The organism is Streptococcus himalayensis, from assembly GCF_001708305.1.
Classification (GTDB): domain Bacteria; phylum Bacillota; class Bacilli; order Lactobacillales; family Streptococcaceae; genus Streptococcus; species Streptococcus himalayensis.
On record NZ_CP016953.1, the window covers coordinates 1,730,713 to 1,846,055 of the forward strand.

Consider the following 115,343-nt stretch of genomic DNA (forward strand, 5'->3'; position numbering starts at 1 on the left):
GTAATAAAATCTGAGAAATTTCAACGAAGGCTCCCAAGGTATCTCCCGTATGACCATCGATTTTTTTATAGACAAAACGCCGATAACCGATAGCACCGAGAAATACTAAGAAATAACCTAGAAGTCCCTTTAGCCCAAAGCCAAAGCCCAACACCAAGATGGGAAGGATTTGGGCCAGAGCGATTTGCACAAGCGTCGTTCCTGCAAAGAATTGACCAGAGCCACCTGTTGCACGCGCATATTTCATCTGATAGAGTTGCAAAGCCAAGCCAGCTTTTCCAATCATCGTCAAGCAGGCAACAATGAGCCACTTGGGTTCTGGTAGATAAGTGTAAGAAATCATCATGAGCCCATAATACAAGATGAGTGCCAGAACACCATTGCTCCCAATGCGACTGTCCTTCATAATCTCAAGCATACGTTCTTTGTTTCGAGAGGAAAACAAGCCATCTGCCATGTCTGCTAGCCCATCCAGATGAAATCCTCCTGTCAGTAACACATCAAATGCAAGGGTCAAGACCCAAGAAACGACACCTGGCAAAATCAGCTGAGCTAAATAGTAAAAGAGAGCAGATAGCGACCCCAGCAAGAGACCAAATAAGGTAATGATTGGAATACCTTTTCGCACATAGCTCAAATCCACTTCCTTATTGATGACAATCCGACTGAAAAATTGGGTGTAAATAATCAAGGCTTGAATCATTTTAATCGCTGTGATAGTCCACAAATAACAAGATAGACCTCACTTGCCTCCTTTGCCAATCTTTGGTTGATAGTCCCCAGAACATCCCTAAAATAGCGACCTAGCTTGGTTTCAGGGACAATGCCAAGACCTATTTCATTGGTCACGACATACAGGGTCATATCTTTTTCCTGCACAGCCTGTAAAATAGCTGTCCACTCTTCTTCAATTTTCTGCGTTACAAGTGCTTGTTGCTCCTTGCTTAAAAACTGGTCGTCTTCCATCTGTAACTTTTCTGGGAAATGTTGTGCAATCGCATCAAATAAAACATTGGTGGTCAGCATGGTCGCACAGTCAAGAAGATAGTAGTCGTAGGCTTGTTGCGAGAGCCATTTGCCAATCTGGGCGTATTGCTCATGAGTTGCCCAAGATTTGGGGCGACGTTCTTGGTGTAAACGTACCCGTTCCTGCCATTCTTCATCCTTATGCTTACTGACGCCTGTTGCAATGTAGCAAACCTTGTCCTTGTCCCAGATTTGCTCTTCCGTAAAGCGGGATTTGCCACTTCGAGCACCACCTGTCACTAAAATGAGCTTACCCATATATTTCTCCAAATACTTCTTCAAAAGCTGTGAGCGTTGCTTCAATATCCTCTTTTGTATGAGCCGTAGACATAAAATTCGACTCATACTGAGAAGGCGCTAGGTAAATTCCTTTGGCTAGCAGGGATTGGTAAACCTTGGCAAATAACTCTTGGTCACTGTTTTTGGAATCCTCGAAATTCCGAACAGGTTCTGGATTGAAGAAAAAGCCAAACATGGTTCCGCGATGAACGACTTGAAGAGGGACTTGGTACTTGTCAGCCAAAGATTTAAGACCATGGCAAAGCTGTTCTACTCGCTCTTCCATTTGCTGGAAGAGTTCTGGTGTCAAACCCTTAACCGTTTCGTATCCAGCCGTCATGGCAATAGGATTACCTGATAAGGTTCCTGCTTGGTAAATCGCACCAAGTGGCGCAACAGCCTCCATGTACTCTTTCTTTCCACCAAAGACTGCAACAGGAAAACCGCCGCCGACAACCTTTCCAAGACAGAGCAAGTCAGGCTCGACCTGATAAAGGCCTGTGGCACCTGTGTAACTAGCTCGAAATCCTGTCATTACTTCGTCCATGATAAACAGTGCGCCGTATTGCTTGGTCAGTTTACGAATCAGCTGGATAAAGTCTGGATCTGCTGGAATTAGCCCCATATTGCCGGCTACCCCTTCGATGATGACCCCTGCGATATCTTGTCCGTGCTGTTCAAAGCATTGGCGTAAGGCTTCTTGATCATTATAGGGAAGCGTCAGGGTATCTTGCACGGTCGCAGCTGGAACACCGGGAGAATTTGGCAATCCAAACGTAGCGACACCAGAGCCAGCTTGCACAAGAAAAGCATCGCTATGGCCGTGGTAACATCCTATAAATTTGATAATTTTATCTCTCTTAGTCACCCCTCGTGCCACCCGAATCGCACTCATAGTGGCTTCAGTACCTGAGCTGACCATACGTAGACGCTCTAGGTATGGCACTCGTTCTTGCAGAAGTTTGCCCAGACGCGTTTCTAAAGGGCTAGGTGCTCCATAACTGGTCCCCTTATCAACAGCTTCCTTGACTGCTCTTATAACTTGGTCTTTGGCATGCCCTAAAATCATCGGCCCCCACGATAAAACATAATCGATATAGCGATTGCCATCAACATCATAGAGATAGGCTCCTTTGGCCTTATCGATAAAAAGAGGACTTCCTCCGACAGCTTTAAAGGCTCGGACAGGACTATTAACCCCTCCAGGAAAAATCTCTTTTGCGTGTTCAAAAGCTTGCTTTGACGCTTCCGTACTCATACTAGCCTCCTTTTTTGGATAGATAAACCGCTAAATCCTTGGCAAAATAGGTGATAATAATATCTGCCCCAGCTCTCTTCATGCCAAGAAGGGTTTCTAACATGACTTTTTCTTCATCAATCCAGCCGTTTTGTGCTGCTGCCTTAATCATACTGTATTCACCACTGACATTATAGGCCACCAAAGGCAGATGGCTTTGATTTTTCACATCACGGAGAATATCTAAAAAGGCTAATGCTGGTTTGACCATTAGGAAATCAGCTCCCTCTTCTTCATCGCTTTTTGCTTCTCTCAAGGCTTCCAAACGATTGGCTGGATCCATCTGATAGGTTTTTCGATCCCCAAAGGCTGGTGCACTTTCACCAGCATCTCGAAACGGACCATAAAAGCTAGAGGCAAATTTAATGGCATAAGACATGATGGCGATATCCTCAAATCCAGCCTCATCAAGTCCCTTGCGAATAGCATAGACATAGCCGTCCATGGCATTTGATGGAGCGATGATATCCGCTCCAGCCCTAGCTTGGCTAACAGCCACTTCTACCAAACGCTCTAAGGAAGCATCATTTAAGACTTGCTCCCCTTCTAAAATCCCACAATGTCCATGGCTCGTAAATTCACACAAACATGTATCAGCTACCACCAATACTTCTGGGAAATGATTTTTAATTAGACGGATGGCTTGCTGGACAATACCATCTTCTGCTGAGGCTTGCGAGCCAATCTCATCCTTATGGATAGGAATTCCAAAAATGATAAAGGATTTAATTCCCAACTCCACACAAGCTGCGACTTCTGCTAATACATCTGTCAAGGAAAATTGGAAAACGCCTGGCATCGACGAGACTTCTTGCTTTTCTTCCAATCCTTCCTTCACAAATAAAGGCTGAATAACATCGTGAACAGAAAGCGACGTTTCTCTCACCATGTCTCGCATGGCTGCCGTCCGTCTTAATCTCCGATGTCTTGTAAATGATTTCATAACGTCTCCCTTCGTATGATTTCTTCGACCATCCTCTCAATGGATGGTGTAGTCGGCATCATCGAAACGACACCCCCATCTGCTTCGACTGCTTTTTGGGTACTGGTTCCGATGACTGCGATAGCATGACCCTTGGGTAAGTGTTCACACACTGCATGAAAACTTTGCCAAGCCGATGGACTGGCAAAGGTCCAGATAAGCTCTTCTTCGTTTAAAAGAGGGGGAATTTGGCCTTGCCCAACTGGATTGTATTGGGTATCATAGAGTGGCCAAGCCAGTACTTCATGCCCTCCTTCTCGCAAGCTCTCAGCAAGAACAGGATTTGACAAACTACTTTGAGGCAATAAAATCTTTTGAGTAGTGTATCCCAAGGCAAGCCATTCTTGGGCAAAATCCTTGGCATACTGAGAGTTGGATTCAAAATCTATCTTATGTCCCAACTTCGTTAACACTCGACTGGTTTGATGACCGATAGTTGCTAGTTGAGGCAAGGGGGTCTTTAAATAAGGTAATAAAAATTCTGCAGCAATAGCACTCGTAAAAAAGACCCAATCCATTTGAGGAATACTCTCTAGGATTTCCTTGGGCATAGGATTGGGCTGACAATGGATTAGAGGAAGATGGCGAACCCTGAAACCCACCGCCTCTAGCTGAGTTTGCAAGTGATTATCCAAGGGATGTTCTCGTGTAAAAACCACTGTCTTTGTCATGAAATCCCCCAAGCTCCTTGAGCAGCCAATTTGTCAACCGCTTCTTTTGCTAAGGTATCAGGGGCTTGCCCTGTCACACAAGCATAGAGACACGTACCTTCTTTAGTCGCTAACATAACGTCTAACTGATAGCCTGCTGGTAATTTCTGAGCATAGGCCGCGATAGGAAAGGTACAGTCCGCATTCATCAGAGCAAGAACCTCTCGCTCAATCGTCACGCATGCCGCAGTCTGCTCATCATGAATACTCTGTAAGATTGCTACAAGCTCTGGGTCCTCTTTTCGGCATTCAATCGCTAGAGCTCCTTGAGAAATAGCGGGTAAACAAGTTTCCAAGGTTAACGGCTCGATATGTAAGCCCCCTTGCTCCAACCAGCCCATACGTGATAGACCTGCCATCGCTAGGACAATGGCATCATATTCTCCATTTTGCACCTTTTGAATACGCGTATCGATATTGCCACGTAGTTCGCAGATGGTTAAATCTGGTCGAACCTTTAGGAGCTGTGCCTGACGTCGTAGGCTACTGGTTCCCACACGAGCACCTTTTGGCAAATTGTCCAAGGTTTGACCGGCTTGATGAAAAATCAAGCAATCACGCACATCTTCGCGGCGAGGAATAGCCCCTAGCTGGCAGCCTTCCACCAAAAGAGCAGGCATATCTTTTAAACTATGGACAGCTATATCGATTTCTTTAGCAAGCAAAGCTCGTTCAATCTCTTTCACAAACACCCCTTTTCCTCCAATTTCTTGGAGACTGATGGTGTTGAGACGATCTCCCTTCGTTTGATAGGGTACCAATTCAAAGGTGAGATCTGGATGTTGTTCTTCAAGAAGGGCGAGGACTTGCTTGGTTTGGGTCTGGGCTAACTTACTTTTTCTCGTTCCAACTTTAATGGTGGTCATCTTCCAATCCTTTCTTTCCTTGCTCTAAGCCAAAAATCTTACAAATCAAGGCAATATCATAGTGAGAATTTTCCCCAATCGACATTTCCTTCAACTGTAAAATCGGCTCTTTCAAAATTTGATTGACAACACTCTTCATGTGCTTAGAAATCTGTTTTTCTTCTCGCGGAGTCATATCTGGAAGTTTCCGCTTTAAACTCTCTAAAGAGCTGGCTTGTGCTTCCAAAGCTCGCTCTCTCAACTCTCGAATTAAAGGAACAATCCCCAACTGTTGCTTCCATTCATCAAATTTTAGAAGCTCCGTCTCCACTTCTGCTGCAATTTTTACAGCAATTTCTTCACGCTCTGCTCGATAAATCTCTAGCTGATTGGTCAAGTTTTCAATGGTGTATAGTTGCAAATCGCTACTTGGATGAATCGTTCTTGGCAAACAAAGGTCAAAGGCAATCACATCAGGCTTCAGCATAGATGGAAACAGGATGTATTCCCCTGTTTTCACGGCAGAAAAGACAACATCTGCTTGCTGAGCTATTTCTTCCAATTCTTCCCAAGAATGGGCTGACACACGTGAATCCTGCAAAAAAGGATGGGCTTTTTCGACCGTTCGATTTAGAAGCAAGATAGATGAAAATGGCTTTTGCAAGGCGTATTTGGTCACTAATTGACCGATTTCTCCTAAGCCAATAATGGCAATTGTCTTATTCTCATAGTCAAAGCCAAGAATATCCAACTGCTGCATGGCTGTTAGACTGATGGAAATCGGCCGTGCGTTAATACGGTATTCATCATGCATCCGTTTGGCAAAGGTCAAGACCTGACGAGATACCTCATTTAAAACAATCCCAGTCGTTCCTGCCTCTTTTGCCCGTTGGAAAGCCTGCTTCAATTGCCCTAAAATCTGTGTTTCTCCCAAGATTTTAGACTCCAAGCCAATCGACACTCTCAGCAAATGGCGCAGCACTTCTTCTTTTTCTTTAAATACTAGATAAGGCTCAATAGCCTCGGTTGCTACACCAAAGCAATCTGCTAAAAAATGCTTAGCATAATAGCGTCCTGTATGTAATTGATCGACGACTAAATAAAGTTCTGTCCGATTGCAAGTGGAGACAATGACATCTTCTAAAACACTTTTTTCTCGGTAGAGTCGCTTTAGGGATTCCTCCATGTGTTCCTCTGAAAAATGCAGTTTTTCCAGCACAGCTAAGGGAGTTTCCTTATGGGTCAATCCTACATACAATAAATACATATCACAATCCTCTTTCTTGTCTCTATAATTCGTCTAAAATGGTTTCTAATTTCCTTCGAATTTCCTTAGACCGTGCAGGAGATAAGCCATTGGTAGAAATCATGACTGAAAAGTCCTTGGCGCGTGCGATAGCAACATTATAAAAATCCGAAAAATGCTTATCTCCAGTGTTATTGACTAGCTGACTTGGATGGGCATCTTCCATGACTTGGCGATTGATAGCTTCCTGATCTGTACAAGCAAAAACAAGTTTCGCCTGGTCCAAATCACCCGTCTGATACGGACGATCAATCCAGTGGACACGAGTCGCGTCAATCATGTCATGGAGAGTTGGACTGACAACCGTCACGTGAGCCCCAGCTTCAAGCAAGGTTTTAATCTTTCTTGAAGCTACAAGACCACCACCAATGACCACTACTGGTTTTTCCTGAATGTTAATCATGACTGGGTACATGGACAATCACCTACTTCTTACTCCTAAAAATCTTGGCACTGCGTTTATAAACCGTATCTGAAACACCAAGCCGATCATTCACCAAACGTGCAAGCACGAAAAAGTAATCCGATAAACGATTGATGTATTTCAACCCAACAGGATTTACCGCTTCTTCTGCTTCAATCACGGCGACCATTTTGCGTTCCAAACGTCTTGTCATGGTGCGAGCCATATGAAAAGAACTCGCAATCTTGTGCCCACCTGGAATGATAAAATACTCCAATTTAGGTGGGATATGCATGTAGGTGTCCATTTTTTCTTCCAACCATTCAACGTCTTTTTCCGTTTGTTTATAGGGACGCAGTTCCCTAGGTGTGGCTAAATCGCTCCCACAGTCAAATAATTGCTGCTGGATTTCTTCACATTCTGCTCGTAAATCATCTAAAAGCTCGACTTCTGCCATTTCTGAGACAATGCGTCCCAAAAGGGAACACACTTCATCCATGGTGCCATAGGCTTCCACACGAATATGGGTTTTTGAGACCCGATCTCCCCCGTATAGGCGTGTAAAACCTGTATCTCCGTATTTTGTATAAATCTTCATGTCTCACTCTTCTTTATTGATAATGCGATAAATAGCGTCCATGTCAAGAGAATCTCGTAAAATATCTGCTAATTTATCATACTCTCGATCTTTAAATTCTTGTAAAGTTATCACCTTATCATGGATTGGCTCAAGCCCCTTTGCTTCGCGAATTTTATTAAGGTATTCTCTTGTCCAATTCAAATTGTCAAAAACTCCGTGTAGATAGGTTCCTTGTACTTGACCACCATGGCCAATTGCTCCATCAGAACGCACCGTTTCTTCCCCATTTTGGATAGTGATGGTTGAAAAGGGCTGAACACCTGCTGCAATAGCGGTCTCTCCCATATGAATTTCATAGCCTTCCAGCTCATGTTCTTCATGGCTAGCTTTGACCTGCGTTGTTCGCTTGACTGCCTTAAAGGTTGTTTCTGCGTCCAACAAGCCTAGTCCAGCAATTTCTTCAATACTGGATTCTACATGCAGGGGATCGGACATTTTCTTGCCCAAGAGTTGGTAACCTCCACAAATGCCAAAAATATGAACCCCTTGTTCCATGCAGTGGAGAATTTCTTTCTCCAAGCCTGATTCACGTAGATAGTCCATATCCTCAATCGTATTCTTACTACCTGGTAAAATCAACAAATCTGGCAAACCAATCGCATCTCCTGGCATCACATAGCGGACAGAAACATCAGGCTGGATTTCTAAGCTATGGAAATCGGTGAAATTGGACATCCGTTTAAGACCAATAATAGCCACATCCAAATCTTTTTTAGTATCAAAACGTCGGCTCTTTTGCACCAAAGCTACACTGTCTTCGCTATCAATGTCTAGACTGGCATAAGGGACAACCCCCAGCACAGGAATCTGAGTTAATTCCTCAATCATATCAATGCCTGATTGCAATAAGGCCACATCTCCGCGAAATTTATTGATAACCACTCCTTTGACACGCGCGCGGTCTTCCTTAGGCATCAGCTCAATCGTGCCATAAATTGAGGCAAAAACACCTCCCTTATCAATATCTGCTACTAAAATCACCGGCGCATCCACTAACTTAGCCATGCCCATATTGACAATATCGTGGCTGTTGAGATTGATTTCTGCGGGACTTCCTGCCCCTTCTAGGACAATCACATCATTTTCAGAACCTAATTCTTCGTAGACTTCCTTGATTTTCGGTAATAGTTGCTGCTTAAACTCGTGATACTCCACAGCATCCATATCACAGAGAACATTCCCCATAAAAACGACTTGGGATTTTCGATCAGAAGTCGGCTTGAGAAGCACAGGATTCATGCGTACATCCGGATCAACTCCTGCAGCCTCAGCCTGCACCACCTGAGCCCGCCCCATCTCATCTCCCTGTTTTGTGATGAAAGAATTCAAAGCCATATTTTGCGATTTAAACGGTACAACTTTCAGACCATCTTGTTTAAAAATCCGACACAAGCCTGCAACAATGATACTTTTTCCAGCATCGGAAGCAGTTCCTTGTACCATGATTGATTTTACCATGTTGATTCCCCTTTCAATTTTTTAAAAAAATTCATTTCATTGCTTGCCAAAGGAGTGCCTATCGCCTGATGCAATTTGACAATCCAAGGGGCTTCCAAGCCAGCTTCTTCTAAAAGAGAAACTTGCTGAAACACCTGCCTTTTATCGCCATTTGCAATAATAGTCCCCTTATGCAAAAGATAAGAATAATCGCAGCAATCATACATCAAATCCATGTCGTGACTGGTTAAAATGATATTGGTTCCCGCAGCCACTAACTTTTTCATAGACTCTGCCATCTTTCTGCGTCCTTTCGGATCAAGACCAGCTGTCGGCTCATCCAAGAGCAGATACCTTGGCTTTAAGGCAAGCATACCAGCAATCGCCACTCGTTTTTTCTGACCATAGCTGAGATACTGGATTGGCTTATCTTGCAAATGAACGATGTCCATCATTTCCAAAGCTTCAAAAACTCGGGTTTCAATCTCGCTTAGACTATAATGCAAATTTTCCAAAGCAAGACCAATATCATCTTTCACAATGGTATAAAAGAGCTGTTGTTCAGGATTTTGAAAGACCATGTTGACTTCTTGGCGATAGTGATACAAGGCCTTTTTGGTCATCTGAACTGGATTTCCTTGGTAGAAGACCTGCCCTTCTTGAGCGTTCAACAAGCCTGTAATGATTTTCATCGTTGTAGATTTACCAGACCCATTAGCCCCTAAAATCCCCGTAATCCTACCTTCTTCAAAATCCATGGAAATATTTTGCAAGGTAGGAGTTTTTCGGTCGTATGAAAACGATATCTCTTTTAATTGTAACATCTTCTTCTCCTCTTGTCTCTATTCTTCTTGATAGCCATCAAATTTTAGGCTGAGGACTTCATTTAAATGCTCATTGTCATCCAATAATTTTGTAAATAAGGTATGAGCCAGTAAGCCCCAAGCTTTGTAGTTTTTCCTCTTTTTATAAAAGGCAAATTTTAAATCCAGCGTATCGCGTATGGTTAAAAATTCATACATGACCAGAAAAATAAAGCGGTACATTAAAATAATGATTTCCAAGAGAAAAAGAGGGATATGAATTTTCTTAAAAAGTTGAACCATTTGTACAAATGGTACGGTTAATGCAAAAAAGTAAGTCGCAATAAGCGAACAATAAATCCGCAGCAAGATATAAAAAGCTTGCTGCAAACTCTCTTTATTGATTCCTAAATAACCATTCCATAACGGAATCGAAAAGAGAAAATGGTGTTCTTGAGAATGATAGGTAATCACGAAGGTCAATAAACTAATGAGGAGAAAGATGCTTGCATGAATGTACCATTTTAGGTAGGAGACAAGGGACATTCGTGCAACATAGCAAGTCATAGGAATGACACTTGCTATTAAACAAGCTTGTAAAGGGACAATCCCTGAAAAGCTGATGATGAGCAAAAAGAGGTAGAAGGCAAATTTATAATCTGCCTTTACATTTTTCCATCGATTTTGATAGGCATATTTATCAATCACAAACATTTTTATTGACCTCCCATCATACCTTACGGATAGAGCTTACTGTTTGAGTTCTTTTTTCCCTTTATTGTAGCCGATGACATAAAAGATAATCCCAGCTCCAATACTTCCTTGGAGGGTAAACAACAAACTTTCTACTTCTGAACCTGCTGGCTCAAAAATAGGTGAGAACCACGGCTCATAATCTTCTTGGATGGACGTAATAGCTGTTTCAGCGGCATCGTCAGTTCCACTGTACTCAACTCCTTTTGGAGCAAAGAAGAAGGCGGACAAGATAACTGCAACGGCTGCTAGTAGCAAAAGTAAATTTTTATGAGATTTCATGCGAATAGCCCTTCCTTTTCTTTAATGGTATCTGAGATGAGATTGTAGAGAATAACAGTGAGTAAGCCCTCTACAATAGCGATTGGGATTTGTGTTGTCAAAAAGACACCCATAAATTTCACTGCTGAGCCTACAAATCCTGCTGATGGGTCTGGGAACACGAGACCTAGTTGGATAGACGTTGTTGCGTAAGTTGCAAGGTCTGCGACAACTGCACACAGAAAGAGGGCAACACGACGAGAGACTTTCATTGACAAGGCCAATTTATAGACAAAATAACCAACAAATGGACCTACAACTGCCATTGAAAAAGCATTCGCACCAAGCGTTGTCAAACCTCCGTGGGCTAAAAGTAAAGCTTGGAAGAGCAGACAAATCGTTCCCAACACACTGACAACAGAAGGACCAAACATCGCTGTCCCAATCCCGACACCTGTTGGATGAGAGCTAGACCCTGTCACAGATGGAATTTTCAAGGCTGATAAGATAAAGATAAAGGCACCTGAGAGGGCTAGCATGGTTTTTGAACTTGGTTTTTCTGCCACGATTTTCTTAATGTTCAAGACCCCCATTACAAAGAATGGTAAAAAGAGGGCAAACCAAACCAAACACCAAACAGGTGGCAAATATCCTTCCATAATGTGCATAGCTTGCACTGGACGTGGACATAATAAGTAAAGGACTGTAAATAGCACAATGGCTAATTTCTTGTTATAGTTTTTCATATACATTCTCCGTTTGCATATGGACTAGAGCTATTTACAAGATGTGTTTTTTGACAATCATGGTTGTAAAATAGCTGAGTTTGCTTTCTACATCCAAATCTTCTACCCCTCGCATGACCATTTGTTTATCTGAAGAGGCATGACTGACTAAGAAAGTATTGCCGAGCAATTGGTGTTTTTTAAGCAAAGGCAACACAACATCCAAGTGATTTGCAACCTTCATGAGAACAACGGTATCGTGAAGCTTCAACGCCTCGTCCATCGTTTCAACATCGGTTGTTGCAGGAACTACTGCAAAGGATTCTTCATCCATTGTCAATGGTTGTCCTAGTTCAGATGCCATACTGGTAAAGGAAGTAATCCCTGGAATTGTTTGGGTTTCAATATCATTTTTTAAAATATTAAGGAGATAGCTATAGGTGCTATAAACCATGGGATCTCCCAACGTGATGAAACCAACATTTTTCCCAGCTTTTACGTCTTCTACAATTTCTTTTGAGATGGACTCCCATTGCTCTTTTTTAACCTCTAAAGAGGCAATCATCGGAAAATGACGCTGCTTGATTTCCAAATGTTCGCTCAAATAAGGTTCTGCAATGGATAGAGCCAAACTCTTGCTCCGTTTCTTTGCTTCTGGTGTATAGATGATATCTAAATCATTGAGGAGGCGGCTGGCTTTGACCGTCACCAATTCGCTATCACCAGGACCAATTCCAATTCCATAAAATTTTGCCATTTCTCACTCCTATTCTATAATGGTTTTCAAATGCTCGATATAGAGCGCTTGAATTTCTCTATATTCTCCCAAACCAACCAAATGCGTTGCCACTTGATACCCTCGTGAGGTAAAGTAAGTGTACCACGAATCTTCTTCATCTGAAGTCATGTCATTTGTTGCATGGTCTCCAGCTACCAACATAAACGGCGCTAGATGAATTTGGGTAATTCCCTCCTCTCTTAACTCTTGTTCAATCAACTCAACTGGAGGGTAGCTCTCTACACAACCAATCCTTACAGGAGCCCCTTTTAACATGTGGTCCATGGCTGCATAGGCTGTAAAAGCATAGTGCTGACTTCCATGTCCCATCAAAACAGTTGCTGTATTTGCACCGAACTGTCCGTATTTCTCAAGCAGGATATCCTTAACAAAAGCATAATCCTCTTCGCTATGCAATAAAGGCTTCGCAATCTTTAAAACACGAAACTGCTCTTGAAAGGCCTGTGCTTGCACCACAATCTTTTCATACTCGCCTCCCAAAATCACATGAAGAGGCTGAATATAGACTTCAGTGACACCGGCTTCTACCAGTTCTTCCAAGGCTTCTGATACCGTTGGGATGCTCAATCCTTCTTGCTTTTTTATGCGACGAATCACTACGTTTGACGTGAAGGCACGATGAACAGAGAAGTCAGGGAATGACTTCTGGATCGCCTGTTCACACGCTTCAATCGTTTTCTTTCTTGTTTCGGGGTAGGTCGTTCCAAAGCTGACTACTAAAATAGCTTTTGTCATAGCCTTCTCCTTATCCTAGAATGGATTGACACTTGCCACAAATCGAGGCAATGGTTGGTTCATCTGTTTCAATAATGCCTGTAAAACCAGCCGCTTCAAGGACTTCTCGTGTACTTGAACCCATGACAATAATTGGAATTTCTCCCCAATCATGCTGAGTTTCTTGGCTCAAGGCAACAAAACTCATGGCAGCCACAGAATTTGGGAGGCAAATCGCTTCTACACCATTCCACTCTTCAGAAAGCAGAGGACTATCAAACCCAACATGATGGGTTTCCAAAACTGGGAAATCATAGCAGCGAGCAATTTCATCTTTTTTATGACTTGGTGCCAAAATGTACCAATTACCTGTTTCTTCTTTCATGCTTGCCACCAACTGCGCATCTGAAATTTGCGTTCCCTTCTTCTCAAGGAAGATACCTGCTTGTTCCAGACCTTTTATGGTATGCATACCAACCGCAGCAATCTTGATATTAGCGAGGTCGCGAACATCAATGCCTTTTTCACGGAGGCTAGCAATAAAGAGTGGCCAGCTCTGCATATCTGCCACCAAAATCCCATCAATAGTCTCTATATCTGGTAGGTCAATGGATAATTTCTCAACGGCATTTCGTGCAGGGAAGGTCACCAGATTTGCACCAGCATCCTTCAACATCCGTGGTAATCTACCTGTTGGTGACTCTTGAATCAAGACTTTACGTCCAAACAAAGGAAGATTTTCATGGAAGTTTAATTCCTTGCGGAAAGCTACCACATCTCCCACAGCAATAATACTTGGAGCCTTGAATTGGTGCTCTGCAACCAACTCTACGATGGTTTCTAACGTTCCATCAATCGAACGTTGCTGCGGATGAGTTCCCCATTCTATAATGGCAACGGGAGTCTCCTTATCAAACCCACGTGTCATTAATTCATGCGTAATCGTGGTTAGATTTTTCATCCCCATCAAGAAAACCAGCGTCCCCTTCAACTGTGAAATCGCCTCCCAGTTCAAGGATTCCGTTTCATCTTTGAGATGACCTGTAAAGACATGGAAACTCGTTGCGATATCACGATAAGTCATGGGAACTCCTGCATAGGTCAAACCAGCAATCGCAGAAGTAATACCTGGAATGACTTCAAACGCAATCCCTGCTTTCACCAAGGCAGTAGCTTCTTCCCCACCACGTCCAAAAATATACGGGTCTCCACTCTTTAAACGCACAACGCGCTTGCCTTCTTGAGCCTTCTTAATCAGAATTTGTTCGATTTCATCCTGACGTACACAAGGCATGCCCGGCTGTTTGCCGACATCAATCTTCTCACAATCTGCCTTTACAGCTTTAAAAAGCTCTGGATTGACCAAACGATCAAAAACAAGCACATCTGCTTCTTTCAGACGGCGAAGACCTTTTAGCGTGAGCAATTCATAATCACCTGGACCTGCTCCTAATAATGTTACTAAACCAGTCATCGGTTCTCCTTTCGATTTCTTATTTTTCTTGTGTCAAATAGTCTCTTAGCTCCTCTATGGTAGATACCATTTGCGGATATTCAAGTAACGGTCGAGCAATGATAATACAATCAATCCCTAATTCTAAACAACCATCAATTTTTTCACGAATACCACCGACATTCCCACTTTCCTTAGAGACAAAGACATCTGCTTTTGAACGAGCGATTAATTCTTTATTGCACTCTTTTGAAAAGGGAGCTTTAATCGCGTCTATCTGGTCAGCCACCATGCCCAAGGCCTCACAAGCCAGCAAGACCTCCGAGGTTGGAAGGACCCTTGCCACCACGCGTCTATCTGGCAAACCATGGATAAAGAGTGGCAGGGTCTTGCTCCCAGTTCCAAGGTAAATCGTCTGATACCCCTTATCGCGAATAACCTCGATAGCTTCCTCAGTGGAATGAACAACAATACTGCCTGATAAATCAAGAGTTGCCGAACGTTCAAAACGAAGATAAGGAACATCAGCCATCTCAGCTGCTCGCATGGCTTCCTTTGAAACAATGTCTGCAAAAGGATGAGTGGCATCAATGATTTCATCTACTTGATGCTTCTGGATAAAGTCCACCATATCCTCAGCTGTCAAACGTCCTTGAATAACCGGCTGTCCAAACTTAGAAGCCAAATGCTTGCCATAATCCGTAACCACAGAAGAAGTAACAGAAATGTTCAAATCATTTAGCAATTCTAAAATGGCAGTGCTATCTGAAGTTCCTCCTAATAGCAGCTTCATCATAGAGTGTAGCCTCGAGGAGTAATCATACGGCCATTTTTCACATAGGTTTCTTTATTACCAATGATGACAATAGTCGTCATATCGACAAGAGACTCATCCAAGTCCTTGATCGTAGTTAGGATGTATTCTTCCTCTTTACGGCCGATGTCTTTACCAATGCCGACAATTGTGTCTTCTGATTTGTATTGCGAAATGATGGACAAGGCTTTTGATAGATGGTCAGGCCGGCCTTTACTTCTTGGGTTGTACAAACAAATGACAAAGTCCCCTTGTGCTGCTGCATGCAGACGTTTTTCAATGACGGACATTGGGGTCATCAAGTCACTCAAACTAATGTGACAGAAGTCATTCATCAGCGGTGCTCCCATGACAGCTGCTGCCCCTAGGCTAGCTGTAATGCCTGGAACAACTTTCACTTCAAGCTCTGAATTGTCTCCCAATAATTCTAAAATCAAGCCTGCCATGCCGTACACACCAGCGTCACCACTGGATACGACACCGACATTTTTACCAGTTTCAAGAGCCAAGTCAATCGCTTTTTGACAACGATCGATTTCTTGACGCATCCCAGTCGCTACGTGCTCCTTATCTTTGACAAGGTCACGAATCAAGCGCATGTAGGTTGAATATCCCACGATAATCTCACAGTCTGCAATCGCTTCAAGCGCTTCACGAGACATCAATTCTTCTTTTCCAGGTCCTAATCCGATTACGTATAACATTTCTTTTTCTCCTTTTTTGTTTTTTCTATTTAACGAGTCACAATCGCTCTTGCCAAAGCATACGTACATCCGTCTTTAGCAAAGCGTTCTGTTAAGACTTGCCCGTTACTTGCCACATCTGCACTAGCAAGAGCCACACTTCCTACTCCAACAGTCTTTTTTACAAATTCTGACTGCGGATATTTGTCTGCAACCACTGCTAATTCTTCCTTGGTATAGGTTTCAAATGGGCAATCTAAAGCTTTAGCTAGGGCTAGAATAGCTGTTTCATTCTTTTTGACATCAATGCTGACAATCTTTGAAATTTCACTAGGATCAATGCCTTGCTGTTGGCAAAATAAATCAAATCCTTCTCGAAAGACTTGTGGATCGACATCTTTTCTAGCTCCTACGCCTAAAATATATGGTTTTGGATAAATCACTGCTAGATCTTTCCTTTCTATGGTTTGAGGCTGAGTTGTCAGGAAAACGAAGGGATGATTGCTTCTGAGAACCTCCTCCACCTCGTCTTGATGAATGACTGTCAAACCACGTACATCCCTCACCCAATCCTTTTCTTGGTAGAAGTAAACCGTTTCTTTTCTTCCTAAATAGCTATTAAATGGCTTAATCAGCGGACGAAGTTCTGTACGCCAACCATTGACAGACTTGGCCAAGGTATCAAGAGCAGCTACATTTTGAACATCTGTCGCTGTTGTAATCACAGGATTCGCTCCAAGTAGCTCCGCAATATGAAGTGTCAACTCATTTGCACCTCCTAAATGCCCACTTAACAAGCTAATGACATTCTGGGCTTTTTCATCCATCACAATCACAGCGGGGTCGGCTGCCTTATCCACGACTACTGGAGCAATGGAACGTACCACAATTCCTGTCGCCATAATGCAAATCAGTACCTCAACCTGTGTAAACAGTTGGGCTATAGCTTTCACTGGGCTTCCATCTAGAGCCAGTGTCGTTTCATCAGCGAGCTTCGGCATAGTATAAACCTGAGCGGGTTTTGCTAGCTTTTTCTGCAAACGAAGCGCCGTTTCCTTTCCTGTTTCGGTCAGAGCCACGATAGCATAGGGAAGCGTTTTTCTATTTGGCATGACTACTTTTTCCATGGCGGAATTCATGTTCAAACTCCTCATGATAGAGTTTAGAGTAGTAAAATTCTTGACCTAAAAAGTCTCCTACTAGGATAAGAGCTGTTTTAGTAATGCCAGCTTCATTGACTTTTTCAGCAATAGTTTCAAGTGTTCCGAACACTTTCTTTTCATCAGGCCATGTCGCCTTGTAAATCACAGCCACTGGGGTTGTCGTTGGATAGCCTCCTTCGACCAATTCCTCCACCACCTTCTCAATCCCTTGAATAGAAAGAAAGATAGCCATAGAAGTGCGATGTTGAGCATAACTCCTAAGGGATTCGCGGTCAGGAACAGGGGTACGTCCTGCCATTCGTGTAATAATCACACTTTGGGACACTTCAGGAACTGTGTACTCCGTCCCGATGCTTGAAGCTGCTCCCAAGAATGAACTTACACCTGGCGTACAATCAAACTCAATCCCGCGTTTTTTCATTTCTTCCGTCTGCTCACGAATAGAGCCATAGATTGAGAAATCCCCTGTCTGCAAGCGAACAACATCTTTGCCTGCTTTAACACCAGCCTCCATCACATCAATGATTTCCATCAAATGCATACTCGCACTATCATGGATTTCTGCCCCTTCTTTGCAATACTCCAAAAGAGCAGGATTAACCAAGGAACCTGCATAGATAACCACATCTGCTTGAGACAGCTGTTTATAGCCTTTAAGAGTGATTAAATCAACATCCCCAGGACCAGCTCCGACAAAATGTACTTTTGACATATTTTCTCCTTATTCTTTTATAGCTTTTTGGCACGACACGATAATTGTTGGATTTTGTGGTTTAAAGTAGTGCCCTTTTCCAAGTGCCGTGAATCGGCTAGCCTGAACAGATACCACTTCCACTTCTTCCCAATTCATCTCCTCTGCAATCTGGGCAGCCTCCAAGGCATTTTCTAACAAAATGAAATTCAGTACCAAACGCCCACCAGGCTCTAGTAGCTCATCGCACCAATCAAAGATTTCTTGCATATTGCCACCTGTCCCACCGACAAAAATGGCATCAAAGACACCTTCAAGCTTGATTGGAGCCAGTCCTTCGTGAAGCGTGACATTTTGGCATTGAAAATGCTCAATATTTTGACGTGTTAGTGCAATCGCGTCAGGATTTCGCTCCACCGCAACCACTTCCAAATCAGGATAGGTATGCGCCGCTTGAATCGTCACACTCCCTGTCCCTGAACCAACATCCAACATCCGCTTGGCACGATGTAATTGCAGTTTATCGAGACTAATAGCTCGAATTTCTTCTTTGGTCATCGGAACCTTGGTCCGAATAAATTCACTATCTCTCATCCATTACCACCACAACATTCATCTGATAGTCACGATCTTCTACCTCTTCAGCAGGAAGAATCGTGATTTTTTCATCTTCGTAACTTAAATTTTCGCCGATAATAATCGTTTTTTTCAAGCCCCTCTGAACAGCTTCCTGAGCAATCTGATACGGACCAACTTTTGCATCTGTCACCATAAATACTTTTTCTAAGTCCATAATCAAATCAAAGTTCGGCACCTTGGCATGGCTGCTCGTCAAATAAGCATCGTTCATCGGAAGAAACACACGACTGGCCAAGTATTGCATGGCACTAATACCTGAAAAAATCTCAACTCGGCCAGGAAATTTCTCTGACATCCATTTTCCGAGCCCATAAACCAAGGGGTCTCCAGACACGAGATAAACAATCTCTGTATCTTCAGGATAAGAGAGAATTAACTCCCGCATTTCTCCTAATTTCTTAGATGGGATCAAGCCTTTGTGAGCATACTGAGGAGGAAGAATTTCCAAATGGCGTTCTGTCCCCAAGATAAGATCTGCCTTTTCAAATAAGGCTTCATGGCTCAATAATCCAAATTTAGGATCTCCCGGACCAATTCCAACAACTGTTATCACGTCCATTCCTCCTTTATCTCTTCAATCGGTCTGGTGGAAGCTAGATACCCTTCCTCAGAACCAAATAAAACAACATCAATCACGACTTCTGGCTTGCGATACTTCAGAAGCCGTTCACTTCGCATTTTGATTTTATCGGCTAAAATTTGGTACACTGCTTGATAGCCATATTCTTTAATCGCCTCGCCTGCTGATTCTGTTGTCAAACAACCGTTAACCTTCTGGAGCAATTCCATCGGAGCTCCCATAAGGGCAAGATTTGCAATCAGGGTTTCCATTCTGGCATCGGCATCCTTGCTATGGGTAGAAAAAATACCAGAAGCTACCTTAACTAATTTCCCCATGTGTCCTACCATTAAAACCTTAGTAAAGCCAATCCGCTGCACTTCTTTGAGCACATGCCCAACGAAATTACTCATATTCACAATGCGTGATTTGTCAATGCCTAAAACATTCGTCGTAAAATCCTCACCATAATTTCCCGGAGCAAGGACAACTGAGCGATACCCTTTATTGTAGAGCTGGGTTAACTCTACCGTGATAGCGGCCTTCCAACTGTCCTCTGACATAGGATTGACGATGCCTGTCGTTCCTAAAATAGAAATACCTCCTAAAATACCCAAGCGAGAATTATAGGTCAATTTAGCACGTTCTTCCCCTTCAGGAACAGAAATAATCACTCTAGCCCCGCAATCAGGACCTAGCATATCCCGTACATATTTTTCAATCATCCGACGCGGAGTTGGGTTGATGGCTGCCATCCCAACAGGATTAGCCAAGCCTTTTTCCGTCACACGTCCGACGCCAACTCCACCATCGATTTCAATTTCTGTTTGATCCGGCAATAAGGTAACAGTTGAGTAAATCAATAAACCATGGGTCGCATCTGCATCATCACCCCCATCTTTTTCAACAGCTGCCGAGGCAGTCTGTTCTCCAAAAGATGGATCGTGAATATTCATGGTCACTTCCACGCCATTTGCTGTATGAACTGTGATTTTTTCTTCGATTTCTTGATTTAAAATCATACTCAATGCAGCAACCGTAGCTGCTGTGGCACAAGTTCCGGTCGTGTAGCCTCGCTTTAATTTTTTTCCATCTACATAGACGTATTCATCCATAGACCTAGTCCCTTTCTAGGATTATTTGTTGCCAAAAGCAGTGCAACGACGGTAGTCTTCGGTTTCATCACCTAGTTGGTATAAAATCGCATTCACAATCGCTGCAGCAATTGTGCTACCCCCTTTTCGTCCTAAAGCTGCAATAGATGGCAAGGAACTTTCATGAAGCTGTAATTTTGATTCAGCCGCTCCAACAAAGCCAACTGGCACGCCAACTACCGCATCTGACTCTAACTCACCTGCTTCCACCATATCCAACACTTTAAAGATAGAAGTTGGTGCATTGCCAAAAACAAATAATTTCGGTCCTTCTACCTTGGCTGCGTACTCAACCGCCGCCATAGAACGGGTAATCCCCTTTTCTTTCGCTTCTTTGAATACTTCTGGTTCATTGACTAAACAGCGATAGGCAACACCACGTTTTTCTAGTAATTTCTTATTAAAACCACCAAGAACCATGGTCGTATCCGTGAAAATCGTTCCTTTATTGGTCAAGACATGAATAATTTTTTGAATAACATCGTTTGAAAATTTAATATTGTAAAGATAATCAAAGTCTGCACTAGCAAAAACCACACGTTTCAAGACCGCTTCTTCAAAAGGATCGGTGAAGATAATCTCGGGATGTTCTTGATCAATTATTTCTTGAATTTTTCGAAAACTTGCTTCTTCAATTTTATGAGCTTGCTTGAGATAAGACATCACTTTTCTCCTTCTTTCTTAGTCGTTGGTGTCGAATAGCGGACGTAATCATCCGTAATCACTTCTTTCATTTGATAAATAATGGCATTGATAATCGCTACAACGATTGTGCTCCCCCCTTTTCGACCAACCGTCGCAATAGCTGGCAAGTTGGATTCTAACAAAGCTTCTTTACACTCTTCAACATTGATAAAACCAACAGGGACACCGATGACTGCATCTGCCTCCATAAGACCCTGATCTACCAACTCTAAAAGATAAGAAACGGCTGTTGGAGCACCACCAAAGGCAAATATTTTAGGGCCTTCGATTTTAGCAGCATACTCTACCGCTGCCATCGCGCGTGTGATTTGCTTTTCACGAGCTAATTGAACAACTTCTTCATGATTAATCAAACAGTCATAACGAACCCCCATCTGGTCAAGCACTCGCTTGTTAATCCCATTCAAAGAAATCGAAGAATCGACTAAGATAGTCCCTTTATTTTTTAAGACATCGATGATTTTATCGTTCACTCCGTGAGTAAAACGCATATTGTAGAGATAATCAAAGTCCCCCGTGGTATGAATGGCACGTTTGATGATCGACTCTTCCATCGCCGTTTGAAAACGGTAATCTGGATGTTCCTCATCAATGACAGATTGAATAATTTTAAAACTCGTCTCCTCAATAGAAGATGGATTTTGAATATATGACATAAATAAAACTCCTATAAAATTGTTAGACCAATGAAAATGAGAATGCTAAAAAGTAGTACAATCGTTGTACTCATATACAGCATGGAGACAGTGGTTAAAATATCGTCTGACTCGACCTGCCTGTCAGCATCCCCAATGGTCGGTTTTTCAATAATCTCTCCGTGGTAAACATGGGTTCCCCCCAGCTGAATACCTAAAGCTCCAGCAACTACCGCCTCTGAAAAAGCACTGTTCGGACTCGCATGTTGGTAGCGGTCTCGAACCCCAATTCGGAAGGCATTTTTTGATTTTAATTGCAAAATGTGGCTGGCAAGCAGGAGGGCTAACCAGGTCATTCTAGCCGGAATCAGATTTGCTAAATCGTCTATCTTTGCAGAGACATAGCCAATAGCCCGATACTTTTCTGTCTTATACCCGACCATGGAATCTAGTGTGTTGATAGCCTTGTAGCCCATGGCCAATACAGGACCTCCAATAAAGAGACACAGCAAGGGACCAATGACCCCGTCACTAGTATTTTCTGCAACCGTTTCAATCGTAGCCTTTGTGATTTCTTCCCGCGAAAGCTGAGATGTATCTCGCCCAACAATCATACCGACTTGATACCTAGCTTCCTCAATGGTTCCAGTTTTTACCGTACGATAGACCTTGATTGCTTCAACCGCTAAACTTCTCGTTGCAAGACAAGCGTAAGCAAAATAGATATAGAGTGACCAATAGACTAGTGGATGAAGACTTTTGGCACCCCATAGAAGGAGGTAGGTCAGAACTACTGATAAGCCTACAGTACTCAACCATAATATCCCCCCAAATAGATAGGGTTGGATCGGCCGTTTTTGAAATAATCGCAGGCAAAAGCTGATATAATTGCCCATCCATTTGACAGGATGAGGCCACGAATAAGGATCTCCAATCAGCCAATCTAGTAAAACAGCGACGATAAGACTAATGACTGTTACCATACATTGCCTCACGAATATATTCTAACCAATGGTGAAGGAGAGCCTCCTTTTGATAAAAATGGACATGAAGGTAGCTCGCAAATGTTTTTCCTTTTTGGTAGCCTCCAGTCCACTCAGCAACCACTTCTCCATCTCGGGATTTTTCCATATTGAGTACGGTTTCTTCCTGCGTCTCAAAAACAGAGTGATGAAATTCATGACCGCGAATCTTTGTCCCTTTTGGGCCAAAAAGGCTATCTACCCTTGTCGTTGCTTCACAATACCCAAACCGTTTCAAACGGGGGGTCATGACACTTTTTCCATCAAAAATCCCTACCATATCGTAATTTTCTTCCTCGATTTCCAAGGAAGCACCTAGATACATAAGCCCTCCACATTCGGCATAAATCGGGCGCCCTTCCTCATGTGCACTTAGCACTGAGGCTCTAAAGGAGACATTTGTCATCAAGTCTTTGGCATAGATTTCTGGAAAACCTCCCCCAAAATAATAGGCATCGGCATCAGGCAAACTTTCATCCTTCAATGGACTAAAAGGAATCAAAGTCACCCCTAAATCCGTCAAGAAATCAAGATTATCCTCATAGTAAAAATGAAAAGCGTCATCCATGGCATAGCCTAACCGCAAAGGTGCATAGCTCTTTACTTGAAAAGGAGTTCCAACTGTTTGTTCTTTCTTCTCAACTTTTTCTAATAAACGTTCAAGGTTGATAGAATCTTGAGCCAATCTCCCCAGAATAGCAAATGTTTTTTCCAAGTTTTCCATCTCTACATCAGGAATCAAACCCAGATGACGAGAAGGAAGTTCAACTTCCGTATTTTTAGGAAAGTAGCCCAATACTTCTATATCTGTATAGCGTTCAATCGCTCCCTTAATCAATTCGTAATGATTTTTAGAAGCCACTCGATTGACAATGACCCCTGCAATCGTTAAATCTGGATCAAAGGTAGAAAATCCGTGAACCATAGCGGCAGCTGAAGTCGAGGTAGCCTTTCCATCAATGATTAAAATGACAGGAATATTCAGTTTTTTAGCAATATCTGCCGATGAAGCACAATCCTTATCCGTTCCTAAACCGTCAAAAAGTCCCATTACTCCTTCCACCACGGCCACATCCGCATCCTGATGCCATTTGTAATAGGACCAGGCTAAAGAGTCTTTATCTGGAATCATAAAACTATCTAAATTTCTAGAAGGTCGCTTGGTGATACGACTATGATAAGCGGTATCAATATAATCTGGCCCAACCTTATAAGGCTGAACCTGATAACCCATATTGGCCAATCCTTTTAAAATCCCAAGTGTAACCGTTGTTTTACCAACACCACTTGAGACACCTGCTAACATAAATTCCTTCATGAGTCTCTCCTTTTCAACATAAAACGGTGCTACAAAAAATATTGAGATATTTCTTGTAGCACCGTTGCTCTCTATTAGAATAAACACATCGTCGTGTTGGAAATCGTTTTCCTATGTTATGATAAGATAAGTTTACTAAAAAATGAAAAAAATGTCAACCCTTTATTGAAAACATTTTCAATAAAACTTGTATTGTTCCATATTTTCTATAAAATCATCATTCTGGAATAATCTTCTAGCCACTAAACTTTTGGAAATCTTATACTTGTTAAATTTCAAACATAGTCATCCCGTTTATAAGTATTTATTTTGCTATAAAATGAAGTAGACTAAGTAAGTCAAATAGGTTCCTTTTTCAGTAAATGAAAGGGACAGTGATAAAAAAGAGGTAGAAAATACCTAAGAAAGTCACAAAATCGCTAACTTTGATTGTCATTGAGTATTAACGAGTATGTTTCCTAGTTTGGAGACAAAAAATGGACCCTTAGGCCCATTTTTTTAGGCTCTATAATATCTGTAGTGGGTAAATCCACTGTAGAGATTATGGAGCCTTTTTCAGTGTAGAAAAAAAGTCCCATATGACCTATAATGAAAAGCGATAAAACCATCATTTAGAAAGACTCATATGGAACAACTAAATCTTATCACAAATTTTCTCAAAATGAAAGACAAAAATATCACGATCACTAATGAATGCGACATGGGAACTCACTTAGAACTCCACGGTCACTTGGATTACACAGCCCCTAAATGCTCTTCCTGCAAGGGACAAATGGCTAAGTACGACTTCCAGAAAGCCTCTAAAATCCCCTACTTAGAAACTGCTGGCTACCCGCTACTTATCCGCCTTCGAAAGCGTCGTTTCAAGTGCAAAGACTGTGGGAAAATAGCGGTCGCTGAAACTCCTATTGTTAAGAAGAACCATCAAATCTCTGTCGCTGTCAACCAGAAAATCGCACAATTACTCATCGAAAAGCAAGCAATGACACATATCGCACACAGACTCTCCATTTCAACATCTACAGTTATTCGAAAACTCAATGAGTTTAAGTTTGAAACGGATTGGGCTAAGCTTCCAGAAGTCATGTCCTGGGATGAGTATGCCTTCAAGAAAGGGAAAATGAGCTTTATCGCTCAAGATTTTGACACAAATAACATCATCGCTATCCTTGATGGAAGAACGCAAGCAACCATCCGAAATCACTTTCTGAGATACCCTAGACAGGTCAGAAACCGCGTTAAATTCATCACTATGGACATGTTTAGCCCTTACTATCAACTAGCCAAACAACTTTTTCCTCATGCTAAAATCGTGCTTGATCGTTTCCACGTTGTGCAACATCTCAGCCGTGCTATGAACCGTGTCCGCATACAAATCATGAATCAATTCGATAGAAAATCCCAGGAATACCGTGTCTTAAAACGCTACTGGAAACTGGTACAACAAGATAGCCGTAAACTCAGTGATAAACGATTTTATCGCCCTACATTTCGCATGCATTTGACCAATAAGGAAATCTTAGACAAGCTCCTATCCTACTCAGATGAGTTACGACAACATTATGAACTCTATCAACTTCTTTTATTCCATTTCCAAGAGAAGAACTCAGATCATTTCTTTGACCTAATTGAACAAGAAATAGCCACTGTTAACCCTATTTTCCAGACGGTATTTAAGACGTTTCTAAAGGATAAGGACAAGGTTTTAAACGCCTTGGAATTGCCTTATTCCAACGCTAAATTGGAAGCTACCAATAATCTTATCAAAGTCATTAAACGAAATGCCTTTGGTTTCAGGAACTTTGAAAACTTCAAAAAGCGGATTTTGATTGCCTTAAACATCAAAAAAGAGAAGACCAAGTTGGTCCTCTCTAGATGTTAGCTGACATCTACCCACTACAGTTGACAAAGAGCCTTTTTTTATTTCTTCACATCAGCTGTGGCGACATCATCTCCAAACCATTTTTTAGAAATTTCTTGGAAAGTGCCTTCTTTATACAAGTCTTTAAAAGCCTTGTTGATATTTTCTACTAAAGTTTTATCCGACTGACGAGCTCCAACTGCAAAGTTTTCTCCATCATACGCAACTGGAATAATCGTATAATCTGCTAAAATCCCTTGTTCTTTCAAGTAGTAATTGGCATAAACACGATCAATCAAGAGCCCATCGATGCGACTATTTTGCAAGTCAATCAAGGCTTCATTGAAACTTTCATACTGTGTAGCCGCTTGATCCTTCACCAAGTTTTTCAAGACATCTGGCTTTTCTTCGAAAACTTGGTAACCCGATGACCCTGCCTGAGCTCCGAGAATTTTATCTTTCATATCAGCGACTTCAGAAATCTTAGAAGATTTCTTTGTGACCAAGACTTGCTCATTTTCCATATAAGGATTTGTGAACAAGACTTTTTCTTCTCGTTCTTTTGTCTTAGAATAGCCATTCCAAATCAGGTCAATCGTCCCATTTTTGAGTTCTGTTTCTTTCAAATCCCAGTTAATCGGCTGCCAATTGACTTCGATACCATATTTTTTGAAAACCGCTGTTGCTAAATCAATATCAAAACCGACATTCTTCCCAGATTTATCTTCAAATCCCATTGGGACAAAGGTGTTGTCAAAGCCAATCGTGATTTTTTTATTGGACTCGTAGGTCGTCCATTGATCCTTGTTCACATCTCCATTAGAAGATTGGCTACAAGCTCCCAAAAATAGAACTGCAAGTAGGGTTACAACGGATAGGAAAATAGATTTTAATTTCATCTGTTTCTCCTTCATGGCTTGGCTAGTTTAGCTCTAGCTGAGGATTTTCAGCTGTCAGATAGAAGATTTCTGTCTCCACTCCGAAATACTCTTCTACCTTAGCTTGCAAATCTTTCAAACCTGCTTGCATTCGCTCTGCTTGATGGGCATTGATACTTTCGCTGACCAAAATCGCATCTTTGGTAGCTTCTGTTAACATCGTCCGCTCTGCCTCACGCCAGTTCAAGCAACGACAAATAGCGCCCGCATCATCCATATAGCAGATTTCTTCAGGAAGAGCAGGGGAATCACTGTCTGCTCCTAATGGATAAAAGGCTTCACCACCTTCTGCTTTACCCAACTGCAAATCTCCCTCAATCTTAGCTAAATCTTCTCCTCCAAACGGCACACCATAGGAAAGAGAAATACTATTGTAAATATCTACCAAGGGATTGATTGGCGAAAATGTCCGACCTTGGCTCACACGTTTTAGCAAGGCTTCAATAGAAGAACGTGCTCCTTTTTTCGTTTTAAATTTAGTAAAGGCTTCACGCCATTCCTTGATGACCTCATTTTGTGTGAATGGATCTTCTTGGATAAAATTCTCCGCCTTCTTAGCCGCTTCTTGCAACAAGGCTGCAAAATAGGCATCTTTTTCTTCAACGATTTGGTTATCCAAACCTTTTGCAATCACAAGACCAATTTGACCTTCTGGGAATAAGTCCCAAAATTCTTCACGAACAACAACTTTCATTTTCCTACCTCCTTAGGGTTTACATATAAAATTTCATCTGCAATATCTTCTGCGAATTGCAAATCATGGGTAACAACAATTTGGGTAACTCCCAGTTCTCGATTTTGGACAATCAATTTCTCGACTTCCAACCGCAGTTCGGGGTCTAGAGCTGATGTGGGCTCATCATAGCCGATAATCTCTGGATCAATCATCATAGCTCGTGCCAGGGCTACCCGCTGCTTTTGACCACCTGAGAGTGAGTAAGGATAGGCCGTTTTATGGGCTCCCAATCCCAAACGCTCAAGCAAGGTGATTGCTTTTTTTTCAGCCTCTTCCCTTGCTACATTCATGGTATGAATAGGCGATAAAATCAGATTTTCCAAAACATTTAAATGGGGAAAAAGCTGAAAATCCTGAAATACAAAGCCCAGTAGATTTCTTTTTTCTAACTCATCCAGAGGCAGGCTTTCTCCATTATAAATGATTTCACCGCTATCAATCGTTTCCAGCCCAGCTAGCATCCGCAGAAGCGTTGTCTTTCCTCCTCCAGATGGTCCCACAATGGCTAAAATCTTTTTTTCAGGTATGACGAGATTGAAATCCTTCATAACCATCTTGTCCCCAAAACGTTTGCTAATTTTTCGTAACTCTAACATGGCATCACCTACTTATAATATGCATATTTCTTTTCCACTTGCTTGGAGACGATTGTCACCAATCCAATCAAAAGAAGGTAGATAGCACCCGCGATAAACATCGGTGCTAAACTTGCATCACGATTGGCAGCCGTTCGACTGGCTAAAATCAAATCAGATACTCCCAAAGCATAAACCAAGGATGTATCCTTGACTAAGGTCATGATTTCATTAAACACGCTTGGCAAAACAATTTTCGTCACTTGTGGCAAGACAATGAATCGAATGGTTTGCAGAGGTGTGAATTTCAGCACCTTAGCAGCTTCATACTGCCCTTTAGGAATCGAAGAAATGCCACCGCGGAAAATCTCAGCATAGTAAGCGGCGTAATTCATCGTAAAAGCAATAATCGCTGCCGGTAAACGATCAAACCGAATCCCAATGCTTGGCAAGACATAGTAAATGAAAATCAACTGCAATAGCAGAGGAGTTCCGCGCATAATCCAAATATAAATCGTAATCAGCCACTGGAGAGGTTTGAAATGGACTTGCATCAAGAAAGCAATCAAAATTCCAAGTGGAATCGATAATACAAGCACCATGGCAAAAACCTGCAAGGTAATCCCTGCCCCCTCTAATAGACTGGGTAAGACCTCGAAAATATAGGTCATGTAACACCTCCCATCAATGATTTTTCTATTATACCAAAATTCCCAATTTTTTCAATAGAAAACCTTCCTTTTCTGTATAAATATCCTAAAAGACTAATCCCCCCTTTCATCCTATTCATCAACGAACAGAAATCCCAGTATTAGGATAGCGAGATCGTCCAGCTCCTCCTACAACAATTGGTCAAAATAGAGGCAGACAGTTGTTGAGTGATGCCCTGTTCACTTTTCAGCTTACTTAATAAATAGTTTAATCCATCATTCAGAGCTGGAGAAAAGCCAAAAAATTTTTATCAGTGTCTAAGTCTACCAATCACAAAACAAGGCTTATTTTTGAAAGGAGCGATTTTTTTCCACTTCTATTTTTGACGGCTGCCTGGGAAGATTTCTATCAGTTTAAATCAATAAATATAAGATATTCGAACAGAAGATAGAATAAAAAGACAAGCATCACTTATCTTGTCTTAATAAATCCAAATTCTTGCAAAGGGAGAAGACGGAAACTAATCACCCCTTTTATCTGTTGTTTTTCAATCAAACCAAACTCACGGCTATCTTTCATATTGGTCCGATCATCATTTAAAACTAAGTACAGACCTGCTGGCACTGTTTCTGAATCGGAATGCGTTAAGGTCTGAATGGTAAAATCATGGGTGAAATATTCGCCTGTACTTGGCTTGGCTAGATACCTATCCTTATCTTTGGTCAGGTATTCTTCTTCTTTAATCTTATGGTTTAAATAGAGGACATCATCCATATATACCACCGAATCGTCCTCTATCGCAACGATACGGCCGACATAGTCCTTTCCATCAACCTCATAAAGAACCAAATCTTGGCGTCGGATTTTTTCGACCTTATTGGCTAATACGATATTTCCCTTGCTAATATCGCGGTTCTCATCTTTGGTCTCTACCTGATAAGGCTCAAATACAAAGGCTCTCAGTGCAACCAAGCCAAGGATGACTAGAACAATCACAATGATATTTCGGATTAAATCTCTCTTAACCATACTCTCCCCTCCACTCTACTACTAGTATAGCATATTTTCAGAAAATTTAACAGTTCGACCAATCTGAAAGTAAAAAATATAGATAGCTTTCGCTACCTATATTTTTACCTATAAAAGATTAGTCTTCTTTTTTACGGCGTTTTGCTGCTCCGAACAAGCCAAGACTTGCTGTAAGAGCTCCTAGAAGAGGCATCAAGGATGATGTTTCACCTGTCTTCGGCAACTCATTGCTTTGTGATTTCGCAACACGAGAACCACTATTTGAGGTAGAAGCTGTTGCTTCTGAACCCATAACTGTGCCTTTAGAAGCTGGTTTTGGCATTGGTTTTCCATTTGGATTTAGGTAGACACCATTTGGTCCAGCAATTGCTGTTCCTGTTGCCATATTGCCAAATTCATCAGTTCCTGTTGCTGTTACAGTTCCTCCATCTAATACATCTTCCTTAGGAATAAGCAGTGTTCCAGTTTCTGGATCTACCATTACTCCGCCAGGAAGTGTAGTTGCTGGAATCCATTTACCTGTACTTGAATCTTTCACAATCGTAACAGTATATTCCATGCCGTCTTCACCTGGGAATTTAACATCTACCTTCGTATTGTCTGCTCCTGGGATGATTGTCACAGATCCGTCTACATTAGGAGTCACTTTTGGCTCATCTGCAAAGTTGTCTTTCACGACAATCTTAACTGAAACTGTTTCACTTGAACCATCTGGGTAAGTCACAACTACTGTTGCGTTCTTTTCACCTTCGGTTGAAGTATCAACTGGGTCCTTGAAGGAAACTGTAGTACCTGCTGGCAGGTCTTTCAAGTTTTCGATTGAATCTTCTGCTTTTGGTGTTTCATTCAAGCCGACTGTTTGTTCCTTCGCTTTTGGATCATTCTTATCGGCGTCTGTACGTTTGTCTTTCACGACAATCTTAACTGAAACTGTTTCGCTTGATCCATCTGGGTAAGTCACAACTACTGTTGCGTTCTTTTCACCTTCGGTTGAAGTATCAACTGGGTCCTTGAAGGAAACTGTAGTACCTGCTGGCAGGTCTTTCAAGTTTTCGATTGAATCTTCTGCTTTTGGTGTTTCATTCAAGCCAACTGTTTGATCCTTCGCTTTTGGATCATTCTTATCGGCATCTGTAAGTTTGTCTTTCACGACAATCTTAACTGAAACTGTTTCGCTTGATCCATCTGGATATGTCACAACTACTGTTGCGTTCTTTTCACCTTCGGTTGAAGTATCAACTGGGTCCTTGAAGGAAACTGTAGTACCTGCTGGCAGGTCTTTCAAGTTTTCGATTGAATCTTCTGCTTTTGGTGTTTCATTCAAGCCAACTGTTTGATCCTTCGCTTTTGGATCATTCTTATCGGCATCTGTAAGTTTGTCTTTCACGACAATCTTAACTGGAACTTCTTCACTTGAACCATCTGGGTAAGTCACAACTACTGTTGCGTTCTTTTCACCTTCTGTTGAAGTATCAACTGGGTCCTTGAAGGAAACTGTAGTGCCCGCTGGCAGGTCTTTCAAGTTTTCAATTGAATCTTCTGCTTTTGGTGTTTCATTCAAGCCGACTGTTTGTTCCTTCGCTTTTGGATCATTCTTATCAGCATCTGTACGTTTGTCTTTCACGACAATCTTAACTGGAACTTCTTCACTTGATCCATCTGGGTAAGTCACAACTACTGTTGCGTTCTTTTCACCTTCGGTTGAAGTATCAACTGGGTCCTTGAAGGAAACTGTAGTGCCCGCTGGCAGGTCTTTCAAGTTTTCAATTGAATCTTCTGCTTTTGGTGTTTCATTCAAGCCGACTGTTTGTTCCTTCGCTTTTGGATCATTCTTATCAGCATCTGTACGTTTGTCTTTCACGACAATCTTAACTGGAACTTCTTCACTTGAACCATCTGGGTAAGTCACAACTACTGTTGCGTTCTTTTCACCTTCGGTTGAAGTATCAACTGGGTCCTTGAAGGAAACTGTAGTACCTGCTGGCAGGTCTTTCAAGTTTTCAATTGAATCTTCTGCTTTTGGTGTTTCATTCAAGCCAACTGTTTGTTCCTTCGCTTTTGGATCATTCTTATCGGCGTCTGTACGTTTGTCTTTCACGACAATCTTAACTGGAACTGTTTCGCTTGATCCATCTGGGTAAGTCACAACTACTGTTGCGTTCTTTTCACCTTCGGTTGAAGTATCAACTGGGTCCTTGAAGGAAACTGTAGTACCTGCTGGCAGGTCTTTCAAGTTTTCAATTGAATCTTCTGCTTTTGGTGTTTCATTCAAGCCAACTGTTTGTTCCTTCGCTTTTGGATCATTCTTATCGGCGTCTGTAGTGACTGTTGGCTTGCTGTTTGGATCTTTCGGATCTGTACCAGCTTTTTTCTCATCTTCGTCACTAAATCCATCGTTGTCATCATCTGGATCTGTCACATCTGGCATTCCGTCGCCATCGGTGTCGCGTTGAACCTTGATGTCAAACGTTTCAGTTGTCTTGTTACCAGCTTCATCAGTCGCTGTAACCGTTACTGTGAATGGTTTCTCTTCATCTGTACCCCAATCAGCTACAGTTGGAGTACCTGAAATCACACCTGTTGTTGGATCGAAGGTAACACCTGTTGGAAGACCGTCAACAGTTACTGTTGGTGCTTTACCTGAATCATCTGTTGCTTTAACAGTGATTGGAGTGATTGCTTTACCTTCCACAACTGTTTGGTCACCGATTGCTTCAATAGTTGGTTTAGTAGTGTCTTTATCTGGTTCTGCTACTGTTACCTTAACTGGTACGATTTCTTTCGAACCATCACCATAAGTCACTTCAACTGGAATCGTGTATTCTGTTCCTGGAGCTGCATCTGAAGGAACAGTTACGCTAACCTTACCATCTCCGTCAACTGTCGCTGTTGTTCCTGCTGGAAGTGGAGTTGTTCCTGCTGGTTGCTCTGTTGAGATTGTGTAGGTTGGTTTTTTAGCATCTGCTGGTAATTCTGGTGAGAAGCTTGGTGCTTCTGTCGTCACTGCTTCACCTGGCTTACCGCTAGCGTCTGAGTAAGATGGGGTGTACTTGTCAGCGTCTGTAGTGACTGTTGGCTTGCTGGTTGGATCTTTCGGATCTGTCTTAGCTGTTTTCTCATCTTCGTCACTAAATCCGTCGTTGTCATCATCTGGATCTGTCACATCTGGCATTCCGTCTTTATCAGTGTCGCGTTGAACCTTGATGTCAAACGTTTCAGTTGTCTTGTTACCAGCTTCATCAGTCGCTGTAACCGTTACTGTGAATGGTTTCTCTTCATCTGTGCCCCAATCAGCTACAGTTGGAGTACCTGAAATCACACCTGTTGTTGGATCGAAGGTAACACCTGTTGGAAGACCGTCAACAGTTACTGTTGGTGCTTTACCTGAATCGTCTGTTGCTTTAACAGTGATTGGAGTGATTGCGTTAAATTCCACAACTGTTTGGTCACCGATTGCTTCAATCGTTGGTTTAGTAGTGTCTTTGTCTGGTTCTGCTACTGTTACCTTAACTGGGACAACTTCTTTAGAGCCATCACCATAGGTTACTTCAACTGGAATCGTGTACTCTGTTCCTGGAGTTGCATCTGAAGGGACAGTTACGCTAACCTTACCATCTCCGTCAACTGTCGCTGTTGTTCCTGCTGGAAGCGGAGTTGTTCCTGCTGGTTGCTCTGTTGAGATTGTGTAGGTTGGTTTTTTAGCATCTGCTGGTAATTCTGGACTGAAGGTTGGCGCTTTTGTCGTCACTGCTTCACCTGGCTTACCGCTAGCGTCTGAGTAAGATGGGGTGTACTTGTCAGCGTCTGTAGTGACTGTTGGCTTGCTGGTTGGATCTTTCGGATCTGTCTTAGCTGTTTTCTCATCTTCGTCACTAAATCCGTCGTTGTCATCATCTGGATCTGTCACATCTGGCATTCCGTCTTTATCAGTGTCGCGTTGAACCTTGATGTCAAACGTTTCAGTTGTCTTGTTACCAGCTTCATCAGTCGCTGTAACCGTTACTGTGAATGGTTTCTCTTCATCTGTGCCCCAATCAGCTACAGTTGGAGTACCTGAAATCACACCTGTTGTTGGATCGAAGGTAACACCTGTTGGAAGACCGTCAACAGTTACTGTCGGTGCTTTACCTGAATCATCTGTTGCTTTAACAGTGATTGGAGTGATTGCGTTAAATTCCACAACTGTTTGGTCACCGATTGCTTCAATCGTTGGTTTAGTAGTGTCTTTATCTGGTTCTGCTACTGTTACCTTAACTGGGACAACTTCTTTAGAGCCATCGCCATAGGTTACTTCAACTGGAATCGTGTACTCTGTTCCTGGAGTTGCATCTGAAGGAACAGTTACGCTAACTTTACCATCTCCGTCAACTGTCGCTGTTGTTCCTGCTGGAAGCGGAGTTGTTCCTGCTGGTTGATCAGTTGAGATTGTGTAGGTTGGTTTTTTAGCATCTGCTGGTAATTCTGGACTGAAGGTTGGCGCTTTTGTCGTCACTGCTTCACCTGGCTTACCGCTAGCGTCTGAGTAAGATGGGGTGTACTTGTCTTTATCTGAATCAGCAACTGTCACTTTGACTGCTGCATCGTCTTTGCTTCCATCTTCGTAGACAACTTTTACTGGAACAGTATATGCTGTACCAGGAGCAGTGCCCTCTGGGATTGGAAGAGTTACAACGCCTGTGTTTGGATCGATTTGAGCATCTGCTGGAGCATTATCGCCCAATTCATATTTCACACCGGTTGGTGTAGCTTCAGTGCCTCCATTTTCAGTAAAGGTTGGGGCTTTAGAAGTAGCAGTTGCACCAGCTTTTGCGCTTGTGTCTTCATAAGCTGGGGTGTATTTGTCATTGTCAGAAGCAACAACTGAAATTTTAGCTTTTACTTCTTCGCTCGAACCGTCCTCATAAGTAACCTTAACTGGAACAGTGAACACAGTACCAGGACCAGCACTGTCTCCGATTGGCATAGTGACTACACCTGTCGTTGGATCTACGCTCGCTCCTACTGGTGGCTCTTCGCCCAATTCATACTTCGTAACTGTCGGAGTTGCTGGCGCACCTTCTTTATCTGTAAAGGTTGGCGCTTTAGTAGTAGCGGCTTTGCCAGCTTTTGCTTCTGTATCCGCATAAGCCGGGGTATACTTGTCTTTGTCCGACTCTGTTACTGTGAATTTAACTGTTGCAGTGTCTTCTGTTTGATCGTTATAGGTCACAGTAACTGGAACAGTGATTTCCGTACCTGCAGCAAGACCCTCTGGAGTAGTCACAGTTACGGCACCAGTTGACGCGTCAATCGTTGCTGTCACGCCTGCTGGAAGTCCGCTCGTGTCTCCAAGTTTGTAGGTTACCGTTGCAGCTGGAGTTGCTGGTGCACCTTCTGTATTTGTAAAGGTAGGGACTGCTGATGTAGCTGATTGTCCAGCTTTCACCTCTGTATCCTCATAAGCCGGGGTATACTTGTCTTTGTCCGGTTTATTGATAAAGAATTTAGCAGTTGTTGTTGCTGTTGTTCCATCTGCATATGTAACTTCAACATCAACGGTTGTATCTTCTGTCGGATTGTTCCAGGTGATGACACCGGTCTTAGAATCAATCGCAAATCCTGCTGGAGCAGTATCAGAACCATCTGCTGATACGAAATCGAATGTTGCTCCTTTTGGTGCTGGATTTTTCTCAACGTCTGGTGTGTGCTCAATATCAAATGTCGGAGCTGCAGAAGCTTTCTTCACTCCCAAATCGGAGTAGGTATCTTCATACTTAGGAAGTTCACGATAAACCGCTGTAAATGAATCTTTTTGAATAGGATAGTTTGGAAGAGCTCCGTCTTTTCCTAGTGCGTATAATTCTGCAAAGTAAATCGTTGTCTTTTTAAGGTCGCTAGGAACCATGAATGAACTTTCTGGAAGAGTTCCGTCTGGATTTACTTGCAATGGATCTGATTCTTGAACAACTTTTCCATTCTCATCTTTCCAGATAATCTTATAGGTTTCTCCGTGGTTTGGTGCCAATCCAGCTGTTTTTGTGCTTGCAGTCTCTCCTGGATGAGCCACATTTTTGAACGAATCGTAGTTGTAGATGTCAAATGTCAAATTGTCATTAACAGCTGCAAAGTAAACATTGGTCACACTGTCATTATTAATTACATCTCCATCTTGGATAACAGTATCCCAACGTGTTCCGATACCTTGAAGGTCAAATTTACCACCAGTACCACCTTTTGGCACATCGCCATAGAATGGTGTGTAGAAGGAAATGCCTTCTTTTTCTTCTGTCGTTACAAATACCCAGTCAGTATTGATGTGTTTAGACGCCTTGCTTAAATCTAATTTAGAGTCGCCACCGTCTGAAGTCCATGAACCGTATGAAGGATTTGGTGCCAAGACACCATTCCACTCTGTACCTTTTTTGGTTTCACCAGTAATAGTATTCGTTACGTTGGCTTCATTCCTCAAGACTGTATCTCTTGCATTGATTAATCCATCAAATCCCGGATTATTCCATTTCCAACCAAATGTTCCATTGAATTGAAGGGCAAAATCACCGTCGCCAGTTGTGGTAGTGGAAACTGTTTCAGCTACCCATTTTGCACGGTCAGCTTTTACTTGTTGAAGGATATAGGCACGTAGTTTATCTTCATTGGCCTGTGTCCATTTTGCACCACGGATATTAGAAGACTTATCTTTGTTAACAGATGGTTGCCATTCTGAACCAGCATCGATAAAGTTTTTCAATACTTCTGCATCATTCAATTGGGCAACAGCGTAGTCACTTAGATAAGAAGCATACACTTTAACTCCTGGTATACCAAGGTCAAATTTATTCTCACGACTCGCTAGGTCAACTGTAATCTGGTTCCCTGCTGGAGAGTTGTTGTTCCAGTAGATAGAACCTTTGACATACCCACCTTCGGTGATAACCGCTTCTGTTGGTTTTGCATCTTGACGCCATACATCATCGGTCTTATAAGCATACAAAATCTTAGCATCTGTCAAATTGTCATTTGGAAGACTTTGATTTGCTCCCGCAGTAATATCTTTTACAATGCCTTCAGGAGCAATTTGCTCATCCCCAAATGAGTAAAGAAGGGTGTATTTATTATTGTCTGGATTGATAGACCAGATACGCCATTTTTCTCCCTCTGGTAGAGCTGCATCGGCATCAAAGTGGTATAGTTTCCCATCAGCACCGATGAAATCTGCCATTCCAATACCGAAACTACCATCTTCATTAGAAGTAGAGGTATAAATCGGAGAAGCATAGCCATTTTTTTCAAACCATTGGGCGTAGACTTTCACACCTGGAAGTGCACGAGTATAATTATCGCCGTGATCATTGATTCCTCCACCAAATTTAAGGCGGACACTTCCGCTTACACTACTATCTTCATTTGGCGCAACGGTATTTTCAATGGCATCTGCTTCAGAAGTTCCACGATTTTTAGCAACCAGCGTATTGTGTGCTCTTGCTTTTGCAAGAATATCATTGGCTTGATTATCACGATTGATGACGCCTTTGGTGAGCTTGGTCAATTCTGCTGTGTAATAACGTTTTTCAATATCCGTCAGATTTTCCAAAGCCTTGATTTCTTTAACTGCATCTGTGTAAAGCTGTGAGCTTACTTTCCGAATGCCTGTTCCAGTTGGAATTGGCTCTCCTTGTGTTGGGAAAGCTGCTGCACGTTTACGATTGCGCTCTGCTGCTTCACGGACAATCGCAGCAATCTCTTCAGGAGTCACTGCTGATTGAATACGTTTTACATAAGCTACTTTGTGTTGATCTGTAAGTGCTGCAAAATCATTAACTGATGTTGCTGCGCTAAGTTTTGTATCATCAAGTGAAACAGTTTTTTCCTCAGCTGGTGCTGCTTTAGTCGTTGATTCTTCTTTTGCAGTTTCAAGAACAACTGGCGCAGTCACTTCTTCAAATGCTGCAGCTGATTCTGCTACTTTTTCTTTAGAAGATTTGGCTTCTACTGCCTTTTCGTTATTTTTTGTTTCAGAAGCAATCTTTGTATTTGCGTCTGCTTGGGTCGCAAAAGCAACAATTTCTTGAATAGCGCTCTCAGAAGTTGCATTTGAAATATCTGCTAAAAATTGAGCTTTTTGAGAAGCTGTTAAATTCGCTAAATTCTCTACAACAGCTTTTGCCGCTGCCTTTTCTGCAGAAAGATCAATAGCAGCTGTTTCAACCGCTTTTTCTTCCACAACAGCAGATGAAGACGTTGCAGCTTCTACCGCAGGAGTTGCTAAGTTCTCTCTTTCTTCACTAACCAAAGCAACTTCAGAAGTTGGAACAGTTGATTCTTCAACATTATCTGCTGCTGCAGTATTTGCCAACCCTAAGGTCATAACGGTACCAAGAAGAACACTTGCTGCGCCAAAATGATATTTTCTGACGGAGAAGCGTTGGTTCAAGCTGTACCAATCAAATTTGTTTTTCTTGTTATTTTTCACAAGTAAACACCCCTTTGTATTTTTTTAAACAGCATAGATGGACTGTGTATCGCTTTCCAATCTCACAACCAGATTATGCCACATAATATATTATACTCCCCCCCCCTAAAAAATCAAGCAGAAGTGCTTATTTTTTCTACAATTTTATAAAATCTTTCTATTTTTTTGGTAATATTTATCAGGAAAATAGCTATATTCTGCTATTTTGATACGTTCCCTAGCGGATATAACATCTATATCGATACATCAATCTAACACCCTCCTCTAGTCTGCTCAGTTTATACTCGTCAAAAATCAAAATCTGATGTCGTTAACTCACCTTGCTGAACTTCAGTTCTAGCTACGATTTCGTTGCCTAGTCAGATTTTGATTTTTATAGAGTATTACCATTCATTCATCTAGTTTCCGAACAGTTTTAATAGATAAAAATAAAACGAGAGAGGGATTGCTCCTTCTTTCTCGTTTCTTTTTTGTATTTTCCATTTCAGCTCTACTCTTTACAAAAGCAAGCCCTTTACTAGTGAGAATTTCTTAGACACTCTATGGAAAACCCACGAAGTTGGTTCATTTTCTACAGTCCACGACTGAACAATAACTACAGCAATTCTCCTCCAAGAAAGGTAATGAGTTGCTTTTTTTCGTTATTCAACACGAACGCCTGCTGTGTCTACAGTCAATTCAAACACTTCACCATTTAAATTCAAGGATAGTAATTCTTCCTTAATAATTGGCATTTTGTCTGCTGGTGCTAAAATCATCACGGTTGGCCCTGCTCCTGATAAGTAGGTGGCATAAGCTCCATGTTTCTGACCAATCTGCTTGATAGAAGAAAATTCAGGTACCAAGGATTGGCGGAAACGTTCATGAAATAAATCTGACTGAATGGATTGCCCCGCAGTCTCCAAATCGCCTTGTAACAAAGCTGCAATCGCTACATTCGCGATACTGCTTGCGGCAACAGCCTCTTTGTAGGATAAATTTTCCGGCAAAACGCCACGACTATCCTTGGTTTTCAATTCATAAGCTGGAACAAAGGCTAGGAATTTACAAGCTGGAAATGACGCACGAACAGCTGAAACTTGGCCATTTTGAAAGCTCGCGATGACTAAATCCCCTAAAATCGCTGGTGCTACATTATCAGGATGCCCTTCCAGCTCTGTTGCCAACTGCAATTTCTCTTGGTCTGTCAACTGCAGATGTGCCAGTTGGTTGGCTAGCTCAATCCCTGCAACAATAACAGAACTCGATGAGCCTAACCCACGTGCTAAGGGAATATCGCTCTCCATCTTCACACGATGAGGTGTCAAGTTTGGTGCGACCTCTTGAGCAATCTTTACCAAAAGATTCTCTTCGTTTCGAGGGATCTTATCTCCCAAATCATGATCGACCTGCCAAGCAGGAGTTTCCTCTAAAATTTCGATGGACAGATACTTACTCACCGCAACACCGACCGAGTCAAAACCAGGGCCAATGTTTGCACTCGTTGCTGGTACTGTAATTTTCATCTTACTCTCCCAAAACCTTAAAGGTATTGACAAGTTGGAATTCCTCAGCAGCTTCCAGCTCTGCCACAACCTTTTCCAACTGGGTCTTGCTGACTGCATGCGTAATCACCACAACCCTAGCTAGCTCACCATTCGTTCCGTCTTGCAAAATCTGTTTAAAGGAAATATTTTCTGCATTGAAAATCTCTGCCAAACGAAGGACTTGCCCCGTCTTATCGGGTGCTAAGATAGAGAAATAGTAATGATGTTTCACATCTTCTGGTTTTGAAAGAACCACTGGGCGGCTGAATTCATTAAAGGCTTTGCCAATCGTGCCTTCTGTCATGCGGCGAGCGATACGGATAATATCTGCTACAACGCTTGTAGCAGTTGGTTTTTGCCCAGCTCCTGGTCCGTAATACATGGACTCGCCGATACCGATTGACTCCACAAAGACAGCATTCATCACGCCATTCACAGATGCTAGCGGATGAGCTTTGGGCAAGAAAGTTGGCGTTACTTCTGCTGCAAGTCCAGAAGCTGTTTCTTCAATCGAACCGACTAATTTCACAACATAGCCTAATTCTTGAGCCATTGCGACATCTTCTGGGGTAATGCTACGAATTCCTTTATGGGCAACATCTTCAAAATTCACAGCCATTCCAAAGGCAAATTGGCTGAGAAGCACCATTTTATAGGCTGCATCGATCCCATCCACATCATTTGTCGGGTCACTCTCTGCAAAGCCCAAGCGTTGTGCTTCTGCCAGCGCGTCTTCATAAGACCAGCCTTCCTCAACCATCTTCGTCATCATAAAGTTTGAAGTCCCATTGACTACCCCAAGGAGGCGTGTGACCTTATCTGAAGCAAGGGAATTCACCAAGGTCCGTAAAATGGGAATTCCTCCCGCAACTGCTGCTTCATAATAAAGGGCAACCTGATGTTTTTTAGCGATAGCCGTTAATTCTTGACCATGAACTGCCAATAAATCTTTATTAGCCGTAACAACGTGTTTTTTAGCCTCCAAAGCACGCGTGATAAAGGTTTTAGCCGGTTCAATGCGTCCCATCAATTCAACCACAATCGAAATGCTCTCATCTGATAAAATATCATCGACATTCGTCACAAAATGATAGTCATGACCTGCCGCAAGCAAACTCTCTTTTTCGGCATCATCACGCACCAAAACCTTGGCAATCTCTATTTCCTCTTGAGCTGCTTGGTAGATTTTTTCTGCGTTTTCTTTTAGAAGAAAAGGAACGCCACTGGCAACTGTCCCAAATCCTAGCAAAGCAATTTTTACTGACATGATTCACTCCAAATCTTAGTTTATTTTTATATATTATACCAGAAAATAACATCCTCTGCTACCGTCTTCGCTTAGAGATTCAGAATTTTCTGCACTTGACACTTACAAAGAAAACGCTTGCAAAAAAGAATTGGCAGCTGTATAATAACGATAAGAAAGGAGACTTCCATGACTCATCATTATGACAATCGTACCATTCGTACCCGTATTGAAAAACGTCGGAGACGTCGGAAATTGCTGCTGCTAATAGCTCTCTCACTCCTAGGAATTGTACTTGCTCTGATTTGGTGGATGTTTACACAACAGCCGAGTGCTGTTTCCCAACATAAACCAGCAGTCAGTCACCAGTTGAGTCAAAGTTCTTCTGAAATTAAACAAAAGGTATCAAAAGAGCCAGCAAATCCTGACGAGTCTATCACATGGGTTCGGCAAACTGAGCCGGTTAAACTTCCCATTCTCATGTATCATGCCATACATGTTATGGATCCAACAGAAGCTGCTAATGCCAATCTTATCGTCTCTCCAGATGTCTTTAAAAGTCATTTAGAAGCCTTGAAACAAGCAGGTTATTACAGTTTGAGCCCAGCAGAAGCTTACAAAGTTCTAACAGAAAATGTTCTTCCCAAAGGCAAAAAAGTCATTTGGCTCACCTTCGACGACAGTTTGAGAGATTTTTACACCCATGCTTTTCCTCTATTGCAGGAATACCACATGAAAGCAACCAACAATGTCATCACTGGCTTTGTTGAAAATGAACGTGAAGATATGCTAACTCTGCCTCAAATGATCGAAATGAAGGAAAAAGGCCTATCTTTTGAAGACCATACCGTAAATCACCCAGACTTAGCCCTATCTAGCCCAGACATTCAAGAAAAAGAATTGGAAAATTCCAAGACCTACTTGGATCAACAACTCCAACAAACGACCTCAACCGTTGCCTATCCTTCCGGACGCTACACAGAAACGACCATCACGATTGCCGAAAAACTCGGTTATAAACTAGGCTTAACGACCAACCCTGGCTTAGCTTCGCTTGACAACGGACTTCTTTCGCTTAATCGTATCCGAATCATGCCAACCACTACAGCTGAAGAGCTACTAAGAGAGATTGCCGTGCCATAATTTCATAGAGAACGTTCGCAAGCTTCACCGCCCTCGCTTCTTTCTAATACTCTATAACAATCAACATCTGACTAGGTTTCATAATCGATAATTGTAGAGGGTGATCGATAAAACTAGCCTAGCTTGTGTCCTAAAAACCGCAGGGGTAACGGAGGTTAGCTGAAGATTATTCCATAATCCCCATTTCCAACCTTTAACAGTTCTCTGGACTGTTGAAGCAAGGTGAGTTAATGACGTCAGATTTTGATGTTTGATGAGTATAAACGCTCCTTCATCAACGCTCCTACTACCTTGAACTGCACTCCAAAGTTAGACAGAAAATCTGGCACTTGGGGTGTTTTTCAATTTCTAATAATCAACGAAAATCAAAATTAGTGCTTTTGCGACTTTCTTAGATATTGCCTACCTCTTTTTTATCACTGTCCTTTTTGACTTACTTGGCCTACTTCATTTCATAGCAAAATATAAATATTTATATATGGACTACTGTTTTTGAAATATAAAGAGTTTAGGCATCGCTCCTACTAGTTGTACACACAAAAAGAAGCCAGACAAATGTTCTGACTTCTTTTTGTAATTAGAGTTGTAACTGATTGTATGATTTATTAAAGGATTCTAGGATATCTTTTGGTGCATCCTTGTAAGACATTTCTTGGTCAAATGTTCCTTTCACGATAATTCGTTGAGTTGCATTGGCATCCTCACACGTCACAAGGGTAATCTCGGTCATTCCTTCGTGGTCATCGACAACCTCTACATGTTCCGGAGTTACCACCTCTACAGCTGTGATTGTATAAGTATAAATCTTATCCTTGTCTGTTAGATAGATTTTCATACCTGCCTTCGCATTATCCAGAGGCGAAAAGAGCATCTCACTTGCTCCCGCTATCCCAAAAATATGATGACTAGCCAAAGCATAGTTGCCCTTGCCCATCTCTTGGTTTTCTTTCATGGTGCCCGCACCATAAGAGATGGCTACATTATCCAAGCCTTTAAAAATCGGTAGATTGATATTGACTTCGGGGATTGAAATCCCACCAATAACAGGCAACTGCTGGGCATCCCACTGAGCCTTTAAAACAGATTCCGTCGAGATAGACTGGACCTGAGAGAAGTCAAAGGTCTGCTCACTCTTTTTATTTTCCTCGATTTGTTCTTTTGACACCTTGCTCACTTGATATTGGTTGGTGTTCCACGCGATAATCATATTGCGAATGGATGCATTAAAAATCAAGGCCAGAGAGATGATAAATAAAAGGGTAATTCCAATATTTATCAGCAGATTCTTTTTACTTTTTTTTCTTTTTTTCGTTGCCATCTAGTTTTATTCCTCAGTTTCTTCTATTACTTCTTTTTCTTCGGCTTTTACGCTGGTGAAGGTCACAATTTTTGCATCCTCATCCAAGCGCATAACCTTAACTCCTAAGGTCGCACGTCCTGTTTGTGAAATATTGGCAACACTGGTTCGAATCATGACACCTGTATTGGTAATGACCATCAAATCCTCACTACCATCTACCGTCATCAAACCTGCCAATGCTCCATTTTTTGCAGTGATATTAGCTGTTTTCATACCTTTACCACCACGACCTTTGGTCGCATATTCACTAGCTAGCGTGCGTTTCCCGTATCCTTTTTCAGTAATAATCAAAACTTCGTCCGAATCCTTAATTGCACTAGATCCGACCACTTGGTCCCCTTCACGCAAATCAACTCCGCGGACACCTGCAGCGGTTCGTCCCATATTTCGAACCTTGTCCTCCTTGAAACGAACGGCATACCCCAATTTCGTCCCAATAATCACATCTGTCTCACCGTCTGTTAAAAAGACATTGATTAGCTCATCCTCGTCCCGTAGATTTAAGGCCTTTAAACCATTTTGGCGGATATTGCCAAACTCTTTAACACTGGTTCTTTTTACCACCCCGTGACGCGTGGTAAAGAAGAGATAGGATTCATCACTTCTATCCTTTTCGATGTTGATAATGGTCTGAATGGTTTCTCCCTCATCTAATTTCAAGAGATTAACAATCGGCAATCCTTTTGCAGTGCGGCCGTATTCCGGAATTTCATAACCTTTCAAACGATAAACACGACCAGTATTGGTAAAGAAGAGCAGGTAATCATGCGTACTGGTAGATACCAATTCCCGCACAAAATCATCATCTTTAACACCTGTTCCCTGAACACCACGACCACCACGTTTTTGGGCTGTAAATTCCCCTTGGTCCAACCGCTTGATATAGCCCTTATTAGACAGTGTGATCAGAACATTAGTCTCTTCAATCAAATCCTCATCTTCTAAAGATAAGACTTCCCCAACCATCAACTCTGTTCTACGTTCATCTGCAAATTTGCGTTTAACTTCGTCCAATTCTTCTTTGATAATCGCTAGTACCCGCTCTGGCTTAGCCAAAATATCCGTCAAATCAGCAATCAAAGCAAGCAAATCATCATACTCTGCCTGGATCTTATCTCTCTCCAAACCTGTCAATCGACGCAGACGCATATCGAGAATTGCTTGGCTCTGGCGTTCAGACAAGCTAAATCGGCTCATCAACTCCGCCTGAGCTTCTGCATCTGTTTGACTATTACGAATGACACGAATGACTTCATCAATGTGGTCAAGTGCAATTAACAATCCTTCCAAGATATGGGCACGTGCCTCTGCCTTTTCTTTGTCAAAAATCGTTCTGCGTGTCACCACTTCCTTCTGGTGCTCGATATAAGCATCTAAAATCTGGCGAAGAGAAAGAATCTTCGGCACACCATTTTGGATAGCCAACATATTAAAGCTGAAGTTGGTTTGCATTTGCGTTTGCTTAAAGAGATTGTTCAAAATGACACTGGCTGAAGCATCCCGTTTCACCTCAATGACAAAGCGAACCCCCTCACGGTTTGACTCGTCTCGAACGGCTGTAATCCCGTCAATCCGCTTTTCTTGAACCAAACGTACAATATGTTCCTGCACCTTGCTCTTATTGACCATATAAGGGAATTCTGTCACCACGATACGTTCACGGCCAGTCTTGGTCTCTTCGATTTCTGTCTTAGAACGAAGCACAATCGACCCTTTTCCTGTCTCATAGGCACGATGAATTCCTGATTTCCCCATGACAAGGGCACCAGTTGGAAAATCAGGACCTGGCATGACTTCCATAATCTCCCGCGTTGTAACCTCAGGATTATCCATGACCAACTTCACTGCGTCAATGGTTTCACCCAAATTATGCGGAGGAATATTTGTCGCCATCCCGACCGCAATCCCTGTCGCACCATTGACCAAAAGATTGGGGAAGCGAGCTGGTAAAATCTCAGGCTCACGCTCGTTTGCATCGTAGTTGTCTGTGAAATCGACCGTATTTTTATTGATATCGCGGAGCATTTCCAGCGCAATTTTACTCATCCGAGCTTCCGTATAACGCTGAGCAGCTGCCCCATCTCCATCCATCGAACCAAAGTTCCCATGCCCATCAACAAGCATGTAACGGTAACTCCACCATTGGGCCATCCGCACCATTGCCTCATAAATAGAGGAATCTCCATGCGGATGGTACTTACCCATGACATCCCCCGTAATCCGAGCTGATTTCTTATGAGGCTTATCAGGAGTTACCCCGAGCTCGTTCATCCCATATAGAATCCGACGATGAACAGGCTTCAAACCATCCCTAACATCGGGTAAAGCACGAGCAACGATAACACTCATGGCATAATCGATAAAGCTCGTCTTCATCTCACTGGTGAGATTCACATTTACTAAATTTTTATCTTGCATTCATCTGTCTCTTTCAACAATTTTCCTTTCTATTATATCACAAAAGAAAAGATTTTTCAGTAGTCACGCTATCTTTTAAAAACGTTTACATCTAGGAAAATAAAGAATACTCGTGACAAAGCCCTTTAAAAGTGATAGAATGATTGGGTACGGGAATTTCTATTCCCTAAAAAAATAAAGGAGATGTTTAGCTAAATGACTCTTACTAAACAACACAAAAAAGTTATCCTTGTTGGTGATGGTGCCGTAGGTTCTTCTTACGCATTTGCCCTCGTTACTCAAGGAATTGCGCAAGAATTGGGAATCATCGAAATCCCAGCTTTGTTTGACAAAGCAGTAGGTGATGCCGAAGACCTTTCACACGCCTTGGCCTTCACTTCCCCTAAAAAAATCTACGCAGCTACTTATGCTGACTGTGCGGATGCTGACCTCGTAGTCATCACGGCAGGCGCTCCACAAAAACCAGGTGAAACTCGTCTTGACTTGGTTGGTAAAAACCTTGCTATTAACAAATCTATCGTAACTCAAGTTGTAGAATCTGGATTTAAAGGAATCTTCCTTGTTGCTGCAAACCCTGTTGACGTTTTGACTTACTCCACTTGGAAATTCTCTGGTTTCCCTAAAGAGCGCGTCATTGGTTCAGGGACATCTCTTGACTCAGCTCGTTTCCGTCAAGCACTTGCAGAAAAAATTGGTATTGATGCACGTTCTGTCCATGCCTATATTATGGGTGAACACGGTGATTCAGAATTCGCGGTTTGGTCTCACGCGAATGTCGCAGGTGTAAAATTGTATGATTGGTTACAAGCAAACCGTGACATCGATGAACAAGGTTTGGTTGACTTGTTTATATCTGTTCGTGATGCAGCTTACTCTATCATCAACAAAAAAGGTGCGACTTACTATGGTATCGCTGTTGCCCTTGCTCGTATTACAAAAGCAATCTTAGACGATGAAAATGCTGTATTGCCACTCTCTGTATTCCAAGAAGGTCAGTATGAAGGGGTGGAGGATGTCTTTATCGGACAACCAGCTATCGTTGGTGCACACGGTATCGTTCGTGCAGTAAACATCCCATTGAACGATGCTGAAACTCAAAAAATGCAAGCTTCTGCTGCTGAATTAAAAGCAATCATTGACGAAGCTTTCTCAAAAGAAGAATTCGCATCAGCAGCTAAACACTAATCCACAAACAAGAAGTTGGGAGTTCAAACCCAACTTCTTTTTTATCCATTCTATTTTATATCCAGATTGATGAAACGATCGTAGGTATGAGATCTTCTCGTTACTTGCGAAATTTTCACAATTTTTTTGATTATAGTTGCAATTTTCACAAACTTTCTATACAATAGTATTAGAATCATTTGGAGGGATAATATGAAATTAGAAAAGAATACAACAATTCCTCGTGCAACAGCCAAACGTCTATCTCTGTACTATCGTATTTTTAAACGATTCAATGCAGAAAAAATAGAAAAAGCCAATTCCAAACAAATTGCCGATGCTATTGGAATTGATTCTGCAACTGTACGCCGTGATTTTTCTTATTTTGGAGAATTAGGGCGTCGTGGGTTTGGATATGATGTCAAAAAATTGATGAATTTCTTTGCCGATTTGCTCAATGACAATTCCATCACCAATGTGATGCTGGTTGGGATTGGCAATATGGGACATGCACTTTTATACTATCGTTTTCACGAACGCAATAAAATGAAGATTGTCATTGCTTTTGACACCGATGACCATCCAGAAGTCGGAACAACAACTCCAGATGGAATTCCGATTTATGGCATTTCCCAAATCAAAGAAAAATTAAGCCAAACAGATGTCAAAACGGCTATTCTAACAGTTCCTAGCGTCAAAGCGCAGGAAGTCGCAACGATTTTGACCGATTCAGGTGTCAAGGGAATTCTGAGTTTCTCTCCTGTTCACCTACAAGTTCCAAAGGATGTTGTCGTTCAATATGTCGATTTAACGAGTGAACTCCAAACTCTCCTCTACTTTATGAAAAAAGAGGATTAGAAACGAGAATCAATCTGTATGAAAAAACCAATTATCGGAATTTCTGGAAATGAACGCCTCAATCCTGATGAGGAATTTGCATTGATGAGCTATGCTGCTAAAGGATTTGTCGAAGGAGTCCGAAAAGTCGGAGGTATTCCGATTATCCTTCCTATTGGCGATCAAGAAACGGCCCAAGAATATGTGAGTATGATTGATAAACTCATCCTTACTGGTGGGCAAAATGTCCGACCAGAATTCTATGGCGAAGCCCAAACGATTGAAAGCGATGACTATCTTCTTTCTCGCGATATCTTTGAATTAGCCTTAATCGAAGAAGCAAGACGGCAAAATAAGCCCATTTTTACCGTTTGCCGTGGAACCCAACTCTTTAATGTGGCTATGGGTGGAACCCTTCATCAGGATATTGAAGATCATTGGCAGGATAGTTCTGCAGAGTACACTAGCCAACGCCTAGCGACAGCTCCTGACAATATTCTTAGAGAGATTTACGGAGAAATCTCACACATCAACTCCTTCCACCACCAAAGTATTAAGGATCTTGCTTCTAATCTGAAAATCATTGCTTACGATCCTAAGGACGGGATTATCGAAGCTGTTACAACAACAGATGGAACCCCTTTTTTAGGCGTTCAGTGGCACCCAGAGTTTCTCTTTGATAACCGTCCAAAAGAATTAGCCCTATTTGATTATATCGTTAATCAATTTTAGAGCAAGTCGGTTTCTTCACGATAGCTATAATACCGTTTGTCTGCAACAATGAGGTGATCGAGCAAAACGATTCCCATCATGTCGCAGGCTTTTTTTACTTGTTCGGTCACCAGATTATCATTTTGACTTGGTTGCACAGCTCCAGAAGGATGATTATGAACCAAAATGACCGAGGTCGCCATGTGCTTGATTGCATAATGTAGAATTTCTCTTGGTTCCGCTAAACTTCTGGTCGCACTCCCTATGAAAATAGTCTGTTGATGAATGATGTGATTTTGAGGATTCAGATACAGGGCTACAAGATGCTCTTGTTTTTTATAGCCCAATTCCTGTTGCATCTTTAAAGCTAGAGCTCTGCTACTCACCACTTGCTCTTTTTCGATCATCTCTGCCTTGCAAATTCGACGCCCCATCTCCATCATAGCCTGCAATTCAATTGCTTTAATTTGTCCAATTCCAGGAATATTTTTTAGTTCCTGCAAAGTCATTGTCCGTAAATCTGCTAGACTAGATAAGCGAGCTAATAACTGCTGAGAAATTTGAAAGACCGTTTCCTTCTTGCTCCCTGTCCTTAGCAAAATAGCCAATAGTTCCTGATTACTCAATGCTTCTGGCCCTTGTTCCAGCAATCGTTCTCTTGGTAAGAGCGAATCCTCTTTTAGTGAAATACTATACATAAAAAAACCTCCTCACTACTTTATTCGTAGAAGAGAGAAAAAGAGTATAGAAAAACCGCTACTACTATTAGTAACGGTTTTTTAGCTATTGCTCAATACTCTATTATTTAAGAGTTACGCTAGCTCCAGCTTCTTCCAATTTAGCTTTGATTTCTTCAGCTTCTGCAGTTGCAACACCTTCTTTAACCAATGCAGGTGCTCCATCAACAAGTTCTTTTGCTTCTTTAAGACCAAGACCTGTAATTTCACGTACAACTTTGATAACGCCGACTTTTTTGTCACCAGCTGATGTCAATTCAACATCAAATGAATCTTTAGCAGCTCCAGCGTCAGCAGCTCCAGCTGCAGCAACTGCTACAGGAGCAGCCGCAGTTACACCAAATTCTTCTTCGATAGCTTTTACAAGATCGTTAAGCTCAAGGATTGAAGCTTCTTTAATTTCAGCAATAATGTTTTCAATGTTCAATGCCATTGTTATTTCCTCCAAATATGTTTTTTTATATAAATTGTCGTAGCTAGGCTACGCTGCGCAGATTAAGCTGCGTCTTCTTTGCTTTCTGCAACTGCTTTGACTGCAAGTGCAACGTTGCGCACTGGTGCTTGAAGTACAGACAAGAGCATAGAGAGCATACCTTCTCTGTTTGGCAATGCTGCAAGGGCTTGGATTTCTTCTTTAGAAGAAACTTTACCTTCAATGGCACCACCTTTGATTTCAAGTGCTTCAGCTGTCTTAGAAAAGTCGTTCAAGATTTTCGCTGGCGCAATAACATCTTCATTAGAAAATGCTACAGCAGATGGTCCAACAAAAGTAGATGCAAGTTCTTCAAGTCCAGCTTTTTCAGCTGCACGACGCAAGATTGAGTTTTTAATAACTTTGTACTCAACTTCACTTCCACGAAGTTCGCGACGAAGAACGGTATCTTGCTCAACTGTCAAACCACGAGCGTCAACAACGACGATAGATGCAGCAGCTTTCATTTTTTCAGCTACTACGTCAACTAGTTCCGCTTTTTTAGCAATAATTGCTTCACTCATTTAGTGTTTCACCTCCGTAATTATTTTGCTTGGGAATTTTTCAAAAGAAAAACGCGCCCAAACCTAGACACGAAAGTACAATACGCTTCTTTTTGATACGTTTTGTCCTCGGTAGGATGTTTATGAGTCGAGCTCCCCTACTGTCTTAGGCAGTTTTTTCAAACCATAGATAATATTAGCATACTTTGGAACAAAATGCAAGAGTTTTTCCTTTTTTATTTTAAAAAAATAGAAAAAAGTAGGACATTTCCTACTTTTCACTCTCTAATACACGCTTATTAGAATTTTTTACGTTTACGAGCTGCTTCTGATTTACGTTTACGTTTTACAGAAGGTTTTTCATAGAATTCACGTTTACGTGTTTCTTGAAGAGTACCAGCTTTAGTAACAGCGCGTTTAAAACGACGAAGAGCATCATCAAGAGACTCATTTTTACGTACTACTGTTTTTGACATTTTTTTCACTCCCTTCAAGTCCAGAATCTACTTTATTTTATCATATCCATCAATAATTGTCAATTCTTATAGTCAGAATTTTATTATTTCTTTGAATCTACATTCGTAATTACAACATATTAGAATTATAACAGAGAATGTATATACCCCCCACACACACTTAACCATTCAAAAATAGAGTTAATAATCATTAAATTTCAAAAAGAGTCCCTTTGTCTATAATTATTTATTTTTTACTATAAAATAAATAATTATAGACAAAGCAAATAGAAGATTTTTCAACGAATGACATGGTTGTTAGTCGATAAAAGATCATTTACATTCGAGCTATTTTAAGTTTCATTAGATAGAATGTAACCGCTCCATAATCTCTACAGGGGATTTACCCACTACAGAAAGTATAGAGCCTAATTTTCTACATCCATGCAAAAATCAAGAGGATGGCATTCCCATCCTCTTTGGTAGTTATTTTAGTATCAAACTGTATTTTCTAAAACCATCCTATTGATTTTGCCAATCAGCAGGATATGTTACATAGATAAAGCGAGCTTTTCCTTTTACAGAGAATTTAATATCACTGCCTTTTGGAATGAAGAGAATTTCTCCAGGACCAGCAGATAGGACTTCATCTCCTACCACGATATCCAATTGTCCCTCAATCACATAATCCACTTCATCGTAATCAAGGTGCCATGGGAAAGTCGTATCTTCCATAGTCATCAGTCCTAGACCAAGACGTGGACTTTCTTTTAAATCAAGCAAGTCGCGAGTATAGACCTTATCTGTTGGGTTTCCAGTATCTAGGCGATCCTCAGGACGCACATCTAAGCTTGGAAGGGCGATCGAAGCAACACCTGATTTTCCGACTTGTTTAGCTCCTTTTTTAGCGAGCAATTCTTCTAATAAAATTTTACGAACCAATGATTCTAGTTCAGTACGATTTACATCTGCCATAATTTATGATTCCTCCCTAGTTGTTAGGCTTCTTTTTTAGTCAATACAAAGGCAAGCAAGACAGCTGTAATACCACCAACTAATTTACCAACCATCATCGGTACAATCATTTCTGAATTTTGACCAGCTGTAAATCCAAGGTGGTCACCGATAACAAATGATGCAGATACTGCAAAGGCAACGTTGATGATTTTTCCGCGTTTGTCCATGTCTTTTAACATTTGGAACATTGCGATGTTATTAGCAAGTGATGCAACAAGACCTGCAGCCCCTACTTCATTCATTCCTAATGATTTTCCGATAGCTGACAATGGTTTGTTGGCTACTTTTGTAAAGACAGCCACAAGTCCAAAGGCTCCTGCTAACGTTACAGCGATAGAACCGACAACCTCAAAGGCTTCTTTTAACGTATCTGCTCCTGATGGATACAAATTAATCAGCCATTCATTTCCAGTCAACAATTGTGCAGCCCCAAAAGCAAGACCAAGCGTTGCAATGACAACAATGATTTGTCCAAAGACTTCGAATCCTTTAATCATACCATCTGGTGCAAGAACCAAGCCTAGGAAAATCAAGGCAGACACGATGATGATAGGAATCAAGTTCACAAGCAGTGTTCCAAAATCTAAACCTGGAACCAAAATTCCACCAATCAAGCAACCAACAGGAACGGTTACAAGACCGTACAAGATTCCTCGTGCAAGCAAAGGTCTATCTTCTTTTTCAATAATTCCTAAGGCAACTGGAATTGTAAACACAATGGTTGGTCCCATCATAGAACCCAATACATAAGCCGCAAAGTTCCCAACAGCTGGATTTTCAGCTAATTTAAGTGCAAGCGGTGCTCCACCCATATCATTTGCAATGAAAGTCGTTGCAAAAATAGATGGATCTGCTCCCACCAAACCATATAAAGGAACAATCACTGGTTTTAACACATCTGCCAGAAGCGGTGCCACAACCATAATCCCTGCCATAGAGAGCGCCAAGGCTCCCATTGCCATAATACCTTCTTCAAACTTTTCACTTAGTCCTAATTTTCCACCGATACACTTATCAACTGCACCGACAATCATAAATAGGACCATGATGTAAATGATAATTTCATTTATACTCATAATCTACATATCTCCTGATATTTTTACTCGTCAGGATATTCTACCTTATCAATAATCGCCACAACGACCATATCTACTGGAACATCCTCTTTTGTGAGACTTACACGTGCAGAACTGCCAGTTGTTACCATGACTAGATCTCCTTCTCCAGCCCCGATACAATCTGCTACAATAACTAGAGCAGGATCTGTTTGATGTTCATTTAGCTGTCTTTCGACTACTAAAAATTTCAAACCATTCAATTTTTCATCTTTCCTAGTAGCCCATAGACTTCCTTTTACTTTTCCAACAAACATATCCTAACTCCTTTATTTTACAATTCTAATTTTATGCCGTTTTAAATAATCTTTTGCTAGTGCAGTGACAATCATTCCTTTTTCGATGACAAAGGAATCACCCTCGCTCAAGTCCATTGCTTGAAGTTTTGCTTCCGTGATAAGATTTGTCTTACCTTTTGGACTTGCGGCTTTTCTCTCCAACTTTTGAGGAGCAGCTTCTTCTTTTTCAGCTAATTGAGTTCCTAAAATACTAAGCAATTGATTTTCTCGATAAAATTGAACACCGTATTTCTCTAATTTTACTTTTTGCTCTACTAATTCACGATACAAACGTGACCGTGCAGAGTGCTTATACTGCTCAACGTTAAAGGTTTCAAGAGACACATACACTGGCTTGCCATCCAATAAACTGGTCAAGAGATTTGATTCCACTTCATTGGCAGGACAGAGTGATGCAATTCTCAAAAACGCATCCAAGGTTAAACAATCGACAACTACAGCATCGGCACATTCACAATTGTTGACTACACGGTAGCCATTTTCAACCAATAGAGCATCTGTCCGATCTTTTCCAATCAAATAAACAGATGTTTCATTAGGCCCATCTTGGAGGTTTTCTAACAAACGGTCTGTAATTAGTTGGACAAGTTTGTCTAAATTTTCCATTCCTTATAGCCTCTCTAGGTCCTATTTTTTCTTGATAATGTGACCGCGCATTCCTTTTTTAAAGCCACAAGCATTGGCTTCATCATAATCAATGTGCATATAGGTTGCAAATTTAGGGCTAACACGAATCACGACATCATCAAAAATCAACGGACGTTCCCCTTCAACCTTGACTTGCACAATTTCATGGTTTTCAACACCTGCACGAGCTGCATCTTCTGGTGTCATATGCACATGCCGTTTAGCTACAATCAAGCCCTTGTCAAGGGACACGACCTTATTGCCATTGGCTAAGACTACCCCAGGTGTTCCTTCAATATCGCCACTTTCACGAATTGGCGCTTTAGTCCCTAACTGCAGACAGTCTGTCAATGAAACCTCAACTTGAGATTCCTTACGCACAGGTCCTAAAATAACAACATTATGGAAGGAACCTTTCGGACCAATCAAGGTCAAACGTTCTTGGCAGGCATATTGTCCCGGTTGAGACAAATCCTTCACTTTCGTTAGTTGGTAGCCTGGACCAAATAAAGCATCCAAATCTTTTTGGCTCAAATGGACATGACGTCCACTAGCTTCCACTTCAAAACTTCCTTTTGCATCTAATTCATCGTGAATTTTTGCTACAATCTTATCAACTAATTGATCTAATGACATTTCAGACCTCCTTTCTCGTTATTCACTAGCTATCAACCACAGTAAAACTTCAATGGATTTTAGTAATTGAGACACCTTGCCAGCAAATATATCTCTATCAGCATCTGCTACAAGCTCAATTTCTTTTCGTAGTAGACAGGTTTCAAGATAGGTCTCATAACCTACCAAACGCCAAAGCGGTTCTTGATAATTCATCATCACCGTTTGTTGATCCAATTGTTTGCTAATTCGAATCGCTTGGAGTTCTACATGTGACAGTAATGTAGTGTGATAGTCTGAAATATCATCTAAGATATGATGTCCCACGATTTTTTCAAGAATGGACAATAAAATGCCTACTTGATCACACTTCTCATCTTGGAAAGCCAAATGTAATTCTCTTTGGCTCTTTAAAAAATAGCTATATAATCTGGTTAATCTAAACAGTAGCGGATACACAACAGAGTCTTCAATATTGGTAATAGGCTCTTTCTTTACTTCATATTGTGATACAGATGCTCTCCCTTTTTGCTGATTAGAATTAACCACCTTGATATGATGGTCATTTAGAAATCCTCTGGCAGCTGGGGTCAATTTTTCATGCCTTGCTAATTCAAAGACACCACTTTCCAAAATGCCAGACTCTCTAAACAACTTTCTAATCTTTGCTTCTGTAAGAACTGACATGTATTCACATCCTTCTACCGATTTTGTTACGATAAGCTACCTAGTCACAAACGGATTTGATAGCTTATCTGTAACATCAATCAAACTGAAATTTTATTTTGGTAAAATCACTTCAACTTCTGCATGTGGACGTGGGATTACATGAACAGATACCAAATCACCTACGTTTTCGGCTGCTGCTGCTCCTGCATCTGTTGCTGCTTTTACTGCACCAACATCTCCACGTACCATAACTGTTACAAGTCCTGCACCTACTTGTTCTTTCCCAATCAAGGTAACGTTAGCTGCTTTTACCATTGCATCAGCTGCTTCGATTGCGCCTACAAGTCCTTTTGTTTCTACCATTCCTAGTGCGTTTGCATTTGCCATTTTTGTTTTCCTCCGATAGTACGATTATTTCTTATTCTTATTTATTTTTATGGTTAATAGATTATTCGTTGCTGCTTCCAGCAGGTAAAATCACTTCAACTTCTGCGTGTGGACGTGGGATTACATGAACAGATACCAAATCACCTACGTTTTCGGCTGCTGCTGCCCCTGCATCTGTTGCTGCTTTAACCGCACCAACATCTCCACGTACCATAACTGTTACAAGTCCTGCACCTACTTGTTCTTTACCAATCAAAGTAACGTTAGCTGCTTTTACCATTGCATCAGCTGCTTCGATTGCGCCTACAAGTCCTCTTGTTTCTACCATTCCTAGTGCATTTGCATTTGCCATTTTTGTTTTCCTCCGATACTATTATTGTTATTTATCTAGTTTTGAAAGTACACGTTGTACGAGAAGTTCAACCAATTTCTCTTCATCAACTGAAGCTGGAAGTTCTTCTTTGACTGAAACAGCCATATTCTCTGCTTGACGCAAGTCACACAATTCTGTCGTACCATAAGCAACACGACGAATATTAAAGAGATTTCGTGGGCTTACATTATCAGAAGTTGCACTTCCGCCGACAGCTCCACAGCCAAGCGTAAAGGCAGGGAACAACCCAGTCGTAGCTCCAACACCACCTAAGGCTGCTGGTGTATTGACAAGCAAGCGAGAAACTGGTTTTTTCAGAGCAAATTCACGAATGATGCTTTCATCCTTAGTATGGATAGCCATGGTATGACCAACCCCTTCATGATGAAGGATTTTCATACTGAGTTTACATGCTTCTTCCCAATCTTTCACAGTATAGAAGCCTAAAACTGGTGCCAATTTTTCCATTGAATATGGATGTTGTTTGCCAACACCTGTTTCTTCAGCAATGAGGACACGAGCATCTTCTGGTACTGAAATTCCGGCTAATTTACCGATGACTTGAGGAGTTTTCCCTACCATCTTCGGATTCATAGCACCGCTAGGTAAGATGATGAAAGCTCCCAATTTTTTCGCATCTTCAGCTGGTACAAAGTAAGCCCCTTGTTTCTTAAATTCTGCTACAACTGTTGCTTTCATATCTTCTTCAACAATGATGGATTGTTCTGATGCACAAATGACACCATTATCAAAGGTTTTAGAATCCAAGATTTGGCGAACCGCTTTTGGCACATCCGCTGTACGTTCGATAAAGGCTGGGCCATTACCAGGTCCTACCCCAATCGCAGGAGTTCCTGATGAATAAGCCGCTTTTACCATGGCTGTTCCACCAGTTGCTAAGATTAAGTTTGTATCTTTGTGTTTCATCAACTCATTTGTCGCTTGGATAGATACACGATGAATCACTCCAACAGCTCCATCTGGGCAACCTGCACTTTTAGCTGCACGATTGATGACTTCTACCGTTGCTTCAATACTCTTCAAAGCATTTGGGTGTGGAGAAAATACGATACTATTTCCAGCTTTCAAGGCAATCAAGGCTTTGTAGATAACTGTTGAGGTTGGATTTGTTGATGGAATCAATCCTGCAATCACCCCAACTGGAACTGCAACTTCAGTCACCTTATTTTCTTTGTCATCAGACAAGATACCGACAGTTCGCATATCCTTGATTTCTTCAAGAATTCCCTTGGAAGCAAGAGCATTTTTCAACACCTTGTCTTCCCAACGACCAAAGCCAGTTTCCTCTGCTGCCATTTTAGCCAAGCGTTCACGCTCGTCATAGCAAGCTTTCGCAACGACTTTTACAATTGTATCAATCTGTTCTTGACTCATTTGAGCCAATTCTTCTTGTGCACGTTTTGCTTCACGAATTAAGTTACGCACTTCTTGAATCGAAACTAAATCCTTATCTTCTAAAAACATTCACGATTACTCCTTTCTGGTAATTTTCATCAAAGCTTCAATCAACAGGCGTTTATTCGCAAACTTAATCTCTTTCTTTGACAAATCAATTTCTTTTTCACGGTAGGCAATACTCCGTAGTTTAACAACTTTTAATTTCCCCAATTCTTCTCTAGAAAACTTAGGAACTTCGCTACTTGTTTCGACGATTGCCACTTCCTTTTTAGGTTCCGGTGCGGAAACAACTTCCACACTTTCTACTTCAATCGATTCGGTATTTTCTTGAGAAACAAGCTCGTCGAGTAGTTCTGGGGTTTCAGCGAGTGATGCCGTTTCCTCAACAACCTCTTTCTTTTCAGTTCGTTTTGTTCTAAAAAGAATATGGGTCTGGTCATCCAACCGAGGAATAACATGGCTCGCTAAATAATATGGCTTATCGTGGACTGCATCTACTGCCGCATCTACTGCTGCCTTAACAGCACTCACATCACCTACTAATTGAACAGTATTTAACCCTGCCTTAACAGTTTCAATATTAAGCAATGACACATTGGCTGCTTTTACTGCTGCATCTGCGGCAACCACAGCACCTAGATAACCTTTTACTTCAATTAAACCGAGTGCTCTTTTTGTCATCTAATCAACCCCTAATGTTTAATAGCTTTTTGGATCGTTAGCCACTGCTACTACTGTTTTTGCAAAAGCATCACATGCTGCACGGCAAGCTGATTGAGATCCGACTAACAAGCCACCGGCAAAGTTTGTTTCACTTGGTGGGCCATAGAAGGCACCTACTTGGACATCTGCCGCTTTCAAAGCTGCATCTAAGCCGACCATTGCTTCTGCTGGAGGAGCAATCAAATAAGCAATCGCTGTACCCTCTGTTGCATTTGCACCTTCTGAAAGGTAAGATCCCGCACGAGATACACAATGAGCAAAGTATGGTACGCTGTTATCATCGTTAGCACTGTAGAAGCTAGCACCATTTTCAATTTCATAAACAGCTACATCAAGACCGCTACGAACTTCTTCTGGGTTTGGACCAGCGATAATACCAATCACTTCACCAGCAAGTTTTGTAGAAGCATTCCCTGCACCAGCATACATACTGCGTGCATACACAACTTCCACATCCGCTGCTTTTGTAGCCTCATCCAAGGCTACATAAGTTACATCATCGCAGTCAGAAGTCACAATTCCAAGACTTCTGTGATGAGGTTTCAACTCAAGGGACGCTGCAAGTCCAGCATCTACATTTGAAATAACTAAAGCACTTAATACGCTTGCGCCTAAACGTTCATTTTTCAAAACAATGTCCTCCTAAAAATTATTTCAAGTCAACCCCTGATTTTTTGTTTTCAAGGATTTTCTTAATGATTTCAGCTACATAAGCTCCAGCTTCAACAGCTGGTGTTCCACCTTTTTGAATATTTGATAAAACCGTACGTTTCGCTTCTGGCATACCAACCGTTGGTTTGTAAGCCAAGTAAGCACTCATAGATTCTGCCGTTACAAGACCTGGACGTTCACCGACTAACATACAGACAACTTCTGCACCTGTCAAATCAGCAATTTGGTCCATTGCAGCAACCCGAGCATGTTTGATAAAGAGTACTTCACTATAGTCTAATCCAAACATCTTCAAACCTTGTTTAAGGGCTGGCAAGAAGTCTTTTACATTGGCTTCAATCGCAGAAGAACTTAGTCCATCTCCGACAATGATTTGTACTTTTGGATTATGAGCACAATTTTCTTTGATAAATTGTTGTTGCTCTTCTGAGAAGACACGACCAAGGTCTGGACGCGTTAAATACTCATCTTTTGAAGAAGCCATTGTTTGCACAGGGATAAAGCCCATTTCTTTTACGAAATCCTCTGATACATAGGAGAATACCGCATCCTGCGCAGCCGCATGGTCTGCTCTAAATCGCAAGATTGATTGCGTTTTATAGCGATTTCCAGCTCTCCACAAACCAAGACGAGCTGGGGTAAATTTTTTAATCTTACGATAAGCTTCTTCGTTAATGGCATTCGGTACTAAAAATTGTTCCTGAATATTTACTTCTGTGATATCTGGAATCATCCCATCTTCAATCACAGTTGCTTCACAGTCAGGCAGACCTTTTGCTTCTACTTCAACCGGTTTTTCAACTTCTACCGGTGCAGCTGGAGCTTCAGCCACTTCTTTTGTATCCATTTCGCTCAAAAGGGAGCGAATCATCTCTTTTAATTGCAATTCATCCACAATGATTTCCTCCTAACTAATTTGATTTCATGAAGATTGAACCATCTCCACCAATTGCAGTTAGATGTCCATTTTCCATCAAGCCCATCTTTTCCATCCACTCTTCAAATTCTTTGATTGGACGTTTGCCTAGTAGATCACGCATAGTTGCTGTTTCATGGTATCCTGTTGTTTGATAGTTCAACATGATATCATCGCCGTGAGGGATTGCCATGATGTAGTTAACACCAGCAGCTCCAAGCAATACTAACAAGTTTTCTGCGTCATTTTGGTCCGCCTTCATGTGGTTCGTGTAGCAGATGTCACATCCCATTGAGATACCTGTCAATTTACCCATGAAATGGTCTTCAAGACCTGCACGGATAACTTGTTTTGAATCGTACAAGTATTCAGGACCGATAAATCCTACTACGGTATTCACTAGGAATGGATCAAAGCGTTTTGCAAAACCGTAACAGCGAGCTTCCATTGTCACTTGGTCAGCACCATGGTGAGCGTCAGAGGACAACTCAGAACCTTGACCCGTTTCAAAATACATGACGTTTGGTCCAGCAGCAGAACCAACTTTAAGCGCTGTATCACGAGCTTCTTGGATTGTTGCTGCTGTAAATCCGAAAGCTTCATTTCCTTTTTCAGAACCAGCGATAGATTGGAAAACAAGTCCAGTTGGAGCACCTTGGTTCATCGCTTCAATCTGAGTAGTAACGTGTGCTAGCACACAGTGTTGCGTTGGAATCTTGAACTCTTCGATAAAGTCATTAAATTTATGAAGGACACGTTTTGTGCTCTCTACTGAATCATCAACAGGATTCAATCCTAGAAGAGCATCTCCACATCCATAGGCAAAACCTTCCATTGTAGACGCCATAATTCCGTCTGGATCGTCTGTCGTATGGTTTGGTTGCAAACGAGATGAGAATGTCCCTGGAACACCAATCGTTGTATTGGCTTTCTTCGTAATGATAATTTTTTGTGCTCCGACAATCAAGTCTAGGTTGGTCATAAGTTTTGCAACTGCGGCAACCATTTCTGATGTCAAACCACGAGAAATCCATTGAATATCAACGTTCGTTGTATTGTTATCCAAAATCCATTCACGCAAATCTTGAACAGTCCAGTTTTTAATCTTCTCATAAGTACGTAAGTTCACATCATCAATAATGATCCGTGTTACTTCGTCTTCCTCATAAGGAACCACTGGGTTGTTGAATAAATCAGACAGTTTCAACTGTGCCAAAACAACTTTAGCAGCGACACGTTCTTCAGCAGAACCAGCAGCTACACCAGCCAATTGGTCACCTGATTTATACTCATTTGCCTTAGCCAGCACTTCTTTGACTGACTTGAATTCGTAAACTCTACCAAATAATTTTGTTTTCAAAATCATTTAATATTTCCTCCTTTTTTATACCTTAGTTAAAGACCAATGTTTTCACAACAATTGGCAAGACCGATCCTTCGATTACGGGATTTCCAATGTCGATATAATCTCCATTTTGCACATCAACTGAGTCGATGCAGACAAATGGATAATCCTTTGGTAACTGTGCATATAGACATTGACCCAGAACCTTTGCCATGTCTTCGCGAACTACAACCAGTAATGGAATATTCTTTGCAATACTTTCTTGCATACCACCTATAATCGCCTCTGCATATTCAACCACTCGAACAAAGCTAGGGCTATTTTCTCCATTGATAGCAAGAGCAATTTGTTGCACTTCATTTTCCAATGTAAACCAGCCAACCTTGTCCTTGATAATCTCTCTTAGAGTGTCTTTGTCTTCTTTTTCGTCTGTAGAAGCCAATTTCAACACAGGAACATTCTTGATAGGCAAAACATTTGCAATATAGGTAATGGTACTTCCGCTAATATCCGTTGTATGGCTACCAGCGCCGACAACGGTTGCACGGATCGTTTCTGCCGACTTGATCACTCTCTTTTCTTCAAAAATCTTTGATTGACGAAGAGCGCGTCCAAGCAAAATACCAATATCTCCATATTGAAATTCATTGACTGGAGTTGTTTCTAAAATCGCATCAGCTACCCCTCCCGAGAAGGATACGCATTTGATTTCATAATTCAATTTCAAACCATGATTGGTTTGAAGCATTTCATAATAAGGACTGTGATTATCGATACCGACAGACTGCTCCAGAACTTCAACCAAAATCTGAATTAGTGCATCTAAGTGCTCTCGATAAACCACTTCTCCTTCGTGTAGCTTCCATTGCTTTTCAGCAATAATCTCTTTCAGCTTAGGAGCGATATAAGTGATCCGATGTGTTTCTGGATTTAGCTTGATTAAGCGTCCTCCAATGTCAAAACATCCTGTATCAATCAAATCTCCCTCACGGAAAACGGCTAAGTTTGACGTTCCACCTCCAATATCAATATTGGCAACAGAAGTGTGGTGTTCCTGAGAATATTGGTGACTGCAAGCTCCTTTTCCTGCTATAATGCTCTCTAGGTCAGGACCCGCAGTTGCGACAACAAAGTCACCTGCATATCCACTTAAAGCCTGTAAAACATGACTAGCATTCTCTTTCCGAGCTGTTTCTCCCGTGATAATCACGGCCCCCATTTGAATATCTTTTTTCTCAATCCCAGCCTTCGCGTACTCTGTCAACACAAAGTCCTTAATCTTATCCACCTCAATCAAGAGTTGGTCAGAAATCGGTGTAAAGATAATATCGCTCTTATAAAGAACTTTCTTATCTGTAATACACACACGCGGAACGGTGAAAAGAGAGGAGATATTCTCAATGGTTAACTCAGATAAAACGAGCTGTGTAGTTGCAGTTCCAAGGTCAAGCCCCACACTTAAAATCTTATCCGACATGCTACGAACCTCCAAAAAAAGACGCTCAAAGAAATACAAATAAACCTAGTTTACTCATACTCTTCAAGCGTCATTGCTTTTAAGACCGACATCATTGTTAGTCTATTCTATTATATTTAAATGTAATGATTGTCCTTGTACCGCGCTGGCTCGACCGCACAGATAACTTACCAGACAATTTACTTTTTACAAATCGTTCAACAATCATCAAACCGAGATGATCCTCGAAAGAACGATTGACATCGTAACCGCTTCCATTGTCGATTACTCGTACTTCTATTATATCATTATCTAATGTGATTTGCAAATGAATTTCCGGATTTTTTTGCTTTATTGTTTCAAAAGCATGGTCATAACTGTTTTGTAGCAATTCATTCACAACCAAGGCTAGAGCCGTTGCTCGACTACTATCTAAATAAATCCTTGAATCTAAATCACAGCTAAGTTTAATATCCAACCGTTCACTGAAACAACGCTGGACATTGCTCACAACACCTTCCAATAATTTTTCAACAGAAATCTCGTCATTTTTTTGCAAGGATAACAGTTCATGTGTCATAGAAATGGATAGAATTCGATTGACACTATCAGCTAAGTTTTTCTTAACATCCTTATCCTGACTTTTCTGCGCTTGCAAACGTAAAAGAGAAACAACGGTTTGCAGATTATTTTTCACACGGTGATTCATCTCACGAATCGATGTTCGCTCAAGCGACAAGTGTGCTTCCAATCGTTTCAACTCGCTAATATCTTTGCAAATCATCACCAACGATTGAGTTTCACGGACTACATATTGGTTAATCGAAAAGCAGTTTGTCCCGTACTGCACTTCTGCCGATACAGAGTAAGTATCTGTAAGGTCATTACTTGCTGCGCAAATATCTGCAAAGATATTTTTCTCAAGCACCAAATTATCATAGTGCATGCCTTCCAAGGAATCCATATAGCCAAGCTTTGTCCGATAAATAGTCGCCGCTTGTGGATTAAAATAAATTAACTGACCCACTTGATTAAATACCAATACCGCGTCATTCATATATTTTAATAAGGCAAATTCCTCAGAGTCTATAGTTGCACAGACATCATCCACTTCACGATGACTAAACTCTGTCGTTTTCAAAGAAAAATGACGAGGAAAATCTGGCGAAATATCTTTTTCCAAAATCAAGGTGGCAATCACTCGACCTTCTCGCATAATCGGAAGAACGGTCTGTTGAATGGGAATCCCTTCTTGAGAAAGAGCAGATAGACCGATGGAAGGAGCACCCGTGTGAAGCGTTCGAATCACTCCTGGTTCATTTTGCAGATAAGCAATGCTCCCAACAACAGTTTTCTCATACAAGCTCCCTTTGGTTTGCGGCTTTTTATGAAAAATAACCGTCGCATGCTCTGAATAAACATTTCGAACATCAATAAAGACATCCTCACTGGCATAATCTGACGTTTTCATCAGCAAATCTGCCTGCTCAATCAGGGTTTCGATATCTTCTTGACTAAGATTAGTCTGCTCCTCGCATAATTTTTTGATTTTTTCTCTATATTTCATCATGCAGAACTAATAATCGGGCAATTTCAACCATCGGAACCCGTTTTTGCATACTAATGGTCCGAATGCGTTTAAAGGCTTCTGGCTCTGACAACTGATCTCGAACCATCAACAACCCTTTAGCTTTTTCAATGACAATCCGATCATCTATTTTTTTAGACAATTTAATCATCTCATTCGACAATTGTTGCAATTGGCGTCCCTTTTCAATGCAAACTTCTACCATTGGAATCAAGGATTTAGCATCCAAGGGTTTGACAAGATAGGCGCTAGCACCGTAGTGTTTTGCTTTTTGAACATAACTCTCATCATCGTAAGCTGATAAGAGGATGACTCCGTAAGCCAAAGCATCATCCAGTATCTTTTTCGTAGCTGTTAGACCATCCAACAAGGGCATTTTAATATCCATAATAACTAGGTCCGAACGGTATTTTTGACAAAGTTCAATAGCTTCAAATCCATCAGTTGCTTCCGCAACAACTTCATAATCAGCCTCTTCTAAAATACGTCTTATATCTAGTGTCACGATTGGATCATCGTCAGCAATGAGTATTCTACCTTTCATACTTCCCCTTACCAGTTATTTATTTTAAGTCCGTGTCACAACTGTGCTTGAAAAGCCTAATATTTCCTCTAATCCTTGTAGAACGGCAACTAAGGCAGCTTCAACAGATGAAACATCTCCAGTCATGACGACAGAACCACTAAAACGATCCACAAAACCAACTTGGACATCTGCTGCCTTGGTTGCAATATCAACGGCAATAATTGCCGCTTCACTAGGAGTAATCGTTAAAATGCCGATTGCTCCCTTATTTTCAACAATTAAACCAAGTTTTTCAAAAATCACATCATCTGGATTTGCGATGAGATGTGCGAGGGTGACTTGTTTCCCCGGCACATACTCTTGTATCATTCTTTGTTTTTCTTCCACTTTATCTACCTTCTTCACATACATAGAAGACATAGACTCTATGTATTATATACTAAATTTATTAAAATAACAACCTTAGCCTAAAAGGCATTTTCCAAAATTTTCAACACTTCTAAAGAAGTTGGAATTCGTGGGTTGGTAGCGGTGCATTTATCCTTCAGAGCAGCTTCAGCGATTTCTTCCTTGTATTGGGCAAGATCATCAGATGCAATGCCGTATTCCCGAAGAGAAGTCGGTAATTCCAATTGCTTCTGCAATTTCTTAACAGCTTCCACCAATTGGCGAACTCCCAAGGCAGGATTTGAAGCACTGTATCCCAATAATTTAGCAATATCTTGGTAACGAGCAGCGGTTTCTTTGTGAATTGGCTGCTTGCCTCGGTTGATAACATTTGCATTATACTGGATGATGTGTGGCATAAGAATGCTATTGAGACGACCATGCGGAATGTGGAATTTAGCTCCAGCTGCGTGGGCAATTCCGTGGTTCAAGCCAAGCGAAGCTGTGTTAAAGGCCATTCCTGCAAGGGTTGAAGCTACGTGCATTTTTTCGCGTGCTTCCACGTCTTGACCATTTTTATAAGCTTTTGGTAAATACTCAAAGACCAATTTAATCGCTTTTTCAGCCAAGGCATCTGAAAAATCAGTAGCATTTGTGGAGACATACGCTTCAAAAGCGTGAGTCAACACATCCATTCCTGTATCTGCCGTGATATTCGCTGGCAATGACATGACCAAATCCGCATCTAACACCGCCACATCTGGCAGGATTTCTCTAGACACCAAAGGATATTTGGTTCCTTTTTCCGCATCTGTGATGATGGAGAAATCTGTCACCTCAGAACCAGTACCACTGGTTGTTGGGATCGCAATTAAAATTGCTTGAGAGAAAATACCTTGCTTTTTAGCGAAGTAATACATGGCCTTCGCTGCGTCAATAGCAGACCCACCACCGATTGACAAGACAATGCTAATCGGACGACCGCCTGCCGACTGAATGCCCGCAACAACGGTTTCAATCGGCGGATCAGGAACAATGTCAGTAAAGACAACCACATCATTGCTAGCATCTAGATTTGCTAAGATGGTATCCAGCTGACCAGACGTTTTCAAAAATGGATCTGCCACAACCAAGACATGTTCGTTCTTGTATGTGCTCAATTGTTTCAAAGCACCCTTGCCTATGCACAATTCAGTTTTATAAAAAATTTTATACATTTATTCTCCTTTCTACTGCTATAAATGTTGTAGGAAACGAAAAGCGACTACATGAAAAACCACTACTCCTCTACACACGTCATAGTCGTTTCATATAGCCACATTGCTTCATAATGAACAGTACCTCTTTGTACCTTATCCGAATTATATCACAAAAGCGCTTTCAAATCAATGAAAATGGTCATTTTTATTTCAAATTTTACTTTCTCTGCCTATTTTCCAGTAAAATCGATTCATATTACTTGTAAAAGTCTCAAAAAGGTGTTAGAATAAAGGTGCTAGGAAATTAATTTTAGTACTTTTAGGAATATGGAAGTTTGGTGAAAATCCAACGCGGTCCCGCCACTGTGATAAGTCTAGGCTTTAAGTCAGGTCTTTATTCTTAAATTTTAGTAGATTTCACGCCTCGATGTAAGGTGATGATGTCATTGTGGAATCAGCATTGATTGCAGCATTTCCATTATTGGCTCTACGTTAGTACGCTAATTTTCTAAAGATAGGCTGTGCTTATCTTTCTGCAATGAGGCAGAGCCGATAATTCAGGAAAGCTGCTGCTAACCAATGATGCTTAGCAATATTCTACACTGTCGTAAGGACGCTTTCTTTTATTGAATCCCCGGGGGCTGAGCCAAAGTGTTCAGCCTCTTTATGTGGCTCTTTGTCAACTGTAGTGGGTAGATGTCAGCTAACACCTAGAGAGGACCAACTTGGTCTTCTCTTTTTTGATGTTTAAGGCAATCAAAATCCGCTTTTTGAAGTTTTCAAAGTTCCTGAAACCAAAGGCATTTCGTTTAATGACTTTGATAAGATTATTGGTAGCTTCCAATTTAGCGTTGGAATAAGGCAATTCCAAGGCGTTTAAAACCTTGTCCTTATCCTTTAGAAACGTCTTAAATACCGTCTGGAAAATAGGGTTAACAGTGGCTATTTCTTGTTCAATTAGGTCAAAGAAATGATCTGAGTTCTTCTCTTGGAAATGGAATAAAAGAAGTTGATAGAGTTCATAATGTTGTCGTAACTCATCTGAGTAGGATAGGAGCTTGTCTAAGATTTCCTTATTGGTCAAATGCATGCGAAATGTAGGGCGATAAAATCGTTTATCACTGAGTTTACGGCTATCTTGTTGTACCAGTTTCCAGTAGCGTTTTAAGACACGGTATTCCTGGGATTTTCTATCGAATTGATTCATGATTTGTATGCGGACACGGTTCATAGCACGGCTGAGATGTTGCACAACGTGGAAACGATCAAGCACGATTTTAGCATGAGGAAAAAGTTGTTTGGCTAGTTGATAGTAAGGGCTAAACATGTCCATAGTGATGAATTTAACGCGGTTTCTGACCTGTCTAGGGTATCTCAGAAAGTGATTTCGGATGGTTGCTTGCGTTCTTCCATCAAGGATAGCGATGATGTTATTTGTGTCAAAATCTTGAGCGATAAAGCTCATTTTCCCTTTCTTGAAGGCATACTCATCCCAGGACATGACTTCTGGAAGCTTATCCCAATCCGTTTCAAATTTAAACTCATTGAGTTTTCGAATAACTGTAGATGTAGAAATGGAGAGTCTGTGTGCGATATGTGTCATTGCTTGCTTTTCGATGAGTAATTGTGCGATTTTCTGGTTGACAGCGACAGATATTTGATGGTTCTTCTTAACAATAGGAGTTTCAGCGACCGCCATTTTCCCACATTCCTTGCACTTGAAACGACGCTTTCGAAGGCGGATAAGTAGTGGGTAGCCAGCAGTTTCTAAGTAGGGGATTTTAGAGGCTTTCTGGAAGTCATACTTAGCCATTTGTCCCTTGCAGGAAGGGCATTTAGGGGCTGTGTAATCCAAGTGACCGTGGAGTTCTAAGTGAGTTCCCATGTCGCATTCATTAGTGATCGTGATATTTTTGTCTTTCATTTTGAGAAAATTTGTGATAAGATTTAGTTGTTCCATATGAGTCTTTCTAAATGATGGTTTTATCGCTTTTCATTATAGGTCATATGGGACTTTTTTTCTACACTGAAAAAGGCTCCATAATCTCTACAGTGGATTTACCCACTACAGATATTATAGAGCCCTTTATGTTTCCTTCCAGCAAAAAAGCATAGAAATTTATCTGTTTCTATGCTTTTCTTCTATCCTTTAAAAGAAAATGCTAAAACGCATCCACTTCTCATCAATTGCTTCAAAACGATAGGTCAATTGGTGCTGTTCTAAAATCTGCTGCACAATAAAGAGACCTAGTCCTGTTCCGCCGTCCTTACGGCTACGACTGTAATCTGGTCGATAAAAAGGTTGGAAAATCTGCTTGATTTGCTCCTTACTTAAGATTTTTTCTGCCTCATTTTCAATGACCAGCTGGTTTTCATCTACGGATAACAAAATCTCCCCACCAGCCTTCGTATAATGAAAGGCATTGTCTAAAAGATTCTTGATAGCCTTGAGTAAATACGTTTGATTGCCTTCTACCTCTAGCGGTGACAGCTTTGCGATAAAGTGATACCCTTCTACAGTAGCCAAGGTCTGGTAAAATCCAACCTGCTCTTCCAAGACATCCGATAAGGAAAAGACACTGGTTTCTTCTTCTACATCCTGCATCTCTAATTTGGAAATCGCTAGAATGGATTGGACAAGCTGGGACTGCTCTTCCAGTATTTCGCGGCATTTTTTGAGGTACTTGTCTCGATCCTTAAAATCCCCAATCCCATAAATCATGCCGTCTACAATGCCAAGCATCCCCGCAATCGGTGTCTTAAGTTCATGCGAGGTCATCCGTAAAAATTCGGCCTTGCTTCGCTCACTTTCTGCAACTTTCTCGTTTTCCAATCGCAAGGCCTCCATATTGCGCAAGAGACTTTCATAGAGTGTATTGACATCCTGCGCCAAATCCGCAATTTCATCGTTTCCATTGACTTGACAGAAAACATCTGGGGATAGGCTCACCATTTTTCGGGTTGTCGCAGAAATCTCCTTGAGCCGTCTGGTCGAAATTCGGCTATAAACAAAGGAAAGGCTGATACCTAAACACAAAGAAAAGAACAACAAATAGGGAGACAACTCAAACAGCACCTGACTGGCATCCGAAACGGGTTGTAGAGAATATTCGCCTTCTAAAGTATAATTTTGACCGTCCCCATCTGTGATGACTTCTTTTAATTGAGCCCGCTCATTATCTGCGGCAATAAAAGGACTGACTTGGACGGCTATCCCTTCATCTGAGGTCTCTACCCTTGGATAGTAGAGTTTTCCTGTCGCATCCGTCAAGGCATACCACATACGCAAATTCTTTTTATCGTAATAGGTCAGAAGAGCCGTCATCTCATCTTTAGACTTTCCTTGAATACTTTGGGAAACTTGTGTAAATTCCCGTGTTACTTCTGCAGTCTTAACCGACTGATAATATATCGGCATGACAAAGTACAAGGTCGTCAGTAAAGCCGTCACGACAATAAAGACCACGCCACTTGTTAAGAGAAAGTGTTTTTTAGCGATTTTCACTAGTCATCTCTCCCCAACTGATAACCCATACCAGTAATCGTCACCAAAGGAATTCCCGGTATCTTCTTCCGAATATTCTTGATGTGGTTATCCAGAACCCGCGTGTCCAATTCGCTATAACCCCAGATAACATCCATCAGCTGCTCTCTGGTCACAAGGTGGTACTTGCGTTTGGCAAGAGTTTCGATCAACTCATACTCTGTCTTGGTCGGAGATATTTTCTCCCCTTTCCAATAAACAGTGCAGTCTTCTAAGGATACGCGTAAGTCATCGATGATAATTTCAGAATAGGTGATGGAGCTGCGTAAAATATTTTCAATCCGTTTCATCAAAATCAGAGGTGAAAACGGTTTAGTCACATAATCACTGATTAAGTGGTTGAAGCTGACAAGCTGGGTATATTCATCATCAAGAGCTGTTAGCATCATCACTGGTACCTGAGAAGTTTTCCGGATTTCTTTTAAAACATCCAGGCCACTGACAGTTGGCAGCATAATATCTAAGAGAATCAAGTCAAAGCAGTCTTGTTCAAAATAATTTAGGGCTTCTTTGCCATCTACTGCTGCCTTCACTTGGTAGCCATGTTCTTTTAAAAATTCACAAATAACTTGGTTGATAGTTGCATCGTCTTCAACGACTAAAATTTTGTACATTCTTGCTCTCCTTTTCCTACTCTACTCGCTTTTTTGAAAAAGTTCCCTCTTAATTATACACTAGTTTCAAGAAACTTTCTGCTTATGACCCAAAAAACAGACAAAGTACAGATAAGTTTTATTACTAGACTTGCACAAGAATACTGGCTGAATCGGTTATTTCCATTCAGCCAGTTCTTCTTTTTTTCTTTTATCAACGAAATTGACCATTGCGCAAGGTCAACTGCACATCTGCCATACTGGCCAAGACCTTGCTATGGGTCACCATAATGACACATTTCTTCTCCTCATGGGCAATGGTTTTTAGATGCTCTACAATATCGATTGCAATGTCTTCATCCAAATTACCAGTCGGTTCATCTAGTAGCATGATGTTAGCACCAGAAACGAGGGAACGGGCAATAGCTACCCGTTGCTGCTGCCCACCTGATAATTGAAGGATATTGCGATGAATCTGCTCTTGGGACAAGCCCAAATCGAGCAAGACCTGAGGATCAGCTTTTTTATTCACTAAGCGAATATTTTCCAAAGGAGTAAGATAGTCTAGCAAGTTGTAATTTTGAAAAACCAAGGATACATGGTTTCTGCGATAGGCTTGATAACCAATTTCTCGGACATCTTGACCATCTAGCAAGACCTGACCTGAAGTTGGCTTATCTAGACCTGCTAACAGCGATAATAAGGTGGTCTTTCCAGTTCCTGAATGGCCGACAATGGAATAAAAAGTCCCTTCTTCAAATTGGTAATTCAAGTTTTGAAAGACGGATTGCTGACTAATATTTGCATAGGTATAGGATAAATCTTTAATCGCTAACATACTCTTCTCCTTATGAAATCTTCGTTAAAATATCTTTTGGCTTATAAGACATCAGCGGTATGCTTGCGACGAGAATACCACCTACAATCAAGCACGCACATACGACCAACATCTGAGACAATTCTCTTGGTGTGAATTGTACTTGGAAATGCTTGACTGTTTGCATAATCAAGTCCGTCTGGCTATCTGCACCAAGACTATAGCCTCCTAGCTGTTTCAATATATCAGCGCGTACTGTTTTGGCAACAGAGTCTACTGTCTGGTTGGCAAACGATTGTCCCAGCATTTGTCCTAAGAGACTAGCAACCGCAAAAGCCGGAAGGGCTAAGAGAATATTTTCAAGGATATGCTGAGCCATAATATCCCATTTTGAACGACCAAGCGCTAGTAGCACACCCGATTCACGTAAACGACTTTGACTATTAAAAATCAAGAGCAAGATGAGTACGATAGCGCTTGTGATAATTGTCCCAATCAAGAGCCGTTTGACCGTCTTTTGCAAGAGAACAATACTCCGATTATAGGATTTTAGAGCAGGATTTTGCTCGGTTAATTGATAATTTTGCCAGTTAACTGTATCAACTGTCTGCTTAATATTGGCTATGAAAGCCTTGGTGTCTGCCGATTTTTTCAAGGTATAGGTTGCTTCACTATAGAGGGTTTTTCCTGTTTCAAAACCAAATAATTCACTGGCTATTGTCGTATCCGATAAGAGAGTATTAGAAACTAATTCATCACTATAGTTCGGTCTATTGAAGGTTTTTCCTTTGAAAATCCCAATGATTTCTGCTTGAATTGGTGTCTTATCTGTCCCAATATAGCGAATGGGGTCGCGACCAAGTGTCAACTGATCTCCCACTTTTAAATGCTTATGCTTGGCAAAATCTTCGTGGACAATCACCTTGTGCTTGTCTCCTGCTGTGATATGCCGACCACTGACAAGACTGAGCATGCCGGTTGTAAACCGATTATCCTTCTCACTGGTCGAAATCCCTTCAACATTGACCACTGTTTCAAGATTTCCAGGACGATAATCCCCTTCGCTGGTTCCAATAGGGACAGGCTTTGCATTTTCTAAACTAGCAAAGGATGAAACGGATGAAACAAAGCTCTCCACATCTGGATGATGACCAATTTCTTGCAGCGCTTTTTCGGATAATTCTCCTGAACCATACCCATCTCCAACAAAAATGTTGCTGGCAGATAATGTAACTGTCTGGGCAATATTATTTTTTTCAATAACCTTTCCCGACATCGACTTGGATAAGGCCATGACTGCCACTAAGGAGCTAGCAACTGTGGCAAATAGGAAAAAGGTAACCAGATTTCTGACTGTTTTTCGTCGTAAATAATACAACGCTCTCGTAATAAATGACATGATTTCTCCTTTATATCTTCATGTAGCTTATGACATCATTGTAAAGATTTTTTTCGGTGAATAGCGAAGCAGTGACAAACAAGAAACAAGTACTGCTCCCACAGACAAGCCTAAGACACTACCAACAATCAAGAGTATATCAAGAGGCGCAAGACGGATAGGATGAGAAAGTAGTTCTTTTACATAGTGATGGTTTGCCAAGAAAACAGCTGGTAACCATTCGCCATTATCGGCATTCTCGTAACTTGTTTTCAGCATATCGCTTAGCAAGACTTCCCTTAATGAAGGAAGAAACAGGTTTGTCACTACTAGACCAATCACCAAGGTAATACTTGCCAGAATCAGTACTTCCAGCACATACTGGAGTAGGATTTCCATCCGACTTTTCCCCAGCGATTGCAAAACCCCAATCTCCAATTGCCGACCCTTCATCCATAAATGAAGGAAAAAGAGAAGAACGAGGTGACTAAGTACAATGGTCCCCCATAAAATCCATTTGAGAAGACCTTGCTGGCTATGCAAGGTTTTTAGCTGAGTTTGAACGCTGGAATTTTGCGTTAATTGGTAGTCTTTTAGTGCTGAATTTGCCTGCAAATAAGCTCTGGCCTGGACCATATCTGCTTCATGCTCAGCGTGATAGATACTGGTATGGTAACTATACTGAGGATTTAATTGCTCAATGGTCTTTTTTGTGGTCAAAATAGTATGTTCAAGCGTATCGCTTTCCTTATTGGCAAAGGGAGAACGATTAGACTTAAAGATACCTGCAATCCGTACGGCCAGCTTTTGACCTGTTGTTGATGTGATTGAAATCCTATCTCCTACGGCAAGATGATAACGATCAGCAAGATTACGACTAATAAGAACCTCGCTATCACTGTTTTCAGCTAAAAAAGCCCCTGCTTCCAATATCATTTCCTTGTCGACCAACTGGCTTTTTTCAAAGAAGTCTTGATTGACCAAACTATACACCCTCGTTTGTTCAGATTCAGTCTCTCCAATTGTCACTTCTTCTGAAATAAAATGAAGGGCTGTCAGGTGATTTTCAGCAGCCATCTCTTCAAAATAGCTGCGACTAGCAGGATTATCTTGCGACGATGGAACATCTCTCAATCGTGTCACAAGGGATTGGTGCAGTTGACTATCTGATAAACGTTTCCTATCCTGAGTTAACGATGTATTGAGGCTAATCAGTAGGCTCAGGGCAATACTAATGAACAAAAGAAACGTGGTTAAGATAGCAGTTCTAACTGGATGACGCTTGAGATACAATCTCGCACGGGTAAAGGAATTCATCTCTTCTCCTTTCTGATACAATCAGTTCAACATGATGTTAATACTGACAATAACTGATGAAAATGCAAGTGGTAAAACAGGCCTGTCTATCTTTCCTAACATCAATCTGGCCTAGCTACACGTTCTCATTTTCTATCCTAAGCTCAGTATAACAAACGCCTATCTTCTTTCTCTATCGGTCACCTATTTTTTCTCTACGTTTTCTTTTCTTCTACCCCCTCCTCCCCTTCTTCTGACCCATTTCGACAAATTTTCAGAAATCCAGAAGTAGCACGTCTTTTATTTTCCTCAACAAAAAAACAGACCTCAAAAGAAGTCTGTCTAATATGCCGACCTAAACACGTTCGTTGTCTTTAACATTATTTTCGATCACTCAAAAATCCGTAGATGACATTGACAATCATAAGTAAGGGACCAAATGGGATGAAGGATGGAACCAAATACCCCACAAGTAAAATGACTAATAATTGAACAGCATAAAGCTTCGCCCAGCGATAGGGAATTCGTTTATCGTCCAAGGAAAGTTGTCTGGAAGTTGATTTCAACAAGACAGTGGCCATGATGACCCAGGCGACATCCCACAATCCTAAGATAAGGATATAAAATAAGAGGGCAGAAAAACTACCAGAGTATTGACCAACAGCTCTCGTTGCTAGGGGCACCAAGCTGGCCGTTAAGAGCCAGACACTATTTGCGACAAAAACACGAAAAGTCATCTGATCCAGCAATTGAAAGAGCTCGTGATAGTAGAGCCAAACGGTCATAATCTGCAAGAAACTGGCGATGTAGACGAAGACCATAGGGAGAATACCCACAAAGCCAGAGAGTGTTAACTCTTTTGGTAATTGCAATTCTAACGCCATAATGGTAACAATAATAGCTAAAATAGCGTCTGAGAAGGCTTCAATTCGTTTTTTATCCACTGATTATCCCTCGCTATTCTCTTTCTGAATAGCCTGAGCTAGCAACTCATACGACCTCGCTTGGGCTGTTTGGTCATAAATGAAACTATTGGCCATAATTTCATCCATCTGCACACGACTGTGTAATTGGGCAATTTGACGAGCTACGGTATCTGGACTTCCAACCAAGGTGACAGCCGACATTTGCTCCACAATCGCTTTTTCTCTTCGGATGAGGGAATCCTTTGTAAAAGCTACCGGCCCAAAGTGAGGAACTTTTTCCGCAGCGACATAATGCCGCCAAACGTCGTCCTCACTTGCCTTAGGAGGCTGTAATCCTTTCTGGGCATTGGTCACGATACTCAAGAAGGTCTGAGTCTGGCTGGTCGCTAAGACCTTTGCCTCCTCATCTGTTTCAGCAAGAATGGCATTTAAAGCTAGGATAACGTACGGTTTATCCAAGTAGGCAGAAGGCGTAAATTCCTGCCTGTAAATCCGAATCGCCTCTTCCATAGCTGCTGGTGCAAAATGTGCCGCAAAAACATAGGGGCGTCCCAATTTAGCAGCCAAATGAGCAGAATCCGTACTTGAACCCAAGATATAAAATGGTACATCCAGCCCTGCAGCCGGGTAGGCATGGACAGATGAGCTATCTTTAAAATAGGACTCCAATTCTGCCAAATCCGTTTCAAAATCTGGATTGAGATTATCCGAACGCCGTAACGCTCGTGCTGTTTGCATATCTGTCCCCGGTGCTCGACCCAAACCCAAATCAATCCGCTTTGGATACAGGGTTTCAAGCGTTCCATATTGCTCCGCAACCAGATAAGGGCTGTGATTAGGAAGCATGACACCACCTGAACCTACTCTGATAGTGTTCGTCTGCGACAGCGTATGCTGGATCAACAGTTGCGTTGCACTACTCGCGATGGTTTTGCTATTGTGGTGTTCGGCAATCCAATACCGCTTATAGCCAAAACCTTCTAATTGTTGAGCCAGCTCAACCATATCCTCTATCGCTTCGTGAAAATTCTGGCCCGACCGCAACGGCACCAAATTTAAGGCTGATAATTCCATCCTTTAGTCCTTTCTTTCTTCGAAATCATCTGCATTTTCCTGCTGTAACCCTGTATCTATCATACAGCCATCAACTCCACAGACGAGCGAAGCCCCATTTTCACTCTCAGAACCCAAAAAGTCCATTTTCAATTCTTTCATTTTTTATTGTTCCCTTCTTCTGCTTGAACTTGTTTAAGGGCTGCAAGCATGTACTCATACGATTGTGCACCTGAAATACCATATTTATGATTCAGCACAAAGAAGGGCGCTCCTTGCACTCTAGCTTCTTGAGCTTCTAGGATATCTTGATTGACAGCAGTGCTAAAGTCCGTTCCTTCAAGTAAAGCTGTCACTTCTTCTTGCGGTAAGCCCACTCCCTTAGCCGCTTCCAGTAAAACCGCTGTATCAGCAATCGAGGCATGCTCTTCAAAATAGAGTTGATAGAGTTTCGTGATGAGGCGGTGATGCGTATTTTTATCCAACCGACTTTCTGCCCATTTGATGAGGCGGTGGGCTGAAAAGGTATTTGTTGGGATGGCTCCTGCAACATCTAGCTTGAGGCCTTCTTCAGCTCCCATTTCTGCCATGTGCTGAAACTGCATCCTTGCCTGCTCCTCAGTCATACCATGACTAGCCGCAAACTGCGTCAACATGGTTTCATCTGTTGCCAAAGGGGCATGAGGATTGAGTTGGTAAGCCTTCATTTTCAAATCATGAGGATCCAAGCCAACCGCTTCCATCGCACGTTTCATACGGCTTGCACCAATATAGCAAAAGGGACAAGCAATATCTGACCAATAACTAATTTCCATAAGGTTTCCTTTCTATTTATCACGATGCCTTTGTAAGCAAATTTTCTCAAACAAAGCCGACATAAGTTCAATTTTTGATAGATTGAGTTCTACCTCACTCCAACCATCTCCTATATCCCTAAACGAGATGGTTTGTCGTTTGTAGCAGGGCTTGTCGTGCCATATCCATATTCCTCCTTTGTCACTAAGCGGCCTTGCTCAAAGATTAATAGGCTCGTCATAGAGGGATTGAGGGCATACAGAGATAGCAACCTTGGCACTTGAAACAAATCCGCCTGATACAGTGGCAATCCCTTCTCCTTGGCTAAAGCAAGAAGCACTCCTTGCTCTACTGATGCAATACTGCACTGATTGGGAGACACAAGGAGGGCTAGGTGCCCCATTTCCTGTAAGAGTTCGTCCAGTTCTAGGCTAGACGTGATTGTCTTTATCATTTATTTTCAATAAATTCTAAGGTATCCAAGGCTGCGACTGCACCACTGGCTGCTGCAGTAACAGCTTGCTGGTACTTAGAATCTTGAACATCACCAGCCGCAAAAATCCCTGGCACAGAAGTCTTAGAAGTCCCTGGCTGCGTCTGAATATAGCCTTTGGCATCCAATTCTAGTTTTCCTCCCAGAAATTCCGTATTTGGATGATGACCAATTGCTACAAAAAGCCCATCTGCCTTGAGGTGTCTAACCTCACCAGTCGCATTATCCCGAATATCCAGCCCCGTCATTCCCATCATGTCTGAATGAACCTTAACTGGAGTTGCATTCAAGACCCAGTTAATCTCCTGATGACTTTTAGCTCGCTGTACCATGATATCAGACGCACGTAACTCATCTCTACGGTGGACAACTGTAACTTTAGAAGCAAAGCGAGTCAAATAGATAGCTTCTTCCATGGCAACGTCTCCACCACCAACGACAATAATTTCACGTTCCTTGTAAAAGAAGGCATCACACGTTGCACAGGCACTAACACCTTTACCGATTGCTTCTGCTTCCCCTTCAATTCCTAGGTAATTCGCACTTGAGCCAGTCGCAATAATAACAGCCTTGGTTTCCAGCATTTCGCCAGAATCAAGGTGCACTGTAAAAGGAGAGCTTTCTCCTTCGATTTTTTCAACGAAACCAAAGGTCATCTCTGTTCCAAAAGAGGCTGCTTGCTGACGCATATTTTTGACCAGTTCATTCCCGTCAATTCCCTTTTCAAATCCTGGATAATTCTCAACCAGCGTAGTCGTTGTGAGCTGACCACCTTCTGAATAGCCTGTAATCAATCGATTTTTAAAACCTGCTCGACTAAGATAGATCCCCGCCGTATAGCCCGCAGGTCCTGAACCAATAATAATTGCATCGTACATTTGTTTCTCCTATAATTGACTTGAAATCTTCTCTGCCAATACCTTCTTTGGTTGGACACCAAGCGTGGCATCAACCGGCTTCCCATCTTTGAAAAGCACAAGGGTGGGAATGGAACGCACATTGAAGAGTTGGGCTAATTCTGGGGATTGATCCACATCCACCTTGGTCACACTCGCTCTTCCTTCAAATTCCTGAGCCAACTCTTCAACGATAGGCTCCATCATTTGGCAAGGAGGGCACCAGGTCGCACCAAAGTCTACCAAGGTAACACCTGATTCAATTTCTTTTGCAAAGGTTTCGGTTGTTAGTTGTTTTGTCATCGTCTTTTCTCCATTCTTTTTATTTAGTGACTGTTCTTTTCATTCACATCCATCAACATCGTTTGTTCATTTCTTAAACCCTATTCAACATTTTTGTTGAATAATCCTTTCAAAATAATAGATGACCGAATTGTTATCAATTCAATCATTTTGTTGAATAGTTATATTTTAACAGATGAAAAATAGAAATCAAGTATTTTGCTCAAAATATGAATAGACAAAAAAATCAGTTTGAAAAATCCATCAAACTGACCATGTACTGTTTTAACATTCTTCACGTTTGCCCCACTTCCAATCGGCGAAACTGCGATTAAGGCTAAAAGTAGGATAGCCTAAGGATTGCAAATCTTGTGCAGCCACATTTGCATAGCCACACTGGCGACCGCGACAATACACAATAATCGTTCGATCTTTTGGCAGCTGCGTTTTTTTCTGATGAAAGTCAGCCATCGGAAGACTGACCGCACGAGGAAGATGACCTGCCTCAAATTCTTCCACAGGTCGCAGGTCCAATAAGAGAACATCTGGCTGCTCAGACAGCTCGACAGCTTCTTGCAGACTAATCTGGTTCACACCTGCCTCCCTGTCGTACTCCGCTTCAATGGTCCGCACTTCGGCTAGCTGCTCCTCACCAATGTCAAATAAGAACAGAATGAGTTGCGCTACCTTTGCCGAAGCAAGACTGTAACGAATAAAATTCCCTTGGCGGCTGGTAACCACTAGATTGCTCTCTTTTAGGACTTGAAGATGACGGGAAGTATTAGCCACCGACAGGCCTGTCGCAAGGGAAATCCCCTCCACTGGCTTGGGGCCTTGGGTCAGGAGATTTAAAATCTCAAGCCGTTTTTCACTCCCTAATCCCTTAGTCAATCGAGATAATTCCTTGTATAAGCTATTTTTGTAGTCTGTCATTTTCGTATCCATCTGTATCACTCCTCAACTATTCAATGAAATAGTATACTATTTACTACTCTTTGTCAATTGTTTACTATCTGCTGCTCATTGAATTTCAAAAAAAGCCATTTTATCTACGACTATTTATTTTTTACTATAAGATAAGGCAAGCTAAGGGCCCTAAAAAATAATACTTTCACAGTAAGTAGAATGTCTAATACCAAAATAGAGGTTGCTTGCGTTCGTACTACTTAAGTTAACTTTAATGTTAGATGAGTATGAGACGACCAAGCTATCTAAACAGAGCTATCAAAAAGCAGTAAAACTCTAAAATTCTACTGCTTTATATTTACTTATTAGTCGCGTTTGCTAGCCCAGCGTTCCACATCTGCTTTCGTGATATTATGAAAGACTTTAACTCCCCGTTCGTAAGCTACGTCAGGACGATTTTTTCTAAAATTCAACACACGCGCCAAAGCAAAGAAATAATCCGATAAGCGATTGACAAAAACCAAGACCTCATTATTGATTTCTGTTGTCCACATAGTTGCTACAATGTGGCGTTCTGCTCTTCGGGCAATTGTACGTGCCACATGAATCATGGAAGCAATCTCATCTCCACCTGGCAGAATAAAGGTTTCCAAAGCAGGCGGAATATCAGCATAGGTATCAATACGCTCTTCAATCCACTCTACCAATTTCTTATCGACCTTATAAGGATAAACGCCTTGTGGAGTGGATAAATCAGAACCGCAGTCAAATAGGTAGTGTTGCAGCTGTAACAACTCCTCTTTCAAGGCATCTGAATCCGTCATACGGCTAATCGTCAAACCAATCCAAGAATTCAATTCGTCAATGGTGCCGTAGGCATTGACTCGTTCGGCATCTTTGGCCACACTTTGACCACCCACAAGCTTGGTTAAGCCCTTGTCTCCTGTTTTTGTATATAATTGCATAAATCTTCCTCCTTATTCGGATGTGCCCCGAATATCAATATAATCTTCTTTTTTTAATTGTCCTTCTGCAAAGGTCGGCATGTGCTCAATTGTGTAACAGGCATTTTCCATCAGAAAGAAGGCAAGAGGACAGCCAGAGCCTTCTCCCAAGCGCATATCCATCAGTAGCATCGGCTCTAGTTCCAAGGTTTCACAAACCAATTGATAAGCTGGCTCAGTCGAGCTATGCGAGGCAAAGCAAACCTCCAATACAGATGGTGCTAAGCGTGCTGCAATAAGCAAAGCTGCAATCGAAATCAGCCCATCAATCACACACGGCAAGTGATACTCCGCACAAGCCAAGTACGTCCCAACCATGCCTAGCAAGTCCAATCCACCAACTTTCACAGCCGCGTCAAAAGCGTCCTCATAGGGAGCGTGCTGGTCAAGGCACTGTTGAATAATCCTCGTCTTATGGGCCTTCATCTCTTGGGTCAGACCGGCGCCATAACCAGTCACCTGATTGGCTGTTAACCCTAGAATAGCAGCAATAACGGCTGCCGAAGTTGTAGTATTGCCAATCCCCATCTCTCCTGTGCCAAAAAGAGTATAGCCCTGCTTGATTTTCTCAAGCGTTTTATGATAGCCAAGTAAAATTGCCTGCTCTCCTTCTTCTCTGGTTAAGGCAGGTTCATGAAGGATGTTGCGCGTTCCATATCTAATTTTTTCCCTAGCGTGCGGCATGACATCTTTCTTACAGCCAATATCGACAACCTGGACATCCGATCCAACATGGCGAGAAATTGCACAAAGTCCCGTTCGACCAGCCAGCATATTTTGCGCAACGATGTAAGTTGTATCTTGAGGATTGGAGGAAATCCCTTCCTCCACAATTCCATTATCGGCCACATAAACCATGACCACCTTCTTAGAAAGACGGATGTCCCCATCAAACATAGCATACAGTCTTGCATAGATTGTTTCCATCTTCCCTAAGGCACCTAAAGGCTTGGCCAATTGGTCACAAATCGCTTGTCCTTCTGCTATTTTTTCACAACTCAAAGGCTGGAGTCTTTCTACTATCTGTTTGAGCTCTTTCAAATCTTCCCTCACTCCTTTATTTGCCTTAGTCCCTCAAAGATAATGGGGGATAGCTTTCTCTCTTGGTAATAGGAGGCTAGTGGATGCCGTGCTAATTCTTCTTCTAAAGCAGCGATAGACTCTTTTCTATCAAATGGGAGTAAAATTCCCAGAACAGTCCCGCTGTGAGCCACATTAACCCCAATTGCACCCTGTTTTTCTGCTATGGTGATGATGTCTTCTAAATAAGGCTTGGGGAGCCGTTGCTGGTTCAAGCGAGCACTCAACGTTGCAACTTGGCCCAATTTTACGATATTTTCCTCTTCGCAAGCTTCTATAAATCGACGAAAGATTTCTTCCGATTTCTCAGCGGGATAAGCCTTGGTCTCCGTCATCCGAGGCAGGGTCAAGGTATCAACAGTATCTGCTGGTTCCAAGATATAAACCCACAAATGAGGTTGCCAGTTGGTTTGGTACACTACCTCTCCCGTTAGAGGATTTAAAACCGTCCAATGAGCAAAGGCCACCGAGTCGCTCGGCTCAATTGTGGTACAAAACTTTGTTAATTCCTCTGCCGACACAGCCCGTCCCTCTACCAAAGAGAGAAGTTTAATCCCCACGAGAATATCTGCTGTACTACTCGAGCACCCCTTGCCAATCGGCAAATCCGTGTGAGCGTCAAATAAAAGATTTTTAGTACCAGAAAAACGCTGCATGGCATAGCTCATTTTTTGCCCTAACATTTCTGGACTTTTGCCAGTTTCTACCAAGCTCAGATAACTTTTTTGGTCAATTCCATAGGATAAGAGGCATTCTCTCCCACCAACAACACACTGAAAAAGCTCGCCACAAGATCCTGGACAGGACACCTTGATCCTAGTCATAGCCACTCTCATTTTCTAAGACAGCTTCAAGAGCTGTCAAGAATCGTTCATTTTCCTCCCGACTTCGGATGGCAATCCGATAATGCCCATTGGACAAATGATGATAATTGCTACAAGAACGAATGAAAATGCGATGATTGCGCAACTCTTCCCGCAAGTCCAATTCTCCTTGGTATTCGAAAAAGAGATAATTGACCGTTGGATAGGTCACTTTTAAGCAAGGAAAGCGTGACAGGCTCTCAAAGAGAAAGTCCTTTTCTTCTTTGAGCCAATGTCTGGTTTTTTCTTGATAAGCCTTGTCAGCTAAAATCACAGGAACTGCCGTATCTGCCAAGGTATTGACCGTCCACGGGGCACGATTTTCCTGAATTGTAGCCAAACAAGGGTGATAACTAAGAGCATAGCCCAATCTCAAGCCTGGAATGGCATAAAATTTTGTCAAAGAGCGAACCACAAGGACATTCGGAAAATCTTTGAGATAAGGAATAAAACTATAACGCCCTTCCTCCTCCAAAAAATCCATAAAAGCCTCATCAAGGATCAGGATAATCTCTCGCTCAGCAAGACATTTCGCTAGCTGTCTGAGCGATTGGCTATCTTTCAGACTACCTGTCGGATTATTAGGATTGCAAATCAAGACCACATCACCAGCTTGCAAATCACTAGCAGCCTCTAGGAGTTCTTCAAGCTCCCAGCTGTAATCTGGAGCAGACAAGACACACTCTGTTCGAGTTGCTCCCACCTGCACAAAAGCTTTTTCGTATTCCATAAAGGTGGGACTGAGGGTTAGGACTTGTTTGGGCTGAAAATAGCGAGCCAATTCGTAAAAGAGCTCCACCGCACCATTAGACAAGGCAATCTGCTCCAAGTCACAATTATGGTGATGAGCCAAAGCAGAGCGAGCCTTGCGATAATCTATATCCGGATAATGAACCAACTGTTCCATCGCTCCTATTAGAGCCTCTTTCAAAGAATCAGAAAGGCCAAATGGATTGATATTGGCACTGAAATCAATGCAGTCTTCCAACTGATAGCCCATTTTTTCTGCTAGCGTAGCGGCATTGCCTCCATGTTCTACTCTCATATCCACCTCCTTTTATTCCTCTCTATTTTACCATTCTTTTAAAAATTTCACGACACCTAACCTAGTCTTCTTGCAGATAAGCTTCCAGTTCTTCGATGCCTTTATTTTCCAACGCAGAAATTTCAAACACTTGAATAGCCCCTGCCTGTTTTAACTGTTTTCGTGCTCGTTCAATCTGTTCCTCATCTTCTGCCAAATCCATCTTTGTAATGACCCCAATCACTGGTTTTGTAAAGAGAGAAGAAAATCCTTGAGGGAATGTTTGCATAATTGCTTGAGCAGATACCAAAAGGCCAATCACATCAGCTTCTGTTGCCGTCACTGTAAGAGCATTGTAATACTTGCGGTGCTGTAAAAATTCTCCTGGTGTGTCAATAATGGCATCATAAAATTGAATGGCTTGTGTCTTGTAATAACTCAATTCCAACCCTTTCAAACGCTGGGTGAGGGTTGTCTTCCCTACACCAACAGACCCAACAAACATGATTTTCTTCATTTGAATCTCCCCTATTCTTTCATCAGTTGTGCATCTTTTTTGTCTAATTTAATCGTTTCCCTCTGTGGCAATAACATTCCTTTATTTTCGTCCCGACCTTGCAAGAAGTATTTTTCACTTTCTTTGCCATAGGTATCAACAGCTTCCTTAGCCAATAGACCTACGCCCTTACTTGGGTCTCTCAAAAGATTGAAGATGAGACCAACTTGGAGTTTAGGGAAGTCTTTGAGCATTGCATAATCGCCGTTGCTATCGCCACCAATCATAATAGGCTCTGCTCCTTCGTAATTGACAGCAATTAAATCCTTAATGGTGCTGGTCTTTCCTTCTCCTTGAGTTTGGGCATAAGAAGTATCAAATTTTGATTGAATAATTCCTTGCTCGTCTTTGATTAGGCGCATCGCAAAGACATGGTCTTTTGGAATATTGTAGCCGTATTTGCTATTGGTTGCATAAGGAACAATGACATCATAGTAGGAAGCCGAACAGATATACACATCAATTCCATTGTCCATCAAGGCTTTGTAGAGATTTTGCATTTCCTTCACAGAGCGAACGCCACGTTTGAACGTCACACTCACTTGCCCAGCTTCTCCCTTGAGCGTGCTTGGACTTTCCCAAGTTTCATACACTAAATCATCCTTCAAGGCATAATCAATTGATTTTTCAGATAAGGCTTCTACCTCTTCTGAGGTCATACCAGCATAGAGATAGGTCACCCACGGATAACTGATATCCGAACTAAAGGTACCACCGACAGCTTCATACAAGTAGCGTAATTTAGCACTAAAATCTTTGAATTCATCCATTTGCTTGACTTCATCCAAAGACTTCGTTCCATTCATACCACTGTATTCGTTATAAAGAACGGTATAATCCGATAACAAGTCTGTCGCAATCTTATCAATATTCACCGCTTGACCGTCTTTATTGTTAAATTCTTCCTTAAAGTCATCTGCAGGCAAGGTCTCACGGACAGCTTCATTAAATTGTTCAGGAGTCATTTTAAAGGCAAGATTGGAAATCTGATATGTGAATGTTGCTTCCCCAATATCGTTGATGACCGTCGTATTATCCCAGTCAAATACTGCATACGGCCGCTGATGTTCTTTGTAATCCGCACTCATCTTACCATTTTCTTCAATCATCTTGACCAAGCGAGCGTGCAAGGTATCTTCCCAGTTGCCTTTGGCTAAAACCTTGTCGTTCACCATCGTCTCCATTTTCGTATCAGACATCTTGGTTTCTGTCTCCTTTTGAGCTTGACAAGCTCCTAACAATAACACAGCTCCACAGAGCAATACAATCCCTTTTTTCCGCATGGAAAAAACCTCCTTGATAAATAATGGATACTCTTAAAAATCAGAAAAAGACCACATCCGACTAAGGAAAAATAGCATGCATCCCTTTGATTTTGAACAAGTATCAGTAAATAAACTACAAAAAATGGCACAGTCATCCCGTTTGATCGTGAAACTCTCGCTTCTTTGCGAACAAAACAGGCGCCTTTGCCATTTTTTGCTATTAATACTATAAGTATACCCTAGATAGGCGATATAGTCAACTATGAAACGCTTTCAAAAAATCTATTCATTGCATGAAAATCCAGTATTTTCAGGCCTTTTCCCCCTATTTTAAGTGATGAAAAAAATTTTTAACTAGGAAGAACAAACCATCCCCTTCTCCCCTATGAAATAGACAAGGATGCTTAGAAAATCCATCATCGTAGATATTCTTACTTGATGGACAGCCCTTGACGGGATACTAGCAGTAAAACCAACCATTTTTAGGGAAGCTAAAGATGAAAATATACAAAAACAATGACATCCATAACATCATCGATCAGGTATCTGACCTTTACGATACCATCTACTGCGATGAAAGGCAGGAAACCCATTTCTTGAAAAAAGAATGGAGAGAAGCCTAGCTGCCCAGCTCCAGCCAATTATTGTAACAGAAGAATGAGGAGATTGTGTCGTCGGATTTGTCTGTGGCTTTGACTGTAAGGAAAACAATTGGTAGACTAAGCAAATCGATAAGGTCCTGCCCAAACAGATTGCTGTCAACGACAGACTTTGACTACCGTTTGTTAAGTGTAAGAAGTGATAATGCTCCAGCCATTACCTTGTATGAAAAACTTGGTTATCAGGTGCTTCGTTTTGAGGGCGGACATACCTGCTATCACATTCTGTTTAAAGAGCACTCCTTGACCGAATACTCGTCAAGCATCAACATCTGACATCGGTAACTCACCTTACTGAACTCTAGTTCTGCTTGCGGTTTTTAGGACACAAGCTAGGCTAGTTTTATCTATCACCGAGTTTGGGACAAAAAGATTTTCACGTTAGAAATTCTATAATTTCATATAGTATCTTTTACTAAAATAGATACAAAAAGCGAACAAATAGAGAGTTTTAAGATTTTAACTCTTCCTTTGTTCGTTTTTTACTTTTCTAATCAGATTTTGTCCTAAACTCCTAGTCAGATTTTGATTTTTATAGAGTTCGTTTTTTGTGGGAGCAGGTTCTAAGATTGCTCCAGCATTCCTGCCTGTAATTGATACATCTTATGATAGGCTCCAGCTTTTGCCAGTAATTCCTCATGTCTACCACTTTCGATAATCTTGCCCTTATCCAGCACATAGATACAGTTGGCATCTTGAATCGTAGACAAGCGGTGGGCAATCGCAATCGTTGTCCGACCTTTCCGCATTTTCTCCAGCGAATGTTGGACAATCTGCTCTGTTTCCGAGTCAATGTTGGCTGTTGCTTCATCCAAAATCAAAATCTTTGGCTTACTGGCAACCGTCCGAGCAAAGGCTAGCAATTGCCGTTGACCAGTAGAAAAACTACTACCGCGCTCTGCAACAGGAGCTTGGTATTTACCAGGTAATTTTTGAATGAATTGATCCGCATCAACAAATTCTGCCGCAAATTGTACTTCTTCGTCGGAAAGCTCTTGGTGCATTTTGATATTAGACTCAATCGTTCCATGATAGAGGAAGGGATCTTGCAAGACAAGTCCAATCTTCTTGCGCAATTCAGCCTGTGAAAATTGGCGAATGTCCTGACCATCAATCAAGACCTGACCAGACTCAAATTCATAAAAACGCATGAGGACATTGATAATGGAAGATTTTCCAGAACCCGTAGCACCAACAAAGGCAATCGTTTCCCCTTCCTTCACTTGAAAGGAAATACCATCCAAAATCTGTCGCTTACCATCATAAGAAAAGGATACATCACGAAATTCGATAATTCCTTGTTCGATTTTGGCAGCACTATTTTCTTGCTTCGGCTCAAAATTCCTTTCATCAATTAAGTCAAAGACACGCCCTGCCGAAATCATAGAGGTTTGCAAGGTCGAAAAATTCTGTGTCACCTCAATCAAAGGATCAAACAGGCGATTGACATACTGGATAAAGGCATACATGAGCCCAGCTGAAATGCCTGCCTCTAAGCCGTGAAAGCCAAAATAGGCCATCAAGAGCGCATAAGCTAGGAGTTTCAACAGCGACATAGCAGGTCGCAAAAACAAGCTATCCAAGGCCATCGAACGATTGGCATAAACAACATGCTCTTGGTTAATCGCCTCAAACTCAGCCTTCAAGCGTTCTTCCTGACCAAAGGCTTGAACAATCCGAATTCCTTCAATACTTTCCGCCAATTTACTATTGATGTCGCTTAAAAGACTTCTGGTCTTTGTAATAACGGCAACGGATTTTTTCCGATAGAGATTGACCAAAAGAAAAATGAGGGGAAGCAAGAGTGCCACTAAAGCAGTCAGACGAATATCCAGCATTAGCATGGTATAAAGGGTGACGCTAAAAATAAAAATAGCTGAAATAAAACTCGATAAAATCCCAGAAAACATCTCCGAAATGGCTTCTGTATCATTGGTAATCCGTGAGACAATCGAGCCAGCAGGCGTGCGGTCAAAATAAGACATCCCCAAGCGCTCCATATTCGAAAACGCATCCCTGCGAATATCACGGACAATACTATAAGAGACCTTGGCAAAAAAGAGATTGCCAAAATATTGAATCACTGTCTGCAAGACATACATCATGTAATAGCCTACCAAGAGTAATGCCGCAGTTTGATTAACATTGCTTAAATAATGGTCAATAAAATGAGAGGCAATCAGAGGAATACTATTTTTCACAACCGTTGTCAATAACAGTAGGCTCAGAGCCAAGGCTGTTAGCCACTTATAGGGCTTCAGATAGGAGAAGAGGCGTTTTAAAACCATCCATTGATTTGGTTTTTTCATATCAAATCTCCTCCATTTCTAACTGCTGAGAAGCATAGGTCTGGGCATACCAACCACCTTGATTTAGTAAATCCTCATGGCGACCACGCTCAATAATCTGTCCATTTTGCATTACCAAAATCAAGTCTGCATGGACAACGGCTGACAAACGATGAGCTGAGATAATCGTCGTTTTAGCCTGCCTGGTTTCTTTGAGATTTTCGATAATGGCATGCTCCGTTTTGGCATCAACAGCTGATAACGAATCGTCCAATATCAAAATATCTGGGTCTAAAATCATGGCCCGACTCATGGCAAGTCGCTGTTTTTGACCACCTGATAAAGACACCCCTTTTTCACCAATCAGGGTAGAAAAACCGTCGGGCATGGCGACAATATCCTCATACACTTGGGAGAGTTTGGTTGCCGCTTCAACTTCTGCTAGTGAAAGAGAAGGATTGCCAAAGCGAACATTTTCTAAAATCGTCGTCGCAAATAAGAATTGATCTTGCGGTACATAACCAATTAAACTTCGAAGGTCAGACAAACGATAATCACGCAAATCGTGACCATTTAAGGTAATCTTTCCCTGATTAACATCTTGCTCCCGTAATAACAATTTAATCAAGGTTGACTTCCCAGAACCCGTTTGCCCCACTAAGCCCAAGGTCTGTCCTTTTTCCAAAACAAAGTGAATATCCGATAAGGTTTGGTCAGCTTCGTAGCTGAATTGGTCCACATCATAGACCAGACGACCGTTTGCAATACGCTCAACAGGATGTTCTGGATTTTGAATGTCCGATTCTTGATCTAAGAGTTTTTGAATTCGATCGTAGGAAACATGCCCCCGCTGAGCAATATTAAATAGAAAACCAATCGCCATCAAGGGCCAAACCAGCATATCTAGGTAGGTCACAAAGGTTACCAAATCGCCAATCGTTACCTGCCCTTGGGCAATCATGAAAGCTCCAACCGCAAGCGTTAAGACATAGGAACCTCCGATGAACAAGAGCACTAGAGGATCAAAAAGCACATCATAGCTCATGGTACGCATATTTTTTACGAAGGCCATCTCATTGATTTCTTGAAAAGCAGCGATTTCATCCTCTTGATAGCCAAAAGACTTGGTCACCTTGATACCAGCCACACTTTCTTGCACCTTGTTGTTTAATTCCGAAAAAGCCGCTTGAGACCCCTTGGTTGCTTCATGAGTCTTTCGACCAAGTTTGCTTGTCGCTAAAGCCATAAACGGCAAGGGAAGTACGGCAATCAAGGTCATCTGCCAAGAAATGGTAAAAAACATCGTCACTAGAGTTACCAAAGCTGTAATTGAAGCGTCAACCGCTGACATAACACCGCCTCCAGCCAATCGGGTCAAGGAGTTAATATCATTGGTGGCATGGGCCATTAAATCCCCCGTCCGATGTTTCTGATAAAAGGAAGGGGACATTTTAGTGAAATGATCAAACAAACGGTAACGAATAAGCTGACCCAAGCGGTAGGAAGTCCCTAAAATATACATCCGCCAAACATAGCGCAAACCATACATAGCAAAGGCTGCAAGAATTAGGTAGAAAAGCTGAAGCAGAAGTTCACTTCCCGTTAAATTTTTCCGTGTAATGGCATCGATAACATGCCCCATAATTTTTGGCGGAATCAAATTTAAAACAGCGACCAAGCTCAGGGAAGCAATCCCAATGACATAGCGCCGTTTTTCCTCTTTAAAAAACCACCAGAGATTTTTTATAATAGACATTCTTTTCCTTTCTGTTGCTGTACTGTTTAAGCATACTTTTTCTATTATAACATAAATCGAAAGAGAAGATTCATGTTAAGAGTTGATAAAACAGAACAGAGATGAAATCCCCGTTCCCTCTCTGTTATTTTTTAATATATCGACTTTGAAAATCTCAATCATTCCTCGTCTAATATTGTATACTCTTCATCACTCACAGCTTCATAAAATTCACTTTTTCCTGAGGTAATAGCGATGTGTTCAAACCAGCTATCTTTGGTCGCTCCATGCCAGTGTTTTACCCCTTTTTCTGTCACCAAGACGTCTCCTGCTGTTAACAGGCGAGCTGGTTTTCCCTCTTCTTGATACCAGCCTGTTCCACCTGTTACTAAGAGAATCTGATAGCCATCTACGTGAATATGCCAGTGATTGCGACAGCCTGGCTCAAAGGTCACATTGGCAACAGCCACTTGCCCATCTGAAGCTTGTGCCAGCATCTCCAAATAGGATTGGCCGGTAAATACTGTCTGATAAGCCTCATTTTTTGCACCCATTTTAAAGGGGCTTTCTTGTCTCAATTGTTCTACATTCGCCATCTTTAGTCTCCTTTGTCAAATAAGTCTCTTTCTTTTCCCATCAGTACTTGTTCATAATTGTCAATCTTATAGTCCAATCTGCTGATCGCTGCTAATAGCTCATCTGCCTTTTTCTGCAATTTCTCACGCTCGTCGACTAAAATCGCACGGCGTTCCTCTACATGCTCATCTTCCCCATCTTGACACAAGCTGATATACTCAATCAACCGCTCAACCGAAACCCCTGCACTCCGAAAACAACGAACAAATTCCAGAGCAGCCAAGTCTTGTTCGCTAAAATCACGAACACCCGCACTTGTCCGCCGAATCGGTGGAATTAAGCCAATTTTCTCATAATAGCGTATGGTATCACGCGACAAGCCAGACAATTCACTTGCCTTCTTAATATTCATCTGCTCACCTCATTTCTCCTCTTAGGATACACCTTGGAGTTAACTCCAAGTCAAGTCTTTTTCATTAAAGAATAAAAAAGAGGGGAACTGACCGCTCCCCAGCCTCTATCTATTAACGAATTTGCTCAAAACGCAGATGTACAGCAATGTGCTCTCCATACCCACTACGCTCCAAATCTCGTTGCAAACGATAGGAAATATAGTGCTCTGCGATTGTGATATAACCAGCTCCCAACAACCGATGTTCTACCATCGATTGAATCATACTTATGGTCGCACGTTCTACCTTTGCTTCCTCTAAATCTAGAGCGACTTTTTTGGTCACTTGAGCCAAGTTTTGACGCAAATCATCCGTCAGCACATAGACTGTCTGCGCCGCTTTTAAAATGGCTTGATAAATCTTATCTGGGTCAAATTCAGTAATTTGCCCATCGCGTTTAATCACCTGCATACTATCCCTCACTTCTCTTTGTTCTTCTCATTATCATACCATATTTGGAATTATTTTTCCATGACGGCTATAATCGCTCTTGCTTCTTCTTCTGTACAAGCAACAAGTGGCAAACGAAGTGGCCCTACTTCAAATCCTTGGTGATTAAGAACAGCTTTTAAAGGAGCTGGACTAGTCGTTGAGAAAAGAGCATCCACTTTCGGCAATAATTTCCGCTGAATGCTTGCTGCCTCTGCTAGATCTCCCTTATCCAAGGCATCAAACATGGCATAAAAATCATCTCCATTGGTATGAGCTGCTACGCTAATCACACCTTGTGCTCCTAGAGCCTTGGCATGGAAAGCCTCCCCATCTTCACCAGTATAGACCAAGAAATCTTCAGGGGCATTCTCAACTAAATGGGAAATCGTAGCTACTCCTGTACAATCCTTAATCGCAATAATATTGGGATGTTGAGCCAATCGTAGAGAAGTTTCTACAGTCAAGCCAGCGACTGTACGCCCTGGGACATTATAGACCATGATAGGCAAACTACTAGCATCTGCAATAGCCTTGTAATGCTGATACAGCCCTTCTTGCGTTGGCTTGTTATAGTAGGGAGTGACTGCAAGCCCTGCCACAAATCCACCAAAGTTTGCAACTTCACGCGCAAATTCAATCGAATCTCGTGTATCATTGGTTCCAATCCCTGCAATCAAGGGTACACGACCCGCAACAATTCGCTGTACCTCTGCGAACAACTCTAACTCTTCCTCATGGGTTAAGGTAGGGCTTTCTCCTGTCGTACCAGCTAAAATCAACCCTTCGGTATGATGTGCCAGTAAATGCTCAATCAACTTAGGCAATGCCTTAAAGTTGATACTCCCATCTTCATGAAAAGGCGTCACAAGCGCCGTAATAATGCGTGCTTTTCTCAATTCTTCTAAAGACATTGCTTTCCTCCTAAGTGATAAATTTGATTTATTTTAATTCAAAAACGACTTCTTCCGTTGGACGAACCAATCCACGTTCGTGTAGGGTTTCAGCGATTTGAACAGAGTTCCACGCCGCCCCCTTTAATAAGTTATCCGAAACAACCCACATATGAATTCCTTTTTCAGCATCCAAATCTTTACGGATACGACCGACAAAAGTCTCACGTTTTCCAACAGCATTGATGGCTTGTGGGTAAATCTGATGCGCAATATCATCTTCTAATACAGCACCTGGAAAGGCTGCAATTGCTGCTTTGACTTCCTCAATCGGTGCTACTTCTTTTGTTTCAATATAAACAGATTCTGAATGAGCCGATAAAACCGGAATACGCACACAAGTCGCAGAAACCGCAATGCTATCATCTTCCATAATTTTCTTGGTTTCATTGGTCATTTTCATCTCTTCGTAGGTGTAATCATTGTCTGTAAAGACATCGATTTGTGGAAGAGCGTTAAATCCGATTGGGTAATGCTTCTTATCACCACCAGAAGGTAAGATAGTTGCTTTTACATCTTTTGGTGCTACACCCTCATTTAAAACCGCACGAAGTTGGGCCTGTGTTTCTAAAATCGCTCCCATACCAGCTCCAGAAACAGCTTGGTAGGTTGATACGATAATGCGGTCCAAGCCCCATTTTTGACGAACAGGTTCTAAGGCTACCATCATTTGAATGGTAGAGCAGTTTGGACAAGCAATAATTCCTTTATGAGCATCTAATGCATGCGCATTGACTTCAGGAACAACAAGTGGCACATCAGGATTTTGACGGAAATACGAGGTATTGTCCACCACAACCGCTCCGGCTTTTACAGCATAGGGGGCATACTTAGCTGATGTAGAACCGCCTGCTGAGAAAAGGGCAATATCGACACCTTCAAAGGCATCTTCTGTTGTCTCTTCAATCGTCACATCTTGCCCTTTGAACTGCAAGACCTTACCAGCTGAACGAGCAGACGCCAAATACCGTACCTTGTCAATCGGCAAGGTTGACTCTTCCAACATCTGAATCATCTGTGCACCAACTGCACCAGTTGCACCAACAACAGCTACTGTATATCCCATAAACTACCTCTTTTTTCGAATTTTCTAAAAATTTATATATACTGGCTATTATACACTTTTTTGAGACAAATGAAAAGACATTCACTAAAAAATATTCGAAAAATCCTCCTTCCAAATCATCATGGAAAGAGGATAAGCTTATTGACTAGCTTTTTTAACTATTCCAGAATTTCACCATTACTTGCAATCACTTGTTTGTACCAGTAAAAGCTATCTTTTGGTGTTCGCTCAAACGTTCCATTTCCAGCATCATCCTTATCGACATAGATAAAACCGTAACGTTTCCGCATTTCACCAGTTCCTGCTGACACCAAATCAATACATCCCCAAGTCGTATAGGCAATCAAATCAACCCCATTTTCAATAGCTTCTGCCATGGCTTGAATGTGGGCTCTATGGTAATCAATCCGATAGCTATCATGAATACTTCCATCTTCTTCAACTGTATCGAATGCACCTAAACCATTTTCGACGACCATCATTGGCAATTCATAGCGGTCATAGATTTTTTCTAAATAGTACTGCAAGCCCATTGGATCATGAGCCCAGCCCCAATCTGAATAGGTCAAGTAAGGATTTTTCGCACCGATTGAAAAATTTCCTGACGCTGTATCATCAAATTGATGAGTCGTCACCACAGAGGACATATAGTAGGAGAAAGTATACATATCAATCGTTCCTGCTAGCAAATCTTGCTTGTCTTGCTCCGTAATCTCTAACTCAACACGGTGTTCCTTCCACAAACGTTTGGCATAACTACCATAACGCCCCTTAGCCTGCACATCGCTGCAATAGAAAATATTTTGCTCCCATTTGTGCTGGTTTTCCAAAATATCCTTCGGATCACAGGTACCTGGGTAGAAGGTAATACCGCAAATCATATTGCCAAATTGAAAATCAGGATTGATGTCATGACCGATTTTCACAGCACGGGCAGAGGCTACAAATTGATGGTGCAAGTGTTGGTAAGCCTCTTGGTAGTCCTGGTCAGTAGCCTTATCCCCAAACATATCAAGGAACATCACTGTATTGTTAATCTCATTAAAGGTCAACCAGTATTTCACTAAATCCTTGTATTCCTTAAAAATCGTCTCTGCATAGGTAACATAAAAATCAATCAATTTCCGATTGGTCCAACCGCCGTATGCCTCTTCTAAAGCGAGAGGCGTATCAAAATGCCAGATGGAAACCAAGGGTTCAATCCCATATTTCCGACATTCTTCAAACACAGAGCGATAAAAATCTAAACCTGCTTGATTAGGCTCCTTGTCATCTCCATTTGGAAAAATACGAGCCCAAGAAATCGATAACCGAAAGACACTGTAGCCCATTTCTGCAAAAAGCTTGATGTCCTCTTTGTAACGATGGTAAAAATCAACTGCTTCGTGGTTTGGATAATACTCATCCTCTAAAATAGCAAACGTTGCCCCTTCAGGTAATTTTGCTGTGTGTCCCATAGAGGGAAGTTTTCCTGGATTGCCGTCTTTATCTACAAACGTTGCATAGCGAGGCTTGTCAACTGAACCACCAGTGGTAACATCTGTCTGCACCAATCCACGACCATCTACATTGTAAGCTCCTTCAGCTTGATTGGCAGCAATGGCACCACCCCATAAAAATCCTTCTGGAAATCGTTTTGTCATTCTTCTTCTCCTTTGTTTTCTCTTACTTATAGCATACTCCAATAAAAGAAACATTTCTCCCATTATCCTTCGAAAAACTGATACTATCCTATGATTTTTTGAGCATCTTTTGTCTTACAAAAACAGTCGCTGTTCCGATTACCAAGAGAAGAATGGAACCCAAAAGACTGTACTGTGTGCCACCTCCCTGGGCAATAAAGAGACCGCTGATTGAAGTTCCAATGGTCACCCCTAAATTAGCAGCTGCTAAAAACAAACCATTTGCAAAATCTGGAGCATCCATTCCAACCTTGGCAATCATATATTGGTTAGCATTTCCTTCTATACCAGCAACGATTCCAAAAAGAAGTAAAATCGGTAGGACCACAAACATCTGGTGTCCCCAAACAAATAAAAGCAGAAATAGAAGAATGAGTGAAATCGGCAAAGTTTTCAAAATCAAGTCAGACTGTCTTCCCAGCCATTGACCCGCCAAGCTATTTCCAACAATATTCATCAAACCAATCACGAGCAGGAGCGAGCTAATTGCACTTGGTTCAAAACGACTGACACTATCTAAAAAATCAGACAAATAACTACTAAAGCCAAATACAGCACCATTGAGTAGTAAAATGCTCACAATGGAAATCCAAACAACTGGACGTTTTAAAATACCGAGTTGCTTGCCATAAGAAAGTCCTTCGGTAACTGGCATAGATGGCACCAGTATCACAGTTCCAATAAACACAAGTAGGTTGATGATAGCAAAGAAAAGCATAGCTGCAGTGAGTGAAAAATGATTTGCAAGAAAGTTAGAAACAGGAATTCCTAGAAGTGAACCAGCTGATACCCCAATAAAGACTCGCGCTACTGCTTTTTCAGCATCTTTTTCCTCCACAGAGTTTGCAGCGACACTCATGGCCATGGACACATAGACGGGATGAAACACCGCAGGAAGCATTCGTAAGAAGACTAGTATCCAAAAATTGGGCGCAACAATCGCAAGAAGAGTTGTGAGTGCAAAAGTTCCTGTTGCGAGCATCATAACTGTTTTACGATTAACTTTTGAAAAAAGAAGGGGCATGGTTGGACCTGCAAGGGCAACGACTAGGGCAAAGCTACTTACCAAAATTCCTGCCTGAGCCAGTGACACTTGATAGGCTTTTGCAATATGCGGTAAAATCCCCATGACTCCCATTTCTGTATTTAAAATTCCAAAAACACCCATGGTCATCAATAAAATGAGGGATTGTGCTGATTTTTTCATGATCACTCCTTCTCTTTCTTATACTTTCATAAACGTAACACGACTTGAGTGGCTAAGTGCTTGGGCCAACCCTTTCACATTCACAACAGTTCCCAAATCTGTATAGGCATACTGTGAAGGAAAATCGTGGTAAAACAAGACTAAACCCTCCCCATTCCATAGCTTCAAGTCCCCTGCATAAATCTGCCCTGCTTTTTTATCTTCAGATGTAAATCTAGTGCCTAAAGTCGCATAAACTTCATTACTATTAACATGCTTCATCTCGATTGTCAATGGAAGTAAAGCCTCAAACTCCCTCGCTGCTGGACTATCTAGTAACTGAAGTTCAAATCTTTCTTCATGAATGCTAATCAAAAACATTTATTTCTTTTCCTCCTACATTCTTTCAAGTCAAATGTCAAACTTCCAATCGAATACCTGTATCAGCAAATCATTCTATCGACTATTTCTATACAGCTTTCAATATGTATAAATCTAATCTATCACACTTTTTATTTCATATCAAATACCTATATTTAATGGAAAACATAGCAAAAAAGCATACTAGTATTTCTTCAAGCCTTGAGCTCTATTTCAAAATAGACTAGCTTTCTTTTTTGTCCTCTTTGTGCTAGAGTAGTAGATAAGATTAGAGGAGGGATTTATGAATATTCGTGTACTCCATTATTTTGTGACCATTGTCCAGACCAAAAGCATCTCCAATGCTGCTCAAGCACTGCACATCACTCAACCAACTTTGTCTCGTCAAATTCAAGAATTAGAAGAGGACTTGGGAACCCGACTCTTTCATCGAGGCAATCGAGAAATTACATTAACAGACGATGGGCAATACCTCTATAATCGAGCTATTGAGATACTATCTTTGGTCGAAAAAACCGAAAATAACATCCGAGGAGCCAAGGACCTCGCAGGAGAAATCTATATCGGAACCGCTGAAACCCAGTCTTTTGACATCGTTGCACGGGCAATCAAGCTCATGACAAACACCTATCCAAACACAAAAATCCATTTGCGTAGTGGCAATTCGGATGATATTTTAGAATATCTCAATCAAGGTGTCTACGATATGGGAATTATCATTGGTCCTTATGATTCAAAAAAATACGAGCATATCCCCCTTCCCAGCCGAGATCAGTGGGGAGTTCTTGTTCCCAAAGACCATCCTCTGACCAAACTAAAACACCCAAGTCTAGCAGATGTACTCAACTTCCCTTTGATCGTTTCATCTCAGACAACGATTGATTATAGTATTTTTGCTGGACTAGGGGATTATCGTATCGTTGCCACCTATAATCTCCTCTACAATGCCTCTACCCTAGTCAAGGAAGGCGTAGGGATTGCCTTGGCGCTTGACGGCATTATCCAAACAGACTTCGACCATAGCCAACTGGCCTTTATTCCCTTATCACTACCAACTCAAGACACTCTGCAACTGATTTGGAAAAAGCAGAGTAAGCAATCCAATCTGGTCAAGAAATTCCTCCAAATTCTTTCGAGTATCCTGTAAATGTTAATACTGAGAACCTGTATTCACATCATCACAGTTTCTTTAAAACAAGATAAACTGTGGGAAAATTGCAATTTCAACTTCCTAGGATGTTGAAAAATCAGTATTATCGGATGTCGCTTTGTGGAATTATCTCACATTGATTATCTATTTTTATTACTGTTCTGTTCATTTACTAAACAAACATACTGTTTGACTTAGTAAACTTAATGATTACAGCTAAAATAATAGGACAGAAGTTCATTTCTAAGTATATAAAAAGCGAACAAAACTAGTTGTCTGACTCTCAGAATCTAGTTTTGTTCGCTTTTTGTGTACTTGTCTCACATTTTTGATGCGTGAATACTTAATGCCAACCTTTATTTTCCTTTTTCAAAGGCAGCCCACATTTTTTGCTGAGGTTTAGCAAAGGGATAGTCTGCAAATTCATCTGGTGAAAGCCAGCGTGTTTCCCCACTCAAAGTGGGAATGTTCCCCTTGACCTTGCCATACAGCAAATCAATATGCCACTTACGATGGCTAAACACATGCTGGACTTGGGAGAAAACGGTAGCCTGCCAACTAACTACCATGTCATAATCCTGCTCAAAACGCTCAATAGCCGAGGGTCCTTGTGAAGCACCTTGCTCTTCAAACAAGGATAGTTGCGTTGTGCTCCCTTCCTCACTCTCAATCAAAGGAAAATGCCAAAAACCTGCTAAGAGTCCATCATTTTCGTTTTTTTCTAACAAGAATTTTCCCTCTGCATTTTCCAGAATAAATCCTTTGAGATAAATAGGAACAGGTTTTTTCTTCGGGGCTTTAATCGGATATTTGTCCATCGTACCATGAAGGTAAGCTGCACTAAACTCCTTTACAGGACTTTCTTCTGGACGTGGATGAACAGGTGTTTCAATACTAGAACCCAAATCCATCAAGGCTTGGTTAAAATCTCCAGGACGCTCAGGATCAATCAGTTGCTCCATTATTGCCTGAAAAATCTTGCGATTACTCGGATTACCAATATCATAATCCACTTCAAACAAGCGCGCCATGACACGCATCACATTGCCATCAACTGCAGGCTCAGGTAGATTAAAAGCAATGCTAGCAATCGCTCCAGCAGTATAGGGACCAATCCCTTTGAGAGTCGCAATCTCTTCATAAGTTGCAGGAAATTGTCCCTTAAAATCCTCCATTATCTGCTGGGCTGCTGCTTGCATATTGCGAACCCGGGAGTAATAGCCCAACCCCTCCCAAGCCTTGAGGATCTTTTCTTCCGGAGCTTCTGCCAAATCTTTAATTTCTGGAAACCATGTCAAAAATCGCTCATAATAAGGAATTACCGTATCCACTCGCGTCTGCTGCAACATGATTTCAGAAACCCAGATGTGATAGGGATTTGTCGAACGCCGCCAAGGCAAATCACGTTTATTGTCATCGTACCAACTTAATAATTTCTCACGAAAAGAGGCAATTTTATCCGCCTCCCACATGTCAATACCATAATCTTTTAAATCTATCATATCCCTAGTATATCACAAATTCGCCTTCAAAGAGAAAGAGGGAACTCTGTCAACACTTATATTATATATGCAACTTCAAATCAATTCTTACAATGAACAATTATTTATCCCAAAAACATTTAAACTATTACAGCTCAGATTGCTAACTTAGTTTCAGTAGCCTTTCAAATCCTATAGACCCTATCAACTTGATCTACTAGACACATAGCAAAAAGCTGGGCACTTGTCCCAGCTGTGATTGCTACTCTTGATTTTTGGCTTGACTAGCTGTGATGAGGGTCAATTTATAGACATCATCTGCATTACAGCCGCGAGATAGGTCGTTTACAGGTTTATTCAAGCCTTGGAGAACCGGACCAACTGCCGCAAATCCACCTAGGCGTTCGGCTAGTTTGTAGCCAATATTTCCAGATTGAATACCAGGGAACACAAAGACGGTTGCTTGCCCTGCAACCTCACTTCCTGGTGCTTTTAGGGCAGCCGTTTCTGGAACAAAAGCCGCATCAAACTGCAATTCACCATCAATTGCTAAATCTGGACGCAATTCTTGCGCAATCTTAGTTGCCTTCACAACCTTATCAACACGCTCACCAAAACCACTGCCCTTTGTTGAATAGCTGAGCATAGCAATTTTCGGATCAATGCCAAACATTTTTGCCGTACTAGCTGAATTGATGGCAATTTCTGCCAACGTTTCCGCATCAGGTTCAATATTAATCGCACAGTCACTGAAAATATAACGCTCATCGCCTCTGACCATCAAAAAGGCACCTGAGGTACGTGAAATACCTGGTTGAGTTTTAATGATTTGAAGTGCTGGGCGGACCGTTGCAGCAGTAGAATGAATGGCACCAGATACCATACCGTCAACCAAGCCCATATATACCAACATAACGCCGAAGTAATTCAAATCTTCTTGTAAGAGCGCACGCGCCTCATCTTCTGTGATTTTTCCTGCACGACGTTCGACAAAAGCTGCAACCATGGCTTCCAAATCTGGATAATTGGCAGGATCAATCACCTCATAACCATCCGTCACACTCTCGATTTCCAAATAAATACGAATTTTATCTGGATTTCCAAGTAAAACTGGCACCACTTCTGTTTCGTTTACCAGCCGTTTTGTCGCTTGTAAAATCCGTGGTTCTTCGCCTTCTGGCAACACAATGCGAGCATTTTTCCCAACTAATTTTTCTTTTAAATCATCAAAAATTTTCATCCTAAACTCCTTTATTCTGCAAGTGATGAATGAGTGCTTGAAAATCATCAGGAAGAGGACTTTCAAAAAGAAGCTCCTCTTCCCTAAAGGGATGGTAAAATTTCAAGGAATGACAATGTAGAGCCTGACGTTCAATCCCATCTGTCAAGCTCCCACCATACAAATCATCCCCCAAAAGCGGAAAACCAATGTGCGAAAAATGAACACGAATCTGGTGAGTACGGCCTGTATGCAGCTGAATATCCACCAGATAAATATCACCATAACGGGCCACTACCTGATAGCTAGTGTGAGCATATTTGCCCCCTTGAGCAACCCGCCTTGTGATAATACTATCTTCATCCCGAGCAATAGGAGCAATAATTTCCCCCTGCTCTTCTAACTGCCCCTCGCCTTTTACCAGTGCAAAATATCGCTTTTCAATCGTTTTTTTCTGCAGCTGTTTGTCCAGTCTCGCATGGGCATAACCGTGTTTTGCAAACAACATCAGCCCACTCGTATCCTTGTCTAGACGCGTGACAATATGCACTTGTTGATTTTCATACTCTTGATGGATGTAATAAGCCTTGACATAATTTGCCATGGTATTCGAATGATTGACACTCGGAATACTAGCAACTCCTGCTGGCTTATCAAGAATCAAGAAATGATCGTCCTCAAAGACCACCTCCAAATCTTTCTGCACAGCTTGCAAGGTTTCAAACCCTTTCTCAGCAGGAATCTCAATCGCTACCACATCTCCAATATCTAAGAGGTAGGTAGCATTTTGAGGACAGCCATTGACTTGAATAGCTCCACCGCGAAATTTAATTTTCGCTAATAATCCTTTGGAAACTTCATGTTTTTTGAGAAAGTTTTTGATTTTTACATGCTCGTCTGCGACAAATTCAAACCTCATTCTTCCACTTCTCCAATAAAGGCATCCTTGACCCGATTCCAAAAGCTGGTGTGGCTCGGAGTCGCCAAGAAATGAATCTTGTGATGGTCAATCTGATACTCGATTTTTGAGAGATTATTGTATAAAAAATGCTGATTGTCAATAGAAAGGGAGTGTCGATCGCTCCAGGTAGGAATGACTTCAATCTTGTCTTTTTTAGGGACAATGATAGAAGAACCAAGTGTTCGGAAAACGCGATTATTAAGACTTGCCACTTCTGCCACTTGCAATGCTTCGATCGTAGGATGAAGGACTGCTCCTCCCAAGGATTTATTGTAAGCTGTGCTTCCTGTTGGGGTCGATACGGAAATGCCATCACCACGGAAACGCTCAAAATGCACCTGATTGATCACCACATCTGCCACCATGGTTCGTCCAGATCGCTTAATGGTTGCCTCATTTAGGGCTCGCTTGACGCTTACTTCTCCATCGCCGTGGTGAATTTTCACATTTAACACCGGATAAGAGACCTTGGCTCCTGTATCGAGCTTTAGATTTTCAATCAATTTATCCAACTCGAAATCACGGTAATCGGTATAAAAGCCCAAATGCCCTGTGTGAAGTCCTACAAAACGCACTCGATCCAACTGATTCTCATACTTGTGAAAGGCTGATAACAACATGCCATCGCCACCAATAGAAATCACAATATCTGGGTTTTTATCGTTTAAAATAAAATTATTTTTTCTAAGCTTGTCCTTCAGCAAATAGTAAACTTCCTGACTTTGGCGTTTACGATTGCTGATAATGCCAATTCGTTTATCTGTATTCTTCATCTGTATCGTCACTATTTCCTACGCCATCATTTAGCTTCCGATGAATAGGGTCAAAAAGCGCTTGAGCCTCTTGGATGTCATCTCGAATTTTCCCCATTTCTTCGTCTAATTGATAGGCTATCTTTGCTGTAATTTCCAGACGTTTTTTGATTTCTTCTGGAAATTCTCCCTTATACTTGTAATTCAGCGAATGTTCAATCGTGGCCCAAAAATTCATAGACAAGGTCCGAATCTGAATTTCTGCCAAAATCGATTTATTCCCGCTAATGGTATCTACCGGATAATTGATAATCACATGATAACTCCGGTACCCACTGGCTTTTTGATTATGAATATAATCTCGCTCCTGAACAATGGTCATGTCTTTACGTTTTCGTAAAACGGCAAGAACCTCTTCTACGTCATCCACAAACTGCACCATAATCCGTAAACCTGCAATATCTTGCATATCCTGTGCCAGATTTTGTTCTTTTATGTTACGCAACACCATCTTTTCCTTGATACTCTCAACAGGCTTCACGCGACCTGTGACGAACTCAATCGGCGAATGGCGATTTTGCTTGCGGTATTGCTTGCGAATTCCTCGCAGTTTGACCTTTAACTCTCCCACTGCTTGAATATAAGGGTCTAAAAATTCTTCCCATTCTATCTCCATACACTCACCTTGCTAAATTCATTCTTTTCGTATAGAATGTATTATATCATAAATCGCTTTCAAAAAAAAGAAAAGGACATGAAAATGAATCATTTAGAAATTGAATATAAGACCCTGCTCTCAAAAACTGCATTTGACAATCTTCAACCTCTCTTTAAACAAGCTCCCTTAGTCCAGCAGACCAACTATTATATCGACAGTCCAGATTTTTCCCTACGCGAGCATAAAATGGCCCTTCGCATTCGCACCTATGAAAATAGGGCTGAATTGACCCTTAAAATTCCCAAAACCGTTGGAAATATGGAGTACAATCAACTGATGAGTTTGGAGGAAGGAGAAAATTTACTCCAAACATTTAGCCTGCCGGCAGGTGAGATTAAATCCATCCTCGAGCAAGAAAACATTGCTCTTTCTTCTCTTGAAATCTTAGGTTCTTTAACCACTCTTCGTCGTGAAATGGCCTTACCAATCGGCTTACTGGCACTAGATGAAAGCCAGTATCTTGGCACAACAGACTATGAACTGGAAATGGAAGTCTCCGATGCAGAAAAAGGGGAGCAAGATTTCATGGATTTCCTTCACACTCATGGAATCTCCTACCAAGCTGCTCCTTCAAAGATTGCCCGATTTGCGCAAAAATTAGCTAAATAGCTGAAATATTTCCCTTTTTTTGATAAAATAATAGACAGAAACAAAAAGGAGTTTTTAAGACCTATGGTTGATGTTATGCCCGTTAAAGCACCTATAAAATTATTTTCACTCAACTCAAACCCAGAAATTGCTGAAAAAATTGCAGCAGCTGCTGGTGTTCCCTTGAGCAAACTCTCCTCCCGCCAATTTTCTGATGGCGAAATTCAAGTCAATATCGAAGAAAGTGTCCGTGGCTATGATGTCTTTATCATCCAGTCAACTAGCTATCCTGTTAATAATCACTTGATGGAACTTTTGATTATGGTGGATGCGTGTAAGCGTGCCAGTGCCAATTCTGTCAACGTTGTCATGCCGTATTTCGGCTATGCTCGCCAAGACCGCATTGCCCGCCAACGCGAACCTATCACCGCAAAATTAGTTGCAAATATGCTGGTTGAAGCAGGGGTCGATCGTGTTCTTTCGCTCGATTTACACGCTGTTCAGGTACAAGGTTTCTTTGATATTCCAGTCGACAATCTCTTTACAGTACCCCTTTTTGCCAAACATTACTGCGACAAAGGCTTGATGGGAGAAGAAGTCGTTGTCGTAAGTCCGAAAAATTCTGGTGTCAAGCGTGCCCGTAGCCTAGCAGAGTTGCTTGATGCTCCTATCGCCATCATCGATTATGCCCAAGACGATGCTCATCGTGATGAAGGCTATATCATTGGGGAAGTTGCTGGTAAGAAAGCAATTCTCATTGACGATATTTTAAATACTGGAAAAACCTTCTCAGAAGCAGCTAAAATCGTTGCGGCAGAAGGCGCGACAGAGATTTATGCCGTATCCAGCCACGGCTTATTTGTCGATGGGGCTGCAGAAAAGCTTGACCAAGCACCTATCAAGGAAATATTGGTGACGGACTCTGTCAAGACCCAGCAACAAACACCCAAAAATATTGCTTATATCACAGCTAGTGAGTTGATTGCAGATGCGATTATCCGGATTCACGAAAGAAAACCAGTCAGCCCACTATTTGCCTATACTAAAGGGTAAGGTGCCATTGTGGTTTACTTGGATAATGCAGCTACGACGCAAATGTCAAAAGGGGCTATTGCAGCTATGCTTGACGTGATGAATACAACTTTTGGAAATCCCTCTAGTACCCATCACTTTGGTCGTAGTGCCAACAAACAATTACGAGAAAGTCGGCAAATCATTGCCGACCTTTTAGAAACCAACCCTCAGCACATCTTTTTTACCTCTGGAGGAACCGAGAGCAACAATACCGTGCTAAAAGGCTATGCTCTTGCCCACAAACATCAAGGCAAGCATATTATTAGTACCGCCATTGAACACCATGCTGTCCTTGAGACCTTGGATTATTTAGTTGAGCACTTTGATTTTGAAGTGACTTATATACAGCCAGAAAATGGACAAATCACAGCTCAACAAATCAAAGACGCTTTGCGAGACGATACCATTTTGGTATCTACTATGTATGCCAATAATGAAACAGGGCTCCTCCTTCCTATCGAGGATATCGGCAAGCTTCTTGAGAATCATCCAGCTGCCTTTCATGTAGACGCTGTTCAGGCAATCGGTAAAATCCCTATTTATCCAGAAAAATTAGGGATTGATTTTCTCAGTGCTTCAGCCCATAAATTTCATGGACCAAAAGGCATTGGCTTTCTCTACGCACGACCTCTGGTCTTTGAAAAATTATTGCATGGAGGCAGTCAGGAAGAAAAAAGACGAGCTGGCACTGAAAACCTAGCTGCTATCGTAGGCATGGCAACAGCTTTACAGGAAAATTTGAACCAGGTAGAAGAGAATGTCACCCATGTCAACCAGCTCAAACAACAGCTTTTAGAAGAATTAGCAGGAATTGACTTCTATCTCAATGAAGACGGAGAACATCTTCCCTACGTTATCAATGTAGGTTTTCCAAAGCAAAATAAGGATCTACTACTGCTTCGGCTTGATTTAGCTGGTATCGCTGTCTCTACTGGTTCTGCTTGTACAGCAGGGGTCAGTGAGCCAAGCCATGTTTTGGCTGCCCTGTACGGATCCCAATCACCCCGATTAGCAGAATCCATCCGTATCAGCCTTTCAGAACAAACTACCAGCCAAGAAATAACTACACTAACTCAGACACTAAAAAATATCATAGGAGGGCACAATGGCATTTGAAACCACTATCCAACTCAAAGATTGTCCATTTATCTATCATCTAGGTGATAACGTTAAAAAATATACGCTCAAGGATACAACATTTTCAGAAACGAAGGTCGGAAACTACGAACTAAGCCGATTACTCGAAGAAATCCCCAACAGTGGTGAAGGATTTCTTTTGAAAATCATTATCAATAAAGATTTGACAGGTGTCAAAATCAATATCACCGATAAATCTGGCTTGCGTTTGGTCAATATCTTCAAGTCTGACCTTCATCACATTATCCAAACAAAATTTTACTTTTTGATGGATAGTCTGGTAGAGCGAGGAATCTTTACCAAGACAACTGTTTAAAGCAAGGGAGGACTTATGATTACCTTGACCTATATCGATGCTTACCAGACAGAACGAACTGTTCAATATGAAAATATGGATGCTTTTCTTCTGGCCCTATCTGGTTGTGTCACTATTCCCGATCACTATCAAGTGACATCTGTTACAGAAAATGGGGAAACGATTCCCTTCCAAGGACGCATTAGCGAGCTGTACCAAAGTATGTTCACTTTTCAAAAACAAGATACATGAAATGTAAGTATTCTATAGCAACATATATTAAAAAGGTTCCAAAGTTAAATTAACGCTGGAACTTTTTTATACTTTATTCTTGGATACTTATACTCATTTAATTTCAAAAATAGCCGCCAACATATATAAAAAAATTTTTTGTTATGAAATGAAATGGGCTAAGTAAGTCAAATAGGGTGCTTTTTCAGTAAATGAAAAAGACAGTGATAAAAAAGAGTTAGAAAACATCTAAAAAAGTCGCAAAATTGCTAACTTTGATTTTCATTGAGTATTACATCCAAACCACCTAATAAAGTAGCAAGATGCTAATTTTGATTGTAACCGTCCCATAACAAGGTGTATAGAAAAGTTCCAAAGTCTTGCTTGACTCTGGAACTTTTTCTATTTGCAGTTATTCTGAATTTTTTCAGCCCACGGTAAATAAGCCTCTAGAACTTCCTTTTTGGCGAGTGACTCCTCGTTTGGAAGATGTTCTAGAAGATAAGTGATGTATTTCTCTGAATCAAGACCATGCCTCTTAGCTGTTTCCAATAAACTCAGAATGATAGCTGTTGACTTGGCTCCCTCAAAACTTTGAGAAAACAGCCAATTTTTCCGTCCAATGACCAAGGACTTAATGGCCCGTTCTGCTACATTATTGGATAGAACCAAGCGACCATCTTGAAGAACTGCCTTGAATAGTTCCTCATACTTAAGGCTATACTCTATCGCACGACCAAGTTTTGACCCAGGTAAAATAGATTGATTGCGGCACCAGTCGAAGAACTCATCCATCAAAGGGGCTAACTCTGCCTGACGTTTATGTAGTCGCTCCTCGCTAGACAAATCTGCCCAGTCATTCTCCAAGGCAAATAGACGGTCGCAATAGGCTAATCCCTTGGCACCCAAGGAAGTCCTGTCTGCCTTTTTAGGAGTGGCCTCAAAAAACTTTCTTCTGACATGTGCCCAACAACCAACTAGCTGAGCTTTGTCTAACTGTCTATAGGCAGACCACATGTCACAATGGACATAGCCATTACAGTCTCTAAGAAACTCCTTCACAACCAAACCACTCCGTCGCTTATCATGATGATAGAGGGTAATTCCCTGTTCTTCATGCTTGCCAGACAGGAAGGTCCAATAATAGGTCAACTGGCTATCATTTTCCAAGACCCTGTAAGAAGTCTCATCCGCATGGAGAACAGGCTGTTCTAGTAATTTCTCGTGCAGAAGGTCATAAATCGGCTCGAAATAATACTGACTAGACTTGATGTGCCAGTTGGCGACTTCCTTCCGTGTGATTGGCAAGCCAAGCTTGTTCCAATCCTCTTCCTGGCGGTAGTTGGGGACCTTCAGATTGAACTTCTGATGAATGGTGTGGGCAATAATGGAGGCTGACCCCAAGCTATGGGCCAGAGGTGCCTTCGGAACAGGAGCCTTGATAATCTTATCGTTAAGATTCTTCTGGCTACATGCTTGACATTTATAGGCATGTTGGACATGGTCAATCCGCTTCAATTGTGCAGGGATGAAGACCAACTCTTGCCGTTGAACAGTTGAGCCAATCTCTGTCAACTGACCGTGACAGTCTGGACAAGTGCAGTCTTCGCCTTCTAGTTCATGATGAACCATCTCTGGAGTAAACTGACTGAAAACAGCCTGACGAACTCCCTTGGTTTTCTTGCGTTTGTAGGTGATGGTCTCTGTTTCAACTGGGTAAGTCAGCGTCTTCTTCAGGAAGTGGTTCTTCTTCAAAGAGACTTAGCTGACCAGGTCGATACACAACCTTTTCTGATGACTTGCCATAGAGCTTTTGTGTCAGATAAGCCACCTGTTCACGAAGGAGGGTCAACTCATTGGTCAGGTTATCAATTGTAGAAGCCTGTTGTTTAATAATGGCTAATAACTCTTCCATAGTTTTGCCCTCCAGTTTTCTTTATTATACCGAAAAGAAAGCCATGATTTCAATAGAAATCACGACTTTTTGTAGATTTTATTTTAGGACTTATCGAAAATCCCTTCATCAGCCAGTCTACTTGCTCGGAAGTTAGGGCTTTTACCTCATGTTCATCATTAGGCCAAGTGAGTTTGCCATTTTCAAATCGCTTGTAAAGCAACCAGAAACCTTGTCCATCCCAGTAAAGAGCTTTGAACCGGTCTTTGCGACCACCACAGAAAAGAAAAACTTGACCAGAAAAGGAATCTAATTCAAATTGACGTTTAACAAGATAAGCCAGCGAATCAATCCCCTGTCTCATATCGGTTTTGCCACAAACCAGATAGACCTGCCCTAAATCACTGAGTCGGATGCTCATAAGCAAGTACCTTATCTAAAATAGTTTCCAGTGTTTCTTGATGAAGAGATTGGAACAAGCTTAGTTCAACTTTTCCAATACGCATTTTCATTACCAGATCATTTCTGGATTTATGAGGAAATCGACGAGATTGTGGTGTTTTCAAGGGAACAATAGGTTGTGACATCAAAATAGCCTCCAGTTCTGTTTTCTGATAACAGTATACTAGAGGCGTGGAAAATATCATAGACACCTCGTTATGGGGCGGTTACGAACTTTTCTATTTGCAGTTATTCTGAATTCGTTCAGCCCACGGTAAATAAGCCTCTAGAACCTCCTTTTTTGCGAGTGTCTCCTCGTTTGGAAGATGTTCTAGAAGATAAGTCATATATTTCTCTGAATCAAGACCATGCCTCTTAGCTGTCTCCAGTAAACTCAGAATGATAGCTGTTGACTTGGCTCCCTCAAAACTTTGGGAAAACAACCACCTTCACTTTTGTATTTTTAAGCTCAGGCTGAAAAAGTCCACTGGACTCTTTCACTCCGTCCCATGACCAAGGACTTAATAGCGCGTTCTGCTACATTATTGGATAGAACCAAGCGGCCATCTTGAAGAACTGCCTTGAATAGTTCTTCATACTTAAGGCTATACTCTATCGCACGACCAAGTTTTGTTCCAGGTAAAATAGATTGATTGCGGCACCAGTTGAAGAACTCATCCATCAAAGGGGCTAACTCTGCCTGGCGTTTATGTAGTCGCTCTTCAGTAGAGAGGTCAACCCAGTCATTCTCCAAAGCAAATAAGCGGTCGCAATAGGCTAATCCCTTAGCACCCAAGGAAGTCCTGTCTGCCTTTTTAGGCGTCGCCTCGAAGAACTTTCTTCTGACATGTGCCCAACAACCAACTAGCTGAGCTTTGTCTAACTGCCTATAGACACTCAGCGGTTCGCAGTTAACCAAGCTTAGCGTCGCTTCGTTCCTCAAGCTTGGACTGCTATCGCATAGGCAGAACTAAGGAACTAAAGTTCCAAGTTACTGCCGTAACATATCACAATGGACATAGCCATTATAGTCTCTAAGAAACTCCTTCACAACCAAGCCACTCCGCCCTTTATCGTGATGATAAAGAGTGATGCCCTGTTCTTCATGCTTGCCAGATAAGAAGGTCCAGTAGAAGGTCAACTGGCTATCACTTTCTAAGACCCTGTAAGAAGTCTCATCCGCATGGAGAACGGGCTGTTCTAGTAATTTCTCGTGCAGAAGGTCATAAATCGGCTCGAAATAATACTGCCTAGACTTGATGTGCCAGTTGGCGATTTCCTTCCGTGTGATTGGCAAGCCAAGCTTGTTCCAATCCTCTTCCTGGCGGTAGTTTGGGACCTTCAGATTGAACTTCTGATGAATGGTGTGGGCAATAATGGAGGCTGACCCCAAGCTATGGGCCAGAGGTGCCTTCGGAACAGGAGCCTTGATAATCTTATCGTTAAAATTCTTCTCGCTACAGTTCTGGCACTTGTAAGCGTGTTGGACATGGTCAATCCGCTTCAATTGTGCAGGGATGAAGACCAACTCTTGCCGTTGAACAGTTGAACCAATCTCTTTCAACTGACCGTGACAGTCTGGACAAGTGCAGTCTTCGCCTTTTAGTTCATGATGAACCATCTCCGGAGTAAGCTGACTGAAAACAGCCTGACGAACGCCTTTAGCCTTCTTGCGTCTATAGGTAATAGTCTCAGTTTCAACTGGGCAAGTCAGATTCTTCTTCAGGTAGGCTTTCCTCACCGAATAAGCTGAGCTGACCAGTTTGATGCACAACCTTCTCTGATGACTTGCCATAGAGCTTTTGTGTCAGATAAGCTACTTGTTCACGAAGGAGAGCAAGTTCATTTGTGAGTTGTTGGTTAACAGCTGCTTGTTGTTTAATAATGGCTAATAGCTCTTCCATAGTCTCACCCTCCAGTTTTCTTTATTATACCGAAAAGAAAGCCATGATTTCAATAGAAATCACGACTTTTTGTAGATTTTATTTTAGGGCTTATCGAAAATCCCTTCATCAGCCAGTCTACTTGCTCGGAAGTGAGGGCTTTGACCTCATGTTCATCATTAGGCCAAGTGAGTTTGCCGTTTTCAAATCGCTTGTAAAGCAACCAGAAACCTTGTCCATCCCAATAAAGGGCCTTGAAACGGTCTTTGCGACCACCACAGAAAAGAAAAACTTGACCAGAAAAGGAATCTAATTCAAATTGACGTTTAACAAGATAAGCCAGCGAATCAATCCCTTGACGCATATCGGTTTTGCCACAAACCAGATAGACCTGCCCTAAATCACTGAGTTGAATGGTCATAGAGCAATACCTTATCTAAAATAGTTTCCAGTGTTTCTTGATGAAGAGATTGGAACAAGCTTAGTTCAACTTTTCCAATACGCATTTTCAGTGCCATCTTGCTTTTGGATTTATGAGGAAATCGACGAGATTGTGGTGTTTTCAAGGGAACAATAGGTTGTGACATCAAATTAGCCTCCAGTTCTGTTTTCTGATAACAGTATAAGAGGCGTGGAAAATATCATAGACACCTGGTTATGGGGCGGCTACGACCAAGCTGGTCCTCTCTAGATGTTAGCTGACATCTACCCACTACACTTGACAAAGAGCCACAAAAAAGACCTATTAGCTAGCTTTCGCTAGCCAATAGGTCTATGGACAGTCCTGCTAAGAGGACTTCTCTACTTTTTTCTCCTTGTAGAGTGACGCCAATAGCGCCGGCTACAAATCGGGCTGCAGAAGGTCTGACGACGGTCAATAGTCCCTGCAATCGTCGTCACAACACGACCACATTGCTTACACACAAAGGTGCGAGGATACTGAAAATGATTCTCTTGTTGCATAGGCAGTATCTCTATAAAACCTTAGTCTTCAAAACCTTAGTCTTCGTTTTCTGATTTCTTCTTCATTGCTGCAAGAAGAGCTGTCAATCCGAGTGCTGCTGCACCGTAAACCATGCCAGTTTGTCCAGCTGCATCACCTGTATTTGGAAGGCTTTCGCCTTTAGCCACATACATTGAATTTATTTCTTTCGCTGATTGCCCTGGCTCAGCTGGTTTAGCTGGAGTTGGAACGCCTGGTTTACCTGGGATTTCCATACCTGGTTTATCACCATCTGGTTGTGGTTTGTCACCGTCTGGAATTTCCTTACCTGATTCAGGTTTTTCTGGTGTTTCCTCGCTTGGTTTTTCCTCTTCCACTGGTGGTGTTAGGTTTTCCTTCAACTTATAGATGTAGGTAACGTCAATATTTCCTTTTACAATCGTACCCGTTTCGTAATCCCCTTCTTTCACACCGACTAACACATAGGTTTCCTTACCAAGATGAATCTCAGCTGGGATTTCCTGACCGTTTTCGTTGGTATGATAAGTTGCACCGACTGGCGCTTTCACCGTATCCAGAGTTGGAAGTTTCAACACTTGACCATCCGCTGTTTCATAGTGAACTGTTACACTACCTGCTGGGAGATACGGGATTGCCGTTGGATGATTTGGATCCGCAGGAGTTGGTGGAATATAACCACCATTTGGATCTTCTGGGAGTGGTTTTGTTGGATCTTGTGGATCAACTGGAATGTACCCTGGAACCTCTGGCAAGCGCGGATCATCTGATGGATTTTCTGGTGTCTCATCATATGGCACTTCTGGAATGTGAATCGTTGGATTTGGATCTTTTGGATCTGGCTTAGCAGGATTCGTTGGCACATATGGAACATAGCTTGGGTTACTTGGAGTTGGTGGAGGAGTCTCCCCTGTTCCTGATTCAGGTTGATTTGGAAGTTCCTTCAACTTGTAGATGTAGGTAACATCAATATTTCCTTTTACAATCGTACCCGTTTCGTGATCCCCTTCTTTCACACCAACTAACTCATAGGTTTCCTTGCCAAGATGAATCTCAGCTGGGATTTCCTGACCGTTTTCGTTGGTATGATAAGTTGTACCAACTGGCGCTTTCACCGTGTCCAGAGTTGGAAGTTTCAACACTTGACCATCCGCTGTTTCATAGTGAACTGTTACACTACCTGCTGGAAGATACGGGATTGCCGTTGGTTGTTTTGGATCCGCAGGGGTTGGTGGAATATAACCACCATTTGGATCTTCTGGGAGTGGTTTTGTTGGATCTTGTGGATCAACTGGAATGTACCCTGGAACCTCTGGCAAGCGCGGATCATCTGATGGATTTTCTGGTGTCTCATCATATGGCACTTCTGGAATGTGAATTGTTGGATTTGGATCTTTTGGATCTGGCTTAGCAGGATTCGTTGGCACATATGGAACATAGCTTGGGTTACTTGGAGTTGGTGGAGGAGTTTCCCCTGTTCCTGATTCAGGTTGATTTGGAAGTTCCTTCAACTTGTAGATGTAGGTAACATCGATATTTCCTTTTACAATCGTACCTGTTTCGTGATCCCCTTCTTTCACACCGACTAACACATAGGTTTCCTTGCCAAGATGAATCTCAGCTGGGATTTCCTGACCGTTTTCGTTGGTATGATAAGTTGCACCGACTGGCGCTTTCACCGTATCCAGAGTTGGAAGTTTCAACACTTGACCATCCGCTGTTTCATAGTGAACTGTTACACTACCTGCTGGAAGATACGGGATTGCCGTTGGGTGATTTGGATCCGCAGGAGTTGGTGGAATATAACCACCATTTGGATCTTCTGGGAGTGGTTTTGTTGGATCTTGTGGATCAACTGGAATATACCCTGGAACCTCTGGCAAGCGCGGATCATCTGATGGATTTTCTGGTGTCTCATCATATGGCACTTCTGGAATGTGAATCGTTGGATTTGGATCTTTTGGATCTGGCTTAGCAGGATTCGTTGGCACATATGGAACATAGCTTGGGTTACTTGGAGTTGGTGGAGGAGTCTCCCCTGTTCCTGATTCAGGTTGATTTGGAAGTTCCTTCAACTTATAGATGTAGGTAACATCGATATTTCCTTTTACAATCGTACCCGTTTCGTGATCCCCTTCTTTCACACCAACTAGCACATAGGTTTCCTTGCCAAGATGAATCTCAGCTGGGATTTCCTGACCGTTTTCGTTGGTATGATAAGTTGCACCGACTGGCGCTTTCACCGTGTCCAGAGTTGGAAGTTTCAACACTTGACCATCCGCTGTTTCATAGTGAACTGTTACACTACCTGCTGGAAGATACGGAATTGCCGTTGGTTGTTTTGGATCCGCAGGGGTTGGTGGAATGTAACCACCATTTGGATCTTCTGAGAGTGGTTTCGTTGGATCTTGTGGATCAACTGGAATATACCCTGGAACCTCTGGCAAGCGTGGATTATCTGATGGATTTTCTGGTGTCTCATCATATGGCACTTCTGGAATGTGAATCGTTGGATTTGGATCTTTTGGATCTGGCTTAGCAGGATTCGTTGGCACATATGGAACATAGCTTGGGGTGCTTGGAGTTGGTGGAGGAGTCTCCCCTGTTCCTGATTCAGGTTGATTTGGAAGTTCCTTCAACTTGTAAATGTAGGTAACGTCAATATTTCCTTTTACAATCGTACCCGTTTCGTGATCCCCTTCTTTCACACCGACTAACACATAGGTTTCCTTACCAAGATGAATCTCAGCTGGGATTTCCTGACCGTTTTCGTTGGTATGATAAGTTGCACCGACTGGCGCTTTCACCGTGTCCAGAGTTGGAAGTTTCAACACTTGACCATCCGCTGTTTCATAGTGAACTGTTACACTACCTGCTGGAAGATACGGAATTGCCGTTGGTTGTTTTGGATCCGCAGGGGTTGGTGGAATGTAACCACCATTTGGATCTTCTGAGAGTGGTTTCGTTGGATCTTGTGGATCAACTGGAATATACCCTGGAACCTCTGGCAAGCGTGGATTATCTGATGGATTTTCTGGTGTCTCATCATATGGCACTTCTGGAATGTGAATCGTTGGATTTGGATCTTTTGGATCTGGCTTAGCAGGATTCGTTGGCACATATGGAACATAGCTTGGGGTGCTTGGAGTTGGTGGAGGAGTCTCCCCTGTTCCTGATTCAGGTTGATTTGGAAGTTCCTTAGGAGTCTCAAGCAATTTATAAACATAGATAACATCCGTCACGCCTTCTTGCACGTTACCTGTTTCCCCACCAATGCGGGCTTCTGACGCTACAACATCGGTTTCACCAACTTTATGGCTATCCGAAACGCGTACTAGCTGATAGGTCTTGCCTTCACGCACCAATGTCTCTTCTCGATGAGCTGTGTAAGGACTTGTGAATTCCTGCTTTTTCACAAGGGGCTCATTTTGATTTCTAATAACAGTGGTATCGATTATTTTTACAAGAACATCTGTAACAAGATTATTATTCGGAAGAAGTGGATTTCCTGCTTCGTCCACATAATGAACGACGACTGAGCCCTTCAGCTCTTCGTGTTTTTCCTCAACAATCTTTGGAAGGTATTCGTAAGTGACATCTGTGTTTCCTTCTACCACTTTCCCAGTGCTGTTTTCAGGAGTTACAACTAAAACATATTCCACATCGTCTTTGACAAGAATAGATGGTGCCAATGGTACTGTATTGTAGTTCACAGTATGGTTTACATCTGTTGATACAGGTGCCTTGCCCGGAAGAGTTTCCGTAGTGGTAGTCTTCACAACTGTATTTTCCATCGTTTCAACCGGATCTTTCAAAACAGTTGTGGTGCCACTAATGATATAATGAACCGTTACGTGACCCGTTACAGTTTGCGTAACGACTGTCGGTTTCAAATATTTATAGGTAATGACCGTTAAGCCTTCTTCAAGAGTAGCCGTTTCAGGTTTGTCTGCCTCAACATAGTAGTACGTTGCCCCATTAGCGTCAATCGTTGCTAACCGTTTCAGACTGCTGTCGTAAGTAGCGTTTGTTGGAGTAGAAACCGTTTCATCAGATAGGACTTTAATAGTTCCGTCTTTTTCAGCATATCGTCTGATGGTCCGCGTTTCTGTTCTGACGATACCGTCTGTCACGACCATATTTTGATCATGGATTTCAAGACCTGTCTCTTTATCAACATAGCGTACAGCAACGCTACCTTTGACTTCTGTCTTTATGACTTCATCTTGAATTGGAGCGTAGAGGTAAATCACTTCTTTCTCGCCAACCTCTACTTTTCCTCCTGCAGGAGCAGAAGTATCAGCAAGTCCGACCAATTTGTAAGGAACACCATTCACATCTTCAATGTCTTTTGCAGCTGTCTGATAGTCTACTGGATAACTCTCTGTGTCTGATGCTGTTTCTCCTGGAATTTCTGTAA

115 protein-coding genes, 2 pseudogenes, 1 riboswitch and 1 other annotated feature (2 of these 119 only partly in view) are annotated in these 115,343 nt (G+C 41.7%); of the genes and pseudogenes, 12 read left to right on the plus strand and 105 right to left on the minus strand.

What is annotated here, in order from left to right; genetic code table 11:
- The 28 genes and pseudogenes from cobS to BFM96_RS08235 all read right to left on the minus strand — a co-directional run.
- A protein-coding gene (gene cobS, locus BFM96_RS08100) for an adenosylcobinamide-GDP ribazoletransferase (protein WP_068994275.1) crosses the window boundary here: on the minus strand, positions 1-703 show its 5' portion. Its footprint begins 20 nt before the window's first position; the window shows 703 of its 723 coding nt (coding positions 1-703); its start codon is at positions 701-703; its stop codon lies beyond the left edge, outside the window.
- On the minus strand, positions 700-1,284 hold the full coding sequence (gene cobU, locus BFM96_RS08105) for a bifunctional adenosylcobinamide kinase/adenosylcobinamide-phosphate guanylyltransferase (RefSeq protein WP_068992786.1): 585 nt from the start codon (positions 1,282-1,284) through the stop codon (positions 700-702). The genes cobS and cobU overlap by 4 nt, the downstream gene beginning before the upstream one ends.
- Complete coding sequence (gene hemL / locus BFM96_RS08110) at positions 1,277-2,563, minus strand: glutamate-1-semialdehyde 2,1-aminomutase (RefSeq protein WP_068992789.1); 1,287 nt, start codon at positions 2,561-2,563, stop codon at positions 1,277-1,279. Before hemL ends, cobU begins: the two co-directional genes overlap by 8 nt.
- 1 nt (position 2,564) lies before the next feature.
- On the minus strand, positions 2,565-3,545 hold the full coding sequence (gene hemB / locus BFM96_RS08115) for a porphobilinogen synthase (protein ID WP_068992791.1): 981 nt from the start codon (positions 3,543-3,545) through the stop codon (positions 2,565-2,567).
- On the minus strand, positions 3,542-4,255 hold the full coding sequence (locus BFM96_RS08120; protein WP_068992794.1) for a uroporphyrinogen-III synthase: 714 nt from the start codon (positions 4,253-4,255) through the stop codon (positions 3,542-3,544). The genes hemB and BFM96_RS08120 overlap by 4 nt, the downstream gene beginning before the upstream one ends.
- Positions 4,252-5,160, minus strand: a complete 909-nt coding sequence (gene hemC, locus BFM96_RS08125) for a hydroxymethylbilane synthase (protein WP_068992797.1) — start codon at positions 5,158-5,160, stop codon at positions 4,252-4,254. The genes BFM96_RS08120 and hemC overlap by 4 nt, the downstream gene beginning before the upstream one ends.
- Positions 5,147-6,406 carry a glutamyl-tRNA reductase gene (hemA, locus tag BFM96_RS08130; RefSeq protein ID WP_068992800.1) on the minus strand — a complete coding sequence of 420 codons (1,260 nt, stop codon included), beginning with the start codon at positions 6,404-6,406 and terminating at the stop codon, positions 5,147-5,149. The genes hemC and hemA overlap by 14 nt, the downstream gene beginning before the upstream one ends.
- A 22-nt stretch (positions 6,407-6,428) precedes the next feature.
- On the minus strand, positions 6,429-6,860 hold the full coding sequence (locus tag BFM96_RS08135; protein WP_068992803.1) for a precorrin-2 dehydrogenase/sirohydrochlorin ferrochelatase family protein: 432 nt from the start codon (positions 6,858-6,860) through the stop codon (positions 6,429-6,431).
- Positions 6,861-6,870: 10 nt separating this feature from the next.
- A complete protein-coding gene (locus BFM96_RS08140; RefSeq protein WP_068992806.1) occupies positions 6,871-7,446 on the minus strand; it encodes a cob(I)yrinic acid a,c-diamide adenosyltransferase in 576 nt (191 codons plus the stop codon).
- Positions 7,447-7,449: 3 nt separating this feature from the next.
- Positions 7,450-8,946 (minus strand): cobyric acid synthase, encoded by a 1,497-nt coding sequence (locus BFM96_RS08145; RefSeq protein ID WP_068992810.1) that lies wholly within the window; start codon positions 8,944-8,946, stop codon positions 7,450-7,452.
- Entirely contained in the window at positions 8,940-9,749 is an 810-nt protein-coding gene (locus BFM96_RS08150; protein WP_068992814.1) for an energy-coupling factor ABC transporter ATP-binding protein, read from the minus strand. Before BFM96_RS08150 ends, BFM96_RS08145 begins: the two co-directional genes overlap by 7 nt.
- Positions 9,750-9,767: 18 nt before the next feature.
- Positions 9,768-10,442: a CbiQ family ECF transporter T component gene (locus BFM96_RS08155; protein WP_068992816.1), complete on the minus strand. Its 675-nt coding sequence runs from the start codon at positions 10,440-10,442 to the stop codon at positions 9,768-9,770.
- A gap of 36 nt (positions 10,443-10,478) precedes the next feature.
- Positions 10,479-10,763 carry an energy-coupling factor ABC transporter substrate-binding protein gene (locus tag BFM96_RS08160; protein ID WP_068992819.1) on the minus strand — a complete coding sequence of 95 codons (285 nt, stop codon included), beginning with the start codon at positions 10,761-10,763 and terminating at the stop codon, positions 10,479-10,481.
- Complete coding sequence (locus tag BFM96_RS08165; protein ID WP_068992822.1) at positions 10,760-11,488, minus strand: energy-coupling factor ABC transporter permease; 729 nt, start codon at positions 11,486-11,488, stop codon at positions 10,760-10,762. Before BFM96_RS08165 ends, BFM96_RS08160 begins: the two co-directional genes overlap by 4 nt.
- Positions 11,489-11,522: 34 nt before the next feature.
- On the minus strand, positions 11,523-12,224 hold the full coding sequence (locus BFM96_RS08170) for a cobalt-factor II C(20)-methyltransferase (protein ID WP_068992825.1): 702 nt from the start codon (positions 12,222-12,224) through the stop codon (positions 11,523-11,525).
- 9 nt (positions 12,225-12,233) lie between these two features.
- Complete coding sequence (locus BFM96_RS08175) at positions 12,234-13,001, minus strand: sirohydrochlorin cobaltochelatase (RefSeq protein WP_068992828.1); 768 nt, start codon at positions 12,999-13,001, stop codon at positions 12,234-12,236.
- Positions 13,002-13,011: 10 nt separating this feature from the next.
- Complete coding sequence (gene cobA, locus BFM96_RS08180; protein ID WP_068992831.1) at positions 13,012-14,454, minus strand: uroporphyrinogen-III C-methyltransferase; 1,443 nt, start codon at positions 14,452-14,454, stop codon at positions 13,012-13,014.
- A 19-nt stretch (positions 14,455-14,473) separates the two neighbouring features.
- Positions 14,474-15,229, minus strand: coding sequence for a precorrin-6A reductase (gene cobK / locus BFM96_RS08185; protein ID WP_068992833.1), 756 nt, complete (start codon positions 15,227-15,229; stop codon positions 14,474-14,476).
- A complete protein-coding gene (gene cobJ / locus BFM96_RS08190) occupies positions 15,226-15,951 on the minus strand; it encodes a precorrin-3B C(17)-methyltransferase (RefSeq protein ID WP_068992837.1) in 726 nt (241 codons plus the stop codon). Before cobJ ends, cobK begins: the two co-directional genes overlap by 4 nt.
- A gap of 29 nt (positions 15,952-15,980) precedes the next feature.
- Positions 15,981-17,042, minus strand: a complete 1,062-nt coding sequence (locus BFM96_RS08195; protein ID WP_068994278.1) for a cobalt-precorrin 5A hydrolase — start codon at positions 17,040-17,042, stop codon at positions 15,981-15,983.
- Positions 17,032-17,805, minus strand: coding sequence for a cobalt-precorrin-4 methyltransferase (locus BFM96_RS08200; protein WP_068992840.1), 774 nt, complete (start codon positions 17,803-17,805; stop codon positions 17,032-17,034). Before BFM96_RS08200 ends, BFM96_RS08195 begins: the two co-directional genes overlap by 11 nt.
- A 9-nt stretch (positions 17,806-17,814) precedes the next feature.
- Positions 17,815-18,378: a decarboxylating cobalt-precorrin-6B (C(15))-methyltransferase gene (locus BFM96_RS08205; protein ID WP_068992844.1), complete on the minus strand. Its 564-nt coding sequence runs from the start codon at positions 18,376-18,378 to the stop codon at positions 17,815-17,817.
- On the minus strand, positions 18,368-18,982 hold the full coding sequence (locus BFM96_RS08210; RefSeq protein ID WP_068992847.1) for a cobalt-precorrin-7 (C(5))-methyltransferase: 615 nt from the start codon (positions 18,980-18,982) through the stop codon (positions 18,368-18,370). The genes BFM96_RS08205 and BFM96_RS08210 overlap by 11 nt, the downstream gene beginning before the upstream one ends.
- Complete coding sequence (cbiD, locus tag BFM96_RS08215; RefSeq protein ID WP_068992849.1) at positions 18,973-20,097, minus strand: cobalt-precorrin-5B (C(1))-methyltransferase CbiD; 1,125 nt, start codon at positions 20,095-20,097, stop codon at positions 18,973-18,975. The genes BFM96_RS08210 and cbiD overlap by 10 nt, the downstream gene beginning before the upstream one ends.
- Positions 20,076-20,799, minus strand: a pseudogene (locus tag BFM96_RS08220) (cobalt-precorrin-8 methylmutase). Before BFM96_RS08220 ends, cbiD begins: the two are co-directional and overlap by 22 nt.
- A complete protein-coding gene (locus tag BFM96_RS08225) occupies positions 20,799-21,497 on the minus strand; it encodes a cobalt-precorrin-8 methylmutase (RefSeq protein WP_068992855.1) in 699 nt (232 codons plus the stop codon). Before BFM96_RS08225 ends, BFM96_RS08220 begins: the two are co-directional and overlap by 1 nt.
- Positions 21,498-21,508: 11 nt before the next feature.
- Entirely contained in the window at positions 21,509-22,459 is a 951-nt protein-coding gene (cbiB, locus tag BFM96_RS08230) for an adenosylcobinamide-phosphate synthase CbiB (RefSeq protein ID WP_068992858.1), read from the minus strand.
- A complete protein-coding gene (locus tag BFM96_RS08235; protein ID WP_068992860.1) occupies positions 22,443-23,816 on the minus strand; it encodes a cobyrinate a,c-diamide synthase in 1,374 nt (457 codons plus the stop codon). Before BFM96_RS08235 ends, cbiB begins: the two co-directional genes overlap by 17 nt.
- Before the next feature lie 625 nt (positions 23,817-24,441).
- Between BFM96_RS08235 and BFM96_RS08240 the strand changes: the two genes are divergently transcribed.
- On the plus strand, positions 24,442-25,698 hold the full coding sequence (locus BFM96_RS08240; protein ID WP_068989088.1) for an ISL3 family transposase: 1,257 nt from the start codon (positions 24,442-24,444) through the stop codon (positions 25,696-25,698).
- A gap of 38 nt (positions 25,699-25,736) precedes the next feature.
- On the opposite strand, the gene BFM96_RS08245 is transcribed toward BFM96_RS08240, so the two are convergent.
- The 8 genes from BFM96_RS08245 to BFM96_RS08280 form a co-directional block, all read right to left on the minus strand.
- A complete protein-coding gene (locus BFM96_RS08245) occupies positions 25,737-26,576 on the minus strand; it encodes an amino acid ABC transporter substrate-binding protein (protein WP_068992862.1) in 840 nt (279 codons plus the stop codon).
- A 22-nt stretch (positions 26,577-26,598) separates the two neighbouring features.
- The gene (locus tag BFM96_RS08250) at positions 26,599-27,309 is read right to left on the minus strand and encodes a B3/B4 domain-containing protein (protein WP_068992865.1); all 711 of its coding nucleotides are present in this window, start codon (positions 27,307-27,309) and stop codon (positions 26,599-26,601) included.
- A complete protein-coding gene (locus BFM96_RS08255; protein WP_068992868.1) occupies positions 27,306-27,947 on the minus strand; it encodes an amino acid ABC transporter ATP-binding protein in 642 nt (213 codons plus the stop codon). Before BFM96_RS08255 ends, BFM96_RS08250 begins: the two co-directional genes overlap by 4 nt.
- An 8-nt stretch (positions 27,948-27,955) precedes the next feature.
- Entirely contained in the window at positions 27,956-28,597 is a 642-nt protein-coding gene (locus BFM96_RS08260) for an amino acid ABC transporter permease (protein ID WP_068992871.1), read from the minus strand.
- A gap of 451 nt (positions 28,598-29,048) precedes the next feature.
- Positions 29,049-29,606 (minus strand): signal peptidase I, encoded by a 558-nt coding sequence (lepB, locus tag BFM96_RS08265; protein WP_068992874.1) that lies wholly within the window; start codon positions 29,604-29,606, stop codon positions 29,049-29,051.
- A gap of 118 nt (positions 29,607-29,724) precedes the next feature.
- Complete coding sequence (locus tag BFM96_RS08270) at positions 29,725-38,055, minus strand: Rib/alpha-like domain-containing protein (RefSeq protein ID WP_068992877.1); 8,331 nt, start codon at positions 38,053-38,055, stop codon at positions 29,725-29,727.
- Positions 38,056-38,696: 641 nt separating this feature from the next.
- Positions 38,697-39,560 (minus strand): homoserine kinase, encoded by an 864-nt coding sequence (gene thrB, locus BFM96_RS08275; RefSeq protein ID WP_068992881.1) that lies wholly within the window; start codon positions 39,558-39,560, stop codon positions 38,697-38,699.
- A 1-nt stretch (position 39,561) separates the two neighbouring features.
- The gene (locus tag BFM96_RS08280) at positions 39,562-40,848 is read right to left on the minus strand and encodes a homoserine dehydrogenase (protein WP_068992883.1); all 1,287 of its coding nucleotides are present in this window, start codon (positions 40,846-40,848) and stop codon (positions 39,562-39,564) included.
- Between the two features lie 168 nt (positions 40,849-41,016).
- Here BFM96_RS08280 and BFM96_RS08285 point away from each other — a divergent pair, with 168 nt between their 5' ends.
- Positions 41,017-41,970, plus strand: a complete 954-nt coding sequence (locus BFM96_RS08285; RefSeq protein WP_068992886.1) for a polysaccharide deacetylase family protein — start codon at positions 41,017-41,019, stop codon at positions 41,968-41,970.
- A gap of 577 nt (positions 41,971-42,547) precedes the next feature.
- Here BFM96_RS08285 and BFM96_RS08290 read toward each other — a convergent pair.
- Both BFM96_RS08290 and gyrA read right to left on the minus strand, forming a co-directional pair.
- Positions 42,548-43,288 (minus strand): class A sortase, encoded by a 741-nt coding sequence (locus BFM96_RS08290; RefSeq protein WP_068992889.1) that lies wholly within the window; start codon positions 43,286-43,288, stop codon positions 42,548-42,550.
- A 6-nt stretch (positions 43,289-43,294) separates the two neighbouring features.
- Positions 43,295-45,748, minus strand: a complete 2,454-nt coding sequence (gyrA, locus tag BFM96_RS08295) for a DNA gyrase subunit A (RefSeq protein ID WP_068992892.1) — start codon at positions 45,746-45,748, stop codon at positions 43,295-43,297.
- Between the two features lie 195 nt (positions 45,749-45,943).
- Between gyrA and BFM96_RS08300 the strand changes: the two genes are divergently transcribed.
- From BFM96_RS08300 to BFM96_RS08310, 3 genes are all read left to right on the plus strand, one after another.
- On the plus strand, positions 45,944-46,933 hold the full coding sequence (locus tag BFM96_RS08300) for an L-lactate dehydrogenase (RefSeq protein ID WP_068992894.1): 990 nt from the start codon (positions 45,944-45,946) through the stop codon (positions 46,931-46,933).
- Positions 46,934-47,125: 192 nt separating this feature from the next.
- Positions 47,126-47,770 (plus strand): redox-sensing transcriptional repressor Rex, encoded by a 645-nt coding sequence (locus tag BFM96_RS08305; RefSeq protein ID WP_068992897.1) that lies wholly within the window; start codon positions 47,126-47,128, stop codon positions 47,768-47,770.
- An 18-nt stretch (positions 47,771-47,788) separates the two neighbouring features.
- Positions 47,789-48,481: a gamma-glutamyl-gamma-aminobutyrate hydrolase family protein gene (locus BFM96_RS08310; protein WP_068992900.1), complete on the plus strand. Its 693-nt coding sequence runs from the start codon at positions 47,789-47,791 to the stop codon at positions 48,479-48,481.
- Here BFM96_RS08310 and radC read toward each other — a convergent pair.
- The 42 genes from radC to BFM96_RS08515 all read right to left on the minus strand — a co-directional run bounded on the left by radC (position 48,478) and on the right by BFM96_RS08515 (position 84,749).
- Complete coding sequence (radC, locus tag BFM96_RS08315; RefSeq protein ID WP_068992904.1) at positions 48,478-49,158, minus strand: RadC family protein; 681 nt, start codon at positions 49,156-49,158, stop codon at positions 48,478-48,480. The genes BFM96_RS08310 and radC overlap by 4 nt on opposite strands.
- Positions 49,159-49,261: 103 nt before the next feature.
- On the minus strand, positions 49,262-49,630 hold the full coding sequence (gene rplL / locus BFM96_RS08320) for a 50S ribosomal protein L7/L12 (RefSeq protein WP_001196965.1): 369 nt from the start codon (positions 49,628-49,630) through the stop codon (positions 49,262-49,264).
- Between the two features lie 62 nt (positions 49,631-49,692).
- Positions 49,693-50,193, minus strand: coding sequence for a 50S ribosomal protein L10 (gene rplJ, locus BFM96_RS08325; RefSeq protein ID WP_068992907.1), 501 nt, complete (start codon positions 50,191-50,193; stop codon positions 49,693-49,695).
- Between the two features lie 36 nt (positions 50,194-50,229).
- Positions 50,230-50,361 (minus strand) — a sequence feature (ribosomal protein L10 leader region).
- A 110-nt stretch (positions 50,362-50,471) separates the two neighbouring features.
- Entirely contained in the window at positions 50,472-50,648 is a 177-nt protein-coding gene (gene rpsU / locus BFM96_RS08330) for a 30S ribosomal protein S21 (protein WP_000048054.1), read from the minus strand.
- A 501-nt stretch (positions 50,649-51,149) separates the two neighbouring features.
- The gene (locus BFM96_RS08335) at positions 51,150-51,602 is read right to left on the minus strand and encodes a cupin domain-containing protein (RefSeq protein WP_068992911.1); all 453 of its coding nucleotides are present in this window, start codon (positions 51,600-51,602) and stop codon (positions 51,150-51,152) included.
- A gap of 23 nt (positions 51,603-51,625) precedes the next feature.
- Complete coding sequence (locus tag BFM96_RS08340) at positions 51,626-52,720, minus strand: ethanolamine utilization protein EutH (protein ID WP_068992913.1); 1,095 nt, start codon at positions 52,718-52,720, stop codon at positions 51,626-51,628.
- A gap of 23 nt (positions 52,721-52,743) precedes the next feature.
- Complete coding sequence (locus tag BFM96_RS08345) at positions 52,744-53,016, minus strand: EutN/CcmL family microcompartment protein (protein ID WP_068992915.1); 273 nt, start codon at positions 53,014-53,016, stop codon at positions 52,744-52,746.
- Positions 53,017-53,028: 12 nt separating this feature from the next.
- Positions 53,029-53,664: a hypothetical protein gene (locus tag BFM96_RS08350; RefSeq protein WP_068992918.1), complete on the minus strand. Its 636-nt coding sequence runs from the start codon at positions 53,662-53,664 to the stop codon at positions 53,029-53,031.
- A 21-nt stretch (positions 53,665-53,685) separates the two neighbouring features.
- Positions 53,686-54,321, minus strand: coding sequence for an ethanolamine utilization phosphate acetyltransferase EutD (eutD, locus tag BFM96_RS08355; RefSeq protein ID WP_068992920.1), 636 nt, complete (start codon positions 54,319-54,321; stop codon positions 53,686-53,688).
- A gap of 18 nt (positions 54,322-54,339) precedes the next feature.
- Positions 54,340-54,987, minus strand: coding sequence for a hypothetical protein (locus tag BFM96_RS08360; RefSeq protein ID WP_068992922.1), 648 nt, complete (start codon positions 54,985-54,987; stop codon positions 54,340-54,342).
- Positions 54,988-55,080: 93 nt separating this feature from the next.
- Positions 55,081-55,356, minus strand: a complete 276-nt coding sequence (locus BFM96_RS08365; protein WP_068992925.1) for a BMC domain-containing protein — start codon at positions 55,354-55,356, stop codon at positions 55,081-55,083.
- 61 nt (positions 55,357-55,417) lie between these two features.
- Positions 55,418-55,708 carry a BMC domain-containing protein gene (locus tag BFM96_RS08370; RefSeq protein WP_068992928.1) on the minus strand — a complete coding sequence of 97 codons (291 nt, stop codon included), beginning with the start codon at positions 55,706-55,708 and terminating at the stop codon, positions 55,418-55,420.
- A gap of 27 nt (positions 55,709-55,735) precedes the next feature.
- The gene (locus tag BFM96_RS08375; protein ID WP_068992931.1) at positions 55,736-57,214 is read right to left on the minus strand and encodes an acetaldehyde dehydrogenase (acetylating); all 1,479 of its coding nucleotides are present in this window, start codon (positions 57,212-57,214) and stop codon (positions 55,736-55,738) included.
- Positions 57,215-57,220: 6 nt separating this feature from the next.
- Positions 57,221-57,829, minus strand: coding sequence for a BMC domain-containing protein (locus BFM96_RS08380; RefSeq protein WP_068992934.1), 609 nt, complete (start codon positions 57,827-57,829; stop codon positions 57,221-57,223).
- 18 nt (positions 57,830-57,847) lie between these two features.
- Positions 57,848-58,501 (minus strand): ethanolamine utilization microcompartment protein EutL, encoded by a 654-nt coding sequence (eutL, locus tag BFM96_RS08385; protein WP_068992937.1) that lies wholly within the window; start codon positions 58,499-58,501, stop codon positions 57,848-57,850.
- 19 nt (positions 58,502-58,520) lie between these two features.
- Entirely contained in the window at positions 58,521-59,438 is a 918-nt protein-coding gene (gene eutC / locus BFM96_RS08390; RefSeq protein WP_068992940.1) for an ethanolamine ammonia-lyase subunit EutC, read from the minus strand.
- Between the two features lie 16 nt (positions 59,439-59,454).
- Positions 59,455-60,825 (minus strand): ethanolamine ammonia-lyase subunit EutB, encoded by a 1,371-nt coding sequence (locus tag BFM96_RS08395; RefSeq protein WP_068992943.1) that lies wholly within the window; start codon positions 60,823-60,825, stop codon positions 59,455-59,457.
- Between the two features lie 25 nt (positions 60,826-60,850).
- Positions 60,851-62,281 carry an ethanolamine ammonia-lyase reactivating factor EutA gene (gene eutA, locus BFM96_RS08400; protein WP_068992946.1) on the minus strand — a complete coding sequence of 477 codons (1,431 nt, stop codon included), beginning with the start codon at positions 62,279-62,281 and terminating at the stop codon, positions 60,851-60,853.
- 97 nt (positions 62,282-62,378) lie between these two features.
- On the minus strand, positions 62,379-63,830 hold the full coding sequence (locus BFM96_RS08405; RefSeq protein WP_223245854.1) for a sensor histidine kinase: 1,452 nt from the start codon (positions 63,828-63,830) through the stop codon (positions 62,379-62,381).
- Positions 63,817-64,392, minus strand: coding sequence for an ANTAR domain-containing response regulator (locus tag BFM96_RS08410; protein ID WP_068992949.1), 576 nt, complete (start codon positions 64,390-64,392; stop codon positions 63,817-63,819). Before BFM96_RS08410 ends, BFM96_RS08405 begins: the two co-directional genes overlap by 14 nt.
- A gap of 24 nt (positions 64,393-64,416) precedes the next feature.
- A complete protein-coding gene (locus BFM96_RS08415) occupies positions 64,417-64,761 on the minus strand; it encodes a BMC domain-containing protein (protein ID WP_068994281.1) in 345 nt (114 codons plus the stop codon).
- Positions 64,762-64,841: 80 nt separating this feature from the next.
- Entirely contained in the window at positions 64,842-65,978 is a 1,137-nt protein-coding gene (locus BFM96_RS08420; protein ID WP_068992952.1) for a 1-propanol dehydrogenase PduQ, read from the minus strand.
- A 284-nt stretch (positions 65,979-66,262) separates the two neighbouring features.
- A riboswitch (adenosylcobalamin (AdoCbl) riboswitch) is annotated at positions 66,263-66,409 on the plus strand.
- A gap of 254 nt (positions 66,410-66,663) precedes the next feature.
- The gene (locus BFM96_RS08425) at positions 66,664-67,920 is read right to left on the minus strand and encodes an ISL3 family transposase (RefSeq protein WP_068992955.1); all 1,257 of its coding nucleotides are present in this window, start codon (positions 67,918-67,920) and stop codon (positions 66,664-66,666) included.
- A gap of 189 nt (positions 67,921-68,109) precedes the next feature.
- Complete coding sequence (locus BFM96_RS08430; protein ID WP_068992958.1) at positions 68,110-69,465, minus strand: sensor histidine kinase; 1,356 nt, start codon at positions 69,463-69,465, stop codon at positions 68,110-68,112.
- The gene (locus tag BFM96_RS08435; RefSeq protein ID WP_068992961.1) at positions 69,465-70,118 is read right to left on the minus strand and encodes a response regulator transcription factor; all 654 of its coding nucleotides are present in this window, start codon (positions 70,116-70,118) and stop codon (positions 69,465-69,467) included. Before BFM96_RS08435 ends, BFM96_RS08430 begins: the two co-directional genes overlap by 1 nt.
- 193 nt (positions 70,119-70,311) lie before the next feature.
- On the minus strand, positions 70,312-70,935 hold the full coding sequence (locus BFM96_RS08440; RefSeq protein WP_068992963.1) for an ABC transporter ATP-binding protein: 624 nt from the start codon (positions 70,933-70,935) through the stop codon (positions 70,312-70,314).
- Positions 70,936-70,945: 10 nt separating this feature from the next.
- Positions 70,946-72,313, minus strand: coding sequence for an ABC transporter permease (locus tag BFM96_RS08445; protein ID WP_068992966.1), 1,368 nt, complete (start codon positions 72,311-72,313; stop codon positions 70,946-70,948).
- 27 nt (positions 72,314-72,340) lie between these two features.
- Positions 72,341-73,609, minus strand: a complete 1,269-nt coding sequence (locus BFM96_RS08450; protein ID WP_068992969.1) for an ABC transporter permease — start codon at positions 73,607-73,609, stop codon at positions 72,341-72,343.
- Between the two features lie 359 nt (positions 73,610-73,968).
- Positions 73,969-74,532 (minus strand): TMEM175 family protein, encoded by a 564-nt coding sequence (locus BFM96_RS08455; protein ID WP_068992972.1) that lies wholly within the window; start codon positions 74,530-74,532, stop codon positions 73,969-73,971.
- Between the two features lie 3 nt (positions 74,533-74,535).
- The gene (locus tag BFM96_RS08460; RefSeq protein WP_068992974.1) at positions 74,536-75,588 is read right to left on the minus strand and encodes an LLM class flavin-dependent oxidoreductase; all 1,053 of its coding nucleotides are present in this window, start codon (positions 75,586-75,588) and stop codon (positions 74,536-74,538) included.
- A gap of 3 nt (positions 75,589-75,591) precedes the next feature.
- Complete coding sequence (locus BFM96_RS11235; RefSeq protein WP_188595301.1) at positions 75,592-75,729, minus strand: hypothetical protein; 138 nt, start codon at positions 75,727-75,729, stop codon at positions 75,592-75,594.
- The gene (locus BFM96_RS08465; RefSeq protein ID WP_068992977.1) at positions 75,726-76,382 is read right to left on the minus strand and encodes a DsbA family oxidoreductase; all 657 of its coding nucleotides are present in this window, start codon (positions 76,380-76,382) and stop codon (positions 75,726-75,728) included. Before BFM96_RS08465 ends, BFM96_RS11235 begins: the two co-directional genes overlap by 4 nt.
- 110 nt (positions 76,383-76,492) lie before the next feature.
- Positions 76,493-76,816: a hypothetical protein gene (locus BFM96_RS08470; protein WP_067088750.1), complete on the minus strand. Its 324-nt coding sequence runs from the start codon at positions 76,814-76,816 to the stop codon at positions 76,493-76,495.
- Positions 76,813-77,733, minus strand: coding sequence for a thioredoxin-disulfide reductase (gene trxB, locus BFM96_RS08475; RefSeq protein WP_068992980.1), 921 nt, complete (start codon positions 77,731-77,733; stop codon positions 76,813-76,815). The genes BFM96_RS08470 and trxB overlap by 4 nt, the downstream gene beginning before the upstream one ends.
- Before the next feature lie 9 nt (positions 77,734-77,742).
- A complete protein-coding gene (gene trxA, locus BFM96_RS08480) occupies positions 77,743-78,054 on the minus strand; it encodes a thioredoxin (protein ID WP_067088742.1) in 312 nt (103 codons plus the stop codon).
- Between the two features lie 264 nt (positions 78,055-78,318).
- The gene (locus BFM96_RS08485; RefSeq protein WP_068992982.1) at positions 78,319-78,978 is read right to left on the minus strand and encodes an ArsR/SmtB family transcription factor; all 660 of its coding nucleotides are present in this window, start codon (positions 78,976-78,978) and stop codon (positions 78,319-78,321) included.
- A 326-nt stretch (positions 78,979-79,304) separates the two neighbouring features.
- Positions 79,305-79,904, minus strand: coding sequence for a cob(I)yrinic acid a,c-diamide adenosyltransferase (locus BFM96_RS08490; protein WP_068992985.1), 600 nt, complete (start codon positions 79,902-79,904; stop codon positions 79,305-79,307).
- Between the two features lie 12 nt (positions 79,905-79,916).
- Positions 79,917-80,984 carry a nicotinate-nucleotide--dimethylbenzimidazole phosphoribosyltransferase gene (gene cobT / locus BFM96_RS08495; protein WP_068994284.1) on the minus strand — a complete coding sequence of 356 codons (1,068 nt, stop codon included), beginning with the start codon at positions 80,982-80,984 and terminating at the stop codon, positions 79,917-79,919.
- 8 nt (positions 80,985-80,992) lie between these two features.
- A complete protein-coding gene (locus BFM96_RS08500) occupies positions 80,993-81,847 on the minus strand; it encodes a GHMP family kinase ATP-binding protein (protein WP_068992988.1) in 855 nt (284 codons plus the stop codon).
- Positions 81,840-82,931 carry a threonine-phosphate decarboxylase CobD gene (gene cobD, locus BFM96_RS08505; protein WP_068992990.1) on the minus strand — a complete coding sequence of 364 codons (1,092 nt, stop codon included), beginning with the start codon at positions 82,929-82,931 and terminating at the stop codon, positions 81,840-81,842. Before cobD ends, BFM96_RS08500 begins: the two co-directional genes overlap by 8 nt.
- Positions 82,932-82,992: 61 nt before the next feature.
- The gene (locus BFM96_RS08510; RefSeq protein WP_068992992.1) at positions 82,993-83,427 is read right to left on the minus strand and encodes a EutP/PduV family microcompartment system protein; all 435 of its coding nucleotides are present in this window, start codon (positions 83,425-83,427) and stop codon (positions 82,993-82,995) included.
- Positions 83,428-83,438: 11 nt separating this feature from the next.
- Positions 83,439-84,749, minus strand: a complete 1,311-nt coding sequence (locus tag BFM96_RS08515) for an HAD family hydrolase (RefSeq protein WP_068992995.1) — start codon at positions 84,747-84,749, stop codon at positions 83,439-83,441.
- A 479-nt stretch (positions 84,750-85,228) separates the two neighbouring features.
- Between BFM96_RS08515 and BFM96_RS11465 the strand changes: the two genes are divergently transcribed.
- The gene (locus BFM96_RS11465) at positions 85,229-85,354 is read left to right on the plus strand and encodes a hypothetical protein (RefSeq protein ID WP_262981924.1); all 126 of its coding nucleotides are present in this window, start codon (positions 85,229-85,231) and stop codon (positions 85,352-85,354) included.
- A gap of 599 nt (positions 85,355-85,953) precedes the next feature.
- Here BFM96_RS11465 and BFM96_RS08520 read toward each other — a convergent pair.
- The 10 genes from BFM96_RS08520 to BFM96_RS08565 all read right to left on the minus strand — a co-directional run bounded on the left by BFM96_RS08520 (position 85,954) and on the right by BFM96_RS08565 (position 96,138).
- On the minus strand, positions 85,954-87,699 hold the full coding sequence (locus tag BFM96_RS08520; protein WP_068992998.1) for an ABC transporter ATP-binding protein: 1,746 nt from the start codon (positions 87,697-87,699) through the stop codon (positions 85,954-85,956).
- Between the two features lies 1 nt (position 87,700).
- Positions 87,701-89,434 carry an ABC transporter ATP-binding protein gene (locus tag BFM96_RS08525; RefSeq protein ID WP_068993000.1) on the minus strand — a complete coding sequence of 578 codons (1,734 nt, stop codon included), beginning with the start codon at positions 89,432-89,434 and terminating at the stop codon, positions 87,701-87,703.
- A gap of 158 nt (positions 89,435-89,592) precedes the next feature.
- Positions 89,593-90,009, minus strand: coding sequence for a cupin domain-containing protein (locus BFM96_RS08530; RefSeq protein WP_068993003.1), 417 nt, complete (start codon positions 90,007-90,009; stop codon positions 89,593-89,595).
- 2 nt (positions 90,010-90,011) lie between these two features.
- A complete protein-coding gene (gene nmlR / locus BFM96_RS08535) occupies positions 90,012-90,401 on the minus strand; it encodes a stress response transcriptional regulator NmlR (protein ID WP_068993005.1) in 390 nt (129 codons plus the stop codon).
- A 112-nt stretch (positions 90,402-90,513) separates the two neighbouring features.
- On the minus strand, positions 90,514-90,852 hold the full coding sequence (locus BFM96_RS08540) for an ATP cone domain-containing protein (protein ID WP_068993008.1): 339 nt from the start codon (positions 90,850-90,852) through the stop codon (positions 90,514-90,516).
- A 50-nt stretch (positions 90,853-90,902) separates the two neighbouring features.
- Positions 90,903-91,784, minus strand: coding sequence for a 4-hydroxy-tetrahydrodipicolinate synthase (gene dapA / locus BFM96_RS08545; RefSeq protein ID WP_068993011.1), 882 nt, complete (start codon positions 91,782-91,784; stop codon positions 90,903-90,905).
- Between the two features lie 28 nt (positions 91,785-91,812).
- Positions 91,813-92,889, minus strand: a complete 1,077-nt coding sequence (locus BFM96_RS08550; protein WP_068993014.1) for an aspartate-semialdehyde dehydrogenase — start codon at positions 92,887-92,889, stop codon at positions 91,813-91,815.
- 158 nt (positions 92,890-93,047) lie between these two features.
- Complete coding sequence (locus BFM96_RS08555) at positions 93,048-94,532, minus strand: family 1 glycosylhydrolase (RefSeq protein ID WP_068993016.1); 1,485 nt, start codon at positions 94,530-94,532, stop codon at positions 93,048-93,050.
- Positions 94,533-94,620: 88 nt separating this feature from the next.
- Positions 94,621-95,778, minus strand: a complete 1,158-nt coding sequence (locus BFM96_RS08560; protein WP_223245855.1) for an MFS transporter — start codon at positions 95,776-95,778, stop codon at positions 94,621-94,623.
- An 18-nt stretch (positions 95,779-95,796) separates the two neighbouring features.
- Entirely contained in the window at positions 95,797-96,138 is a 342-nt protein-coding gene (locus tag BFM96_RS08565; RefSeq protein WP_068993018.1) for a cyclophilin-like fold protein, read from the minus strand.
- 283 nt (positions 96,139-96,421) lie between these two features.
- Here BFM96_RS08565 and BFM96_RS08570 point away from each other — a divergent pair, with 283 nt between their 5' ends.
- Positions 96,422-97,285: a LysR family transcriptional regulator gene (locus BFM96_RS08570; protein ID WP_068993021.1), complete on the plus strand. Its 864-nt coding sequence runs from the start codon at positions 96,422-96,424 to the stop codon at positions 97,283-97,285.
- A gap of 359 nt (positions 97,286-97,644) precedes the next feature.
- On the opposite strand, the gene mutY is transcribed toward BFM96_RS08570, so the two are convergent.
- The 5 genes from mutY to BFM96_RS08595 form a co-directional block, all read right to left on the minus strand.
- The gene (gene mutY / locus BFM96_RS08575) at positions 97,645-98,790 is read right to left on the minus strand and encodes an A/G-specific adenine glycosylase (RefSeq protein WP_068993024.1); all 1,146 of its coding nucleotides are present in this window, start codon (positions 98,788-98,790) and stop codon (positions 97,645-97,647) included.
- Between the two features lie 241 nt (positions 98,791-99,031).
- Positions 99,032-100,009, minus strand: a complete 978-nt coding sequence (gene pta, locus BFM96_RS08580) for a phosphate acetyltransferase (RefSeq protein WP_068993026.1) — start codon at positions 100,007-100,009, stop codon at positions 99,032-99,034.
- A 1-nt stretch (position 100,010) separates the two neighbouring features.
- Entirely contained in the window at positions 100,011-100,907 is an 897-nt protein-coding gene (locus BFM96_RS08585; protein ID WP_068993029.1) for an RluA family pseudouridine synthase, read from the minus strand.
- Positions 100,904-101,722 (minus strand): NAD kinase, encoded by an 819-nt coding sequence (locus BFM96_RS08590; RefSeq protein WP_068993032.1) that lies wholly within the window; start codon positions 101,720-101,722, stop codon positions 100,904-100,906. Before BFM96_RS08590 ends, BFM96_RS08585 begins: the two co-directional genes overlap by 4 nt.
- The gene (locus BFM96_RS08595) at positions 101,706-102,377 is read right to left on the minus strand and encodes a GTP pyrophosphokinase (RefSeq protein WP_068993034.1); all 672 of its coding nucleotides are present in this window, start codon (positions 102,375-102,377) and stop codon (positions 101,706-101,708) included. The genes BFM96_RS08590 and BFM96_RS08595 overlap by 17 nt, the downstream gene beginning before the upstream one ends.
- Positions 102,378-102,461: 84 nt before the next feature.
- Here BFM96_RS08595 and BFM96_RS08600 point away from each other — a divergent pair, with 84 nt between their 5' ends.
- From BFM96_RS08600 to BFM96_RS08620, 5 genes are all read left to right on the plus strand, one after another.
- Entirely contained in the window at positions 102,462-103,028 is a 567-nt protein-coding gene (locus BFM96_RS08600; protein ID WP_068994289.1) for a CYTH domain-containing protein, read from the plus strand.
- Between the two features lie 75 nt (positions 103,029-103,103).
- On the plus strand, positions 103,104-104,060 hold the full coding sequence (locus BFM96_RS08605; RefSeq protein ID WP_068994292.1) for a ribose-phosphate diphosphokinase: 957 nt from the start codon (positions 103,104-103,106) through the stop codon (positions 104,058-104,060).
- 9 nt (positions 104,061-104,069) lie between these two features.
- Complete coding sequence (locus tag BFM96_RS08610; RefSeq protein ID WP_068993037.1) at positions 104,070-105,197, plus strand: cysteine desulfurase family protein; 1,128 nt, start codon at positions 104,070-104,072, stop codon at positions 105,195-105,197.
- Positions 105,187-105,534 (plus strand): DUF1831 domain-containing protein, encoded by a 348-nt coding sequence (locus tag BFM96_RS08615; protein ID WP_068993038.1) that lies wholly within the window; start codon positions 105,187-105,189, stop codon positions 105,532-105,534. The genes BFM96_RS08610 and BFM96_RS08615 overlap by 11 nt, the downstream gene beginning before the upstream one ends.
- 15 nt (positions 105,535-105,549) lie before the next feature.
- Positions 105,550-105,765: a DUF4649 family protein gene (locus BFM96_RS08620; protein ID WP_068993041.1), complete on the plus strand. Its 216-nt coding sequence runs from the start codon at positions 105,550-105,552 to the stop codon at positions 105,763-105,765.
- 381 nt (positions 105,766-106,146) lie between these two features.
- On the opposite strand, the gene BFM96_RS08625 is transcribed toward BFM96_RS08620, so the two are convergent.
- The 10 genes and pseudogenes from BFM96_RS08625 to BFM96_RS08675 all read right to left on the minus strand — a co-directional run.
- Positions 106,147-107,499: an IS66-like element short variant transposase gene (locus BFM96_RS08625; protein ID WP_068993044.1), complete on the minus strand. Its 1,353-nt coding sequence runs from the start codon at positions 107,497-107,499 to the stop codon at positions 106,147-106,149.
- Positions 107,453-107,659, minus strand: coding sequence for an IS66 family transposase (locus BFM96_RS08630; RefSeq protein WP_068993047.1), 207 nt, complete (start codon positions 107,657-107,659; stop codon positions 107,453-107,455). The genes BFM96_RS08625 and BFM96_RS08630 overlap by 47 nt, the downstream gene beginning before the upstream one ends.
- 49 nt (positions 107,660-107,708) lie before the next feature.
- Positions 107,709-108,059: an IS66 family insertion sequence element accessory protein TnpB gene (gene tnpB / locus BFM96_RS08635; RefSeq protein WP_068991100.1), complete on the minus strand. Its 351-nt coding sequence runs from the start codon at positions 108,057-108,059 to the stop codon at positions 107,709-107,711.
- A complete protein-coding gene (locus BFM96_RS08640) occupies positions 108,040-108,225 on the minus strand; it encodes a hypothetical protein (RefSeq protein WP_068991101.1) in 186 nt (61 codons plus the stop codon). The genes tnpB (BFM96_RS08635) and BFM96_RS08640 overlap by 20 nt, the downstream gene beginning before the upstream one ends.
- Positions 108,226-108,318: 93 nt before the next feature.
- A pseudogene (locus BFM96_RS11500) lies at positions 108,319-109,772 on the minus strand (IS66 family transposase); the annotation flags it as partial.
- Between the two features lie 4 nt (positions 109,773-109,776).
- Positions 109,777-109,983, minus strand: a complete 207-nt coding sequence (locus BFM96_RS08660; RefSeq protein ID WP_068991337.1) for an IS66 family transposase — start codon at positions 109,981-109,983, stop codon at positions 109,777-109,779.
- Between the two features lie 49 nt (positions 109,984-110,032).
- A complete protein-coding gene (gene tnpB, locus BFM96_RS08665; protein WP_068990513.1) occupies positions 110,033-110,383 on the minus strand; it encodes an IS66 family insertion sequence element accessory protein TnpB in 351 nt (116 codons plus the stop codon).
- Entirely contained in the window at positions 110,364-110,549 is a 186-nt protein-coding gene (locus BFM96_RS08670) for a hypothetical protein (RefSeq protein WP_068993056.1), read from the minus strand. Before BFM96_RS08670 ends, tnpB (BFM96_RS08665) begins: the two co-directional genes overlap by 20 nt.
- Before the next feature lie 214 nt (positions 110,550-110,763).
- Positions 110,764-110,925: a hypothetical protein gene (locus tag BFM96_RS11240; RefSeq protein WP_188595328.1), complete on the minus strand. Its 162-nt coding sequence runs from the start codon at positions 110,923-110,925 to the stop codon at positions 110,764-110,766.
- Positions 110,926-110,961: 36 nt separating this feature from the next.
- Positions 110,962-115,343, minus strand: the 3' portion of a protein-coding gene (locus tag BFM96_RS08675; RefSeq protein WP_068993057.1) for a MucBP domain-containing protein. 2,680 nt of this gene lie beyond the right edge of the window; the window shows 4,382 of its 7,062 coding nt (coding positions 2,681-7,062); its start codon lies beyond the right edge, outside the window; the stop codon is at positions 110,962-110,964.

Coding starts and splice junctions, on each gene's coding strand:
- eutA (WP_068992946.1), bottom strand. CDS start 62,281: ATGTCGGATAAGATTTTAAGTGTGGGGCTTGACCTTGGAACTGCAACT.
- radC (WP_068992904.1), bottom strand. CDS start 49,158: ATGTATAGTATTTCACTAAAAGAGGATTCGCTCTTACCAAGAGAACGA.
- BFM96_RS08155 (WP_068992816.1), bottom strand. CDS start 10,442: ATGTTTGTGATTGATAAATATGCCTATCAAAATCGATGGAAAAATGTA.
- BFM96_RS11240 (WP_188595328.1), bottom strand. CDS start 110,925: ATGCAACAAGAGAATCATTTTCAGTATCCTCGCACCTTTGTGTGTAAG.
- hemB (WP_068992791.1), bottom strand. CDS start 3,545: ATGAAATCATTTACAAGACATCGGAGATTAAGACGGACGGCAGCCATG.
- BFM96_RS08500 (WP_068992988.1), bottom strand. CDS start 81,847: ATGACTAGGATCAAGGTGTCCTGTCCAGGATCTTGTGGCGAGCTTTTT.
- BFM96_RS08365 (WP_068992925.1), bottom strand. CDS start 55,356: ATGGCAAATGCAAACGCACTAGGAATGGTAGAAACAAAAGGACTTGTA.
- BFM96_RS08560 (WP_223245855.1), bottom strand. CDS start 95,778: ATGAAAAAATCAGCACAATCCCTCATTTTATTGATGACCATGGGTGTT.
- hemL (WP_068992789.1), bottom strand. CDS start 2,563: ATGAGTACGGAAGCGTCAAAGCAAGCTTTTGAACACGCAAAAGAGATT.
- BFM96_RS08510 (WP_068992992.1), bottom strand. CDS start 83,427: ATGAAGAAAATCATGTTTGTTGGGTCTGTTGGTGTAGGGAAGACAACC.
- BFM96_RS08590 (WP_068993032.1), bottom strand. CDS start 101,722: ATGAAGAATACAGATAAACGAATTGGCATTATCAGCAATCGTAAACGC.
- BFM96_RS08380 (WP_068992934.1), bottom strand. CDS start 57,829: ATGACAAAAAGAGCACTCGGTTTAATTGAAGTAAAAGGTTATCTAGGT.
- BFM96_RS08630 (WP_068993047.1), bottom strand. CDS start 107,659: ATGGAAGAGTTATTAGCCATTATTAAACAACAGGCTTCTACAATTGAT.
- BFM96_RS08135 (WP_068992803.1), bottom strand. CDS start 6,860: ATGTACCCAGTCATGATTAACATTCAGGAAAAACCAGTAGTGGTCATT.
- BFM96_RS08565 (WP_068993018.1), bottom strand. CDS start 96,138: ATGTTTTTGATTAGCATTCATGAAGAAAGATTTGAACTTCAGTTACTA.
- BFM96_RS08425 (WP_068992955.1), bottom strand. CDS start 67,920: ATGGAACAACTAAATCTTATCACAAATTTTCTCAAAATGAAAGACAAA.
- BFM96_RS08670 (WP_068993056.1), bottom strand. CDS start 110,549: ATGTCACAACCTATTGTTCCCTTGAAAACACCACAATCTCGTCGATTT.
- BFM96_RS08305 (WP_068992897.1), top strand. CDS start 47,126: ATGAAATTAGAAAAGAATACAACAATTCCTCGTGCAACAGCCAAACGT.
- BFM96_RS08410 (WP_068992949.1), bottom strand. CDS start 64,392: ATGAAAGGTAGAATACTCATTGCTGACGATGATCCAATCGTGACACTA.
- thrB (WP_068992881.1), bottom strand. CDS start 39,560: ATGAAAATTACAGTACCAGCAACGAGTGCAAACATTGGCCCTGGTTTT.
- BFM96_RS08465 (WP_068992977.1), bottom strand. CDS start 76,382: ATGGAAATTAGTTATTGGTCAGATATTGCTTGTCCCTTTTGCTATATT.
- BFM96_RS08255 (WP_068992868.1), bottom strand. CDS start 27,947: ATGTTAGAGTTACGAAAAATTAGCAAACGTTTTGGGGACAAGATGGTT.
- cobA (WP_068992831.1), bottom strand. CDS start 14,454: ATGACTGGTTTAGTAACATTATTAGGAGCAGGTCCAGGTGATTATGAA.
- BFM96_RS08250 (WP_068992865.1), bottom strand. CDS start 27,309: ATGAAAGTTGTTGTTCGTGAAGAATTTTGGGACTTATTCCCAGAAGGT.
- BFM96_RS08485 (WP_068992982.1), bottom strand. CDS start 78,978: ATGGATACGAAAATGACAGACTACAAAAATAGCTTATACAAGGAATTA.
- BFM96_RS08600 (WP_068994289.1), top strand. CDS start 102,462: ATGAATCATTTAGAAATTGAATATAAGACCCTGCTCTCAAAAACTGCA.
- tnpB (WP_068991100.1), bottom strand. CDS start 108,059: ATGAGCATCCGACTCAGTGATTTAGGGCAGGTCTATCTGGTTTGTGGC.
- BFM96_RS08245 (WP_068992862.1), bottom strand. CDS start 26,576: ATGAAATTAAAATCTATTTTCCTATCCGTTGTAACCCTACTTGCAGTT.
- BFM96_RS08360 (WP_068992922.1), bottom strand. CDS start 54,987: ATGTCAGTTCTTACAGAAGCAAAGATTAGAAAGTTGTTTAGAGAGTCT.
- BFM96_RS08150 (WP_068992814.1), bottom strand. CDS start 9,749: ATGTTACAATTAAAAGAGATATCGTTTTCATACGACCGAAAAACTCCT.
- BFM96_RS08350 (WP_068992918.1), bottom strand. CDS start 53,664: ATGGAAAATTTAGACAAACTTGTCCAACTAATTACAGACCGTTTGTTA.
- cobK (WP_068992833.1), bottom strand. CDS start 15,229: ATGATGAAGCTGCTATTAGGAGGAACTTCAGATAGCACTGCCATTTTA.
- gyrA (WP_068992892.1), bottom strand. CDS start 45,748: ATGCAAGATAAAAATTTAGTAAATGTGAATCTCACCAGTGAGATGAAG.
- BFM96_RS08490 (WP_068992985.1), bottom strand. CDS start 79,904: ATGCAATTATATACAAAAACAGGAGACAAGGGCTTAACCAAGCTTGTG.
- trxB (WP_068992980.1), bottom strand. CDS start 77,733: ATGTACGATGCAATTATTATTGGTTCAGGACCTGCGGGCTATACGGCG.
- BFM96_RS08300 (WP_068992894.1), top strand. CDS start 45,944: ATGACTCTTACTAAACAACACAAAAAAGTTATCCTTGTTGGTGATGGT.
- BFM96_RS08570 (WP_068993021.1), top strand. CDS start 96,422: ATGAATATTCGTGTACTCCATTATTTTGTGACCATTGTCCAGACCAAA.
- nmlR (WP_068993005.1), bottom strand. CDS start 90,401: ATGAATATTAAGAAGGCAAGTGAATTGTCTGGCTTGTCGCGTGATACC.
- BFM96_RS08605 (WP_068994292.1), top strand. CDS start 103,104: ATGCCCGTTAAAGCACCTATAAAATTATTTTCACTCAACTCAAACCCA.
- cobU (WP_068992786.1), bottom strand. CDS start 1,284: ATGGGTAAGCTCATTTTAGTGACAGGTGGTGCTCGAAGTGGCAAATCC.
- BFM96_RS08170 (WP_068992825.1), bottom strand. CDS start 12,224: ATGGCAAAATTTTATGGAATTGGAATTGGTCCTGGTGATAGCGAATTG.
- BFM96_RS11235 (WP_188595301.1), bottom strand. CDS start 75,729: ATGAAAGAATTGAAAATGGACTTTTTGGGTTCTGAGAGTGAAAATGGG.
- BFM96_RS08585 (WP_068993029.1), bottom strand. CDS start 100,907: ATGAGGTTTGAATTTGTCGCAGACGAGCATGTAAAAATCAAAAACTTT.
- BFM96_RS08140 (WP_068992806.1), bottom strand. CDS start 7,446: ATGAAGATTTATACAAAATACGGAGATACAGGTTTTACACGCCTATAC.
- BFM96_RS08210 (WP_068992847.1), bottom strand. CDS start 18,982: ATGGACGTGATAACAGTTGTTGGAATTGGTCCGGGAGATCCTAAATTT.
- BFM96_RS08195 (WP_068994278.1), bottom strand. CDS start 17,042: ATGCCAAATAGAAAAACGCTTCCCTATGCTATCGTGGCTCTGACCGAA.
- BFM96_RS08640 (WP_068991101.1), bottom strand. CDS start 108,225: ATGTCACAACCTATTGTTCCCTTGAAAACACCACAATCTCGTCGATTT.
- BFM96_RS08290 (WP_068992889.1), bottom strand. CDS start 43,288: ATGGCAACGAAAAAAAGAAAAAAAAGTAAAAAGAATCTGCTGATAAAT.
- rplJ (WP_068992907.1), bottom strand. CDS start 50,193: ATGAGTGAAGCAATTATTGCTAAAAAAGCGGAACTAGTTGACGTAGTA.
- BFM96_RS08555 (WP_068993016.1), bottom strand. CDS start 94,532: ATGACAAAACGATTTCCAGAAGGATTTTTATGGGGTGGTGCCATTGCT.
- eutD (WP_068992920.1), bottom strand. CDS start 54,321: ATGTCATTAGATCAATTAGTTGATAAGATTGTAGCAAAAATTCACGAT.
- BFM96_RS11465 (WP_262981924.1), top strand. CDS start 85,229: ATGAAAATATACAAAAACAATGACATCCATAACATCATCGATCAGGTA.
- BFM96_RS08285 (WP_068992886.1), top strand. CDS start 41,017: ATGACTCATCATTATGACAATCGTACCATTCGTACCCGTATTGAAAAA.
- BFM96_RS08440 (WP_068992963.1), bottom strand. CDS start 70,935: ATGTTAGCGATTAAAGATTTATCCTATACCTATGCAAATATTAGTCAG.
- BFM96_RS08615 (WP_068993038.1), top strand. CDS start 105,187: ATGGCATTTGAAACCACTATCCAACTCAAAGATTGTCCATTTATCTAT.
- BFM96_RS08435 (WP_068992961.1), bottom strand. CDS start 70,118: ATGTACAAAATTTTAGTCGTTGAAGACGATGCAACTATCAACCAAGTT.
- BFM96_RS08520 (WP_068992998.1), bottom strand. CDS start 87,699: ATGAAAAAACCAAATCAATGGATGGTTTTAAAACGCCTCTTCTCCTAT.
- BFM96_RS08340 (WP_068992913.1), bottom strand. CDS start 52,720: ATGAGTATAAATGAAATTATCATTTACATCATGGTCCTATTTATGATT.
- BFM96_RS08120 (WP_068992794.1), bottom strand. CDS start 4,255: ATGACAAAGACAGTGGTTTTTACACGAGAACATCCCTTGGATAATCAC.
- dapA (WP_068993011.1), bottom strand. CDS start 91,784: ATGTCTTTAGAAGAATTGAGAAAAGCACGCATTATTACGGCGCTTGTG.
- BFM96_RS08450 (WP_068992969.1), bottom strand. CDS start 73,609: ATGAATTCCTTTACCCGTGCGAGATTGTATCTCAAGCGTCATCCAGTT.
- BFM96_RS08235 (WP_068992860.1), bottom strand. CDS start 23,816: ATGAAGGAATTTATGTTAGCAGGTGTCTCAAGTGGTGTTGGTAAAACA.
- BFM96_RS08660 (WP_068991337.1), bottom strand. CDS start 109,983: ATGGAAGAGCTATTAGCCATTATTAAACAACAAGCAGCTGTTAACCAA.
- BFM96_RS08515 (WP_068992995.1), bottom strand. CDS start 84,749: ATGCGGAAAAAAGGGATTGTATTGCTCTGTGGAGCTGTGTTATTGTTA.
- BFM96_RS08345 (WP_068992915.1), bottom strand. CDS start 53,016: ATGTTTGTTGGAAAAGTAAAAGGAAGTCTATGGGCTACTAGGAAAGAT.
- BFM96_RS08165 (WP_068992822.1), bottom strand. CDS start 11,488: ATGAAAAACTATAACAAGAAATTAGCCATTGTGCTATTTACAGTCCTT.
- BFM96_RS08175 (WP_068992828.1), bottom strand. CDS start 13,001: ATGACAAAAGCTATTTTAGTAGTCAGCTTTGGAACGACCTACCCCGAA.
- BFM96_RS08395 (WP_068992943.1), bottom strand. CDS start 60,825: ATGATTTTGAAAACAAAATTATTTGGTAGAGTTTACGAATTCAAGTCA.
- BFM96_RS08530 (WP_068993003.1), bottom strand. CDS start 90,009: ATGGCGAATGTAGAACAATTGAGACAAGAAAGCCCCTTTAAAATGGGT.
- BFM96_RS08525 (WP_068993000.1), bottom strand. CDS start 89,434: ATGTCTATTATAAAAAATCTCTGGTGGTTTTTTAAAGAGGAAAAACGG.
- rpsU (WP_000048054.1), bottom strand. CDS start 50,648: ATGTCAAAAACAGTAGTACGTAAAAATGAGTCTCTTGATGATGCTCTT.
- BFM96_RS08540 (WP_068993008.1), bottom strand. CDS start 90,852: ATGCAGGTGATTAAACGCGATGGGCAAATTACTGAATTTGACCCAGAT.
- BFM96_RS08260 (WP_068992871.1), bottom strand. CDS start 28,597: ATGACCTATATTTTCGAGGTCTTACCCAGTCTATTAGAGGGGGCAGGG.
- BFM96_RS08145 (WP_068992810.1), bottom strand. CDS start 8,946: ATGGTAAAATCAATCATGGTACAAGGAACTGCTTCCGATGCTGGAAAA.
- BFM96_RS08470 (WP_067088750.1), bottom strand. CDS start 76,816: ATGATAAAGACAATCACGTCTAGCCTAGAACTGGACGAACTCTTACAG.
- BFM96_RS08370 (WP_068992928.1), bottom strand. CDS start 55,708: ATGGCAAATGCAAATGCACTAGGAATGGTAGAAACAAGAGGACTTGTA.
- hemC (WP_068992797.1), bottom strand. CDS start 5,160: ATGACCACCATTAAAGTTGGAACGAGAAAAAGTAAGTTAGCCCAGACC.
- BFM96_RS08375 (WP_068992931.1), bottom strand. CDS start 57,214: ATGTTTTTAGAAGATAAGGATTTAGTTTCGATTCAAGAAGTGCGTAAC.
- trxA (WP_067088742.1), bottom strand. CDS start 78,054: ATGACAAAACAACTAACAACCGAAACCTTTGCAAAAGAAATTGAATCA.
- BFM96_RS08595 (WP_068993034.1), bottom strand. CDS start 102,377: ATGGAGATAGAATGGGAAGAATTTTTAGACCCTTATATTCAAGCAGTG.
- BFM96_RS08445 (WP_068992966.1), bottom strand. CDS start 72,313: ATGTCATTTATTACGAGAGCGTTGTATTATTTACGACGAAAAACAGTC.
- BFM96_RS08460 (WP_068992974.1), bottom strand. CDS start 75,588: ATGGAATTATCAGCCTTAAATTTGGTGCCGTTGCGGTCGGGCCAGAAT.
- BFM96_RS08240 (WP_068989088.1), top strand. CDS start 24,442: ATGGAACAACTAAATCTTATCACAAATTTTCTCAAAATGAAAGACAAA.
- hemA (WP_068992800.1), bottom strand. CDS start 6,406: ATGTATTTATTGTATGTAGGATTGACCCATAAGGAAACTCCCTTAGCT.
- mutY (WP_068993024.1), bottom strand. CDS start 98,790: ATGATAGATTTAAAAGATTATGGTATTGACATGTGGGAGGCGGATAAA.
- BFM96_RS08550 (WP_068993014.1), bottom strand. CDS start 92,889: ATGGGATATACAGTAGCTGTTGTTGGTGCAACTGGTGCAGTTGGTGCA.
- BFM96_RS08200 (WP_068992840.1), bottom strand. CDS start 17,805: ATGTCAAAAGTACATTTTGTCGGAGCTGGTCCTGGGGATGTTGATTTA.
- cbiB (WP_068992858.1), bottom strand. CDS start 22,459: ATGGTAACAGTCATTAGTCTTATCGTCGCTGTTTTACTAGATTGGCTG.
- BFM96_RS08335 (WP_068992911.1), bottom strand. CDS start 51,602: ATGGCAGATGTAAATCGTACTGAACTAGAATCATTGGTTCGTAAAATT.
- cobD (WP_068992990.1), bottom strand. CDS start 82,931: ATGAGAGTAGAACATGGAGGCAATGCCGCTACGCTAGCAGAAAAAATG.
- BFM96_RS08160 (WP_068992819.1), bottom strand. CDS start 10,763: ATGAAATCTCATAAAAATTTACTTTTGCTACTAGCAGCCGTTGCAGTT.
- BFM96_RS08225 (WP_068992855.1), bottom strand. CDS start 21,497: ATGTCATATATTCAAAATCCATCTTCTATTGAGGAGACGAGTTTTAAA.
- BFM96_RS08205 (WP_068992844.1), bottom strand. CDS start 18,378: ATGAGAGATAGTGAATTTATTCGGACCAAGGTTCCGATGACCAAAGAA.
- BFM96_RS08280 (WP_068992883.1), bottom strand. CDS start 40,848: ATGTCAGTAAAAATTGCTTTGCTAGGATTTGGGACAGTTGCCAGTGGC.
- BFM96_RS08620 (WP_068993041.1), top strand. CDS start 105,550: ATGATTACCTTGACCTATATCGATGCTTACCAGACAGAACGAACTGTT.
- BFM96_RS08310 (WP_068992900.1), top strand. CDS start 47,789: ATGAAAAAACCAATTATCGGAATTTCTGGAAATGAACGCCTCAATCCT.
- tnpB (WP_068990513.1), bottom strand. CDS start 110,383: ATGACCATTCAACTCAGTGATTTAGGGCAGGTCTATCTGGTTTGTGGC.
- lepB (WP_068992874.1), bottom strand. CDS start 29,606: ATGGTTAAGAGAGATTTAATCCGAAATATCATTGTGATTGTTCTAGTC.
- cbiD (WP_068992849.1), bottom strand. CDS start 20,097: ATGGATGAATACGTCTATGTAGATGGAAAAAAATTAAAGCGAGGCTAC.
- BFM96_RS08420 (WP_068992952.1), bottom strand. CDS start 65,978: ATGTATAAAATTTTTTATAAAACTGAATTGTGCATAGGCAAGGGTGCT.
- cobJ (WP_068992837.1), bottom strand. CDS start 15,951: ATGTTATACGTAATCGGATTAGGACCTGGAAAAGAAGAATTGATGTCT.
- pta (WP_068993026.1), bottom strand. CDS start 100,009: ATGAAAATTTTTGATGATTTAAAAGAAAAATTAGTTGGGAAAAATGCT.
- BFM96_RS08405 (WP_223245854.1), bottom strand. CDS start 63,830: ATGATGAAATATAGAGAAAAAATCAAAAAATTATGCGAGGAGCAGACT.
- rplL (WP_001196965.1), bottom strand. CDS start 49,630: ATGGCATTGAACATTGAAAACATTATTGCTGAAATTAAAGAAGCTTCA.